Below are 115,343 nucleotides of genomic sequence, written 5' to 3'. Positions count from 1 at the left end.
CGGCATCCGCAGGGTTGTCGGCGCGGACGACGCCAGCCGTGGTTTCGACCGGCGACGTAATGGCAATGCCGTTGATCAGTGGCGACCCGTTGGCGCCATCGGCCACGGCCACGCCATTGAGCGCGGTGCTGCCCGCCACATAGGTGGTGTTGGCAGGCACAAGGTCGCGCAGAATCACGCCATGCGCATGGTCATCGCCGATGTTGCGGACCGTGATCGTGTAGCGCAGTGTGTCGCCGGCCATCAGCATGTTGGGATCCGCGCCGAGGTAGGCTGAGGTCTTCTGTACGACCAGCTCCGGTGCCGATTCGATGGGCAGGCGGGTCGGATCCTCGTCGCCGGACACATCCGGGTTGGCCAAGCCGTTGACGCCAGGATCGTCACTGAGCGCGATGAGCGCGGCGCCGAACTGCGCGTGCGCCTGGTTGAGTACGATCGTGCCATTGGCGATCACCGGCACGAGTTGCACCTGGTACTCGATCACCACGGTTTCGAAACCTGAACCCACGGCACCCAGCGCGATGTTCCCAATCTCGATGCGGCCGGTGCCTTTGCCACCGCCCGTCGGATTGGTGCTACTGGTCGCACCGGCCGGCAGCGCGCCGACGATGGCGAGCGTACCCGGAACGAACATCGCTGGATTGTTGAGCGCATCGATCTCATCGACCAGCGACAGACCGGCGACGCTGACATTGCTCAGGTTGCTCAGCTGCAGGCGGTAGCTAACCACATCGCCGGGATGCGCGGGCATCGCGCTGACCACGGTCTTGGTGAAGTTGAGGCGCGGCGGATCAGTAAGCAACGAGTGCACCGCGGGACCGGCGCAGTAGTCGTTCGGCGCGGTGATGCTCGGGCAACCTGCACCGTGGCGTTCAAAGGTGCTGCCGCCGTCGAGGCCGGTCCAATCCACGTAGACGCTGTTGGCGAGCGTGGTCAGCGCCGGGACGTTGTTCTGCACGCGCACGTCATAGCTGACCTGCACGACCACGCCCTTGGGGACATCGATCGCGGCATTACCCGCAGCTGCGCCCCAGGTGAGTACGTACGGGCTTCCGGCGGTCCCACTGCCGGTGACCTGCGGCGCGCCGATGGTGTTTCCGGCACCGGTTACGGACGGATTTCCGACGTACTCCAGACCCGGCGCTAGCGTGTCGACCAGGCGCAGCTCGAAGGCATCGGACGCATTCGGATCTGCAGCCGCCGTCAGGCTGACGGTGTAGCGCACGATGTCACCGCCCTTCGCACCGGTCTTGTCACCCGTCTTGGCGACGGCAATCGCCGGCTCGACGATGGTGAACGTTGCCGCGGGGCTCACCAGCGGCGTAACCGCCGCTCCGCCCGAGGTCTTCGCGTAGGTGTACGAGGCGGTGTTGCTGACCATCACGCCTTGTTGCGCGGTGGCGATGTTACGCACGCGCACGTGCAGTTCGATCGTCGCCTGTTGGCCCGCGGGAATCTGCGGGATGGTGACGCTCATCTGCGTCGCGGTGCTGGCCGTGGTCGATGCACCGCTCACGCCGGTCACGGCGGCGCTGACGAACTCGACGTTCCCGTCAAGCACATCGGTGACCGCAACGTCATACAGCGTCGCGCTGCTGGGAGCGCTAGGCACAATGATCGAATAGGTGACCTCCTGGCCGATGGTCGCCAAGCCCGTGGCCGGCGCGACCAACTGCTTGGCCGGGCGCGCGCCCGGGGTGATCACGGTCGTGGACACCGGCGCGGTCACATAGTCGTTAAGCTGGCCAACGCCGTCGGCGCCGGTGCGCTCGTTGGCGTTGGCCGAATCCAGGCCAGTCCAGCGCGCAACCGCAGTATTGGTGAGTTGCTGGTCAGCGAGCACACTGTCCAGCACACGCACGTCGTAGGACACCTCCACAGAGGCACCTTCGGCGATGTCGATGTTTGCGCTCCCGTCGGCAAGGCTCCACACGAGTGTCTGCGGTGCGCCCACACTGCCGTCGCCGGTCACGACCGGCGCGCCAAGCGAGTTGCCGGTGCCGGTGACCACAGGATTACCGGCGTATGCCAGACCCGAGCTCAGCGTGTCCACCAGCGATACGTCGAACGCGCCGGAGGCATCGGCGCCATTCGCGGCGGTCAAGGTAATCGTGTAGCGGATGATGTCACTGGGGACCGCGGTAGCACGGTCGGCGGCCTTGGCGATGGTCAGCGCCGGCTCGACGATGTTGAAAACGACCGGATTGGTCACCTGGGCCGGTTCGCGGGCGCCACCGTCGACTTCCGCCCACGAGATCGAAGCGGTGTTGTCGACGTCCACTCCCTGTTGAGCGCTCAACGTATTGCGCACACGCACGCGCACGTCGATGAAGGCCTGCTGTCCAGCGGCGATCTGATCGATGGTGATCGACACCTGCGACGCGGTGCTGGTGTTGGCCACGCCGACGCCATTGACCACGCCGCCGACGGTTACGGTCGCGCTCACATACTCGAGATTTGCGTTGAGCGCATCGAGCACCTGCACGTCGTGCATCGGCGCGTTGCGCGGCTGGCCGGGCACGGCGATGCGGTAGACGAGCTCCTGACCGATCGTGGCCTCGCCATTGGTCGGCGACAGCAACGCCTTGGTCGGCGGCACTGGCGGCGCCGAGATGCGCACCACGGTGGGATCTTCGTCATCGACGGCCGGATCGGGATCGGCCTGGCCGTTGACGGTCGGATCATCGCTGTCCGCGAGGAAGCTGCCGCTGCTGCTGAGCAGCTGCGCCTGATTGATGACGAGGTGACCGTGCGCCAGCGTCGACAGCAGGCTGACGTCGAATTCGACCCGCACCTCGCCGCCCGCGGCGAGATCGATATTGCCGATGTCGATCAAGCCGGTGTTGGGATTGCTGTTATTGACCGCGCCAGCCGGCAGCGCCGTAAAGCTGAGCGAGCCTGGAACGAAATCCGCTGGCAACTGGTCGCGGAAGATCGAGTCCGTGAAGCTTGAGTCAGTCGCCTGTAGACGCAACGTGTAGTGCAGAACGTCGCCCGGCACCGCCGTGCGCGCGGGATCGACGCCGCTGGTGACGTTGCGGACCGTTTTCTCATAGAAGAAGCCCGACAGCAGCACCGCGAGCGAATGCGCATCTTCATGGTCATCTACACCGACGGTTCCGTCGGTCAGCGCGCGATTGATCTCCACGCGCGCAGGATTCGCGCTGTCGTCGTTGTACCAGCGCGTCGCGCCGGCCACATTGGTAAGCGTTTCGCCATTCTTGCTGTTGGCGTCGAGTTTGGTCTTGTATTCGACGATGAGATGTTGGCCAGGCGCGACCGGCCCGGCCGCGTCGAGCAGCGTGATGCTCATCTCGCACGTCGGCACGGCAGAGTACGAAAAGGTGTACTGCGTTCCCTGGGTGAGTGTGGCGCCTCCAAGGCGCACAGAGGTGATCTGCGGCATCATGTCGCACATGCCGCCGTTGGGGCCATCGGGCAGGCGATCGAGCAGCGTCACGTTCCAGGCATCGAACTGGCCGGTGTTCACTGCATCGATGGTGAATTCGCCCCATTCGCCAAGATTGAGGCCAGCGCTGCCGAGCGCCGCGGTGCCGCTCTTGTTGACGACCAGATTGGGGCCCGCGATCACCGCCGGATTGGACGCGCCGCTCTCACCCGGAAGTGGGTTGTAGAACGTGCCATCGATCAGGCGACCGAACTGCCAGATCGCGTTGTTGACGAAGGACTTGCCGAGGCTGTTCACCGACGGGTTGTCGTCGAGAACTACGGTCACGTCGATCGCGATACGTCCACCTTTTGGCAGAATAAAGCCAGGCGGGAAGTGGAATTCGATCAGTCCGTTCGCGTTGACGACGATGTTCGTACTGATGGCCGCACCCAGCGACGTACACGACAGGTCGGTGCACCGGCGCACGCTTGGGGTGCCGACCAGACTCAGGTCGACGCCGGTACCAGGAATCGTCACCGGATACTGAACCGGCGGCGTGCTGGGATCGTTGTCATCTGGCCCGTTGACGGTCACGGAGACCGGGTCTATGCCGATGTTGTCGTACAGCGTGATGCCGTGCAGGTCGTCTTGCGACTCGCCATTGAGCACGACGGCACCGGTCTGTGGGTCGATCAGTACCGGAATCAACAGCCGATAGCTGAAGGGAACGCCGACTGCAGCGAAGTTCGGCCCGCGTTTGTTGATGGATTCAACAGGAATCAGAACGTTCTGGCAGTCCTCGCGGAACCGCGCAACGTCGGAGTTCACGAACCAGATCTTGTTGTCCTGGACGTCATTGCAGGCAATGTTGCCGCTCCAGAAGACGTTGTCGAAGATGACCAGCTTTTCCTGGCCGGGCTGGTACTGAAGGTTGGCAATGAAGCCATCCGGCGGATAGGCCGACCGCGGGTAGTTGCGGACGATGCATACGAGCGTGTCGACTTCGAGCTGGCTCGGGTTGACGGCGCCCGGGACGCTTCCGTCCAGAACGCCGCCGAAGTCGGAGCACTTGACGGATTGTGCGAACGCACCGAACGACATGCCGAGCAGCATCAACAGGGCACAGAGCCGGACAACCCAGCTCTTCCCTGCTCCTGCATTTCGAGTATTTCGTGCGAACCCCAGACCCATGCCCTTGCTCCATTTGCTCGCAGCGCAAGCCACCAATGGACCTGGGAGTGAACCGAGGGACGCCCCCATGTCGGGCGGGCGAGATTGCTCGCACCCTACGTGAGGCTCCGGCGGTCCCGCTACCACGGGCGCAATGCGCCCGACAGGCCGGTGACTTTGCGTCGCCACCTTTCGGTGGTTTTGCCTTTGTCGTTTTGTTGCTTGCTTCGTTGAAACCAGCAGTAGTCGTTATTTCTTCAGCCTGCCGGCAGGAAGTTCATCGGATACACGATCGTCACCGCGGGAACATCCTTAGCGCCGAAGTTGAAGCCCTTCACCCGGGCCACGATGTCGGCAACCAAGGCAGGTGCTTCCATTTCAGAGGACTTCACCTGGGCCATCGACACGCTGCCGTCCGGTTCGATGGTCAGGCGCAGAATGACCTTGCCCTGCAGCGTTGCGTCATTGCGCAGCTCACGCTGATACAGGCGGTAAAGCGCAGACTTGTAGCGGTCGAATACGACCTGGATCTCCTCGTCGGACCGTCCACCGCGCCGCGAGCTGCCACTGCCCGCAGAGTCCTTGGCGGCAATCGCGCTGATCCCGCTCGAAGCGCGGGTCAGCGCAGTGCCCCTGATGGCGGCGCGCTCACCACCACCATTGCCGAAGCCGCGGCTTTCCGACGCGAGGTTGATGCCACTGCTCCGCCCCGGCGCACTTCCGGTCAGCATGGCGCGCTCAGGCCGCGTCGCGCCCGTGTCGCTGCTGAGTTTGGCCGCTTTGCCCAATTGCGAAACGGCCGGCACGTCGTCGACGGCGGTGAGAGCGTCCTTGAACGCCAGGATGCCCTGCGGCTTCGCCGTCGGCTGCGGATTCGCCACGGGCCGCGGCTCCACCTTCGCGGTTTCGGTCCGTGTCTGCGTCGGCTTGCGCTCAACCTTCTTTTCCACTGGCCGCGTCAGTTCTGGCGGCGGTGGCGGCGCCTCTTCCAACTTCTTGGCCTCGGGAATCACGCTAACCACGCGCTCGGGCAGCGCTTCCGTTGGCGGCGCAACGCGTTCGGGGATCTTGATGAACGGAACGATGAAGGCAATCAGAACCCACAGACACAGCGCAATAGCCAGAGCCTTGCGCGAACGCTGGTCCTCCTCGCCGCGCATCCACAGCATGAGATGCGGCCTGACGCGATCGGCTTCCAGCTCGCGTTCGACTATCCACTCGTTGCGCTGACGATCCAGTTCCTCCTGATGCTCAAAGGCCTCGTCCTCGAGAAGCAGGAGTTGTTCGTTCTGCTCGCCAATCCGTCCAACCAGTTCGCTACGGCGCGCATCGACTTCGTCAATCCTGACGCGCAGCGCTTCGGTTCGGCCTCGAGCGTGGTTGATGTGTTCTGGCCACGTCGCGTGGGGGGAAAGGCCCTCCCAGAACAAGTCAGCGCCACCGGCCTGACCCAGTTCCTCCAGCGTGTGGCAGACCTGTGCGAGCAAACGGTGCTGCTGCCGCTCCCTGGCGAACGATTCAAGCTCTTCGTCTACGGCAGCGAGATCGTCTCCCAGCGCATCAAGTTGTGCCCTGGCCGCCGCGATTCGCTCGTCGAGCGAGCCGGCTGCGTTGGCGTCGGGAATGGTTTCGAGTTCCATGGCGTTGGTGTCCGTCACGTGTTCTGCCTCAGCTGCCCGCCACAGCGTTTCCGCTGGTCTCAAGCACGGCCAAGGACAACTTGTCGTAAGCGGCGGCAGTGCACGTCGTCATCACCTTGCGGATGACTTCATAAGGCAAACTCTTGTCGGCTAGCACGGTAATCTCGCGATGTGCAAGCGCGGTCTGTTGCGCTGCGTCGCCCTTGGTGGTCAACGGACGGGACAGGTACTCGCGCAATGGCTCGATCAACGCCGTACCCGGATCGCGGATCTGCTCCATCGTGGCGACGACATCGCCCTGCACGAGCAGCGTGTCCTTGGTGATCGTAACCACGACGGTTTCGGCTGGCTTGGCCTCGGCCGTGGAGAGGGGAATCTCGACGTCCTTGGCGTTCTGCACCACCTCAACCTCGGTCGAGTAGATCAGCAGAAACGCCACCATGACCGACATGATGTCGATCATCGGGATCAGGTTGAGCTCCGGGTCCTCGTGCTTCTTGCGCGCCCCGCGGAACGGGTTCAAGGACATCCTCATGGTGCATCTCCCACGGCGATCTTCGGAAACATGGAAACGCGGCCGCTTCCGTTGGGCGCGCTGGTGAACCCATTGGCGGCAGCGGTAGCGACGTCCGTGCTGCGAATGGCATCCATCACTTGCACAAGGTGGTCGTACTGCACGTCTGGCGCCATCAGGACCGAGGCGGTGTCGACATCGATATGCTGCCCCTTCAGGTTTGCGGCCATGAGCGTCAGCTGCTTGAGCGGATACGCTCCGTTCTCGAGTGGCAACACCGCAATGGAATCGCGACCGTTGGTCAGCTCCAGGCCATCCTTGCGTACCATCACTTCGAGGCGGAACTGCGGCTCGACCGCCTCACCGGCCGCCGCGCTAGGCAGGTCGAGTTGGATGATCGAAATGCGCGAGAACACGGCCGTCATCAGAAGGAACGTGATCATCACGCTGAAGATGTCGATCATCGGCACGAGCATCAGCTCGACCGGCTTGGCCGGCGGCTTGCGACGGAGCATCAGGCCCATGGCGTTTCTCCCCTACTTTGGCTCAGGCGGCGCGGATGTTCTGGACCGAAGCCTGGGAAGCCCGGCTCATGCGCAGCGAGAGGACGTTCAAGTACTTGATCGCTGCCGTTTCCAGGCTCTCGACCAGGTTCTGCGTACGCGCGGTCAGGAACGCATGCATGAACAGCAACGGCACGGCCGTGCCGAGGCCGAATGCCGTGCAGTTCATGGCCTCGGAAATGCTGGCCGACAACAGGTTTGCCTTCTCCACCGGGTTGGCCGCGGCAACCGCGCCGAACGCGCCGATCAGGCCGGCCACGGTACCCAGCAGGCCAACGAGGGTCGCCAGGTTGGCGAAGGTGCCCAGGTAGTGCGTCCGCTTCTCCAAGCGCGGCACGATCTCCATGATGCCTTCCTGCATGGCCTTCTCGACATCGTCACGACGACGCACCGCACCCTGCATCGCCAGGCCGGCACCCAGCAGGCGACCCAACGGATTGTTGTCGTCGCCAACGATCTTGCGCGCCTTTTCGAAGTCGCCTTCGCCCAGCGAAGGTTCTACTTTCGCCCACATGGCCTTGGTATGCATCTGCGCACGGGTGATCGTCACCATGCGCTCGATGGCGATCGCCAAACCGACCAATCCGATCAACAGGATCGGATACATCATCGCCCCGCCGTCCTTGAAGAACTCCGCAACAGAATGAATCACACCCATGGCACTGCCCTCACTGAAAGTTTGCTGAAATATCTTTGAAACAGCAGGTTGAAGCTTCGACTCAGTCGCCGTTCGGCTTGGCCGTCCTGAGTCCGTAGTACGCGAGTTCGCGCATGAAAACGTCCTTGTCCACAGGCTGAGTGCTGTCGTCCAGCAAGCGCGAGATTCCCGGCGCGTCGGCCAGTTGCGAGCTCTTCCACGGCACGATGACCAGTTCCTTGGGGGTTTCCTCGTTGCCTACGATGGACAAGCCGGACATCACCATGTCGCCCGCCGGCGCGGCCTTGCCCTTCGGCGCGTTGGGCGCTACCGCTTGGGTACCGGCGCTGTTCTCTTTCTCCGCCGGATCAGCTGCAAATGCGGCTGACGACACCGCGAAAAGACATATGCACAGGGATACTCGCAACATCACTTGGTCCCTTTACCGGCCCGCGAGCGGGCACTGGCGATCCAACCGGCCACCTGCTTGTCGTCAGGCATTGCCTGCTGGTACATGAGGTAGTTTTCGAGTGCACAACTCGCGTCCCCCAGGTAGAGATCGCAGAGCACCGCAAGATTGAGTCGCGCGAAGTGGAATCCCGGTGCAGCTGCCAGCGACTTCTCGTACGAAGCGCGCGCGTCGTTCAACTTACCCTGGCGCCGTTGGACCAATCCAAGCTCGTTCCAGGCGATCGGGTGCTGCGGTTGGAGCTCCAACGCGCGCTTCAGGCTTGCCTCGGCCTTGTCCAGCTCACTGGTCTTGGCGTAGGCAATGCCCAAGTCCACGTGCGCGGCAGTCAACGCAGGCTGCTTTGCCGTGATGGCCTGCAACAAGGCGATGCCATCGGCATAGCGCTGTTGTGCAAGCATGCCGGCAGCCCGCGCATAGTCCGAGCGCGTGGAACTGTCGATCTTGGCCGACTCCACGATCGTGAAGCCGTTGTCATTCACGTGTACGCCAGGTGGGTCCTTGCGGGCCGCCATCGCCGTGGCTGCGAAGTAGACCAGCAGTACCGCGCCGAGTCGGGCGGTGTGTCGTACCGCACGACGGTAGCTGGGATCATTGCGCGCGGGCATCGGCATCTCCGGTGTTGGCTGGTACGACGGGTTCCAGGCTATCGACTTCATTGCCCCCAGCCGCTGGCGATGACGCGGCTTGGGCGACCACGGGGACCGGCTTGATGTACTCGTACCGATCCGCCTGTCCCAGGAAGCCCGTGCTTCCATCCGGACGCGCGTAGCGAGCTGGAACCAGTTGGCCCAGTCGCTCGATGCTCTTCTCGATCCAAGCGCTGCTCACTCCGGCCTCGAGCAGTTCGATGTTCTTCTCATGCAGGCCGATGGCCTTTTCCTCGAAGGGGAACGCCATTTCGTCGAGCTGGTCGTTGTAGTCCTGCAGGTCAGATCCGTTGAGTCCGCCCGGCCGCTCGGACTCGTTGAGTGACCGGCTGAAGTTGGCGTACACCTCCGCCATGTAGAAGGTGGCCGCAGCCGTCACGTCGGCCACTTCGTAGGGCACCAGGGTGTTGAAGCCCTTGATTGCATCCGACATCGCCTTCTGCTTGGCAGCCATGCTCTTTTCGAACGGAAGCTTGAGCTCAATGGACGTGAACCGCGCGTACAGCGGCTCCGTCAACACCAGCGCGGCGCGACCGGCCAGGCTGCGGGTCCGACTCGTGCGCTCCGCCCCGGCCTTTGCGTCGCCCTGTACCACACGTTCCAGCTCGGCGCGGTAGCGCGCGTCGTCGCCACGTGCCTTGTGGATATCGGCCATGCGCTGGCGCGTCTCGACCGCATCAACAACCGGCTTGGGGAACTCACCCACGTAACGGGTGTAAACCGCCAGCGCGCGATCAGCATCCTTCGCGTCTTCGTGCAACTTGCCGGCCAGCAGCAGCGCCTCGGCACGAAGCGCCGGCTCTGTAGCCTCGTTGGCCACGCGCTCATACTCGCTCGCGGCACCACCCAGGTCGCCTGCCTGCTGGAAGGCGCTTGCAATCTGCTTGGTCGCGTCCTTCACCAGCTCATGGGTCGGGTTGTCGCGACGGAACTCATCCATGACCTGGGCCGCAGCCTTCCAATCCTGAAGGCGCATCAGCGCCGCGCCCGCGTCGTACTGGGCGCCAGCGCGGATCTTCGACGATGGCGCCACGGTCTTGATGCGCAGGAAGTGGTTCGCTGCGGCACGGTAGTCGCTGGTCGCGTTGGCCGCCTCACCCTGCTTGTAGATCGAGGCAGCGAGGTTCTCGACCAGCGCGGGCCTCGACGCATCTTCTGCAGGCGTCGCTGCCAGAACCTGCACGTAGGCCTGTTCCGCGACCGGGAATTCCGACAGCTCGAACGACGAATGGGCCACCACCATCCAGGCAGTGCGCTGCAGGTCCCGGGTGGCGATCGGGAACTTTTCAAGCAACTTGCGTCCCGCGTCACGCGCGGCGGCATAGTCCTTCAGGTCGTACAGATCCTGCGCAGCCGCCACCAGCACGGTTGGCGCCTGTTCGTGCTGCGGGAACGTATCGGCAAAGCGCAGCGAACTGGCCACCGTCGCGCGCTTGGCCTGGTTCTCCTCGGCGGGTGTCACCGTCTTGAGGTTTTCGCGATGCGCGAAGATGGCGGCATAACCGGCCGCGGCAGCCTTCTCGTGCGCCGGATAGCCATAGGCCGTGCGCTCGTACTGTTCGGCTGCGAGGCGGAAATCTCCATTCTCCCGAAGAAGATCCGCGAACTGGTAGTTCGCGCCCGGAGCTGCCGGATCGCTGTGGAAAGAGTCCAGGAACTCGCCATACCAGCGCGTGGCCTCGGCAAAACTCTGCGCCTTGTCCTTGGCCAGGCTCGGATCCTGGTAGCGCGCGTGGTAGTAGTTCGCCAGGTCCATCAGGTTCGACTTGACGGCTGCCACCACCTCCGGCCGCTCGCCGATCGGCTGGTGCTTCCAGTATTCGGCTTTCAGCCCATACTTCGCCGCGAAATCGCGCTTGGCTTCCACCACCAGTCGTGGGAAGCCACCGGCCTCGTAGATGCCGATGACCCGCAGGCTGAAGTCCGGCGAGGTCGCATGGAACGGATACAGGCCAACGAAGTCCTTGTAGACCGTGGCGGCGTCCTGGTACCGCTGCTTGGAGAGGAAGAACTCACCAAGGTAGCGGTAGGCGTGATCTTCATAGGGGCGGTGGCCAAACTCGGCGAAATACTCACCGATGACCTCTGGCCCACCCAGGTTGGAGAACGACAGCGCGATGACGTTGAAGGTGTCCTCGACACGCCGGTCCTCGGCTGCCGTGTGCTTTCCACCGAGCACGTATCCCTTGCCCACCTTGTGGTCAATCAACGCGAAGTAGCGGTGCAGTGCCTCTTCAAACGCACCCTGCTTGTAGAAAGACCAGCCCAGCTTGAACATCGACGGCTCGAAGAACTCCGACGAGGCGCCCTTGGCCACGACGTTCTGATAGGCGTTCTCGGCCTCCTTGTACTTGCGCTGGGCGAAGAAGCTTTCGCCGCGGCGGAACTGAACTTCATCGGCAAGCGAAGAGTCCGGGTGCGACTTGACCAGCTCGCCCATCACGGCCATCGCATCATCCGGGCGACCCAACTCGTCAAACGCACGCGCCTTCTGGTACAGCACCTGGTCGCGGTAGGCGTAATTGGGGAACTCGGCCAGCAACTTGTCGTACAGCTGGATCGACTCAAGCGGACCTGCAGCCGCCGACGCAACGTCGGAGGTGCTGGCCGTCGCGACGGACTGCTCCTGCGTCGCACGCTGCTCGATCTGCAGCTCAACGTCCGCAGGCGCGCCAGCGGCGACGGCCTTGCCGGACGAATGGCCCGCGGAGGAAACCTTGGCGACGGACTCGGGCGCTGCCAGCTGGACCGCTTTCGCTCCGGCTGGCGGTGCGACCATGGCGCCGCTGGCCGCAGGCGCCTGATCCACCACGATCGCGGTGGTGCCACGCACCCCGTATTCGCGCTCCAGCTGCAGGTCGGCAAGACGACGCATCGCCTCAGGCGTCAGTTCACTGGCGGGCGTCTGCTGCAGGAACTGGCGATAGCCGTCCACGGCCCGCTCAAGGCCGTTGTCGACACGAACGTCTGTGGTGTCGGGCCGCACCTTTCGCAGCGACGCCAGCGTATTGGCGCGCTCGGTATGGGCACACGCGGCCAGCAGCGCGAGCTGCACGGCCACTACGACACTGCGAAGACGAAGTCTCATTTGCCCTCCCCGGCCCCAGCGCCGGGCGCGGCCGGCGCACCCTGGGCCTGATTGGCGCGATCGAAACTGTCTGCGACGGCGTACCGCGCCTGCGTCTGATAGGCCTTGAGACGCTCGCTACGTGCGGTCAGTTCGGTAACGGCCACCGCCTCGATCAGGGAGCCCTGCTGCTTCTGCAACTGCCCCACCCGCTCCAGGGAATCGCGGACACGGTTGCGCAGGTCGCGGATGCCATCGTCGTAGCCCAGGTAGCTATGCACGCTGGCCTGCCGCAGGCGAACGAACGCGTGGTAACGCTCCCGCAACGCGACAATCTCCGTATCCAACTCTTCCAGGTGTTCGTGGGCCTCGGTCAGCCGGTCCGCATATTCCGTGCGCAGCATCCAGGTAATCGTTCCGCGCAGGCGACCTACCCGATCCAGTTGCCCACCACGCTGCGCCTCGGGGAGGCGCGCGACCGCCGCCTCCACTGCATTGATCCGGTCGAGCACGATCCGTTCGTCAGCGGTAGCCAGCAATTCCGGCCGTGGCGCGGTCAGCTGGTCCTTCAGTCGACGGGCCAGGATGTTCCGCTGCTCATGGCGCAGTTTGTATTGCGCATCCAGCTCACGGAACTGCGCATCGATCCCGGGCAGCAATGGCTCGTAATAATCGCGGCGTTGCTTGATCAGGTCGTCGTAGGCATCGAAGCTCGACTGCCATGACTCCAGCTTGCGGCGCAGGTCCTCGAGGTCAAGGTAGTTCTGCAGTGCCGTCTGGAAGTCGTGCGACGCCATCAGGTTGGTCAGGTAGAAGGTTTCCGGCGCGTCCGGCAGGTCGCGCAGCTTCACGACCCACAACGCATCCTGGCGAATTTCCTCGCGCACCAGCGCCTTGAGGAAATGCCCGTCCTGCACGCTCCGCGTCGATGCGTCGAGCGCTTGCAACTGCGCGTTGAAGGTGGTCAACGCTTCGTCGTAAAGGACTGCAGCGCGGCCATGCAGGTTCAGTTTGCCGTAGGCGTACGGCAACGCCAGCTTCGCCTCCTGCACCGCGCTGTCGGTCGCATCGCGCTCTGCCAGGAGTTTCCATGGCACCAGCGCGCGCTCGTAGTTTCCGGCCTGGGCATCCGCCCAACCGGCGCTCAACAGCGCTTGGTTGGAGTACGGTCCTTCAAGACTGACCCGGTCGAAGTAGCGTTGGGCATTGCCAAAGTCCTTGGACTCCAGCATCAGGCGCCCGAGCACCATGTTGGCTTTGTCGCGAACGCCGACGGTAGCCGTCGCATCCTTGCGGGCCGGCGTACCGGCCTTGGCCAACTGTTGCTGGCCATCGTTGGTCTTCCCATCCTGCAGCAGGGCGATGCCGTAGTTGTAGCCGGCAAAGCCCTCAAGGCCTTCCGCGCCCTGCAGCTTCTTCAACACCGCGGCCGCTTCCGCCGGCTGCCCCATGGCGAGATAGGTGTTGGCGCGCAGGAACTCAATCTCGTCGCGGATGTCTTCCGGCACGTCGCCTTTGATTCGCTCAAGCGCATGCATCGCGTCCTGCGGCTGGCCTTTCTGGAAATGGATGCGGGCCAAGCGGAACGCCGCCTCATTGCGCACCAGGTCGGGCACATCCGCTTCCAGCACCGCAGTGATCGCGCGCCCGGCGCGGTGGTGCATGCGGTAGTTCAACTCGAAGTCGCCTACCGAAAACTCGGCATGGCCAATCAGCGGATACAGCGAGTCCAGCTTCTGTTCGTCCACGCGGTAGTGCTGGGCCAACTCGGAGTCGAGACGCTGCAGGGCTTCGAACCAGCGCCCCTGGTAGGCATTGAACAGGGCTTCGCCAAAGTAGGGATCCTGCCCGCCCGCGGTCAACTCGGCCTCTGCGGCCATGCACGGCTGAAGTCCAGGCGCCGTCGCCAGCGCGAGTCCCAGCAGGATGATGGGCGCGTGTCGCATCAGGCCTTACCAGTCCGTGGCGCTGATGGAATCACCCGACACCGTCAGGCCGAGCAGCTTTGGTTTGATTTCCTTGGCGAACGCGACCGTCTCGGTGCGGCTGTAGTCCTCGCCATTGGCGAGCTTGCCGCTCACCGTCACCTCGAGCTGGTGCTGTCCACTGGCAATGTTGCCGGTATGCAAGCGCTGGACACCGCCCTTCTGCAACGCCTCCAACTCCTTGAAGGTGTAGATGTAATGCGCCGCCGGCTGCCCGTCCACGCGCACCGCCACGGAGTCCAGGCGCAGCGTTTCACCTTTGGCCAACTGTACGAAGATCGCGAAGTGGGTGTCCGAGGGGTACAGCAGCTTCTCCTCAAGCTGGCTCAGCTCCGCGGAGATGGACAGAACGTCAGACTTGACCTCCTGCACCTGCTCGTCCAACCCCTTCATCTGCTCGCGATAACCGTCCTGCGCGCGCGCCTGCATGCAGCCAACTGCCACCAGGACCGGCACCACCGCCCACAAGAGAATCTTCTTCATGCCATTCGCCCTTCGGTTCCCTGATCACGGAGACGAGTTCCTCCTTCAGCCGCGAAAGTGGCTGTTGGCGGTCCCGCTGCCGTGGATTTGCTTTTTTCCCCTTGACCGATGACGTTGCTCGGCAACCTTTCGTTTGCCTTGAATTCTCGTCTTTGTCATTCGGTCGAAAACGCGCGCATTAAAACAGCCTGTTCATCGTGGCCAGTGAGATGGTCATTGCAGAACGGGTTACCCATTGGGGCAGAAGTGGCGCATTTTTGTCAGAAGCCAACGCAGCTCTCAGGGCAAGTGTGATGATGATCGTCAATGACCTGACGTACGCACGGCGGAGGGGCGACCAAGGAACCCAGGCTGAGTGGTTTGCGGGAACGCTCGCGCGAGCGTGGCGACTGCACTTGTAACGCAGTTGCGCGCCGGCTCCGGGGCGATGAACCTTGAGCTCCTGGTGCGGGCTCGGATATCGGTGTCACGCGGTTCGAGTTCGATGTAGCGCCCTGCCACGACAATGGCACCTGCGAAGGCGCTCGCCCCATGGCCAATGCGTCACCGGAATCATTGCCTGGCGAGCGAAACCGCCGGGCGTCGGCTGCACCTGCGCGACGTCAGGGAGGGACGCTGGCGCACCAAAGGCGGAGGCGACTGACGTGCACTCGCTCAGTGCGCGCGGGCCAGAATCCACCGGCTGTACCGCGGAGCTCCACGGATCGCGGACAAGGTGGCGCGCAAAAACGAAAAAGGCGGCGATTTCGTCACCGAAATCGTCGCCTCTTCGTTACACACTGACCTGGAGCAGGAGGTCAGTTATTTGGTAGCGGGGGCAGGATTTGAACCTGCGACCTTCGGGTTATGAGCCCGACGAGCTGCCAGACTGCTCCACCCCGCATCAGAAGAACAATGTTAGCGGAGGAAGGCGATTAGCGCAACCCCCATTCATGGTTTTCTTACAGCGAGAACGCCGCCTGGCACCAGGCCATGATCGGATTCCACGCAAAACCCAGCGCCAGCAACGCAAGCGCGTTGACGCCGAAGGCAATGTGCAGCGGGCGGTTCTCGCGAATTGCTGGAGCGTCGCCTTCGGGTTCGTCGAAGTACATCGCCTTGACCACGCGCAGGTAGTAGAACGCACCGATCACTGCAAACACCACGCCGATGATGGCCAGCCACAGCATGCCGCCTTCGATGGCCGCACGCAGCACGGCGAGCTTGGCCCAGAAACCAAGGAACGGGGGCACACCCGCCAACGAAGCCATGACGCACAGCACCAGGCCGGCCAGCCACGGATTGCGCGCGTTGAGACCCTTGTAGTCGTCGATGCGGTCCGCCTCGAACCCCTGGCGCGACATCACCACGATCGCACCGAACGCTGCAGCAGACATGATCGCGTAACTGATCGCGTAGAACATCGCCGCCGCGTACCCCTGCGACCCGCCACCGGCGAAGCCGATAAACAGGAAGCCCACGTGGGATACGGTCGAATAGGCCAACAGGCGCTTGAGGTTGGACTGCACCAACGCACTCAGGTTGCCGATGGCCAGCGACAGCACCGCCAGGCCGGCAAGCATCAGGCGCCAGTGATTGTCCAGCGGCCCCATGCCCGACTCCAGCAGCCGGTAGGTCATGCCGAACGCGGCCAGTTTGGGCGCCGAGCCGATGAACAAAGTGATCGGGGTCGGCGCGCCGTGGTACACGTCCGGCAGCCACATGTGGAACGGCGCCGCGCCAAACTTGAAGGCAATGCCGGCCACGACGAACACCAGGCCAGTGACGAACATCAACGAGGCACTGCCGTCGGCAACAGCGGCGATTTCGTGCAGGTCCAGCGACCCCGTGGCGCCATAGACCAGCGACAGGCCGTACAGCAACAGGCCGGATGCCAGCGCACCCAGTACGAAGTACTTGATGCCGGCTTCCGAGGCCAGTGGGCTGTCGCGGTCGGTCACCACCAGCGCGTACGAGCACAGCGCCAGCATCTCCAGGCCCACGTAGACCATCACCAGCGTCGCCGAAGACACCATCAGCATCATGCCAAGGCTGGCGAACAGCATCAGCACGGTGACTTCGCCCTTGTACAGGCCACGTTCGCGCAGGAACGGCCACGTGTAGACCATGGCCAGCGCGCTCACCAGCGCAATGCCGATCTTCAGAACGTCGGCCGCGGTATCGCGCACGAACATGCCGCTCAGGATCGTCCCCTGCCCGCCCACGCCGGTGGCCACCATGGCCGCGACCGCAAGCAGCAGCGCCACGCCCAACACGTGGGTCACCACGCGGCGGCGCTCAGGCAGGAACAGGTCCAGCATCAGCAGGGCGAACGCACCGCCCACCAGCACCAGCTCCGGCAGGAGCGGCGCCAGTTCGGCGGCGGAACGCACCGCCACCAGAGGCTGGTCGGTGGAAACAGTCACAGGCAGGGTCATCGTCAGCCCTTCTTAAAGCTTGGTCGAGGCGATCTGCGTGGCGAGCTGGGCGATCGCCGGCTCCATCAGATCGGTCAGCGGCTTGGGATACACGCCCAGCAGCAGCACGCCGGCGGCGAACACGCCCAGCACCACGGCTTCGCGGGCGTTGATGTCCTCCAGCTCGGCCACGTGCTTGTTGCCCACGTCGCCCCACAGGATGCGCTTGGTCAGCCACAGGGTGTAGCCGGCGCCAATGATCAGCGTCGTCGCCGCGGCAAAGGCGATCAGCGGGTGCTTCTGGAAGCTGGCGATGATCACCATGAACTCGCCGACGAAGCCCGAGGTGCCCGGCAGGCCGGAATTGGCCATCGCGAACAGCACGTAGAACACCGCAAACCACGGCATCACGTTGGCCACGCCGCCGTAGTCCTTGATCATGCGGCTGTGCATGCGGTCGTACAGCACGCCCACACTGGTGAACATCGCGCCCGAGATGAAGCCGTGGCTGATCATCTGCACCATCGCACCCTGCATGCCGAGGCGCGCAGCGTCGGTGTTGCCGAAGTCACGCACCAGGCCGAAGGCGATGAAGGTGCCCAGGGTCACGAAGCCCATGTGCGAGACCGACGAATAGGCGATCAGCTTCTTCATGTCGTCCTGCACCAGTGCGACCAGGCCGACGTAGACCACCGCGATCAGGCTCAACGCGATCACCAGCCATGCCCACTCGTGGCCCGCATCGGGGACAATCGGCAGGGTGAAGCGGATGAAGCCGTAGCCACCGATCTTCAGCATGATGGCGGCCAGGATCACCGAACCGGCAGTCGGCGCCTCCACGTGCGCATCCGGCAACCAGGTGTGGACCGGGAACATCGGCACCTTTACCGCGAAGGCGATCAGGAATCCGAAGAAAAGCCACATCTGCTCGGTCGCGTTCAGCGACAGGTTGTACATGTCGGCCAACTGCCAGCTGCCGCCCTTCAGGTACAGGTACACCAGGCCGATCAGCATGAAGACCGAGCCGAGGAACGTGTACAGGAAGAACTTCACCGACGCGTACACGCGACGCGGACCGCCCCACACGCCGATGATGATGAACATCGGGATGAGCATGCCTTCGAAGAAGACATAGAACAGCATCGCGTCGAGCGCGGAGAACACGCCGATCATCAGGCCTTCCAGGATCAGGAAGGCCGCGTAGTACTGACTGACCCGCTTGTCGATCGACGTCCAGGCACTGATCAGCACCAGCAACGAAGTCAACGTGGTCAGCCCGATCAGCGCCACCGAAATGCCGTCGGCACCCAGTGCGTACTGGATGTTGTAGGCCGGGACCCACGCATGTCGCTCGGCGAACTGCATGGCCGGGCTGGCCATGTCGAAGCCGGTGAACAACGGAATGCTCAGCAGCAGCGTCACCGCCGCGACGGCGGTGGCGAACCAGCGAGCGGCGCTGGCGCGCTCATTGCCGAGGAACAGGGTGGCGGCGCCGCCGATGATCGGCAGCCAGATCAGGAGGCTGAGCAAGGGGTAGGAACTCTGCAAGGGCTCGGGGCTCACGTCTCGGTCCTTGTCGTCAGTGCCAGCTGCGGATGAGGAGGGCCAGGATCACGATCAGACCCAGGATCATCGCGAAGGCGTAGTGGTAGAGGTAGCCGGACTGGACACGACGAACCAGGCGGGCGGTGAAATCGACAAGGCTGGCGCTGCCATTGACCGCGGCACCGTCAATCACGCGCGAATCGATGATCCGCGACAGCTTGCCCAGCGCCACACCGCCACCGGCGAAGCCGTTGATCCACAGAGCGTCCATGCCGTACTTGTTCTCCAGGATGCGGATCGGCAGCTTGAGCGCGCTCGCCACCTTGCCCGGCAATTCCGGCTTGAGCAGGTACATGAACGTCGCCAGGGCGAAGCCTGCAAAGGCCAGCCAGAACGCCGGGGCCTGGAAACCATGCAACGCGAACTTGACCGGGCCGTGCCAGAGCTCGTGCTTGAGCGCCAGCACCGTGTCGCGGGCGGCGGTCAGGTCGATGGCGCCCAGGAAGAACGGCAATTGCTCGTGGTGGCCGCTCCAATCGGTGCCGAACAACATCGGGCCGACGGTGAGGAAACCGATGATGATCGACGGGATGGCCAACAGCACCAGCGGCAGGGTCACCACCCACGGCGACTCATGCGGGGTGTGTCCGTGGCCATGGCCGTGATCGTCGTGACCGTGCGCGTCATGTCCGTTGCCGTTGGCATCATGCTCGTGCGAGAACGCGGCCGCGTGTTCTTCGCTGTCGGCTTCCGGCGCCACGTAGTCCGCCGGCGGGGCCGCGTGGAAGCGCTCCTTGCCGTGGAAGGTCAGGTACAGCAGGCGGAAGCTGTAGAACGAAGTGACGAACGCACCCAGCAGCACCGCCCAGTAGGCGTACTGCCCCACCCAGCCACGGTGCTCGGACACGTGCTTGGCGGCCTCGATGATGGTGTCCTTCGAATAAAAACCGCTGAAGAACGGCGTGCCGACCAGCGCCAGGGTGCCGATGACCATGGTCCAGTAGGTGATCGGCATGTACTTCTTCAGGCCGCCCATGCGGCGCATGTCCTGCTCGTGGTGCATGCCGATGATCACCGAGCCAGCGCCGAGGAACAGCAGCGCCTTGAAGAAGGCGTGGGTCATCAGGTGGAACACGCCCGCGCTGTAAGCCGATGCGCCGAGGGCGACGGTCATGTAGCCCAGCTGGGACAAGGTGGAGTACGCCACCACGCGCTTGATGTCGTTCTGCACGATGCCGATCAAGCCGGTCCAGAACGCGGTGGTGGCGCCGATGAACAGAATGAACTGCAGGGCCGTCTCGGACAGCTCGAACAGCGGCGACATGCGCGCCACCATGAAGATGCCCGCGGTCACCATGGTCGCCGCATGGATCAGCGCCGAAATCGGGGTCGGGCCTTCCATCGAGTCCGGCAGCCACACGTGCAGCGGCACCTGCGCCGACTTGCCCATCGCGCCGATGAACAGGCAGATGCAGATCAGCGTGGCAATCGACCATTCGTGGCCATCGAAGATCGCGATGGTCGCGCCTTGGATGGTCGGGGCGTTGGCGAACACGGTGCCGTAGTCCAGCGAGCCGAACATCAGGACCACGCCAGCGATGCCCAGCAGGAAGCCGAAATCGCCCACGCGGTTGACCAGGAACGCCTTCAGGTTGGCGAACACCGCGGTCGGCTTCTTGAACCAGAATCCGATCAGCAGGTACGACACCAGGCCCACCGCTTCCCAGCCAAAGAACAACTGCAGGAAGTTGTTGCTCATGACCAGCATGAGCATCGAGAAGGTGAACAGCGAGATATAGCTGAAGAAGCGCTGGTAGCCCGGGTCCTCTTCCATGTAGCCGATGGTGTAGATGTGCACCAGCAGCGACACGAAGGTGACCACCACCATCATCATGGCGGTGAGCTTGTCGACCATGAAGCCGACATGCGCCTCGAACCCGCCCACCTGGAACCAGGTGTAGAGGTTCTCGTTGAACGGCGCCGCGCCCTGCCCCACCAGCTGCCACAGCACGTAGCCCGACAGCACGCAGCTGGCGGCCACGCCGAGGATGGTGATGCTGTGCGCGCCCGCGCGGCCCACCTGCCGCCCGAACAGGCCGGCGACGATCGAGCCCAGCAGCGGTGCCAGCACGATGGCCAGCAGCACCGACTTGGAAATTGCGAACTCCATGCCCGGCATCGGATCAGCCCTTCATCGAATCGATTTCGGCGACGTTGATCGTGCGCCGGTTGCGGAACAGCGTGACCAGGATCGCCAGGCCGATGGCGGCCTCGGCGGCGGCCACGGTCAGGATGAAGAACACGAACACCTGGCCGGCCTCATCGCCCAACTGGCGGGCGAAGGTCACGAAGTTGATGTTGACGGCCAGGAGCAGCAACTCCAGGCACATCAGCAGCACGATCACGTTCTTCCGGTTGAGGAAGATGCCGGCGATGCTGATGCAGAACAGGGCGGCGCCCAGCGCGAGGAAGTGGCCTGGGGTCAGGCCGGCGATCAGGTTCACGACTTCACCTCCTCGGCGGCGGCTTCACTGGCCTCGAGCACGGCCGGCTTGGACGCCTCCATCTTCACCATGCGCAGGCGATCGCCCGGACGCACGCGGGCCTGGTCACCCGGATTCTGGTGCTTGGCACCCGGACGGCGACGCAGCGTCAGCATCACCGCCGCGATCACCGCCACGGTCAGGATGACGGCGGCCACTTCGAACGGCAGCAGGAAACGGGTGAACAGCGCGCGGGCCAGCCAGGTGACGTTGGAGACCCCGGCCATCTCGGCCGCCTCGGGCGTCAGCGGAATGGCGGTCTGCGCCTTCACGCCGATCAGGATGAAGATCTCCACCAACATCGCGGCAGCAACGATCAGGCCCACCGGCAAGTAGCGAACGTAGCCTTCGCGCAGCGGTGCGGAATCGACGTCGAGCATCATCACCACGAACAGGAACAGCACCATCACCGCGCCGACGTAGACCAGCACCAGCGCCACGCCGAGGAACTCGGCACCGGCGATGAGCCACACGCAGGCCACCGAGAAGAAGGTCAGCACCAGCGACAGCGCCGCGTGCACGGTGTTCTTGACGCTGATCACGGCCACGGCGGACGCCACGGCCATGAGCGCGAACACGAAGAAGGCAATCGTTGGGAAATCCATGGCAGGCCCTCAGCGGAACGGCGCGTCGGAAGCGCGGCGCTCGGCGATTTCCGCTTCGAGGCGGTCACCGATGGCCAGCAACTTCGGCTTGGTCAGGATGTTCTGGCCGCGCTGCTCGAAGTGGTACTCGTGCACGTGGGTCTCGACGATCGAGTCCACCGGGCACGACTCCTCGCAGAAGCCGCAGAAGATGCACTTGAACAGGTCGATCTCGTAACGCGTGGTGCGGCGGGTGCCGTCCTCGCGCTTCTCCGAGTCGATGGTGATGGCCAGCGCCGGACACACGGCCTCGCACAGCTTGCACGCGATGCAGCGCTCTTCCCCGTTGGGGTAGCGACGCAGTGCATGGATGCCGCGGAAGCGCGGCGACTGCGGCGTCTTCTCCATCGGGTACATGAGCGTGTACTTCGGGCGGAACAGGTACTTCAGCGTCAGCCAAAGGCCCTGCGACAGCTCGATCAGCAGCAGGCTCTTGAAGTAGGAAACGATGCGATTCATGCCTGTGTCTGCCTCACTGCCCCGGCTCGAAGACGCCGTAGTACGCCATCAGCGCCACCACCACGATCCAGGCGATGGTGATCGGGATGAACACCTTCCAGCCCAACCGCATGATCTGGTCATAGCGGTAGCGCGGGAAAGAAGCGCGGAACCAGATGAAGCAGCTGGCGAAGAAGAACACCTTCGCGAACAACCACCACCAGCCATCCACCGACAGGAACGGAATGCCCCAGCCCTGGAACGGGCTCAACCAGCCGCCGAGGAAGAAGATCGCGGTCAGGAAGCTGATCAGGATCATGTTCGCGTATTCGGCCAGGAAGAACAGCGCGAACTGCGAACCCGAGTACTCGACCATGTGGCCAGCCACGATCTCCGACTCGCCTTCCACCACGTCGAACGGCGCGCGGTTGGTTTCGGCCACGCCGGAGATGAAATAGATGACGAACAGCGGCAGCAGCGGCAGCCAGAACCACTCCAGGAAGCCGGCGTTGCCGGACTGCGCCATCACGATCTCGGTCAGGTTCAGGCTACCGGCGGCCACCATCACGCCGACCAGCGCGAAGCCCATCGCGATCTCGTAGGAGATCATCTGCGCCGAGGCACGCATTGCGCCCAGGAAGGCGTACTTGGAGTTGGACGCCCAGCCGGCCAGGATCACGCCATACACGCCCATCGAGGTCATCGCCAGCAGGTACAGCAGGCCCGCGTTGGCGTTGGACAGCACAAGCTTTGCATCGAACGGAATCACCGCCCATGCCGCCAGCGCCGGCACCATCGCCAGCATCGGCGCCAGTACGTAGAGGAACGGCGAGGCGTTGGTCGGACGGATGACTTCCTTGAACAGCAGCTTGAAGACGTCCGCGAAGGCCTGGAGGATGCCCATGCCGACGTACATCGGTCCGTGGCGCACGTGCATCCAGCCGATCAGCTTGCGCTCCCACACGACATAGAACGCCACCGCGATGATCACCGGCATGGCGACCAGCAGGATCTTCAACACGATCCAGGCGACGATGCCGACGGCACCGAACGACTCGAAGAAGGTGCGGATTGGGTCAATCATGGTGTCCAACATGGATCAGGCCCTCCCCGCCTGCGCGCGGCCAGCACCCATCGGCGCGGTCGCACCATGGCCGCTCTCCACCCACACCGTCCCGCGGGCAACCTTTTCGCTGACGGCGATCGGCAATGCGGCGGTGCCCTGCCCGGCCTGGAACTTGGCCATGGCGCCCTCGGCCAGGCCGAGGGCCGCGGCGTCTTCCGGGTGCAGCGTGGCACGCGGCTCGACGTTGAGCGGGTGCGACTGCAGGGCCGGTGCGCGGCGGACCACCGCATCGCTGCGGTAGATGGCGATGCTGGAGGCGATCTCCAGGCCTTCGCCCGCAACGACAGGCGCCTTGCCAGCGGCAACGTTGACTTCCTGGCGCTGCAGGCCGGCACGCAGCCCGGCCAGATCGGTGAACTCGAAGCCATCGGCGGCGAGCTCGCCACCCAGCGCGCGCAGCACGCGCCAGCCGGCACGCGCGTCGCCAGGCAGCTTGCCACCGGCAACGGCGACCTGGTCGCGGCCATCCAGGTTGGTCAGCGTGGCGTCCACTTCCGGCAGCAGGCCGATCGGCAGGATCACATCGGCCACGGCGCGGGTCGAGCGGCAGGCGAAGTGGCTGAAGGCCACGACCTGGGCACCGTTGAGCGCCTTCATTGCGGTCGCGGTATCGGCAAAGTCCATGCCCGGCTCGATGCCGTAGATGACGTACGCGCCACGCGGGTCTGCCAGCATTGCCTGCGCATCGCGCGCGGTCGGCAGCACGCCATAGTCGGACAGGCCGACGGCGTTGGCGCCCTGCGGGATGCGGCAGACGGCGGTGTTGGTGGCGGCGGCGAACGCGGTCACGGCCTTGCGGATCGCGGCAGCGTACGGGCCGTTCTCGGCCAACGCACCGACGATCACGACGGCGTGGTTGGCCGCCTTCGCGGCTTCGACCAGCCCGGCGTCGGACAGCGCGCCCGCCAGCTTGGACGGCGCGACGATCTGCTTGCCGGCGACCTCGAAGGTGAAGTCAAAATCGACCGGGTTGACCACGTGCACCTTGGCGCCCTTGCGGCCTGCCTTGCGGACGCGCTGGTGCACCAGCGGCAGCTCGTGGCGCAGGTTGGAGCCGACGATCACCACCAGGTCGGCGGACTCGATGTCCGCGACCGGCATGCCGAAGATGTCGGCGGTGGCGGCGTCGCTCAGGTCGTTCTGGCCGATGCGGTTGTCGAGGTTGCCGGTGCCCAATGCCTTGGCCAGACGGGCCAGCAGCGCGCCTTCCTCATTGGAGGTGGCCGGATGCACCAGGATGCCGAGGTTGTCGCCACCGTTGTTGCGCAGGATGTGCGTGGCCTTGGCCAGCGCCTCGTCCCAGGAAGCCTCGCGCCAGTCCTCGCCGTCCTTGACCAGCGGCTGCTGGGCACGGTCGGCGGCGTAAAGACCTTGGTGCGAATAGCGGTCGCGGTCGGACAGCCAGCACTCGTTGACCGCTTCGTTATCGCGCGGCACGGTGCGCAGCACTTCGCCACGGCGCACGTGGTGGAACAGGTTGCTGCCCAGCGCATCGTGGTAGCCGAGCGATTCACGCGCGGTCAGTTCCCACGGACGAGCCTTGAACTGGAACACCTTGTTGGTCAGCGCGCCCACCGGGCACACGTCGATGACGTTGCCGGACAGCTCGGTGGTCAGCGGCTTGCCGTCGAAGGTACCGATCTGCAGGTTCTCGCCGCGGTACATGCCGCCCAGCTCGTAGGTGCCGGCGACTTCCGCGGTGAAGCGGACGCAGCGCGTGCACTGGATGCAGCGGGTCATCTCGGTAGCGACCAGCGGGCCCATGTCCTCGTCCGGCACCACGCGCTTGCGCTCGGCGAAGCGGCTGACCGAGCGGCCGTAGCCCATCGACAGGTCCTGCAGCTCGCACTCGCCGCCCTGGTCGCAGATCGGGCAGTCCAGCGGGTGGTTGATCAGCAGGAATTCCATCACGTTGCGCTGCGACTTCAGCGATTTCTCGCTGCGCGTGACGACCTTCATACCGTCCATCACCGGCGTGGCGCAGGCCGGCGCCGGCTTGGGCATCTTCTCGACCTCGACCAGGCACATGCGGCAGTTGGCCGCGATGCTCAGCTTGTCGTGGTAGCAGAAGCGCGGAATCGGAATGCCGGCCTTGTCGGCGGCCTGGATGATCATCGAGCCCTTGGGCGCGGTCATCGCCACGCCGTCGATCTCGATGGCAACGTGCCCTTCCGGCACCGCGGGCTTCACGTCAGTTTCGACAGCGCTCATGCAGCCACCTTTTCAACGACGGTGCCGGCCCGCTGGTCGTCGACCAGGAAGCGCTTGTTCACGATCGCGTATTCAAACTCGTCCCAGAAGTGGTGCAGCATGCCCTGCACCGGCCACGCGGCAGCTTCGCCGAACGCGCAGATGGTGTGGCCTTCGATCTGGCCCGCGGCGGCGCGCAGCATCTGCAGGTCTTCCAGCGTCGCGGTCTTGTCGACGATGCGGGTCAGCATGCGATACATCCAGCCGGTGCCTTCGCGGCACGGGGTGCACTGGCCGCAGCTCTCCTTGAAGTAGAAGCGGCTGATGCGCTGGGTGGCGCGCACCATGCACGTGGTGTCGTCCATCACGATGACCGCGCCCGAACCGAGGCCCGAACCGGCCTTCTGGATCGAGTCGTAATCCATGGTGCAGGCCATCATGGCGTCGGCGGGCAGCACCTTCATCGAGGAGCCACCCGGGATCACGGCCTTGAGCTTGCGGCCCGGACGTAGGCCGCCGGCCATCGCCAGCAGGTCTGCGAACGGGGTGCCGAGGCGGATCTCGTAGTTCCCCGGCTTGGCGACGTGGCCGGAGACCGAAAAGATCTTCGGGCCGCCGTTGTTGGGCTTGCCCAGGTTCAGGAACCACTCCGCACCGTTGCGGATGATCGCCGGCACCGAGGCATAGGTCTCGGTGTTGTTGATGGTCGTCGGCTTGCCGTACAGGCCGAAGTTGGCCGGGAACGGCGGCTTGTAGCGCGGCTGGCCCTTCTTGCCTTCCAGCGATTCCATCAGCGCGGTTTCTTCACCGCAGATGTACGCGCCAGCGCCCAGGGCGCCGTAGATGTCCACGTCCACGCCGCTGCCGAGCACGTTCTTGCCCAACCAGCCGTTTTCGTAGGCTTCCTTCAGCGCCTGCTCGAAGTGCTCGAACGGCTCATGGTGGAACTCGCCACGCAGGTAGTTGTAGGCCACCGTGGAGCCGGTGGCGTAGCAGGCGATGGCCAGCCCTTCGACCACGGCGTGCGGGTTGTAGCGCAGGATGTCGCGGTCCTTGGCCGTACCCGGCTCGGACTCGTCGGAGTTGCACAGGATGTACTTCTGGCCCGGGCCCTTGGGCATGAAGCTCCACTTCAGGCCGGTCGGGAAGCCTGCGCCGCCGCGGCCACGCAGGCCGGACTGCTTGACCATCTCGACCACCGCGGCCGGATCCATCTTTTCGGTCAGGATCTTGCGCCAGGCGGCGTAGCCACCGGTCTTGAGGTAGTTCTCGTACGACCACGGGGTGTCGTAGTGCAGCGTCGTGTAGACGACGTTGTGCTCCTGCGGGGCCGGGCCGACCGGGCCGTAGCCCTTCGAGTAGTCGTGGTGCGAGTGCGCCATCTGTCCCTGCCTCACTTCAGCCCGTCGAGCAGCTCGTCCACCTTCGCGGTGTCCAGCTTCTCGTGGTAATGACCGTTGATCACGACGACCGGCGCGCCGCAGCAGGCGGCCACGCACTCTTCCTCGCGCTTGAGGTAGACGCGGCCGTCGGCGGTGGATTCGCCCAGCTTGCAGCCCAGCTTCTGCTCGGCATGCTTGACCAGGTCCTCGGCGCCATTGAGCCAGCAGCTGATGTTGGTGCAGAAGGCGACGTTGTTGCGGCCGACCTTCTGGGTCTCGAACATCGAGTAGAAGCTGGCGACTTCGTACGCCCACACCGGCGGCAGGTCCAGGTACTTGGCCACGGCGGCGATCAGCTCGTCGCTCAGCCAGCCATCGTTCTGTTCCTGCGCGGCATGCAGCCCCTGCAGCACCGCCGAACGCTTGCGGTCCGGCGGAAACTTGGCCAGCCAGTGGTCGATGTGCGCGCGGGTCTTGTCGGACAGCACGACCATCGGGTCGACGTTCTGACAGGCCTCGAAATTTCCAGTCGCCTTCATTGGTTCAGTTCCTCAACGGCCGCCGCGATCAGCGGTCGACCTCGCCGAACACGAGATCGTAGGTACCGATCATCGCCACGACGTCGGCCAGCATGTGGCCCTTCACGATTTCGTCCATCGACGACAGGTGCGCGAAGCCCGGCGCGCGCAACTTCACGCGGAACGGCTTGTTGGCACCGTCGGACACCAGGTAGCAGCCGAACTCGCCCTTGGGCGCTTCGACGGCGGCGTAGGTCTCGCCGGCCGGCACGCAGTAGCCCTCGGAGAACAGCTTGAAGTGGTGGATCAGGCCTTCCATGTCGTCCTTCATGCCCTCACGCGACGGCGGAGCGACCTTGAAGTTGTCGACGATGACCGGACCCGGATTGGCCTTCAGCCACTTCACGCACTGCTGGATGATGCGGTTGGACTGGCGCATCTCGGCGACGCGCACCAGATAACGGTCGTAGCAGTCGCCGTTGACGCCCACCGGGATGTCGAAATCGACTTCGGCGTACTTGGCGTAGGGCTGCTTCTTGCGCAGGTCCCAGGCAATGCCGGAGCCGCGGATCATCGCTCCGGTCATGCCCCAGGCCAGCGCCTGCTCCGGCGACACCACACCGATACCGACGGTGCGCTGCTTCCAGATGCGGTTGTTGGTCAGCAGCGTCTCGTACTCGTCGACGCGCTTGGGGAAGTCCTCGGTGAAGCGCTCCAGGTAATCCAGCAGCGAACCTTCACGCCACTCGTTGAAGCGGTTGAGTTTCTGCCCCTTGCGCCACGGCGACTCCTTGTACTTCGGCATGCGGTCCGGCAGGTCGCGGTACACGCCGCCCGGACGGTAGTACGTCGCATGCATGCGCGCACCCGAGACCGCTTCGTAGCAGTCCATCAGCTCTTCGCGCTCGCGGAACGCGTACAGGAACACCGCCATCGCACCCAGGTCGAGCGCGTTGGAACCGATCCACATCAGGTGGTTCAGGATGCGGGTGATCTCGTCGAACATCGTACGGATGTACTGGGCGCGCTCCGGCGCCTCGATCCCCATCAGGGTCTCGATCGCGCGAACGTAGGCGTGCTCGTTGCACATCATCGACACGTAGTCCAGGCGATCCATGTACCCGATCGACTGGTTGAACGGCTTGGACTCGGCGAGCTTTTCGGTGCCGCGGTGCAGCAGGCCCACGTGCGGATCGGCGCGCTGGATGACTTCGCCGTCCATTTCCAGGATCAAGCGCAGCACGCCGTGCGCAGCCGGGTGCTGCGGACCGAAGTTCATCGTGTAGTTGCGGATCTCGGCAGCCTTCAGGCCCGAGGTGTTCACGCTGGAAGCAGGAACGCTCACTTCTTCACCTCGGCACGCTGGGCGGCCTCGCCCACGGCGGTCTGGTAACGCGCGTCGTCGCGGATCACGCGCGGCACGCCCACGCGCGGCTCGATGGAAACGGGTTCATAGACCACGCGCTTCTTGTCGGCGTCGTAGCGGACTTCGACGTTGCCGATCAGCGGGAAGTCCTTGCGAAACGGATAGCCGACAAAGCCGTAGTCGGTCAGGATGCGGCGCAGGTCCGGATGGCCTTCGAAGATGATGCCGAACAGGTCGAACGCCTCGCGCTCGAACCAGTTGGTGCCCGGCCACACGCCGGTCAACGAGGCCACGACCGGCAGGTCGTCGTTCTCGGCGAAGGTGCGCAGGCGCACGCGACGGTTGTGTTGCACCGACAGCAGGTGCGCGACCGCGGCAAAGCGACGCTCCGGCACGGCGGCGGCGCCGTTGGGCTGCTCACCCCACTTGAAGCGGCCTGCGCTCTTGCCCTCGACGCCACGGGAGAAACCTTCGGAGGAGACATCGGTGTCCCACTCGTCCGAACCATAGCTCAGGTAGTCGACGCCGCTGACGTCCACGCACTGCTCGAAGAAAAATTCGTCGCGTAGGGCCAGTGCGGTGGCCAACCAGGCATCGGCGGCGACATCGATCGTCACTTCGCCACGCGGCACGGCCACGTTGACCGCCGCATCGGCAAAGCGCGCCTGCAGGCGCGCAACGAAGTCCATCACGGTCTCGTTGGAAGCGGAAACGCCGGCCATGTCAGCGCACACCCTGCTTGTTGTCACCGAAGTTGGTGCCGCGGCGGATCTTCTTCTGCAACTGGAGAATGCCGTGCACCAGCGCCTCGGCGGTCGGCGGGCAGCCCGGGACATACACGTCCACCGGCACCACGCGATCGCAGCCGCGGACCACGGAGTAGGAATAGTGGTAGTAGCCGCCGCCGTTGGCACAGCTGCCCATCGAGATCACCCACTTGGGGTCGGGCATCTGGTCATAGACCTTGCGCAGCGCCGGGGCCATCTTGTTGACCAGGGTACCGGCCACGATCATCACGTCGGACTGGCGCGGCGACGGGCGGAACACCACCCCGTAGCGGTCAAGGTCCAGGCGCGACGCGCCGGCCTGCATCATCTCAACCGCGCAGCATGCCAAACCGAAGGTCATCGGCCACATCGAGCCGGTGCGCGCCCAGTTCCACAGCGCGTCCATGCTGGTGGTGACGAAGCCCTGCTGCATGATCGGGTTGTCGGCTTCCGGGAGCAGGATGTCATCCAGCCGCCCTTCCGGCAGCGGGTTGTGCATCAGGCCCGAGACAGTCTGGATCACTCCCATTCGAGCGCGCCCTTCTTCCACACGTAGACGAAGCCAAGCAACAGCATGCTGGCGAAGATGCCCATCTCGACAAGGCCAACCACACCGAGTTCGCGGAACACGGTGGCCCAGGGCACGATGAAGATGATTTCCAGGTCAAAGATGATGAACTGGATGGCGATGAGGTAATAGCGCACGTCGAACTGCATGCGCGCGTCTTCGAAAGCTTCGAAGCCACACTCGTATGGAGAAAGCTTCTCCAACGTGGGACGCTTGGGCCCCAAGGTGTTACCCACCACGATGAGGGCGACGCCGATGACACTGGCGACGACGATGAACAGCAGGGTCGGCAGGTATTCGGCCAGCACTCGATGTTCTCTCAGCTATGGCCGCTGCTGCGGCCTTGGCTCGGCGATTCTTCGCCGTTGATGCGGCCCGTCGCGCGCGCCACACCGCGTTGTGTTGGTGCCCAAGGGGGGACTCGAACCCCCACGACCTAAGTCGCTACCACCTCAAGGTAGTGCGTCTACCAATTCCGCCACCTGGGCATTGCTTGCTACTGCTGGCCTTCCTGGCCATCGAATCCGCTTATTGTAGCTGACTCGATCTTGGTCGTGACAGACCATCCACCGGCTTTTCCATGCCGGCGGACTACAACCTTGGTACGTGGAACTCAGCCCTTCGGGGGCGTGGCAGGCGCCTGCTCAGCCGGAACAGCCTCGGGCGTCGGCGCAGCCGGAACAGCCGCCGGAGCGGCGGAGGTCGGAGCCGCTGGAACCGACTGCGCCGCAGGCGCAACCGGCACCGCACCACCCTGAGCCGGCGCCTCAGCCGGGGCCACCGGCGTCTGCGACATCAACCCCAGGTCCTGCGTATCGACGGAGCCGCCGGTCGCATTCTTGGTCGCCTGCCAGGCCATGAACAGGCTGATGCCGAAGAACACGATGGCCAGCCACTTCGTCGACTTGGACAGGAAGTTGGAGGCGCCGCGGGCACCGAACACCGTGGCCGAGGCGCCGCCACCGAAGCCGGAACCGGCCTGCGCGCCTGCACCACGCTGCATCAGGATGAGCGCGATCATCGCGACAGCGACCAGCACGTAGATGACGTTGAGAAACACCAGCATCGGGGTTAGTCCAGCGATTCGTCAGGGGGCCGCCGCAGCAGCGATGGCATTGAAGTCGGCGGCGACCAGCGAGGCCCCGCCCACCAGGCCGCCATCGACGTCGGGCTGTGAAAACAGCGACGCGGCGTTGTCGGCCTTCACGCTGCCGCCGTACAGGATCGGCAACGAGTCAGCGATTCTAGCATCGTACGCGGCGATTTCGCTACGGATGAACGCGTGCACCTGCTGCGCCTGCTCCGGGGTGGCGGTCTTGCCGGTGCCGATGGCCCACACCGGCTCGTACGCGATGATGGCACCTTCGAAAGCACCCGCCCCGCCCTGCTCAAGGATGGGAGCCAGCTGTTCTTCCAGGCGCCACTCGGTCTTGCCGTCCTCGCGCTCGGCCAGGGTCTCGCCGATGCACAGGATGGGGGTGATGCCGCCGGCCTTGGCGGCGAAGAACTTGCGAGCCACCAGCTCGCTGGACTCGCCGTGGTACTGGCGGCGCTCGGAGTGGCCGACCAGGCCATACCTGGCGCCCACGTCCTTGAGCATCGCGGCCGAGACTTCGCCGGTGTAGGCGCCCTTCTCGTTCATGCTGACGTCCTGGGCCCCGAAGGCCAAGCCCTTGGCTTCATAACGCCCGGCCAGCTCGCCCACGTAGGGCAGCGGCGGCAGGATGACCAGCTCCACGCCCTGCTTCGCCGGCACGATGGCATCCAGCAGTTCGAAGGCGAACTGACGGTTGCCGTGCAGCTTCCAGTTTCCGGCGACGATCTTGCGGCGCATCAGCGACTCCCTGTGGTCTTGATTACTGGCCGGCGGACGCAGTTCCGCCCGGCGAGGGCGCGGCATTCTACCCCACCCCGCCTGCGTTCCGGGTTGCCCCGGCGTGGCCGTTACTTGAGCTTGATCTCGCGCAGGCGCTCTTCCAGGTACCCCTGGGCCGTGATCGGCTCGGGATAGCGGCTGGGGTTGTCGGGCGTGACGCACGACGGCAGCACGTCGATCAGGAAATCCGGATTGGGGTGCAGGAAGAACGGCGTCGAATAGCGCGGCTGGCGCGCCTTCTCACCCGGCGGGTTGACGACGCGGTGGGTTGTCGACGGGTACACGTGGTTCGTCAGGCGCTGCAGCATGTCGCCAATGTTGACCACGATGGTGTCGGCATCGGCGGTGAACGGCACCCACTCACCCTTGCGCGACAGCACTTCCAGGCCTTCGGCGCTGGCACCGACCAGCAACGTGATGAGGTTGATGTCCTCATGCGCGCCCGCCCGGACGTTGGGAACGTCCGGGGTGGTGATCGGCGGGTAATGGATCGGACGCAGGATCGAATTGCCCGAATCCGTCTTGTCGGCAAAGTAGTTCTCGGGCAGGCCAATGTGCAGCGCCAGCGCGCTCAGCACGCGCGAGCCCAACTGGTCGAGCGCGGTGTACAGGCCATAGGCCTTCTCGCGGAAGTCGGCGACCTCCTCCGGCCACAGGTTGGGCGGCATGACGTCGGCATGCCTGGAGTCGCGCGCGATCTCGCGCCCGACATGCCAGAACTCCTTGAGGTCGAAATGCTGCGCACCCTTGGCGGTCTCCACGCCAAATGGAGTGTAGCCACGCGCACCGCCGCCACCCGGCACGTGGTACTTGCGCTTGACCTCTTCCGGCAGCGCAAAGAAGCGCTGGAAGGCGTCGTAGGCGCCGGCGATCTGCTCATCGCTGATGCCATGGCCACGAATGCCGGCAAACCCCCATTCGCGGTATGCAGCGCCCAGCTCGGCCACGAAGGCGTCGCGATCGGTGTCGAAACGGCGGATGTCGAGGGTGGGAATACGGGACTGGGTCATGGTCAGGGAGCGTAGTGGGTGGGAACAGTGTGCCGGCGCGTGGCCGGCACGACTTGACCTGGATCAGGCAGCCGCGTCGCGGACGGCTGCCACAAGGCGCTCCAGTGTGGCCTCGACGAGCGCAGTGTCGTCCGCCTCGACCGTCACCCGGACCACCGGCTCAGTACCGGAGGGGCGCAGGAACGCCCGCCCACGACCCTGCACCGACGCTTGGGCGACCTGCAGCGCTGACTGGACGGCCGGAGCCTCCGTGGGCCGCGTAGCACCTGGGCTGTAACGCACGTTGACCGTCTTCTGCGGGACGCGGGCCATGCCCGACAAGGCCTCGCGCAGCGAAATACCACGGCGCTTGAGCACCTCCAGCACCTGGAGGGCGCTGACGATGCCGTCGCCGGTGCTGGCACGATCCAGGCACAGGATGTGACCAGAGGCCTCGCCACCAAGCACGCCATCGTTGGCGAGCAACTGCTGGTGGACGTGACGGTCGCCGACCTTGGCGCGGATGAAGCCGATGCCCTTGTGCTCCAGCGCCTGTTCCAGCCCGAAGTTGGTCATCAAGGTGCCAACCACCGGCCCCCGCAAGCGCCCTGTGGCCTGCCAGTCGCTGGCGAGCACGAACAGCAGATCATCCCCATCGCGCACCGCGCCGTCGCCATCGACGAACAGCACGCGATCGCCATCACCATCGAAGGCGATGCCCAGGTCTGCGCCGGTTTCCCGCACGCGCGATGCCAGGTTGTCCGGATGGGTCGAACCGACGCCAGCGTTGATGTTGAGGCCATTCGGATCCACCCCGATGGCCTCGACGCGAGCCCCCAGCTCAGCCAGCACCAGCGGACCGAGTCGGTAGGCTGCGCCATTGGCGCAGTCGACGACGACGCGCATGCCACCCAGGTCGAAGCCCTTGGGCACGGAGTTCTTGCACGCTTCGACGTAGCGGCCGATGGCGTCACGCGTACGCTCGGCCTTGCCCAGTTGCTCAGAGGGAACCGTGCTGAAAGGCAGGTCCAGGGCATTCTCGATGGCAAGCTCGGTGGCGTCATCAAGCTTTTCGCCCTCGGCCGAGAAGAACTTGATGCCGTTGTCGAAATGCGGGTTGTGCGAAGCCGAGATGACGATGCCTCCGTCGGCGCGCATGGAGTGGGTCAGGTGCGCAACGGCCGGCGTGGGCATGGGGCCCATCAGCTGCACGTCCACGCCAGCGGCCACAAGCCCCGCTTCCAACGCAGCCTCGAACATGTAATTGGAGATGCGGGTGTCCTTGCCGATGATCACCACCGGCTTGCGCCAGCCGCGCGGCCCCGCCGCCGACTCGGCAGCAGCACGCAGGACGTGACCGTAGGCATTTCCCAGGCGGAGGACGAAATCGGCCGAGATCACGCCCTCGCCTACGCGACCGCGAATGCCATCTGTACCAAAGTAGCGACGGCTCACGCAGCGGCCTCGGCGTCGCCCTGGGGTGCCGGCTGGCGCATCATCATGGTCAGCAGGTCGGCCAGGCGGTCACGCAGCTCACGGCGGTCGCAGATCTGGTCGATGGCGCCGTGGTCGAGCAGGAACTCCGAGCGCTGGAAGCCTTCGGGCAGCTTCTCGCGCACGGTCTGCTCGATCACGCGCGGGCCGGCGAAGCCGATCAGGGCCTCGGGCTCGGCGATGTTGATGTCGCCCAGCATGGCGAACGACGCCGACACGCCACCGGTGGTCGGGTGGGTTAGCACGGAGATGTACGGCAGGCCCGCGTCGCGCAGGCGACCCAACGCGGCGGAAGTCTTGGCCATTTGCATCAGCGAGAACAGGCTCTCCTGCATGCGCGCGCCGCCGCTGGCGGAGAAGCACACGAACGGGCAGCCCAGCGCCAGCGCGCGTTCGGCGCCGAGGGTGAAACGCTCGCCGACCACCGAGCCCATCGAGCCGCCCATGTAGGCGAAGTCGAACGAAGCGGCAACCAGGTCATGGCCCTTGAGCTTGCCCTCCAGGGTGACCATGGCGTCTCGCTCACCCGTGGACTTCTGCGCGGCCTTGATGCGGTCGGAATACTTCTTCTGGTCCTTGAACTTCAGCACGTCGGTCGGGCCGAGGTCGGCGCCGATCTCCTGCGTGGTGCCCTCGTCGAAGATCGAGGCCAGGCGCGCGCGGGCGCGGATGGGCATGTGGAAGTTGCACTTCGGGCAGACCTCGAGGTTTTCCTCGAGTTCGGGGCGGTACAGGACGGCGCCGCAGCGGTCGCACTTTTCCCACAGCCCCTCGGGCACGTTGCGCCGCTTGGCGTTGGCACCGGCTTCGGTGCGGATGCCGGACGGCATGAGTTTCTTGAGCCAGGACATGTGTTGCGTATTCCCCTGTTCAGGCATATGGGTGCCCCAGCGCCAGCCGAAGCCGGCGCCAAGCGAGCGGGTCAGTTTAGCGCACCGGATCGCGGGGTCGACGGGCCGGGGTCACGCCCTGTCCGTACGACCCGGTTTGGTTGGCGAATCAGGCAGTTGCGTCGAGTGCGGCCCGCAGGGGTGCCAGAAAGTCCCGGGCGGCCCGCGCGGCGGCCCCCGGTGAGTCCTGGTTCGCCAGCGCGGCCACCAGTGCGCTACCCACCACCACGCCGTCTGCCTCGCGGGCCATGACGGCGGCGCTGGCCGCATCCTTGATGCCGAAGCCGGCCACCACGGGCACCTGGCTGGCCGCGCGGATGGCGTGCAGGCGGTCGCTGGCGCTGCCGGTATCGAGGTGATCGGCACCGGTCACGCCGGCATAGCTGACGTAGTACAGGTACCCCTCGCCTTCGGCGCAGAGCTGGGCGATGCGCGCGTCGGAGGTGGTGGGCGACGCCAGCAGGATCAGGTCCAACCCCACCGGGGCGAAGCCGGCGCGGAATTCGGCGGCCTCTTCGGGCGGCAGGTCAACCAGCAGGATCCCGTCCACGCCCGCGTCGGTGGCGGCCTTGGCGAAGGCGGCGGGTCCGCGGATCTCGACCGGGTTGAGGTAACCCATCAGCACGATCGGGGTTTCGCTGTCGCGCTCGCGGAATGCACGCACGGCATCGAAGATGTACTTCAGCCCGGCACCGCGGGCGATGGCGCGCTCGGAGCTGTGCTGGATGGTGGGGCCGTCAGCCATGGGATCGGAGAACGGCACACCGAGCTCGATGACGTCGGCACCGGCTTCGACCAACGCATGCATGACCGGCACGGTCGCCTCCAGCGACGGGTCACCCGCGGTGATGAACGGAATAAGCGCCTTTCGGCCATCTGCGTTGAGGGTCTGGAACTTGCGGTCGATGCGGCTCACAGTGAAATACCCTCCCGCGCGGCGATGGTGTGCACGTCCTTGTCGCCGCGGCCGGATAGGTTGCACAGCACGAGCGCATCCTTCGGCAGTTCGCGGGCGAGCTTGAGCGCCTGGGCGATGGCGTGGCTGGACTCCAGAGCGGGCAGGATGCCTTCGGTCAGGGTCAGCAGCTGGAAGGCGGCAAGCGCCTCGGCATCGGTCACGCCCACGTAATCGGCGCGGCCGGCGTCCTTGAGGAAGGCGTGCTCGGGGCCGACGCCCGGGTAGTCGAGGCCCGCTGAGACCGAGTGCGTCTCGATGATCTGGCCATCGTCATCGCACAGCACGTAGGTGCGGTTGCCGTGCAGTACGCCGGGGCGACCGGCCGCCAGCGAAGCGGCGTGGTGGCCGGTGGCGATGCCCTCGCCCGCCGCCTCGGCGCCGACGAGGCGCACGTCGCGGTCGTTGAGGAAGGCATGGAAGATGCCTATGGCGTTGCTGCCGCCACCCACGCAGGCGGTGACGGCATCGGGCAAGCGACCGTATTCGGCCAGCATCTGCGCGCGCGCTTCGCGGCCGACGACGGCATTGAAGTCACGGACCATGCGCGGGTACGGATCCGGGCCGGCGACGGTGCCGATGATGTAGAAGGTATCCCGCACGTTGGTGACCCAGTCGCGCATCGCCTCGTTCAGGGCGTCCTTCAGCGTGGCGGAGCCACTGGTCACCGGCACCACTGTCGCGCCGAGCAGCTTCATGCGGTAGACGTTGATCTTCTGCCGCTCGATGTCTGTGGCGCCCATGTACACCACGCATTCCAGGCCCAGGCGCGCGGCGACGGTGGCACTGGCCACGCCGTGCTGGCCGGCACCGGTCTCGGCGATGATGCGCGTCTTGCCCATGCGGCTGGCGAGCAGCGCCTGGCCGATGGTGTTGTTGATCTTGTGCGCGCCGGTGTGGTTCAGGTCCTCGCGCTTGAGCAGGATGCGCGCGCCGCCGTTTTCGCGGCTGAGGCGCTCGGCGTAGTAGATGGGGCTGGGGCGACCGACGTAGTGCGCGAGGTCGTTCTCGAAGGCCGCGATGAAGGCCGGATCGACACGCGCGGCGTCGTAGGCGGTGGCCAGCTCCTGCAACGGGCCGATCAGCGTCTCGGCGACGAAACGGCCACCAAAACGGCCGAAATGGCCATTGGCATCCGGGTAGGCATGGAAATCGATGGCCGCAGCAGGCGCGGCTTGGGGTGTTCGGTTGTTCACGCGTGAATCTCCGGAACCGGGACGCGCAACGCGGCGGCTGGGCCGGCTGCGCGGGCAAGGCAAGGGGGTTCGGTGCGCCGGCACTCGGCAGGCGCCAGGGGCGTGGTGCGTTATCGCACCGCCGCCGCAGGCACGCGACGCCATCGGCGCAGCGAGCGACCGAAGGGAGCGGAGGGGCGATTCGACGTCTTCATGGCGTGGAGCTAGCGTACCCCATCGTGCGGGGCTGCGCCGCCCATGGGTGGCAGACCATCGTCGATATCCGCCGCACGCACGGCCACGACAAAACGCCGCATCAGCCCGGCGTCCTTCGACCCCGGGGCCGATTCTATGCCGCTGGACACGTCCACGCCCCAGACACGGCTGGCGCGAATCGCCTCGCCGACGTTGTCCGGGGTCAGGCCGCCGGCCAGCAGCAGCGGGCGACCTTCAACTGAAGGAATGTGCCCCCAATCGAAGCGTTCACCGGTGCCGCCGACGGCGCCCGGCGCGTGGCTGTCGAGGAGGAAGCCGACCGCGCGCGGATGCGCGTCGATCTGCGCCACCACGTCGGCCGTATCCTGCCCGGCCATCCCCACCGCTTTCAGGTAGGGCCAGCCAAACTGCTCGCAGAACGCCGCGGATTCGCTGCCGTGGAACTGCAGCAGGCTGGGACGAAACCGGGCGATGACCCCGCGCACTTCGTCGGCGGGGTTGTCCATGAACAACGCCACCACGTCGACCAGCGGCGGGATCGCCTCGCGCAACACGGCCGCCTGGTCGAGCGAAACGCGCCGCCGGCTGCGCTGGGCAAACACCAGGCCGACTGCATCCACGCCCAAGTCCGCCGCCGCGCGAATGTCGTCGGCGCGGGTCATGCCGCAGAACTTGATCCGGGTGCGGCGCAGCGCGGCGGTCACAGCGTGACCTCGGCAGGCAAACCGCATTCGGCCGGATAGCGGGGGCCCAGGAACACCAGGCCTGCCGAGGGCGCGGTGGGCCCGGCCACGGTGCGGTCCCGCCCCGCCAGCAGTTGGCCGATCCAGGCCTCCGGACGTTCGCCCCGTCCGACCGGCAACAGGCTGCCAACGATGTTGCGGACCATGTGGTGCAGGAACGCATTGGCCTGCACTTCCACGTCGACGATGTCACCGCTGCGCGTGACCGAAATGAACTGCAACTCGCGTCGCGCGTGCGGGGCCTGGCAGTGCACGGTGCGGAAGGCGGAGAAATCGTTCTCGCCCAGCAGCGCCTGTGCCGCACGGTGCATGGCGTCCGCGTCCAGCGGGCGACGCTCCCATGACAGGTATTGACGTCGCAGCGCCGGGCGCACCGGGCGGTTGAGGATGCTGTAACGGTATCGCCGCGCGCGCGCGGAGAAGCGCGCATGGAAATCGTCCGCAACAGGTACGCACCAACGCGCGCAGATGGCCGGAGGCAGTTGACTGGTGGCGCCCAGCACCCAGCCGCGCGGATCGCGGTTGGCGGGGCCATCGAAATGAACCACCTGCATCGACGCATGGACGCCGGCATCGGTACGTCCGGCGCAGACGACTTCGGTGGGGCGCCCCGCCACGAAACCCAGGGCGTCCTCAACCGCACCTTGCAGTGTCGGCGCACCCTCGCGGTCGGGCTCGCCGTGCTTGGTCAACCGCTGCCAACCGGAGAATTCACCACCATCGTATTCGATGGCCATTGCGTAGCGACGGAGCGGCATGGCCTCCGTCGCCGGTGCTTCGTCCACCACCGTCAGCCCAGCTCCCGCAACATGCGCTCCGCGCGTTCACGGACGGCGGCGTCGCTGTCGGCCAGTACCTCGGCAAGCAAGTTGCGGGCGCTTTCCTGGTCACCCAGGTCGATGTAGGCACGCGCCAGCTCGAGGCGCTCGGCACCGCCAACCACCGCCGGTGTTGCCACGGCCACGACTTCTGCACGGGGGGCAGCGCCTGCGGCCGGCTTGTGCCATGCCGGCTCGCGCCGCGACGGGGCAACCGCCGACGCCGGAGGCACGGCCGGAGCCGCGGCCGGCTCCCGGTGCAGCGGCCCACTGGCACCGAAGGCGTCTGCGAGTGACGGCCCCTTGGGCGTGGAAACGGTTTCGCGGAACGATGTCGCCATGGCATTGCCACGTCGCCGGTTGAGCCACCAGCCGGCCAGACCTGCCAACAGCAGCGCCGCACCGCCCAGCAGCCAAGGGGCGGGGCCCATGCCCGCATCGGTTGCCGCCTGCTGCTTTGCTTCGGCCTTGTTGGAATCGGCCAGGCGCTTCTGTGCCGCCGCCAGCTCGCTGTCCTTCATCGAGATCAGCTGCTGCTGTTGCGCCTGCAGCTTCTCGAGTTCGTCGATGCGCGCCTTCATCTCGGCCGCTTCGGCCTCGCGGGCGGCCAGCGTTTCCTTGGTCTGTTGCAGTTCCTGTCGCAGCATTTCACCCTCGCCACCGGCCTGGATACCGGACTGAGTACCCGCGCGCTGGGCATTGCTGGCGCCGGGGGGAACGATTTCGAGACGGGCGTCGGCCGTGCGACGGCCCGCGGGTCGGGAGGCTTCGGCCGCCACGGGCGCCGTGGCGTCGCGGCCTTCCGCGGCCGTCGGCTGCTGCACGGCACGGCGCGTTTCGGCCCGCCACGTCTGCGTCTGGGCTTGCACCAGGGCCGTCGCTTCCGCGGCATCGACCGCCGCTACATCGCCCGCCTGCAAGCGCAGCACGACGCCCTGCTTCAGCCGGTTGATGTTGCCGCTGATGAACGCATCGGGATTGGCGCGCAGCAACGCGATCATGGTCTGGTTCAGACTCTGCCCGGAGCCGTCGCCCACTTGGGTGGCGATGCGAGACAACGAGTCGCCGGCCTTCACTGGCCCGTACTCGCTGCCCACGCGTGCCACGGCAGCCGGAGCAGGAGCGGAAGTCGCCACGGGTGCGGGTGCGGGGGTGGGCGCGGGCTCTGGAGACGCGGCAATGGAGGTGTCATCCGCAGAGGGCTTCGCTTCCGCTGGGTTGGCCGCCGCCGAGACCTCCGCGGCCGGGGCCTCCGGCGGGGGTTTGCTGGCCACCACCGGCTCGCGCTCGATGGTGTTGGCCGGGCCCACCGTGGCTTCCTCGATGGCGGGCTGCACCGGCGCAGAGACGGTGCGCGGGGCGTCGACCAGCGCGGAATACTCACGCACGAGGCGCCCCTGCCCCCAGTCGACTTCCACGAGAAAGGTCAGTAACGGATCGGTGACCGGGGCCTCGCTGGTGACCCGGATGACCGGGCGACCCGCCGCGTCCACGGCGGGTGTGAACTGCAGGCTGGAGACAAACTCATCGGGCAGCTGCAGCCCGATGCGCGCAAACGTATCCGGCGATGGCAGCCCGGCCTGGAGCTGCTCCAACTCGGCCGGGTCACTGGAAATGATCGGGATCTCGGCCACCAGCGGCTGGCCCAGCTTGGACTTGAGCTCGATCTGGCCCAACCCAAGCGCTGCCGCCGCGCCGCTGGCCATGGCCAGCGACAACGCCAGTGCAACCCGCAGTGACTTCTGCGCGAGTGGCTTCACATCCAATCCCCCGGTTCTCCTCGCGGGGACTCTAGCCGCCGCGGGAGGGTCACGCAATGTAAACCGTCGCGGATCAGCCTTCCTGCAACACCAGTTCAGCCAGCTGGACGGCATTCAGGGCGGCGCCCTTGCGGATGTTGTCGGACACGATCCACAGGTTGATGGCGTTGGGGTGCGAGAAGTCCTCGCGGATGCGGCCGACGTACACCGGGTCGGTGCCGGACGCGTGGGTCACCGGGGTCGGGTAACCGCCGGCCTTGGGCTCGTCCACCACTTCCACGCCCGGCGCGGCTTCCAGCAGTGCCTTGACCTCGGCGACCGACAGCTTCTGGCTGGTCTCGACGTTGACCGCTTCGGAGTGGCCGTAGAACACCGGCACGCGCACCGCGGTGGGGTTCACCTGGATGCTGTCGTCGCCGAGGATCTTGCGGGTCTCCCAGACCAGCTTCATCTCCTCCTTGGTATAGCCGTTGTCGAGGAAGTCATCGATGTGCGGGATCAGGTTGAACGCGATCTGCACCGGGAAGCGCTTCGGATCCGGGTCCTGGAAGTTGAGCAACGCGCCGGTCTGGCGCCCCAGTTCCTCCAGCGCCGAGCGGCCCGCGCCGGACACCGACTGGTAGGTGGCCACGTTGATGCGGGTAATGCCGGCCTTGCGGTGGATCGGTGCCAGCGCCACCAGCATCTGCATGGTCGAGCAGTTCGGGTTGGCGATGATGCCGCGCGGGCGGTTCTTCACCTGCTCCGGATTGACCTCCGACACCACCAGCGGCACGTCGTCGTCGTAGCGGAAGGCCGAGGAGTTGTCGATCACCACCGCACCCGCGGCGGCGAACTTGGGCGCGTACTCCTTCGAGACGCTGCCGCCGGCGGAAAACAGGGCGATGTCGACGCCGGTGGGGTCGAAGGTCGCAAGGTCCTGGACGGTGATCTCGCGGCCCCGGAACTCGACGGTGCCGCCGGCCGAGCGCTCGCTGGCCAGCACGTGCAGCTTGTCGATGGGGAACTTGCGCTCGGCCAGGATGGCCAGCATGGTCTCGCCCACGGCGCCGGTGGCGCCAACGACGGCTACGTTCGCGGTCTTGCTCATGGTGTTGCGTGTCCTTGTAAGTCGTGTGCGGGCAGCAGCGCTCGATCGTCGATTGTGCGCCATCGCCACCCTTGGAAAGGAGGGGGCCAGTGGAACGTCAAGCGGCGCAGTTGGAACGGTCGCGCTCCGGGCCCAAGGGCGGAGGCGCCTGGCAACTGGCCGCTACCGTTTGCCGGCGGAGGTGCCGCCTTTTCCGGCCGGGGACAGCAGGCCCTGCGCCGAATTGCCACCCGGCACGCGCGGCGCCATTTCGCCCACGTCGCCGCATTGCGCGCGATGGCGCAGCGCCTGGTCCATCAGCACCAGCGCGACCATCGCCTCGCAGATAGGCGTGGCACGGATGCCCACGCAGGGATCGTGGCGGCCGGTGGTCACCACCTCGACCACGTTGCCGTTCACGTCCAGGCTGTCGACCGGCAGGCGCAGGCTGGAGGTGGGTTTGAATGCGACGGAGCAATGCAGCGGCTGGCCGGTGCTGATGCCGCCGAGGATGCCGCCTGCATGGTTGCTGGCGAAGCCGGCCGGACCGATATGGTCGCGATGCTGGCTGCCCTTCTGCGCCACGGACGCGAACCCGTCGCCGATCTCCACGCCCTTGACCGCATTGATGCTCATGAGCGCCGCGGCGAGCTCGCCGTCCAGCTTGCCGTAGATGGGTTCGCCCCAGCCGGGCGGCAGGCCTTCGGCGATGACATCCACGCGCGCACCGACCGAATCGCCGGACTTGCGCAGCGCGTCCATGTACAGCTCCAGCTCGGTCAGCTGGCGCGGATCTGGCCAGAAGAACGGGTTGTCCTCCACCACCGACAGGTCCGAGCCATGCGGGGTGATGTCGCCGATCTGCGACAGCCAGCCCTGGATGCGCACGCCATGGCGCTCGGCCAGCCACTTCTTGGCGATCACGCCGGCTGCCACGCGCATGGTGGTCTCGCGCGCCGAGGAGCGACCGCCACCACGCGGGTCGCGGATGCCGTACTTCTGCCAGTAGGTGTAATCGGCGTGACCCGGGCGGAACTGGGCCGCGATGTTGGCGTAGTCCTTGCTGCGCTGGTCGGTGTTGCGGATCAGCAGCGCGATGGGGGTGCCGGTGGTGACGCCCTCGTACACGCCGCTGAGGATTTCGACCTCATCGGCCTCGTGCCGCTGCGAGGTGTGGCGAGTGCGCCCGGTGGCACGCCGCGCCAGGTCGTGGCGGAAGTCCTCCGGCGCGATGGCGATGCCCGGTGGGCACCCATCGATCACGCAGCCGATCGCCGGCCCGTGGCTTTCGCCAAAGGTGGTGACGGAGAGCAGCTTGCCGAAGGTGTTGCTCGACACGGGGGAGGGGTCTCGACCAGAAGAAGCGACTTTAGCAATCCGAAGCGGTTGCCGCTGCAACGGGCCTCAGCGCGCGTCGGCCAGCGCCTTGATCTTCGCGTGGTGCTCGACCAGGTCCTGGCGCTCGACCACGAAGATCCCCATCTGCCCGACCTTGAACTCCACCCACGCCATCGGCACTTCCGGCAGCAGCTTGACCAGCGCGCGCTCGGCCTCGCCCACCTCGCAGATCAGCAGGCCGTGCTCGCTCAGGTGCTCGGGGGCGTCGCGCATGATCTTCAACGCCAGGTCCAGGCCGTCGTCGCCGGCGCGCAGGCCCAGCTCAGGCTCATGGGCATACTCGGCGGGCAGCGCGTCGGTTTCGTCGTTGGTCACGTACGGCGGGTTGGTCACGATCAGGTCATAGACCTCGCCGTTCAGCCCGTTGAACAGGTCAGACTTGATGAAGGTGACATTGTCGGCGTGCAGGCGGGCCTTGTTCTCGGCCGACAGCGCCAGCGCGTCGTCGCTGATGTCCACGCCATGCACTTCCCAATCCGGGTGGTAATGGCCCGTGGCGATCGCGATGCAGCCCGAGCCGGTGCACAGGTCCAGCGCGCGGTGTACTTCGCGGCCGCCCAGCCACGGTTCGAAGCCGGCTTCGATCAGCTCGGCGATCGGGCTGCGCGGCACCAGTGCGCGTGGATCGGACTTGAAGCTCAGGCCGGCGAACCAGGCCTCGCCGGTCAGGTAGCAGGCCGGAATGCGTTCGTTGACGCGGCGGTCGAACAGCGCCAGCACCTTTTCCTTTTCTTCCGTGGTCACCCGCGAGTTGCCGTAGACCGGGCTCAGGTCGTGCGGCATGTGCAGCGCGTGCAGCACCAGTTGGGTGGCCTCGTCGAGGGCGTTGTCGAAGCTGTGGCCAAACGTCAGCCCGGCCGCGGCGAAGCGGCTGCCGCCGTGGCGGATCAGGTCGATGATGGTCAGCTGCTCGAAGGTGGGGGTTTCGGCGGGCACGGTCGGATCCGGGGACTGGCGGGCAGTCGGCCATTATAGCCGGGGGGCGGCCCGACCCCGGTATCATGCCCCGGCACCCGTCGCTGGAACCGCAATGTTCAACCGCACCACGCTCCTCATTATCGTTGTCGCGTTGGCCGCCGGCCTGGGACTGCTGGCCTCGCGCCATGCCTTCAGCCCGGCACCCTCCAACCCCCTGCCACAGACCCAGGCCGTGCGGCTGTTCCAGCCGGCACGAGAACTGCCGCCATTCTCCCTGCGCCAGTCCGATGGCACGCCACTGGTTCCCGGAGAACTCAAGGGACACTGGACGTTGGTATTCCTGGGCTTCACGCACTGCCCGGACGTCTGCCCGACCACACTGGCCACGCTGGCCGGCGCGCAGAAGCAGTGGGAGTCGATCCCGGACACGCAGCGCCCGCGAGTGCTGTTCGTCTCGGTGGACCCGGAGCGCGATACACCCGACCACATCGGCGAATACGCCCACGCTTTCCACCGCGACACGCTGGCGGCCACGGCTGACATCCCCGCGCTGGAGGCCTTCACCAGGTCGTTGAGCCTCGTGTTCGCCAAGGTACCGGCCGCCGAAGGCGCGCCCGCTGACCAGTACACGATGGATCACAGCGCCACGCTGGCCGTCCTGGACCCGCAAGGCCGCATGAGCGGCGTGGTACAGCCGCCGCTGGATGCCAAGGCCATCGCCTCCGACCTGACCTTGTTGACCCGAGCCACCGCCCCATGAGCCTCGTCACTGCCCTGACCTACGCCCTGCCCCACCGCGCGCTGTCCTCGATGGCGCGCGCACTGGCCTATTCGCACACACCGTGGGTGAAGCAGTGGCTGATCGACACGGTGACGCGCAAGTTTGGCGTCAACCTGGCCGAGGCCGCGGAGCCAGACCCGACCGCGTACCCGACGTTCAACGCGTTCTTCACCCGCGCCCTCAAGCCCGGGGCACGCGTGGCCGACCCGGACCCGCGCGCGCTGTTGATGCCTGCGGACGGCCGCATCAGCCAGTGCGGCCCCATCCAGGACGGGCGCATCTTCCAGGCGAAGGGGCAGTCGTTCACCGCGGCGGAGCTGCTGGGCGATGCCGACGCGGCGATGCCGTTCAACAATGGCGTGTTCGCCACCGTGTACCTGTCGCCCAAGGACTACCATCGCGTGCACATGCCGTGGGCGGGCCGCCTGCGCGAGACGGTGCACGTGCCGGGCCGCCTCTTCAGCGTCGGGCCAGCGGCGGTGCGCAATGTACCGGGGCTGTTTGCGCGCAACGAGCGGCTGGTGTGCCACTTCGACACCGACTTCGGGCCGATGGCGCTGGTGATGGTGGGCGCGCTGCTGGTCTCGGGCGTGGAAACGGTGTGGGGAGGCGTGGAGATTCCGCATTACGGCGACACGGTGACCACCAAGGATTACCGCGGCGCCAACATCACCCTGGAACGCTTCGCCGAGATGGCGCGTTTCAACTACGGCTCGACGGTGATCGTGCTGCTGCCGCCCGGCGTGGCGGCGCTTGCGGGCCAGCTCGGTGCCGAGACGCCGGTGCGCCTGGGCGAGCGGCTGGCCACGCTCGAGGGCTGACGACGGTCAGCCCTTGCAGCCGGCCAGGCGCAACTTCTGGCCTGGCCGGATCGCATAACGTGGCCCGGCGATGCTGTTGGCGCCAGCGAGCTCCTGGACGTTGCACTGGAACTTCCGCGCGATCGAGAACAGGGTCTCGCCCCCCTGGACGGTGTAATCCTTGGGCGCGACGGGTATCGGGGTGGCTGGACGGACAGCACCCGCCACGCCAGATGCGACCAGCGACGGCTCGGAATCACGCACCGGCGTCACCGGCCCCGTGCGCACGATCGCGCGCTTGGGATCGCTGAGCACCAGCATCCGCGCCAGTTCCGCACGGCGCCCCTGCGTACACCAGCGGTGGTACAGGCCCACCATGTCCGTGGTCGCGTTCAGCGTGGTGCCGGCCGACAGCCAGCTGTCGGCCTGGTAACGGGGGTTGAGATTGCGCAGGGCACGCATGTAGCCCTCGCGCACACCACGATTGCCCATGCAGATGGCGAGCTGGTAGATCGACGCGGGCTGTTCCAGCCGCAACGGCGCGGGCTTCGGGCGCGCGCGCGGGAAGCTCAATCCGTATTCGCGCGGGTGCAGGAACAGCCATGCCGCGGCAATCACCATCGGCACGTAGTCACGTGTCTCCGGTGGGAACTGGTTGTAGACGGACTCGTCCCAGAAGCTGCGGCCGCCACTGGCGTTGAACACGCGCTGCGCCCGCCCTTCACCACCGTTGTAGGCGGCCAGCGACATCTCGATACTGCCGTTGAGCTGGCCCAACCGCTCGTTGAGGTAGGCCACGTTGGCTTCGGCAGCCGAGCGCGGGTCGTAGCGCGTATCGAAACCGGTGCCATCGTTCCCCAACCCGAACCGACGGCCGGTGGCGTACATGAACTGCAGTGGCCCCGCGGCGCCGGCACGCGAAGTGGCGTGCACGCGACCGTTGGATTCCTTGGCCATGATGCCGAACAGCAGCGCCTCCGGCAGGCCCGCACGCTCGTACTGCGGCCACATCAGGTGGCGCATGTACTGATAGTTCTCGTAGGACGTGAGCAGCGCCCCACGCATGTCGGTCAGCCAGCGGCGAATGCCTTCCTGTACCGCCGGGTTGTACTCGACCATCTGGTCGAACTTGTGGCGGGGGCCCGTGAGCAATGCGGCGGCGCGCGCGGCTTCGGGCACGTCGCTGACCAGGGCGCCATGACCGTCATGGTCGTCTTCCAGCTCGATCGCGTCTTCGCCGCCTGCGTCATCCGCGCCCAGCTTCAGCAGTCGCTTGTAGCCCGCCAGCATGGTGGAGACCGAGCACCCGCGTTGCTTCATGCAGGCGTTGATCACTTCCTCCATGTCCTCGATGGCCTTGTCGGCCTGCACCTGGCCTTCGGGGTCGGCGTTGGCGATACGCACCAGCGCGCCGCGGTAGTCCGCTTCCGCCTTCTCCATCCGCTGGGTGAGTGCATCGATGGCAGTCTGGGCAGCCTTGCTGGGCGCCGCCAATGCCGGCAGCGACATGGCCAGCGCCAAGGACGCCACCAATGGGGCCAGCGCCCCCGGAATTCGGGCAAAAAAAGACATGGATCACATACGCGTCGGGGGGTTGGCAGGGTAGCCCCGTTGCGGACGTGAGGGCAACCATCCAAACCTTGCTTCGCTGAACACACGCTGCGGCATAGAATCGAACGACTAGCCCAGTGGAAGCGCGCATGGACCCCATTCTCGTCGGCAAGGCCGTCACCACGCCCGATAGCGGCAACGTTTACCTGCAGCCCAGGTTCGGCAACCGGCACGGCCTGGTGGCCGGCGCCACCGGCACTGGCAAGACCGTGACGCTGATGACGTTGGCCGAAGGCTTCTCGCGCCTGGGCGTCCCGGTGTTCCTCGCCGACGTGAAGGGCGACGTCGCCGGGCTCGCGATGCCGGGCACGATGGGCGAGAAGCTGCAGGCACGCGTGCAGCAGCTGGGCATCAGCGACTACCGCAACGAGGGCAACCCGACGGTCTTCTGGGACCTGTTCGGCAAGCTCGGCCACCCGGTGCGCACCACTGTGAGCGAAATGGGGCCCGCCCTGCTCGCACGCATCCTGGAACTCAACGACACGCAAAGCGGCGTGCTCGACATCGTGTTCAAACTGGCCGATGACCGCGGCCTGCTGCTGCTCGACCTGGCGGACCTGCGCGCCCTGCTCGGCCTGGTAGCCGATGAGCGCAAGGACATCTCCACCTCGTATGGCCTCGTCAGCACGCAGTCGGTCGGCGCCATCCAGCGCGCGCTGCTTCGACTGGAAAGCGAAGGCGGCGACCGCTTCTTCGGCGAACCCGCGCTGGAGCTCAGCGACCTGATGCGTACCACGCAGGACGGTCGCGGCGTGATCAACATCCTTGCCTCCGACCAACTGATCCTGAAACCGCGGCTGTATTCCAGTTTCCTGCTGTGGCTGTTGTCGGAGCTGTTCGAATCGCTGCCTGAAGTCGGCGACCTGGACAAGCCCAAGCTGGTGTTCGTGTTCGACGAAGCGCACCTGCTGTTCGACGACGCGCCGCCGGCGTTGCAGCAGCGCGTGGAACAGGTGGTCCGCATCATCCGCTCCAAGGGCGTGGGTGTGTATTTCTGCTCGCAGTTCCCCGATGACGTGCCCGACGACATCCTCGGCCAGCTCGGCAATCGCGTGCAGCACGCGTTGCGCGCCTTCACGCCGCGCGACCAGAAGGCGGTGAAGACCGCCGCCGAGACCTTCGTGGCCAACCCGAACCTGGACGTGGCCGAGGCCATTTCGCAACTCGGCACTGGCGAAGCACTGGTGTCCACCCTGCAGGACAAGGGCGTGCCCATGCCGGTGGAGCGTACGCTGATCGCCCCGCCGCGTTGCCGCATGGGCGCCATCACCGAGGCGGAACGCGCGCAAGTGCGTGCCGGTAGCCCGGTGGGCGCTAGGTATGACACAACGATCGACCGCGAGTCGGCGGCGGAGATGTTGGCGCGCAAGGCCGAAGCGGCCACCGAGCAGGCCAAGGCGCCCCCCGCGCGTACCCGCGAGCAGGACGATGCGGAGGAAGGCGGATTCGGTCAGGCGGTGAAGGACGTGGTCTTCGGCACCAAGCGTCGCCAGGGCATGGTCGAAACCATGGCCAAGCAGACGGCTCGCACCGTGGGCAACCAGATCGGCCGGCAAATCCTGCGGGGCCTGCTGGGCGGCATACTCGGCGGCGGTCGCCGCTGAACATTTCTCAATCCACCTACGAACAAGGAATCTTCGTGCCCATGAACCGGATCGTCCCCTCGTTGGCGCTTGGCCTGCTGGCCCTGTCCCTGGCCGCCTGCAAGCAGGAAGCCGAGCCCACACCGGCGACCCAGGTGGCCGTCGTCGAACCCGCACCGGCACCGGAGATGACCGCGCAGGCGTCGGATAGCGACCTCGCCGCCAAGGCCGGCGCCATCGACATGAAGGCGTTCCCGGGCAAGTTCGCGGGCACCCTGCCCTGCGCGAGCTGCCCCGGAATCGACACGAAGCTGGAGCTGATGGCCGATGGGCCGTTCAAGCTGACAGAGACCTACCAGGGTGAAGCCGGCGCACCGAACGTGGTCGAAGGCACCTGGACCGTTGAAGACGGCGGCAAGCGCGTGCTGCTGGATCCCAACAGCAAGTCCGAGCAGGACCGCAGCTACGGGATCATGTCCAACGACGAGATCCGCCTGCTGGGCCAGGATGGCAAGCCGATTGAGAGCCAGCTCAACTACAGCCTGAAGCGCGAGCCCAACTGAGTGCCGGCCGCGCGGCGGCTCCCGCCGCGCGGCCATTCCAGTGTTTGCCCATTCCGGGCCCCCGTTACCTGCGCAGTCCTTCCGAATGTCCCGTTGGCGCCCCCCTGCTCCCTCCTCGACCGCCGTGATCACCCGCGACGGCTTCGAACGCCTGCGCGAAGAGCTCAATGACCTGTGGAAGGTGCGCCGCCCCGAAGTGGTGAAGGCGTTGGCGGCAGCCGCGGCCGAAGGCGATCGCTCTGAGAATGCCGAATACACCTACCGCAAGAAGCAGTTGGGCGAGATCGACCGCCGCGTGCGCTACCTGAGCAAGCGCCTACCCGCGTTGCGGGTGGTGGAGTCCAGACCGACCGACCTTGAGGCCGTCTTTTTCGGAGCGCGTGTCGAGATCGAGCATTGCACCAGCGGCGAAAGCCAGCAGTACCGTATCGTCGGCCCGGACGAGACGGATGCCCGCCAAGGATGGATCAGTATCGACTCGCCATTGGCCCGCGCGATGCTCAAGAAGCGTCTGGATGACGAGTTCGAAGCGCTGCTGCCCGGCGGCATGCAGCGGTACGTGATCATCGCCGTGGAATACGCCGACTGACGGCTGTTGCCCCCGCCGGCCGACCGCGTAGCATCTGGATCCCGACCGTCGAACGAGCTGCGCCCCGGAGGCTTACCATGCGCACCCTGGCCACCCTGATGCTCGCCAGTCTCGTCCTGCCACTATCCGCCCAGGCCGGCGAGCCCGCGCGGGACGGCGCTCCCAGCGCCCCGGCAACGACGACGCCGGCCGCTCCGCACCTGCTGGACCGTTTCAAGGCACTCGCGGGCAAGTGGAGCGCAACGGGGCTGGATGGTAATTCCATGCCCGACGCCCAAGTGCAATACGAGGTGACGGCCGGTGGCAGTGCTGTCGTGGAAACCCTCTTTCCAGGCACTTCGCATGAAATGCGCACCGTCTACGTGCGTGACGGCGCCGATGTGGTGCTGACGCACTATTGCGCCAGCGGCAACCATCCCCGGATGCGCGCGAGGGCTGCGGATGGCGAGCAGGTCACGTTCGCGTTCGACGGTGCAAGCAACTTCGACCCTGCCACGGCCGGGCACATGCACGACGCGAGCTTCACCTTCGTCGACAAGGACGAATTGCGCACCCGCTGGAACTTCTGGAGCAACGGCAAGCCTGCCGAGCACGTGGCAAACCTGCACGTCAAACGTGTGGCCGATTAAACGTCCTGTGCGGTAGCGCGCCGGCTGGCGCGCTACCAAAGGGTCAGTCGTTGAAAGGCACTTCGCCGTACAGGTCGTGCTCGTCGCTGCCCATGATCTCGACGTCGACGAACTCACCGACCTTCAGCCCGGCCTCGAAGCCGTTCTGGATCTGCACCACGCCGTCGATTTCCGGCGCGTCGGCCATCGAGCGGGCGATGGCCAGATCGCCATCGATGGCATCGACCAGGCAGCGCTGGATCGTCCCCACCTTGGCGGCAAGCTTGGCCTCGGAGATCTCGGACTGACGATCCATGAAGCGCGCCAGGCGCTCCTGCTTGACCTCCTCGGGCACCGCGTCTGGCAGAGCGTTGGCCGCAGCGCCGTCCACCGGCGAATAGGCGAACGCGCCCACGCGATCAAGCTGCGCCTCGTCGAGGAAGTCCAGCAGTTCTTCAAACTCAGCCTCGGTCTCACCGGGGAAGCCGACGATGAACGTCGAGCGCAGGGTGATGTCCGGGGCGATCGAACGCCAGCGCTGGATGCGTTCCAGCGTCTTGTCCACCGCGCCCGGGCGCTTCATCAACTTGAGGATGCGCGGACTGGCATGCTGGAACGGGATGTCCAGGTACGGCAGCACCTTGCCCTCGGCCATCAGCGGGATCACGTCATCCACGTGCGGATACGGGTACACGTAGTGCAGGCGCGACCACACGCCCAACTCGCCCAGGCCTTCGCACAACGCCTTCATCCGCGTCTGGTAGGCCTTGCCCCGCCACTCGCGCTCGGCGTACTTCGTGTCCACGCCGTAGGCCGAGGTGTCCTGTGACACCACCAGCAACTCCTTCACGCCGCCACGCACCAGGCGCTCGGCCTCGCGCAGCACGTCGTCGACCGGGCGGGACACGAGGTCGCCTCGCATCGACGGGATGATGCAGAAGCTGCAGCGGTGGTTGCAGCCTTCGGAAATCTTCAGGTAGGCGTAGTGCTTGGGCGTCAGCTTCAGCCCGTAGTCCGGCACCAGATCGATGAACGGATCGTGCTTGGGCGGCAGCACCTCGTGCACGGCGCTCATCACGCTGGAGTAGTCCTGCGGGCCGGAGATGGACAGTACCCCGGGGTGCGCGGCGCGAATCTCCTCGGGGCGCTTGCCCAAGCAGCCGGTGACGATGACCTTGCCGTTCTCGGCGATGGCCTCGCCGATGGCGTCCAGCGATTCGGCGACCGCCGAATCGATGAAACCGCAGGTATTGACCACCACCACGTCCGCATCGTCGTAGGTCGGGACGATGTCGTAACCCTCCACCTTGAGCTGGGTGAGGATGCGCTCGGAATCGACCAGCGCCTTCGGGCAGCCGAGGCTGACGAAGCCGACCTTGGGGTTTTGCAGGGACATGACAGGACCAACGGAAGGGGCGGCCGACCACGGGGCCGCGGGCGGCGAATTATAGCCCCGGCGGGCTGCCGGCCGGCCCCGGGCAGGCGTACCATCGCCCTGAACCGTTCAGGAGCTACGCAATGAGCCAATGGATCTCCCTGGAAACCCCGACGGGCCGCATCCAGGCCTGGCGTGCCGACCCACCCATCCCGCCCAAGGGCGCGCTGGTGGTCGTCCAGGAGATCTTCGGCGTCAACCATCACATCCGACATGTGTGCGACACCTTTGCCGCGCATGGCTACGTGGCGATTGCCCCGGCGTTCTTCGACCACTTCGAGCATGGGGTGGAGCTGGATTACGACGCCGATGGGGTGAAACGTGGCAAAGAACTGGTAGATCGACTGGGCATGGAGCGGGCGTTGGAGGACATCAAGGCCGCGGCCGCCGTGGTCCAGGAAGCCGGCAAAGTGGGCGTGGTCGGCTACTGCTGGGGCGGATCGGTTGCTTTCCTGGCCAATACGCGCCTGTCCATGCCGGCCGTGAGCTACTACGGCGCGCGCACACAGCCCTATCTGGATGAGCAGTTGGACGCGCCGATGATGTTCCACTTTGGCGACCACGATCCGAGCATCCCGACCGAAGCCATCGACTTGCATCGCAGCAAGCAGCCCTCGGCCGAGATCCACGTCTATACGGCAGGCCATGGCTTCAATTGCAACCAGCGCACCGACTACGACGAGGCGAGCGCCACGCTGGCCCTGGATCGGACCCTCTCCTTCTTCCGGCGCACGTTGCGGCCGACCTACTGAGCTGCGAGGCCCACGATGAGCCACAAGCACGCCGCACCTGCCCGTTTCGAGCTGCACCCGCAGTTGGCTTCGGACACCCAACCGGTCGCACGGTTTCCGCTGTGCGATGTGCTGCTGATGGACAACGCCAACCATCCTTGGCTGGTCCTGGTGCCGCGGGTGGCCGAGGCCGAGGAGTTGATCGATCTGGATGATGCCCAGCAGGTGGAGTTGATGCGCGAAGTGGCCAGGGCCAGTCGCGTGCTACAGACCGTATTCCAACCGCACAAGCTCAACGTGGCTGCGCTGGGCAACCTGGTGAAGCAGCTGCACGTGCACGTGATCGCACGCTTCGAGGATGACATCGCCTGGCCGCGCCCCGTCTGGGGAAGCGCCGACGCCCAGCCCTACTCGCCCGAGGCACTGATCGATCGCATCAAGCGACTGAGCAGTGCATTGGAAGCGTAAGCAGGCAGCAGGAACGTGACGAAGGTCCACGGACGGTGATACCTGCGGCGAGTTGGACACAACAGGCCGGGTATCATCCTGAGGATGTAGCCCCGACTCACGGAGTCCTTATGCGAAACCTGTTTCTCGCTACCTTGTTTGCCGCCAGTTGTTGTGCGGCCCTGCCCGTCCAAGCCGGCCTATTCGGCAAGAAACCCGAAGTTGCGGCCGATGAAGCCGTAGCTGCAGGCATGAACGCGGTGACAATCTGGGTGGATGCAACGTGGGGCTTCCGCAACCAGGGTTCCGCCAATTCACTCAATCGCGCGCACCAGATGTTCTCCCAGCGCGGCTACCGGGTGCACAGCGTGGTTCCTTACGTGGAAAACGGCGACTTGCAGGGGTTCTTCGTCACTTACGAGAAAAAGTGAGTGCCATGCGAAAGGGGCCTGTGCCCCGCGGTGCTTCTCGATATCGGGCGAGTATCACCGCGGGGCACAGGCCCCTTTCTTGTTTGGTGAGGCGGAACCCGCTCAGGTGCGCGGCAAAGTAACGCCCTTCTGCCCCTGGTACTTGCCGCCCCGGTCCTTGTACGAGGTCTCACAGACTTCGTCTGACTGGAAGAACAACATCTGCGCGACGCCTTCGTTCGCGTAGATGCGCGCCGGCAGCGGGGTGGTATTGCTGAACTCCAGCGTCACGTGCCCTTCCCACTCCGGCTCCAGGGGCGTCACGTTGACGATGATGCCGCAGCGGGCATAGGTGCTCTTGCCCAGGCACACCACCAGCGTGTCGCGGGGAATGCGGAAATACTCGACCGTGCGCGCAAGGGCGAATGAATTCGGCGGGATGATGCAGACATCCGATTCGATGTCGACGAAGCTGCCGCTGTCGAAATGCTTGGGATCGACGATCGTGGAGTTGATGTTGGTGAACACCTTGAACTCGCGCGAGCAGCGCACGTCGTAGCCGTAGCTGGACGTGCCGTAGCTCACGATCCGATGGCCATCGGCCGCGGTCTTGACCTGCCCGGGCTCGAACGGCTCGATCATGCCGTGTTGCTCGGCCATGCGGCGGATCCAGCGGTCGGACTTGATGCTCATGCGGAGGGACTCACCCAGCGGTCGGAAGCGCCGATTCTAACGGTTCACCCCTGCCTGCGGCACTCGCGACCCCAAAAGAAGAAGGGCCCGGCATCAACCGGGCCCTTCGCTCACCCCGAAAACGGGATCAGAAGCCGCTGGCGTTCAGGCGGCCACCGGTGACGACCTTGCCCTGCAGCGACGGAGTCGGCACTGCCGAGTTCATGATCGCGGCCTTGATGTCAGCCGCGGTCGCACCCGGGTGCGACGAGGCGTACAGCGCAGCCGCGCCGGTCACGTGCGGGGTGGCCATCGAGGTGCCGTTGTAGCTGGAATAGCCCGACACCACTGCGCCCTTCGACGACACCGGCACGGTCGACCAGATGCCCGAACCCGGGGCACCGATGTCCACCGTGGTGGCGCCCCACTGCGAGAAGCTCGACAGACCGCCAGTGCTGGTGGTCGAAGCCACCGCGATGATGTTGGCCTGCGGGTAGTTGGACGGGTAGCTGGCCTGCGCGTCGTTGTCGTAGGCCGAGTTGCCGGCAGCGGCGATGAACAGGATGTTGGCGGTGTTGGCGCGGGTGATCGCGTCCGACAGGCCCTGCGAGAAGCCACCGCCGCCCCACGAGTTGTTCGTGGCGACGATGTTCATCCCGTGGCGGGTCTTCAGGTCGGTGATGTAGTCCACCGCCTTGATCGCATTGGCGGTGGTGCCGCCACGGCGGCCGAGGAACTTGGCGCTGATCAGCTTGACGCCGCTCCAGCACACGCCCGCAACGCCCTTGCCATTGCCGCCTACGCCCGCGATGGTGCCCGACACGTGAGTGCCATGGTCATCGTTGGCGCCGCCGGAGTTGATGTTGTTGGAGCCACCGTCGAAGTCCCAACCACGGGTGTCGTCCACGTAGCCGTTACCGTCGTTGTCGACGCCGTCAACCGGGTCGTACGGGTTGGACCAGATGTTGGCGGCCAGGTCTTCGTGGTTGTAGTAGATGCCTTCGTCGATCACGCCAACCACGACGTTGCCGCAGTCGGTGTGGCCACCGGCCCACGCTTCAGCGGCTTGCGAGCCGTACTGGTTGGCCGGCGACGACGCATCGCCGTACATGCCCCACAGCGAACCGTTGGTGTAGTAGGTGTCGTTGGAGGTGGCGGAGTGGGTGTAGATCCAGTTCGGCTCGGCGTACTCGACCGCGGCATTGCGGCTCAGCGCGCTGATCGTGGCCGACAGGTCGCGACCGGCAGGCAGGCGCATCAGGGCCACTTCGCCGCGCTGGCTGTTGCCGGCACGCACGACGTCGATCTTGGAGGCGCCCAATCCTTGGCGGACGGCGGTCTGCTGTGCAGCAGTGGTGCCGTCACGGAACTTCACCAACAGCTCGTTGGCCTGGTGGGCACGGCCGGCATTCAGGCCGGAAATGACGAGGTCCGGACGACCGCCGGCAAACGCCGCGGACGAAAGGCCGAGAGAAGCGACAACAGCGCCGGCCAGGACCGCGGTACGGATGGGTTGCTTCATAACTGGAACTACCCCCGAAGGTAAGAACAGGAAAGGCGCGGCCAAGCCGGCCGCGCCTTTCGAATCTAGGGGGTGTTTTCCCGGTGCTGCAATGCGCACTGCAGCGCAACCGGGTCAGTCAGCTCAGGACAAAAGCGAGACGGATAAAGGCCTTGCCACCTGAGGGCGACCTGAAAGTTGAATTGCGAGCCGACGAGCGGTCGATTTATAGGAATCAACGGTGGCCGTTTTTTCGACATTTGTCACGATTGGGGTCCCGCTATCGCCCAATTCGCGCACGGCCACGTCGAGGGGCAGGCTTCCCAACAGGGGGACGCCGTACTGTTCAGCCATCCGCCGTCCGCCGCCTTCGCCGAAGATGTGCTCGGCATGCCCGCAGTGGCTGCACACGTGCACCGCCATGTTCTCGACCAGACCGAGCACCGGCACTTCGACCTTCTCGAACATCTTCAATGCCTTGCGCGCGTCGAGCGTCGCCACGTCCTGCGGCGTGGTCACGATGACCGCCCCGGCCACGGGAATCTTCTGCGCGAGGGTCAGCTGGATGTCGCCGGTACCCGGCGGCAGGTCGACGATCAGGTAGTCCAACTCCCCCCAGCGCGTGTCGTTCAGCAGCTGGGACAGGGCCGAGGTCGCCATCGGTCCGCGCCAGATCATGGGCGTGTCCTGGTCGACCAGGAGGCCGATCGACATGGCCACTACGCCGTGGGCCCGCAGGGGCTCGATCGACTTGCCGTCCGGGCTGTCCGGGCGTCCGTGCAGGCCCAGCATCATCGGGATGCTGGGGCCGTAGATGTCGGCATCCAGCAGGCCAACCCGTGCGCCGTCCTGGGCAAGCGCCACCGCGAGGTTCACCGCCGTCGTGGACTTGCCTACGCCACCCTTGCCCGATCCCACGGCAATGATGTTGCGGACGTTCGGGAGCGGGCTGAGATTGGGCTGTACGGCGTGGGCGGCAATGCGTTGCTGGATGTCGAGTCGGGCAAGCTCGAATCCCGCGACGGCCAACTCCTTGGCCACGGCCGCTTCGACCCAAGGTCGAAGCCCGCCCTCGGGGACTGCAGCAATCACCTCCACCGCCGCTGATTGACCGGCAACCGAAACGCGAATGCGCCCCACGTCACCAAGCCGGGCATCCACTTCGGGCAGCCGGAGGGTCTCCAGCCTCTTGGCCAGATCGGCTTCAACCATTTGGGTCTGCGCACCATTCGCCGTGTTCATGGAGGCGAATTGTACGCCCGAGTGCGCGGCCGCCCCTGCGGTGGGGTCGCACCCGCCCCGAAGCGTTGCCAGAACTTCATTGCGACTTGATGCAAGTCACAGAAAGTTCGTGCTAATGTGAACCGCCCGTTAAGGCAAGGTTAACAACTCATTTAAATCAGCTTTTACCTCCAGGGGGAGATTAGAGATGGTGGAGAGCAGCACGCGCTTCAAGCGCAATCCGTTGACCGCGGCACTCGGCTCGGCACTTTTGCTGTCGGTCGCAGGCATGGCGGTTGCGCAGGAGCAGGGGAACCAATCCGGCCAGACGCCGTCGGCAACCGACGTTGATCGGGTCGTCGTCACTGGTTCGCGCATCAAGAAGGTGGACGTGGAAGGACCGGCTCCGGTCACCGTCATCACCGCCGAGCAGATCCAGAAGGAAGGGTTTGTCACCGTTTTCGACGCGCTCGAGACGATGACCCAGAACAACGCGGGTACCAACCAGAACGAGCTGAACTCCGCCGGTGGCTTCACCCCGAACGGCAGCCCCGTGAACCTGCGCGGCCTCGGACCGGGCCGTACGCTGCTGCTTATCAACGGCCGCCGCGCCGCCGACTATCCGTTCCCGTACAACGGCCAGAGCAACTTCCAGAACTTCGGCAACATTCCTTCGAGCGCGGTTGACCGCATCGAAATCCTTGCTGGCGGCGCCTCGGCCATCTACGGCTCCGACGCCGTTGCCGGCGTGGTCAACGTCGTTCTGAAGACCAATTTCGAAGGCGACGTGGTGAAGCTGCGCGGTGGCACGACCACCACCGGCGGTGGCGACTTCGGCAACATCCAGTGGGTGGGCGGGCGCGCGGCCGACAACTGGAGCCTGACGTACGCCCTCGAGTACTTCGCTGACGAGCCAGTCTACGCCTACCAGCGTGACTTCATGGATTCGCGCCAGGACAACCCGATGCCGGGCGCGTTGGGTTACCAGCCGGTCAGCACCGTGCGCATCAACCGTGTCGCCAGCAACACGCCGGGCACGTACTTCGCACCGCCGGCCGGCACCTGCGAAAAGTTCGGTGGCGAGTATGTGAACTTCACCTTCCGCAGTACGTATTCCGCAACCCACCCACAAGCAGGCCAGCCTTATACGTTGGGCAACGCTTGCGGCTACTGGAATGATGTCGGCTACCAGACCATTTCAAACGGTAACAAGGACCTGTCGGGCTACCTCTACGGCACCTGGCAGATCACGGACGGCCTGGAAGGCTGGGCCAGCCTGCAGGGCTATCACTCGAAGTCCGAGCTGTCCGGCGGCCTGGAGGCGATCCTGGGCCCGCACATTGATGGCACCGGTGTTTTCACCACCTTCAATGCCGCCAACCCCGGCATGAACACCAACGTCAACATCCAGCGCATCCTCACGCCGCAGGAAGTCGGTGGCATCGAAGCGACCCATCAGAAGTTCAACGAGAAGTCGCTGGACGTGGCGGTCGGTCTCCGCGGCACGTTCGCTGACCGCTTCGACTGGGACTTCACCCTTGGCCGCGCGGACTACAAGGCCACGCGCACGCGCCCGCGACTGGATGGCTCCGCCGTCACCGACTGGTTCTTCGGCCCCAGGCTGAACACCTCCGGCACCCCGCGGTACATGATCAACCTGGATCGCTTCTACACGCCGCTGACTCCCGAGCAGTACCGCTCGATGTCGTCGATCCTGAAGTACGACTCCCATTCGTGGGTGAACCAGGGCAACTTCGTCCTGTCGGGCGACCTGTTTGAAATGCCGGCCGGTCCGTTCGCGTTTGCCGCGGTGCTGGAAGCCACTTCGCAGGGTTATGACCTCAACTCTCCGGATGGCATCCTCCCGACCAACCGCACGGTCTACAACCTAACTGGCACGAACGGTGGTGGCGAGCGTGACCGCTATGCGGCAGGCATCGAGTTCAGCATTCCGCTGCTCAGCTCGCTGAAGGCCAGCGTCGCCGGCCGTTTCGACAAGTACGACGACATCACCGCTGTGGATGATGCGCGGACCTGGGGCGCAGGCCTCGAATGGCGTCCGTTCAGCAACCTGCTGGTGCGCGGCAACTACTCGACCAGCTTCAAGGCGCCGGACATGCACTTCGTATTCAACGAAGGCAGCGGCTCGTTCAGCACCGTGCTCGACACCTACCGCTGCCTGAGCGCCGGCCTGCGGCCGGGCACCAGTGCGTGCAATACGTCGACGTACGCCTATTCGATGTTCGCCACCAGCAAGGGTGAGCCTACCCTTGAGGAAGAAACCGGCAAGTCGTGGAGCGCCGGCCTGGTGTGGGACATCACCGACTCGCTCTCGATCACGGCTGACTACTACGACATCGAACTGGAAGGCGCGGTCACCACGCTCAGCTCGACCTTCATCATGGATGCCGAAGGCGGATGCCGTACGGGCCTGACTCGCAACCGCGAGCCCTACCAGTTCGCCCAGGATTCGGCGTTCTGCCAGGAGATCATCAGCCGCGTCACCCGCGTCCCGGCGGCGGGGGAGCCCACCGACCGCGTGATCAACATCCGCAGCGGCCCGGTTAACCAGGCCTTCCGCCATGTCTCCGGCATCGATGCGGCAGTTGACTGGAAGATGGACACTGACCGTATGGGCGACTTCCGCTGGCAGTTGGCCTGGTCGCACACGCTGGAGAGCGAGATCCAGAGCTTCGCCACCGATCCCGTGCAAACGGACTGGCGCGATGACCCGAATAACTTCGACTTCCGCAGCCGTATCCGTGGCTCGGTGGGCTGGTCGCGCAACAACTGGAATGCGACGCTTTTCGGCACCCGCTACGGAAGCCTGCCGAACTGGCAGGAAACTGGCCGAGTCTCTCCCTACATTCTTTGGAATGCCAATGTGGGCAAGCAGATTACGGATCGGATGAAGCTGACGTTCTACGTGAACAACATCTTCAACAACTTCCATCCGCAGGACGACGGGTTCAATTCCTACCCGTACTTCTGGCGTGCATACAGCCCGATGGGCCGCGAGGTGTCCGCGCAGGTGGAGTACCGGTTCGACTGATATTCCAGCATCGTGTTTCACCCCTTGGAGCCCGGCGCAAGCCGGGCTTCATTTTGGCTAGCTCCATACCTGTGCGAATGCGGTATAAGGGAGCCGACGTCCGCTGTCCGCGGACCTCTCTGACTACCGTCAACACCCTGGGAGGGGATCCATGCGCAACAAACTGTTCACGCTCCTGATCGCGCTACCGCTGCTGGCCCTCTCGGCCTCGGTCTTTGCGCAGACGTCGCCGATCGGATCCTGGACCACCATCGACGACAAGACCAAGAAGCCGAAGTCGGTCGTGGAAATCTATGAGACGACCAATGGCTCGCTGGCCGCGCGCGTCGCCGAAATCCTGCATTCGGACCGCGGCCCCAACCCGGTTTGCGACAAGTGCGACGGCGATCGCAAGGGCAAGCCGGTCAAAGGCATGGTCATGATGTGGGGCGTCAAGAAGAAGGGCGACACCTGGGAAGGCGGCCAGATCCTGGACCCGGCCACCGGCAAGGTGTACTCGGTGAAGATCCGTCCGATCGAGGGCGGGCAGAAGCTGGAGGTCCGCGGTTTCCTGGGCTTTTCGCTGCTTGGAAGAACGCAGGTCTGGGTGCGGCGCTGAAGCCGGCGAACTAGGACGTCAAGGAGAGGCCCGGCGTAATGCCGGGCCTTGTCGTTTCGGCGCCAAAAGCGCCACTGGAATAAGACATTTGTGACAAATTGCGCACCTTTTGCCCCCCATGATTAATGATGTGTTAAGTTTTTAAAGCCAACGGAATGCTGAACCGCGCAGCGCGGTGTAAAGCCAGGACGGCGGCACATCTATTCAGTCCCAAGGGGGTAAATGGTGAAGAGTCGCAGTAATGGATTTCAGAAAAGCCGTCTGAGCGCGGCACTGTTCGCAGCATTGCTGATGCCGACCATCGGCTTTGCGCAGGATCAGGAAGAGGGCGAGCAGCAGGCCACCTCACCTCAAGCAACGACGGTCGACAAGATCACGGTTACGGGCTCGCTGATCCCGCAGACCGAGATCGAGACCTTTACCCCCGTCACGATCATTTCGGCGGAAGACATCAAGGTCCGTGGTTACACGAACATCTCCGATGCCCTCCAGCAGAGCTCGTTCGCGACCGGTGGCGTCCAGGGCTCGCAGTCCTCTGCTTCGTTCACGCAGGGCGCTGAAACCCTCAGCCTGTTCGGCCTTTCGGTCAGCTACACCAAGTACTTGATCGACGGCCGACCGATGGCCGATTACCCGGCGCTGTACAACGGCAGCGACGCATTCAACAACATCAGCGGCATTCCGATCGACTTGGTCGAGCGCATCGAAATCCTGCCGGGCGGCCAGTCCTCCCTGTACGGCTCCGATGCCATCGCAGGCGTCATCAACATCATCCTGAAGAAGTCGCTTGACGCCCCCGTCATCAGTGTCCGTGGCGGCACCTATACCGAGGGCGGTGGGGACATGGGGCGCGTCAGTGCAGCCCGCAGCTTCAGCCTGGCCGATGACAAGCTGAATTTGTTGCTCGGCGCCCAGTACGAAAACCGCGAGCCCATCTGGGCCTACGACCGCGACATCACCAAGCAGTACTACCAGAATGGCACCTCGCGCCCGATCGCCAGCCGCGACTTCCTGGTGTACAGCCCGTTCACCAGCTACAACTTCATGGACCCCGCCGACTGCGCCAATGTGACCAGCGGCTTCGGTGGCACGGAAGGCCTGCAGGTGCGTCCGGGATTCGGTGACGGCAACTATTGCGGCTCGTTCCAGACCCCTGGCTACCGCACGCTGCGCAACAGCAAGGAAGCCTTCCAGCTTTATTCGCACGCCACCTACGACCTCGCCGGCGGCCACCAGCTGTACGGCGATGTCCTGTACAGCGACGAAGAAGTTGGCTACCACGTCGGCGCCAACTACACCTGGTGGGGCACCGGCGTCGAATGGGGTTATTTCTATGACCCGAACCTCGACGACCTGATGAACCTGCAGCGCGCCTTCATGCCGGAAGACATGGGGCCGGGCGGTTTCGAAAATTCGATGAGCTTCGACAAGAGCGAGTCGTATGTCGCCAACCTTGGCCTCCGCGGTACGTTCGGCGATTCATCCTGGGACTACGACGGCTCTCTCAGCCGCACCGACTACAAGTTGGATGAGCGTGGCTTCGCGCGTTTTGCGGACCCGATCAACCAGTGGTTCGTTGACAACGTGCTGGGCCCGCAACAGGGTCTTGACCCGTACTACGGGGTCTATCCGGTGTTCACCCCGGATTACGGCGCGTTCTACCAGCTGATCTCGCCCGAGGATTTCCGCAGCTTCACTGGCTACACCAGCTCGAAGAGCAAGACCACCAACACGCTTGCTCGCTTCCAGCTGACCAACGCTTCACTGTTTACGCTCCCCGGCGGCGACGCCGGCATGGCGCTGGCAGTCGAAGGCGCGCGCGAAACCTGGGACTACAAGCCAGATGCCCGCCTGATGAACGGGGAAGTCTGGGGAACGACCTCCGTCGACGGCGGTGGCGAGCGTGATCGCGCAGCCATCACCGGCGAACTCCGGCTGCCGGTGCTCGATCCGCTGACCGTGTCGATCTCGGGTCGCTACGACGACTTCCGTCCGGACGGCGCAGAGAACGTTTCCAAGACCACGTATTCGCTGGGCCTTGAGTACCGCCCGATCGACAGCCTGCTCTTCCGCGGCAAGTATGGTACGGCGTTCAAGGCACCGACCCTGGCCGACCAGTTCCAGGCCATGAGCGGCTACTACAGCTTCGTCACCGACTACTATCAGTGCCAGCAACGCGGCTTCGACCCGACCCAGGTCGAGAACTGCCCGGCTGCGTACTCCAGCCGCCAGTACTTCGGTGAAACCTCGGGCAGCATCGACCTCGACCCGCTGAATGCCGACGTCTGGAGCTACGGCGTGGTCTGGGCGCCCAGCGCCAACTTCTCGACGAGCGTTGACTACCACCACTGGGATATCCGCGACGAAGTTGGCAGCCAGAACGCCGACGGCCTGGCCCTGCGTGAAATGCAGTGCCGCACTGGGGTACCCGGCTACGACATCAACTCGCCGGTCTGCCAGGATGCGCTGTCCAAGATCGTCCGCAATAGCCAGGGCAACATCGTTTATATCTACACGCCCAAGGTAAACGAAGCCCGGGAAGTACTGGACGCCATCAGCGCCAGCATGACCTACAACCAGGACTTGGGCAGCTCCGGCAGCCTGCTGTTCCGCGGCTCGTACACCAACAACATCAAGCACGAGTACTGGCAGTTCGAGGGCGACGAGGTCATTGACCTGCTGCGCCGACCCGGCTGGAGCAGCGATCCGAAGAGCAAGGCCAATGCATCGGTCACGTGGCGACTGAACAACTGGAGCACCACGTTCTATGCGAATCGCATCGGCCATACGCCCAACTACCGTGCACGGGTGCGTGACAGCTACGACGACCCGAATGGTCTCAATGGCGTCAATGGCAGGGTGTTTGCCGGCAAGCTCGCTCCGTTCACCCTCTACAACCTGAGCGTGAACTACAAGGCTACCGACAACCTCGACCTGTCCTTCATGGTGAACAACGTCTTCAACGACATGCCACCCGAGGACCGCAGCTACCCTGGCACATCTGGCGCGCCGTACAACAGCGCCCAGTACAGTGTCTATGGCCGCGCCCTTTACGTAGAAGCACGCTACACCTTTGGCAAGTAACTCGGCCGGTTAGGGATGTAAAAAGAGAAGCCCCGTCGCAAGACGGGGCTTTTTCTTGGTGTGGAGCAACTGGAAACTTCCGCCCCTCCAAAAGACATCAGTCGACCATGACTCCGGAACTTTCAAGCAGGGCGCGCAGCGGGGCAAGCTGCGCTTCGTAACGCCTCCAGCGCTGCAAGGCGCTGCGATAGATCGGCTCACGCACCTGCACCGCGCTGGCCGTACTCACCGGCGCATCATTGCGCTCGAAGCGCAGGCACGCGTCATGCCACGGCAACCCACAGAACTCGACCAGCTTGCGTGTATGACCCTCCTGGTCATCCACGATACCTTCGTAATCGACCTCCAGGATCCTGTTGGGCAGTACCCGCTGCCAATGCGCCATCAGACGGTCAAACAAGAGGTAGTAGCGCCCGGTATCCAGGAGATCGAAGGAGTAGTCGTAGTACGGCGATGTCTGCGCAAACAGCTGGCGAAAATTGCTGAGGCAGGTGTCCATTGGATTGCGCCTCAAGCAGATGATCCGGGCCTTCGGGAAGGCTCGCGCTATGTAGCCGGCATACAGGAAATTGTGGGGAAGCTTGTCGATGAAGTGCGGGGTGCTTCCGGTCCCCGGCCGAGTGCTTGCCAGGTACGCATCGCCCACTCGCCCCCACTCCAGCCGGCGCGCATGCACGATTGTCTCCGCATCAAGCAGGCGCGGCGAGCGACTACCCGAGGCCCGTTTGATCACGGCGCCGAAGTTCTGCAACTCGCCGGCCGAATGCACGGATGGATGACTCGAGAGGATCCGATCGACGAGTGTGGTCCCCGATCTTGGCATCCCGATCACGAAGATGGGCTCGACGCTCTGATGGCCAGCCCCGCCGGATTCGACATCGGGAAACGCCCGCATCAATGCGTCGAACAGTTCCTCGTCACGCGTGGGCGTGTAGTCCCGAAGACTGCGACCTGCAGCCTTGCCTGCGACAAGGTGCCGGAACGACCGTTCATGTTCTCCGATGTCCTCGCATTCCTTGGAAAGCGCGAGTTGTACGTACATCCGCCCCTCTGCACTACCCTCCCCCCCCGATGCCCCCAGACTCTCCAACCGCTGCAGGTGGTTGGCGTCCTTTGTCTGGGTACGCAGGTGCGCCAAGGCCAGGTGAGCCTTCCAATAATGCGGATTGCGTGCGATGCAGGCCTCGTATTCGGCGTCTGCGGCTGCAAGATCCCCGCAAGCCGTTAGCGACGTCGCGGCGTTGAAACGAAAGCTCGCCACGTCAGGCCTCGCCTCGACTGCACGACGAAACATTGCCGCAGCCTTGGCATGCAGGTTGGCTTGAGAATAGACGACCCCCAACGTGTCAAGGGTCATCGGATCCTGCGTCTCCAGCGCAGAGGCGTGGTCGGCGGCCTCAACTGACTCACGGGCCATACGTGCAGCAGCAAAAGCACGGGCCAACTGAGCGCCATAGTCGGCGCGGGCAGGATTGAGCATGACGGCGCGACGAAGCACCTGCACCGCTTGCGCTATCCGATGCATATGAAGACACGCCACCCCGGCAACAAAGTGCACCCCCGGATGGGTGTTAGCCCGCGGCAGCAGCTTCTCGCTCAACGACAACGCCAAGGGCCAATCGCTTCGGTTCAATGCTTCAACGGCCGTGGCATAAAGCCGGGCCGCATCGCTCAAGTTTTCTGCGTTCATTCCGGCATCGTACCTTGGCTGCCCAAGCGCGACGAGACAGCCAGGGGCCCGGACCGTGACCGCCACTTTCACCCCCCTCAGCGGGTTCAGCTGCCCCTCCTCCAGACGCATGCGATAATCGCAGACCCGTTACGACCTTTACGCCCATGCCCCGCCAGCACCTCGTCACCTGCGCCCTGCCCTACGCCAATGGCCAGATCCACCTGGGCCACCTGGTGGGCTACATCCAGGGCGACATCTGGACACGGGCGCAGCGGATGGCGGGCCACACGGTTCACTTCGTCTGCGCGGACGACACCCACGGCACGCCGATCATGCTGGCTGCCGAAAAGGCCGGGATGACGCCGGAGGCCTACATCGCCGGCATCCAGGTGGCGCACGAGCGCGACTTCGCCGACTTCGGCGTGGCGTTTGACCACTTCGACTCGACCAACTCCGAGGGCAACCGCGTCCTGACCGAGGCGATCTTCCAGCGCCTGCTGGAGAACGGGCACATCACCCGCCGCTCGGTGGCGCAGTTGTACGACCCCGAGAAGGGCATGTTCCTGCCCGACCGCTACGTGAAGGGTATCTGCCCCAACTGTGGCGCTGCAGACCAGTACGGCGACAACTGCGAGAACTGCGGCGCCACTTACGCACCGACCGAGCTGAAGGAGCCGCGCTCGGTGCTGTCGGGCGCCACGCCGGTGATTCGCGAGTCGGAGCACTTCTTCTTCGAGGTCGGCCAGTTCGAGGCCTTCCTGCGCGGCTGGCTGGCCGGCGACGTGGCCACCGCCGGCACCAAGGCCAAGCTGCTGGAGTGGCTGGACGCCGAGGGCGGCCTGCGCGCGTGGGACATCTCGCGCGATGCGCCCTACTTCGGCTTCCAGATCCCGGGGCACCCGGGCAAGTACCTGTACGTGTGGCTGGACGCGCCGATCGGTTACCTGAGCAGCTTCCAGGCGTTGTGCGATCGCACGGGGCTGGATTTCTCCAGCTTCCTGCGCCCGGACAGCACCGCGGAGATGCACCACTTCATCGGCAAGGACATCGTCAACTTCCACGGCCTGTTCTGGCCGGCGGTGCTGCACGGCTCCGGCCACCGCGCGCCCACGCGCCTGCACGTCAACGGCTACCTGACCGTGGACGGCGCCAAGATGTCGAAGTCGCGCGGCACGTTCATCATGGCCCGCAGCTACCTTGAGCACGGCCTGGATCCCGAAGCGCTGCGCTACTACTTCGCCACCAAGACCTCCGGCGGCGTGGACGACCTGGACCTCAACTTCGCCGATTTCGTGGCGCGGGTGAACTCGGACCTGGTCGGCAAGTTCGTGAACCTGGCCAGCCGCTGTGCGGGCTTCATCGGCAAGCGATTCGATGGCCAGCTGGCGTCGTCGCTGCCGGACGCTGCCATGTACGACCGTTTAGTGGCGCAGCTGGAACCGATTGCCGAGGCCTATGCGCACAACGAGGCCGCCACCGCGCTGCGCCTGACGATGACGCTGGCCGACGAGGCCAACCGCTACATCGACGACACCAAGCCGTGGGTGCTGGCCAAGCAGGAAGGCGCCGACGCCGAGCTGCACGCGGTTTGCACGCAGGGCCTCAACCTGTTCCGCGTGCTGGCGGCCGCGCTCAAGCCTGTGCTGCCACGCGTGGCAGCGCAGGCCGAGGCCTTCCTGGCCGCGCCGGTCACCGGCTGGCAGGACCTGCAGCAGCCGCTGCTGGCCCACCGTATCCACGACTACATCCCGTTGTTCACCCGCATCGACCCGAAACAGATTGACGCCATGATCGAAGCCAGCAAGGAAACCCTGCAGCCTGCCACCCCCGCTTCGGCCGGCACCGGCGATGCCAAGGACGCCGCGAAGAAGGCGACCGGCAACGACACGGCGAAGGCCAGCGCGAAGCCGGCTGCGGGCCCAGCGACACCGGCTGCCGATGGTGCGCCGGCGCACATCGGCATCGATGACTTCGCCAAGCTCGACCTGCGCGTCGGCAAGGTGCTGGCGTGCGAGTTTGTCGAAGGCTCCGACAAGCTGCTGCGTTTCGAACTGGACGCGGGCGACCTGGGCACCCGCCAGATCTTCTCCGGCATCCGCGGCTCCTACGGCGAACCGGAAAAGCTGGTCGGCCGCAGCGTGGTGTTCATCGCCAACCTGGCCCCGCGCAAGATGCGTTTCGGCCTGAGCGAGGGCATGATCCTGTCCGCCGGCTTCGATGGCGGCAGCCTGCACCTGCTGGATGCCGACAGCGGCGTCCAGCCGGGCATGCCGGTCCGCTGAGCCGCGATCAAGCGGGGCGGCCGCTGCGCCGCCCTCCCGCACCCCGACGCGAAACGCCATGGCGATCGCAACACCCCCTACGACGGACCTCAACGCGCTGACCGAGCGCCTGGACCGCCTGCTACCGCAAACCCAGTGCGGACAGTGCGGCTATCCCGGCTGCCGTCCGTACGCGGAAGCGATGGCCAAGGGTGAAGCCGGACCCGACCACTGCCCGCCGGGCGGTGACGCGGGCGCACATGCGCTGGCGCACGTGCTGGGCGCTCCCCTGCGTCCCTACGATCGCAGCCGCGGCGAGCACAAACCGGCGGCCGTGGCGCTGGTCGTGGAAGCCGACTGTATCGGCTGTACGAAATGCATCCAGGCGTGTCCGGTGGACGCCATCATCGGTGCTTCAAAACACATGCACACGGTGGTCGAGCCACTGTGCACCGGTTGCGAGCTGTGCGTTCCCGCGTGCCCGGTGGATTGCATCGTGATGGTCTCGCCCGCCGTTGCGGCAGGCGCCGTCAACCAATAGCGTCGGGAAACTCAGTTACCGCGCACTGGTGGCGGACTTTGCGCCCGCTTGGCTGCTGGCCGTCGAGGTGCAGGCGGAGCACACGCGCTCCACGGCATAGCCCTTGGCGCGCAGCTTCTCGACCACGCCATCGCTGCCCAACAAATGCAGCGAACCCACGACGACCAGCACGTCGTCGTTCTTGCCCTGCCCGTCCAGCATCGCCTGCAACTGGGGCACCCAGGCATCGTTGCGCTGCACGTTCATGATCCGATACGAGACCGGGGCCTTTTCCTGCATTTCCACGCGGGTAAGCTGCTCGAGCCGCGCCGTGTCGCCCTGGCGCCACGCATCATGCAATTCGTTCAACACCGCAGGCATCTCGCCAAAGCGGTCGACGAAGTCGACCAGGCCCGCGACCTGCTCTTCCATCGGTGAGGCATCCAGTGCGCCGAGCTGGAAGTCGATGCTTTCCAGCGCACCCGTGGCCTTGCCGGCCTCGATGGCGCGACGGGCCAGATGCTGGTCCAGCCCCATCTCCGCCTGGAAGCCTTGGGCACCGGCCATGCCCAGCGTCAGCGAGAGGTTCACGAACCAAGGCTCAAATCCGTCAATGGCAGCGATGGAGCCGCCCTGCCGCGCCAGCAGGCGATCGAGCTTCTCGCGCAGGACCGGCGGCACCACGGTGCTCAGGCGGCGCTCGTCCCCGAAGCCGGCGGCCAGCAGGAATTTCTGCGCAGTCGCGGGGTCGGCCAGCTCTTCCAGCGCCACTTCGAACACCACCTTCTCCGCATCGTCGAAGGCGCGGTCGACGTCCGCCGACAGCGGATAGTCGCTCGGCTTCAGCAGGTGCAGGGAGCCCAGCAGGTAGAGGGTGTTGTCGCGGTCGGAGACCTTCCACAACAGCGGCACCGGCGCCGAGTCCGCCCCTATTGCCGATGCGGCCGGTGCCGCGGCTTTGCCCTTGGCCGGGGCCAGGGCGCGCGTCGGAGCGGGCGTGATTGCGGGCGCGTCCGTCGCGGCCCACGCCATCGCCGAGATCAGGGTTGCGGAACCAAGGATCAGGGCAAGGGCGTTAAGGCGTCGGGACATGTCTAGGAGAACCGGGGCGGCGGCGACCGAGGTTGGTCAGAGTTTCTTGGCGTAGGCCTTCTCACCGGCCGTGATCTGCAGATCCAGCCGGTTTTCCAGCGGCGGCAGCGGACAGGTGGCGAAGGAGGTGAAGGCGCAGGGAGGATTGTAGGCCTGATTGAAGTCCAGCAGCACCCGCCCCTGTGGATCCGGCATGTTGGCGTACAGATAACGGCCCGCCCCATAGCTGCCGTGTCCGCTGGTGCGGTCGGCCAGGATCAGGAACAGCTTGCCGTCGCCTTCGTCCAGCGCTTCCAGCCGGAAGGTCTTGTCGTCGCGTTCGAATTCCACCACGCCCGGGTTGGCCACGGCATCGGTGGTGCCAATGATGCTCACCACATCCAGGGTCTTGCCCGCCGGGTGCGCGACGAACCGCGCCGGAATCTGCCAGGAACGATCTGCCGGCCAGTAATCCAACCCGGCAAACCCGACGCGCGTCGGCGCGTCGGCGTGCTTCACGCGGAGCGCGTAGCGCTGGCCGCGCTTGATCACCGTGGCGATGCCTCTACCCTCATCAAAGCCGACCACGCTGGGGCCGGCAGGATCGGCGTCCGTGCGCAGCGTGACGCTCCCCTTGGTCGGCTGGCCGTCCAAGGTGACCGCAACTTTGGACTCGACCGCAAACCGCAGGGCGTCGCCCTTCAGCGTCACCAAGCCCAGGTGTGCTGGACCCTTGGCCAGGCGGATGCCATTGTCGGCGTCGCTGCCGATGTAGTGCGATCCCGGGTCGATCCAGTGCAGGCCCACCAGGCTGGTCCAGCCATCGGGCTTGGTCAGGTCGGCCTTGCGCTGCTCGCGCCATGCCTGCTGCACGGCGGTGAAGGCCACGTCCTCCGCCGATGGCGTCGTAGTGGCCGCGTCTTCCTTGTCGCCGCAGCCGGCCAACAACGCGGTCGAAAGAAAGGCAATGGCCAGCAGCGGGCGATGCCACGGATGGGACAGGCGCATGTCAGCGTCCTCGGAGGAACCAGCGGTCGATATCGGCAAGGGTAAACCGCGCCCAGGTGGGCCGGCCATGGTTGCACTGGCCGGAACGCTCGGTGACTTCCATTTCCCGCAGCAGGGCATTCATCTCGGGCAGCGACAAGCGGCGGTTGGCGCGAACCGCGCCATGGCAGGCCATGGTCGCCAGCAACTCATCGCGAGCAGCGGCGACGCGCCGCGATTCGCCGTGCTCGCGCAGGTCGGCCAGCACGTCGCGCAGCAACGCCTCCACGTCGCCGTGGGCCAGCAGCGCCGGCACGCTTCGCAGCGTCAACGACTGCGGACCGCTACGGGTTATCTCGAACCCTAGCGCCGCAAGCGTATCGGCCTCGCGTTCGGCGACATCGGCCTCGCGCTCGGCCACCGCCAGCGTGGCGGGCACCAGCAGCGGCTGGGTGCGGAGGCCTTCGCCATCATGCGCGGTCTTGAGCTTCTCGTAGCCGATGCGCTCGTGCGCGGCATGCATGTCGACGACAATCAACCCGTCCGCCGTTTCAGCCAGGATGTAGATGCCGTGCAACTGGGCGATGGCGTAGCCGAGCGGCGGCAGGCCTGAGTCGCCGTTGCCCGGCATGGGAGTGGAAGCGGACGAAGCCACGATCGCGGATGGAGCGCCATACAGCGCGCCGTACGACGCACGCACTTCCTCAACCGGCAGACCCAGCGGCGCTTGCGGCCGATTCCAGCCAATGCCGCCGCCAGCCGCGCCCGGCGCGCCGAAGGCGAAGCCCGTGGGCATCGTCCCGGCACTGGGGGCCGACTGGCCCTGCTGGATTCCAGCACCCTGCCCGTCCACGGCGGTCGCGCCCCCGGCGACCACGCCTGCGCGCGTACCCGCCAAGGCATCGTGCAAGGTGCGATAGACGAAGTCGTGAATCAGTCGGGCATCGCGGAAGCGGACCTCATGCTTGGCAGGATGCACGTTGACGTCGACCCGCCGGGGGTCAAGCTCCAGGAACAGCACGTAGGCCGGCTGGCGCCCGTGGAACAACACGTCGGCATACGCTTGCTTCACCGCGTGCGCCACGCTGCGATCGCGCACCGCACGTCCGTTGACGTACAGGAACTGCTGGTCGGCACTGGCGCGGTTGTAGACCGGCTGTGCAATCCACCCGTGCAAGCGCAAGCCGGCTGCGGCGTGGTCGACGTGCAAGGTATTGCGGGCGAACTCCTCGCCCAACGCTTCATGCAGGCGCACCTCGGATAGCAGGTCGCCTTCACCCTTCCAGCGTCGCGAGGGCTTGCCGTTGTGCGAAACGCGCAGCTCCACGTCCGGCCGTGCCAACGCCAATTGCCGCAGCCAGTCCTCGATGTGGCCCAACTCGGTGCGTTCGGCGCGCAGGAATTTACGGCGCGCGGGCACGTTGAAGAACAGGTCACGCACCTCGATGGTCGTGCCCTGCGGATGCGAGCGCGGAATGACCTCGCCCACGCGGCCGCCGTCGATCTCCAGCGCTGCGCCGTGTTCGGCCCCGCGATGACGTGAAGCCAGCAGGAACCGGCTGACCGAAGCAATGGACGGCAACGCCTCACCGCGAAACCCCAGCGTCGCCACGCCTTCCAGATCGTCCAGCGAGGCGATCTTGCTGGTCGCGTGGCGCGACACCGCCAGCGGCAGTTCCTCAGGCGGGATACCAAGGCCGTCATCGCGGATGCGGATCAGCCGGACGCCGCCCTCTTCGAGGTCGATGTCCACGCGCCTGGCGCCGGCATCGAGTGCGTTCTCGACGAGTTCCTTGACCACCGACGCGGGTCGTTCGACGACTTCGCCGGCGGCGATCTGGTTGATCAGGGTGTCAGGCAGTTGGCGGATGGGCACGTTGGGGGCGACGCCTGCTCAGCGCCGTCAAAAAACCAACGATGATGATAGCCGGAATCGCTGCTGCGACCCGGGGAGCGCCTGGATCAGGGGCTTCCGCCCGCCGCGGCTGCGCCGGCCGACGCCACCTCGGTGGCCTTCGCGCGCGCCGCGTAATAGGTGCCCGGCGGCGGCTGGCGGGTGAAGTAGGTGTTGACCCCATCCACCACCGCGCCCGCGATCTTGCGCACGAACGCCGGGTCGTTGAGGCGACGTTCTTCTTCCGGGTTGGAAATGAACGCCGTCTCCACCAGCATCGACGGCATGTCGGAGGTGCGCAGCACCGCGAAGTTGGCCCGCTCCACGTGCGGCTTGTGGTTGTTGCCGACGCGCTTGAGTCCACTCAGCACGTGGTCGGCCGCCTCTTCCGAGGCGCGCATGTGGCCGGACTGGGTCAGGTCGAGCAGGACCGAGGCCAGCGTGTTGTTGGCCTTCTCCAGGCGCACACCGCCGATCAGGTCGGAGGAGTTTTCCTTGTTGGCCAGCCAGCGCGCCCGCTGCGATGACGCGCCCTTCAGTGAGAGCACGTACACCGAGGAACCGTCCGCGTTGCGATTCTCGGCGGCGTCGGCATGGATGGAGATGAACATGTCCGCCTTGGCCGCGCGCGCGAGCCGCGCACGCTGCGGCAGCGGGAGGAACAGGTCACGGTCGCGGGTCAGGTAGGCCCTGAGGCCCGGCGTGGCATTGATCTGGCGCGCCAGTTCACGGCTGATGGCCAGCGTGACGTCCTTCTCGCGGGTGCCGTTCATGCCCATGGCACCGGGATCCTGCCCGCCATGGCCGGCATCGATGGCGATGACCAGCGGGCGGGCGCCACGGCCGGTCATCACGTCCTGCAGCGTCTTCACGGCGGCGGCGCGCGAGGCCTCGTCATCCGCGGCAGAGGATTTCGCGGTGGCGGTTGCCGTCGAAACGGTCGTCGGCGTCACCGCGCCCGATGCGACGCGGGTCGGAGCGCCGGTAGCCACACGGATGTCGCCCGGCATCGTCGATGTGGATGCGGTCGATGGCGCCACGGTCGCGGGCGTATCGGCTCCCGCAGCCGAGGCAACGTGTTGCCCCGACGCTGCATTGGATGTGCCGCCGCCGTTGGCCGGCAATCCCGCGGCGATCTGAGAAATCAAACGCGTGGTCGCGGCGGACGAAGCAGCGGTCGGGTCGGCGGAGGTCGGGGCTATCGCGGTGGGCGGCGTCTGCAGCTTGGAAGCAGCCGGCGCAGGGACCGCCACGGCTGCCACGGTGCTGCCCCGGGAGGATTCCACTTTGCCCATCGCGGCACCGTCGCCCGGCCATTCCAGGACGAGGATGGCGCCGCTGGCCGCAGGTTCCAGCCGCGGCTTGAGAACAGCGATCTTCTCGACGAGGTCGAAAACGATGCGGGCCGTGCCCGGCGCGGGCTGCCCGGCGCGGATCGATTTCACCACGCCAGCACCGACCGGCATGGTCACGCCTTTGCCCAGCGCGGAAGCGGGAAGGTCGACTACGAGGCGGTCCGGCCCTTGCAGGCTGATGACCTTGAACTCGGCCGATTGGTCCAGGGCAATCTCGGCGCGAGTGCCAGTGGCGCCGCTATGGAGCTCCAAGCTCTTGATTTCACTGGCATGCGCGAAATTCCAGGCCAGCGCCGACAGCAGCGCCGTGCCAAGCAGGAACTTCTGTACGGTGGCCCCTTTCACTCGCATGGAAGCAAGTCAATCACTCTGTCGCGCGGATTGCAAGCCCCTTTTCCCTTATAGATCCGCAACCTGCCTCAACTTCTTAGTGAAGGATTCAGGAGTCGGCCCCAACCCTATGGCGGAACGCCGCCCCGACCCATGCCTGCCCTCGGGACGTCGTCGGCCGCAACTCCGCCCTGCGCCCCTCGCCCGCCACCGCCAGATCGACCACCAGATCGGCGGCTGGCAGGGCACCCCGGCCGCGCTCGGGCCATTCCACCAGCCAGAGGGTCACCTCGTCGGCATCCAGCCCCAGGAACTCGAGTTCCCCGGGGTCGCCAATCCGGTACAGGTCCAGATGCCACGCCTCGCCCCCGCCGGGCAACGGGTAGCGTTCGACCAGCGTGTAGGTGGGGCTGCGGATGGTGCCCGTGACGCCCAACGCACGCAGCAGCGCGCGCGCCAGCGTGGACTTGCCGGCACCCAGATCGCCGCGCAGGTGCACCACCGCATGCGCGGGGCGCGAATGGGCCAAGGCCTCACCCAGGCGAGCCGTCGCGTCCGCGTCGGCCAATTCAATCGTCGTCAAGCACCCTCCTTCACATTGCGCAGACGCCGTAGTTCGGGCATCAGGTCGCTGGGCAGCAGTCCGATGGGGCCCGCGACCGTCGCTGCTGCGTCACCTGCGGCGGCGTGCAGCAACGCCCCGTAGCTGGCCGCATCGAACGCGGACAGCCCCTGCGCGTGCAGCGACGCAACCACGCCCGTCAACACATCGCCCATTCCACCCACCGCCATGCCCGGATTGCCCGCGCCGATCACGCGCGACGTGGCCCTCGGTGAAGCGACCACGGTACCGGCGCCCTTGAGCACGACGACCGCGTTGTAGCGTTGCGCAAGGTCATTCGCGGCGCCGTAACGATCATGCTGCAACGCGCGAGCATCCGTCGCCAGCAGGCGCGCGGCCTCACCGGGATGGGGCGTCAACACGCACCCAGCGGGCAACGCCTGCGGCATCGCCGCGAGCAGGTTAAGCGCATCGGCGTCCAGCACCAATGGCTTGCCTGAAGCGAGCGAAGCCTCGAACAGCGCCTTGCCCCATGCTTCCTGCCCGAGACCAGGCCCGAGCGCGACAACATCCGCCGACTCCAGCAGTTCGCGCAGGTCCGGATCATCGGCATCCACGCGCCGAGCCATGACTTCGGGTCGACGCGACAACATCGCGGTCACGTGTTCGGCGCGGGTACCCACATCCACCAACCCTGCGCCAGCGCGCAGTGCGGCCTCCGCGGTCATGAGGATCGCGCCGCCATGCCCCAGGTCACCGCCCAGGCACAGCACACGGCCGTGGCGACCCTTGTGGCTTTCGCGTGAACGCCTTGGCAGCCGCGCGGACAACGATGCGGTCCGCAACCACTCGGCGGCAGGCACGTTGCTGGCGATATCGGTCTGGGTAAGCCCCAGGTCGGCGAGCAGGCACTCGCCCACATGATCGAGTGCCGCGCCCGTTACGAGGCCGCGCTTGGGCAGCAGGAACTCGATCGTCGCATCGGCACGGATCGCTGTGCTTGCCACCGAGCCCGTGTCGGCATCAACGCCACTGGGCACATCCAGCGCCAGCACCGGCAACTTCGCCCGCTCGATGGCCGTGAACAGCGCGACCGCCTCGTCCGAAGGCGCGCCACGGAAACCAATCCCGAACACGGCATCGACGACAATATCCGAGGGCGGCAACGCGCCGGACCATGTCACAACGCTGCCGCCCGCCGCGACGTAATGCTCGGCGGCGTGCACCGCCAGCGTCCCGCACGGCACGTGGTCCGACAGGCGAACCACTTGGACATCCCGCCCGGATTCAAGCGCATGGCGGGCAAGTACATAGCCGTCGCCGCCGTTGTTGCCCGGGCCACAGGCCACCAGGATCCGTCGCGCGCCGGGCCATCGATCCAGTAGCGCCTGCCAGGCGGCCTGCCCCGCGCGCGCCATCAACAATGCCGAATCTCCCAAGCGTACGGTAGCCCGCGCCTCGACCGCGCGCACGGCTTCAACGGCATACAAGGGAGCATCGGACATGCCGCGATTCTATACTGCCATTGCCGTGAGCCCTTCCCCTGCCCCACCCGCCGACACAACAACCGACTTCGACGCGTTGGCGCCGCGCCTGCGCGAGCTTGCTCACGAGGCTGGCTTCCAGCACTTCGGTATCGCGGGCATCGAGCTGGACGCCGACGAGGTCCACCTCCGCGATTGGCTGGCGAAGGGGCTGCATGGTTCCATGGGATGGATGGCGCACCACGGCGACAAGCGCTCGCGCCCCGACGAACTAATCCCCGGCACCCTGCGCGTGATCTCTGTCGGGCTGGATTACGGCCGTCGCGATGACGCGGAAGCGTGGCAAACGCTGGCCGATGGCGAGCGCGCCTACGTAGCCCGTTACGCACTCGGGCGCGATTACCACAAGCTGATGCGCCAGCGCCTGCAGAAGCTGGCCGAGCGCATCGCCACCGAGATCGGCCCGTTCGGCTACCGCGTATTCGTCGATTCCGCTCCCGTCCTGGAACGCGCCCTGGCGCGCAATGCGGGCCTGGGCTGGATCGGCAAGCACACCTGCCTGATCGATCGGGATGGCGGGTCGTGGTTCTTCCTCGGCGAAATCTACGTGGATCTCCCCTTGCCAGTGGACCCACCCGCCACCGCTCATTGCGGCACCTGCACCCGCTGCATCGAAGTCTGCCCCACGCAGGCGATCGTCGCGCCGTATCGACTGGACGCCCGGCGCTGCATTTCCTACCTCACCATCGAGCACGACGGCGCCATTCCCGAAGAGCTGCGCGTGCCTATGGGCAACCGCATCTTCGGCTGCGACGACTGCCAATTGGTGTGCCCCTGGAACAAGTTCGCCAAGCGCAGCGACGAGCCGGATTTCCGCGCCCGCAACAATCTCGACCAGGCATCACTGGCCGAACTCTTCGCGTGGACCGAGGATGAGTTCCTGCGTCGCACCGAAGGCACCGCGATCCGCCGCAGCGGTCATGAGCGCTGGCTGCGCAACATTGCGGTGGCACTGGGCAATGCGCCCACGTCGCCAGAGGTGGTTGCAGCGCTGGAGTCGCGACGCGAGCACGACAGCGCACTGGTGCGTGAGCATGTGGCGTGGGCGTTGCAGCGCCACGACACCAAGCGGGAATCAGCGGGACAGTGAAGCCCGCTCGCGCCACTCGGCAATCAATGCCGCGGTGACGGGATCTTCTGCGGCATGCCGGCCTTCCAGCGCAGGCAGCAACCGGTTGGCGACCTGCTTGCCCAGCTCCACGCCAAACTGGTCGAAGGGATTGATGCCCCAGACCAGCCCCTGCAGGTAGACGCTGTGCTCATACATGGCGATGAGCGCACCCAGCGACTGCGGGGTCAGCTCGTCGAGCAGGATCAGCGTGCTGGGACGCTGGCCGGCATAGCTGCGATGGGGATCCTCGCTGCTCTGCCCATTCGCGAAGGCTTCCGACTGCGCGAACAGGTTGGCCAGCAGCGCAAGGTGGTTGCCCGGATGATCGTGGTCGGGGCGCGCAATGCCGATGAAATCCAATGGCTCGACATTGGTACCCTGGTGCAAGGCCTGGAAAAAGCTGTGCTGGCTGTCAGTGCCAGCACCGCCCCACCATACCGGCACGGTATCCACGGCCACCGGCGAGCCATCCAGGCGCACGGACTTGCCCAGACTCTCCATCACCAACTGCTGCAGGTAGTTGGGCAACAGCTTCAGCCGCTCGTCATACGGCAGCACGGCCTGGGTGGACAGCTTGAGCGCATTGCGGTTCCACACCGCGGTCATCGCGTGCCACACCGCGAGGTTCTCGCGCAGTGGCGTCAGCAGCACATGCGCATCCATGCCCGCGGCGCCGCCCAGCAACGCCTCGAACTGGTCCATGCCGATGGCCAGCGCAATGGGGAACCCCACCGCCGACCAGAGCGAATAGCGACCGCCCACCCAGTCCCACATCGGCAGCACCCGCTCCGGCGGGATGTCGAAGGCGGCCGTGGCACGCGGCGGGTTGGCGGTGATGGCATACAGGCGGCGGTCGTCACCCAGCCAGGCGCGCAGGATGGCGCCGTTGAGCAGCGTCTCCTGCGTGCCGAAAGTCTTGGAAATGAGCAGCACCGCCGTGCGCGCAGGGTCGAGTTGGGCCAGCACGCGCTGTGCGGCGGCACCATCCACGTTGGACAGGAAATGCACGCGGAAGCGGCCACCTACCACCGGGGCCAGCGCATCGACCACCAGGCGCGGCCCCAGGTCGGAGCCGCCAATGCCGACGCTGACGATGTCCGTCACCTGGCTCACGGCCAGTCCGTCGATCAGCGCACGCATGCGCTCGCGGACCTCCTGCGCCATGGCGTGGGCCTGGCGGCCGGACTCGGTACCGGTCAGGTCACCACGCAGCGCGGTATGCAGCGCCGCGCGGCCCTCGGTGGCGTTGACGGGTTCGCCGGAGAACAGCGCGCGCAGACGCTCCTCGGCGCCCACGGATTCGGCCACGGCAAACAGGGCCTCAAGCGCTGCGCGGTCGTAGCGCTGCCGGGCGAAATTGGCGTACACCGGGCCGGCGCGCACGGCGAACCCGGCCGCTCGCGCGGGATCGGCGGCAACGAGGGCGGCGGTGCTCACCCCCTCCAGACGGGCGGCGAAGGAAACAAGTTCGTCCAGCCCGTTGGTCGTTGCCATGCGGCGGTCAGGCGGCCTGTGCGGGAATCGAGTGGTTGGTGTGGGTCAGGCGGTTGTCGCCGTCCACGTAGACCAGGGTCGGCTTGTACTTGGCCGCTTCGGCCTCGTCGGCCACGCCATAGGCGCAGATGATCACCAGGTCGCCCACCTGCGCGCAGTGCGCCGCGGCCCCGTTGACCGAGATGATGCCGCTGCCCTCTTCGCCGCGGATCGCGTAGGTCGAGAAGCGGTGGCCGCTGTTGATGTTGTAGATGTGGATCTGCTCGTACTCGCGGATGCCCGAGATGTCGAGCAGGCGACCGTCGATGGCGCACGAGCCTTCGTAATGCAGCTCGGCGTGGGTGACGGTGGCGCGGTGGATCTTGGCCTTGAGCAGGTTCAGTTGCATGTGCGTACTCAATCCGCAGGGGGTCGCGGGTGAAGGCAGGATTCTACCAATTGATGGCGCAATGCAACATCCGCCCGGAACCGGTTCAGCCGCCAGCAGGCGTAGGGGCTCCAACGCCGTTCAGGCGTCGAATTCCAGGTTGTCGATCAGCCGGGTGGAGCCCAGCCGCGCGGCGATCAGCGCCACCCGGGGGCCGGCCTCGCCGTCCACCGGCTCGCGCAGGTCGGGGGTACGCACGACCGCGTAGTCCACCTGGAACCCGGCCTCGGCCAGCGCAGCGGCCGCCTGGGCCTCCACCCCGGGCCGGGACGCTCCGCCCTGCACCGCCCCGCGCATGGCCTGCAGGGTGCGGTAAATGACCGGGGCGCAGGCGCGCTCCTCGGTCGACAGGTACTGGTTGCGTGAACTCAGGGCCAACCCATCCTCGGCGCGAAAGGTCGGCGCGGCGACCAGTTCCACCGGGAAGGCAAGGTCGCGAACCATGTAACGGATCACGGCCAGCTGCTGGTAGTCCTTGCGGCCAAACACCGCCACGTCCGGCTGCACCTGCAGCAACAGACGCGACACCACGGTCGCGACGCCATCGAAATGGCCCGGGCGATGGGCGCCTTCCAGGGTCGCTGTGACCTCGGGCACGCGCACGCTCACGGCGGCATCCGCACCGTAGGGGTACATGGTGTCCACCGACGGCAGCCACAGCACGTCGCACCCGGCCGCCGCCAGACCCTCTGCATCGGCCTGCGGGGTGCGCGGGTAACGGGCGAAATCCTCGTTCGGCCCGAACTGGGTCGGATTCACGAACACACTGGCCACCACGCGGTCGGCATGCCGGCGCGCCAGTTCGATCAGCGAGAAATGGCCGGCATGCAGGTTGCCCATGGTGGGGACCAATGCCACGCGCAGTCCCGCGCGCTTCCACTCGGCCACGCGGACGCGCAGCGTCGCCAGATCCTGGACGGTCTCGATCATCGGTTCGGTCTTCCGGTGGTGCCTGGGTCGGTCAGGCGTAGGAGTGTTCGGCGTCGGGGAAGGTGCCGTTGCGCACCGCATCGGCGTAGGCCTGCATGGCGCCCGTGATCGAGCCGCCCTCGGCCAGGAAATCCTTGACGAAGCGAGGGCGGCGGTGGCCGCTGTTAACGCCCAGCAGGTCATGCAACACCAGCACCTGCCCGTCGCAACCGGGCCCGGCACCGATGCCGATGGTCGGAATGGCGAGGTCGGCGGTGATCTGCGCTGCAAGCGGGCTGGGCACGCACTCCAGCACCAGCAACGCGGCACCGGCGTCGGCCACGGCGCGGGCGTCGGCACGCAGCTTGGCCGCAGTGGCATCGTCGCGGCCCTGCACCTTGTAGCCCCCCAGTCGCAGCACCGACTGCGGGGTCAGGCCAAGGTGGGCGCACACCGGGATCTCACGCTCCACGAGGAAACGGATCACGTCGAGCTTGTGGCCCGCGCCTTCCAGCTTGACCATCGCCGCGCCGGACTGCAGCAGGTGCGTCGAGGCATCCAGCGCACGCTCCGGGGTGGCGTCGGCCTGGAACGGCAGGTCGGCGACCACGAGCGCCTTCGACAGGCCGCGCTTCACGCAGGCGGTGTGGTAGCCGATATCGGCAACGGTCACGGGCAGCGTGCTGTCGTGCCCCTGCACCACCATGCCCAGGGAATCGCCAATCAGCACCAGGTCGATGCCGCTGGCATCCAACGCGCGCGCGAACCCGGCGTCGTAACAGGTGAGCATCACCAGCTTTCGGCCGTCGCGCTTGGCGTCTGCCAGGGCCGGCACGGTCCACGGTTTGTCGTGCGGGGTGGAGGTATACATGGCGTCAGCCCGGTCCCGGGTGGTCGGAAGCCCGCGGTGCGATGGAATCGCCTTCGGGGGCATGGTTGTCCAGCGCATGGATGTCGTCGGTCACCACGGCCGCCAGGGCGTGCGCGGCGAGGCCGACACCCGGAATGATCGCATCCGGCGCCACTTCCACCAATGGCACCAGCGCAAAAGCACGTTCCGCCAGGCGTGGGTGCGGCACATGCAGGCCAGGCTGGTCGATGGCGGTATCGCCATACAGCAGCAGGTCCAGGTCGAGCGTGCGCGGGCCCCAGCGATCGCTGCCGTCGGCGCTGCGTACGCGCCCGGCCTCGCGCTCCAACTGCAGCAATGCCTGCAACAGCGCCATCGGCGACAGGGTGGTCTCCACCAGGACAGCAGCGTTGACGAAATCCGCCTGCCCGGTCACGCCCCAGGCAGGTGTGCGATACAGCCGCGAGCAGCGCAGGACGCGGGTGTCGTCCAGGCGGTCGATTGCGCCAAAGGCCGCCTGCAGGGTGGCCCCGGCATCACCAATATTGCCACCCAGGCCTATGACCGCCAGCACGGGAACGCTCACTCGCCGGCAGACTCCGACACGCCAGCGTCACCGTGACCTCCGCCACCATTGCGACGACGGCGGCGGCGCTTGCGTGGTGCACGACCTTCGCCGTCCGCCGCAGGCCCCTCGGTGCTATCCAACTGCGCGGCCAGCGCATCGCCCGGCTGGGTCTGCGCCTCGCGCCAGAACGCGACGTCCGCGGCATGCTCGTCGGAAGCAGCCATGCGCAGCGCAAGGAAGTCGAACGCGGCGCGGAAGCGCGGATGGGCCAGCAGGCGGAACACGCGCTTGCGCTGGCGCTGCGAGAAACGGGTCTGCAGCAGCCATATCTCCTGCATCGGAAGCGAGAAGCGGCGTGGCAACGCAATGGTATCGAGCTGATGCACGGTGACACGGTCGGCCGCGCGTCGCTGAGCCTCCACCGCGTGCATTCCCTGCGACTGCAGTTGCATCAGCGCCCGACAATAGGCCGGCCAAAGCAGCAGCGCGAACAGGAAGGCCGGAGACACCGGCTCATCGTTGGCGACACGCTGGTCGGTGTTGCGCAGGCCCGCCAGCACCATGCGACGCAGCGCGCCACTGCGGTTGGATTTGAGCGCCGCCGCGGTCTCCGGGAACAGACCCGCGAGCAGGCCATGCCGTTCCAGTCCTTCAAAGCTGGCCACGCCGTGGCCGGACAGGAACAGCTTCAGGCACTCCTCGAACAAACGCGCGGGAGCGGATTCCTTGAGCAAGGGAGCCAACACCGGGATGGGCGCCGCCGTATCAGGTTCGACCTCGAAGCCCAGCTTGGCCGCCAGGCGCACCGCGCGCAGCATGCGTACCGGGTCTTCGCGGTAACGCGTTTCCGGGTCGCCGATCAGGCGCATGACCTTGTTGCGCACGTCCTCGAAACCGCCGACGTAGTCGCGCACCGAGAAATCCTCAATGGCGTAGTACAACGCGTTGGCGGTGAAGTCGCGGCGGACCGCGTCCTCTTCGATGGTCCCGTACACGTTGTCGCGCAGCAGGCGACCACCGTCATGCACCTCGCGGTCACCGCTGCCGTCGTCGGCATTGGAGCGGAACGTGGCGACCTCGATGATCTCGCGGCCAAACACCACGTGCGCCAGGCGGAAGCGACGCCCGATCAGGCGGCAGTTGCGGAACAACTGCTTGACCTGCTCCGGCGTGGCGTCGGTGGCCACGTCGAAGTCCTTCGGGTGTCCGCCGACGAGCAGGTCGCGCACCGCGCCGCCCACCAGGTAGGCACCAAAGCCGGCCTCGCGCAGCCGGTAGAGCACGCGCAGTGCGTTGGGGCTCACGTCCTTGCGCGAGACATTGTGCTGGTCGCGCGGAATGGAGCGCGGCGAAACGGCTGGAGTTTTGTCGGTTGGCTGCATCAAGGGCGGGGCTTGCCGCTGGTTGGGAAGTCGCTGACCGGACGGTGAACGACCCGTTGCCTAAGGCCACGGAGCCGCCTATACTAGCAGGCCACGCTTCGACGTAAGTCTGGCGTGACCCCTGCTCCCTTCGTCTAGAGGCCTAGGACGTGGCCCTCTCAAGGCTAAAACACGAGTTCGAATCTCGTAGGGAGCGCCAATTCGCGATCTGATCGCACGAAAAGCCCGCGCCACAAGCGCGGGCTTTTCTTTTGCGTCGGGCATGACGCAGCGGGGCTTCGTCGACCTGCCGCGGCCCGCACCCTCCGAAATTCCCACGGGTGGAACTTGGGTCCCGCGCCGCCAAAACGTTAAACTGCGCGCAGCACACGTCCCCACGGAAGACCGCAATGCCCTTCGTCGTCACCGAGAACTGCATCAAGTGCAAGTACACCGACTGCGTGGAGGTGTGCCCGGTCGACTGCTTCCACGAAGGCCCCAACTTCCTGGTGATCGATCCGGACGAGTGCATCGACTGCACCCTGTGCGAGCCGGAGTGCCCGGCCAACGCGATCTACCCGGAAGATGACGTGCCCGCCGGGCAGGAAGGCTACGTGGCCCTCAACGCCGAGCTGGCGAAGGAGTGGCCGGTGATCAATGCGCGCAAGGATCCACTGCCCGACGCCGCCGAGTGGGACGGCAAGACGGGCAAGCTGCCGTTGCTGGAACGCTGAGCCAGGCCACAGCGCGAAACCGCAGGTTGCGAAAAAGGAACGGGTGCCGAGAGGCACCCGTTTCCGCTTCTGGCGCAAGCAAGCACGTCGCTCACGCGACCGCCCCTTGCCCGTAGCAACACGCGCCAGCGACAACTGGCGCGCGCCGCCGTTGCCATCTCAGCGGCCGCCCACCGCCTGCTTGACGCTGGCGATCAGCTTCGCCGGCGCTTCGCCGGTGGCCGGCACGCCGCGCGGGTCCACCGCCGACACATACGCGCCTGCCTCGACGGCCGTGACGCGCACCAGGAAGTTGCTGCCCTCGTAATTGACGTCGAAGGCACCCAGCAACTGCGCGCGGCTGGCAATGGTCACGCCCTCCACCGTGGCAAGCGCTTCGCCGACCTTGGTGAATGCCTCGTCGCGCGTGCCGCTCATCGTGAAACCTGCGGCGCCTACCGCCGCACCCGCGGGCTTGGGCTGCGTTCCGCCGACCACGCTGGACGCCGTCGCCGAGCCGGTGGACGCAGCGCTGGAGCGATCCAGTTCAGGCGGCACTTCCAGCGGGCGCGCAGCCACGTCGTCGCCATAGAGCTTGTTGCTCTTGCGCCACCAGCCGCAGCCACTGCCGGCCACCACGGCCGCCAGCACGACGCTGCCCGCCACCACACGACCCATCGAAACGTTCAAACGCATGTACTACTCCTGCTTTCAGGCCGAGACGGTGTCGCGGCAGGCGGATTCAAGTTCGCGGACAATGCCGGCGATTCGGGTGGCGGTATCGCGATGCGCGGCAGACAGCGCGGTCAGCGGCAGTCGCAGGCCGTGGCCGATACCGGCCATTTCCAGCAATGCCTTCACCGGGATGGGGTTCGGCTCGATGCCGAAGAAATCATAGGTCGGGGCCATGCGTGCATCCCACACCCGGGCCTCGGCGTCACGGCCACCCCGGGCCAGGTCGCAGAGGCGACGGAAGGCCCGCGGCAGCACGTTGGACGCGACCGAGATCACGCCATCGGCGCCGGCCAGCATGGCGCGGCAGGCAGTCGGGTCGTCACCGCTGAGCACGCTGAACGCCTCGCCCTTGAAGGCCAACAAGGCCTGCATCCGCTCCGGCTCGCTGCGCGCCTCCTTGATGCCGACGATGCGCGGGTGCTGGTACAGCTCGGCCACGGTCTCGGGCAGCAGGTCGCAGCCGGTGCGGCCCGGCACGTTGTACAGCACCACCGGCAGCGCGCCGTCATCGGCGATGGCGCGGTAATGCGCGATCATGCCGGCCTGCGTGGGGCGCACGTAGGGCGGCGTGACCACCAGCGCCGCGTCCGCGCCCAGCGCGGCGGCACGGCGGGTCTGCTCGATGGTCTTGGCGGTGTTGGACAGGCCAGTGCCGGCCAGCACCGGGATGCGCCCGCCGACGGCCTCCACCGCGGTCCGCAGCAGGATGTCGTATTCGGCGTCATACAACGCGTTGGCTTCGCCGGTGGAGCCGGCGACGACGATGGCCTGGGTGCCGCCCTCGAGTTGCTGCGCCAGCAGGCGGTGCCAGGCGTCGAGGTCGAGTTCGCCGGTGACGCCAAAAGGCGTGGCCAGCGCGGTGATGCTGCCGGAAAGTCGCAAGGTGAGGCCTTCGCGTGGATCGGGTGGGCGCGCGCGAGCGCGTGGGTTTAGCCCTGCGATGCTAATCGGGATGGGCGGGGCCGTCCATGGCGGTTGCCACCGCAACACCGGGCGCCGTTCAAGCTTTGCCATCCGTGCCGTGGTTGGCTTGCGACCCCGAAGCACGGGCAAGTATCCTGCTCAACCATATGCGGCGTCCCTCGGGCCGCCGTTCAGCCCCCCGAGCTCATGCTCTTCCAGCAGGCGCCGCCTTGACCGATTCCGCCGCCCGGCCGTCGCCGAACGAAAACCACCTCCTGATCAACGCGTACACCACGCATCCGGAGTCGCCGCTGCTGTCGGTGACCCGGCGGATCTCGGACAGCGGCTGCAACCTCGTGGACGCCCGCCTGGCCACCGTCGGCCGCGACGTGTCCGTGACCGCGCTGGCCGTGGGCTCGTGGGACTCCGTCGCCAAGCTGGAGGCCATGCTGTCCCGGCTGGAGCGCGAGGAAGGCATCAAGCTGGTGTGGTACCGCACCGGCCCCAAGCAGGTCCAGTCGAACCTGCTGCCCTACATCGTCGAGGTCGTGGCGGCCGACAAGCCGGGCATCCTGTTCCAGCTGGCGGACTTCTTCGACCGTCAGGGCATCACCATCGAGAGCCTGCACTGCTCGCGCTACCGCGCCATGCAAACCGGTGCGGACATGTTCTCGGCGCAGGTGACCATTGGCGTGCCGGCCAGCATGCACATCGCCGCGCTGCGCGATGACTTCCTCGAGTTCTGCGACCACCTGAACCTCGATGCCATCATGGACCCGATGAAGTTCTGAGGAGCGTACGCACCATGCTCGACACCGGCGACCGCATCCCCGACCTGCCGCTCGCGCTGTCCAGCGGGACCAGCGCCCGCACCGGCGACTACAAAGGCCAGTGGCTGGTGCTGTATTTCTACCCCAAGGACAGCACCCCGGGCTGCACCACCGAGGGCCTGGACTTCAACGCGCTGCTGCCCAAGTTCAAGAAGCTGGGCGCCACCGTGCTGGGCGTGTCGCGCGACTCGCTCAAGTCGCACCAGAACTTCTGTGCCAAGCAGGGCTTCAAGTTCGACCTGGTCAGCGACCCGGACGAGGCCCTGTGCAATGCCTTCGGCGTGATCAGGCCCAAGAAGCTGTATGGGCGCGAGTACGTGGGCATCGAACGAAGTACTTTCCTGATCGACCCCAATGGCGTAATAGTGCAGTCATGGCGACCGGTCAAAGTCGCCGGCCATGCCCAGGCCGTCCTGGACGCACTGCAAGGCTCCATGCAGCCGGGCACCAAAACCAAGGGTTCCGCAACGAAGTGATCTCGCCTGTCCACATCAGCCCACCACCCCGCCCCGCGGGCCTGTGGTGGCTTTGCCGTGCGCGCGGACCGGGAGACCGCGCCAGCCGTGCCCAAGCCCGCCCCACCCCATTGCCATGAACCGGCGCTGCCGCACCCGCGGCCGCCCATCGCCACGAGGCCTGGAATGACACGAAGCAAGCGGATCTACGTGCTCGACACCAACGTGCTCATGCATGACCCGACCGCGCTGTTCAAATTCGCCGAGCACGATGTATTCCTGCCGATGCAGGTCATCGAAGAGCTCGACAACGCGAAGAAGGGCAACTCCGAAGCCAGCCGCAACGCCCGCCAGGTCAGTCGCTTCCTCAACGAAGTGATCGAGGCGTCCGGGACCACCGACATCCACGAAGGCGTGCCGCTGGCACGGCCGCAGGGCCTGCAGTTGCGTGGCGACCAGAGCACCGGCCGACTGCTGTTCCAGACCCGCGATTTCGACGCGGGCAAGCGTTTTGGCGCGGTGATCCCGGACAACCACATCCTCGGCTCGATCCTGTCGCTGAAGGAGGGCAACCCCGGCGTGCCGGTGGTGTTCATCTCCAAGGACATCAACCTGCGGATCAAGGCATCCATCGCCGGCATCGCCAGCGAGGACTACGAGAACGACCGCGCGCTGGACGACTTCAGCCTGCTGTACACCGGTGCCACCGCGCTGCCGGAGGATTTCTGGTCGCGCCACGGCAAGGACCTGAAGTCGTGGACCGAAAAAGGCCGCACGTTCTACGAGATCACCCGCAACCCGGACGACGACTGGTATCCCAACCAGTTCCTGTACCTGCCGGGCGATGAAGAGTCGGAGATGAAGGTCGCCCGGGTCACCGAAGCCAAGGTGGTACTGCAGATCGTCGACGACTTCCGCCACAACCAGCATTCGGTGTGGGGCATCACGGCGCGCAACCGCGAGCAGAACTTCGCGCTCAACGCGCTGATGGACCCGGAGATCGATTTCGTCACCCTGCTGGGCACCGCCGGCACCGGCAAGACGCTGCTGGCCCTTGCGGCTGGCCTGGCGCAGACCATGGACCAGCAACGCTACCGCGAGATCATCATGACCCGAGCCACGGTCAGCGTAGGCGAGGACATCGGCTTCCTGCCCGGCACCGAGGAGGAAAAGATGACCCCGTGGATGGGCGCGCTGACCGACAACCTGGAGGTGCTGACCCACAACCAGGAAGGCGGCAGTTGGGGCCGCGCGGCCACCAATGACCTGCTGGCCAGCCGGATCAAGATCCGCTCGCTCAACTTCATGCGCGGGCGCACCTTCCTCAGTCGCTGGCTGATCCTGGACGAGGCGCAGAACCTCACGCCCAAGCAGATGAAGACGCTGATCACCCGCGCCGGCCCCGGCACCAAGATCGTGTGCCTGGGCAACGTGGAGCAGATCGACACGCCGTACCTGACCGAGACCACCTCGGGCCTGACGTATGCGGTGGACCGCTTCAAGCACTGGCCGCACAGCGCGCACGTCACGCTGCGTCGCGGCGAGCGCTCGCGCCTGGCGGACTACGCGTCGGAAGTGCTGTAGGGACGAAGCAGCGTGGGTATCCAGTTGCCACGTTGGGTGTGGTTGGGCGCCGGCCTGTTGGCCGGCGTCGCGGGCATGGTCAACGTGGTGGGGTACCTGGGGTTCGAACACCAGGCGGTGACCCATCTCACCGGCACCACCACCCTGCTCGGGTCCGCGGTCGCGCGCGGGGACATGCGCGCGGTCATGCACCTGGGAGGCGTGGCCGTGGCCTTCATGGCAGGTGCCGCCCTGAGCGGCATGATCATCCAGGACAGCACGTTGCGGCTGGGGCGGCGATACGGGGTGACGTTGGCGCTGGAGTCGGTGTTGCTGCTGGCCGCCATCCCGCTGTTCAAGCAACAGCAGATCGTCGGCGCGCTGCTGGCCGCGATGGCCTGCGGCGTGCAGAACGCGATGGCCACCACCTACAGCGGCGCGGTGATCCGCACATCGCACCTGAGTGGCATGTTCACCGACCTCGGCATCGGCCTGGGCCATGCGTTGCGCGGCATGCCGCTGCAGAAGCGCCGCCTGCTGCTGTGCGGCCTGATCATCGGCAGCTTCCTCACCGGAGCCGTGGTGGGAGCGCGGCTGTTCGTGGCGCTCGGGTATGACGCCCTGCTGGTACCGGCGACGCTGACCGGGGTGACCGGGCTGGGCTACATCACCTACCGCCACCTGTGGGCCGAGCGCGAACGCCGCTACGACGCGGGCGACTGATCCCGGGGACCGATGGTTCCGGGCAATGGGCCTGGCGCGGCATCGCTCCGCCGCGATGGCCGGATCAACACGCTCGAACCGTGGTTGAAGGTACCCGGTCACGAACCATGAGCCCGACACCGTGTGCGGAATTGCAGGCTTCGTTGAGCCCGGCGCCCTGCCTGACCACGCGCAGCCCGCGCTGGAGCGGATGATTCGCACGCTCGCACACCGGGGACCCGACGGCTACGGCTTCCATGCGGACGTTGGCATTGGACTGGCCCATGCGCGACTGTCGATCATCGACCTGGCCACCGGCGATCAGCCGATCCACAACGGGCGTCGCACCGTCTGGACCGTGTTCAACGGCGAGATCTTCAACCATGTCGAACTGCGCCAGGCGCTTGAGCGCGAGGGGCACTGTTTCTACACCCGTTCCGACACCGAGGTGATCGTCCACCTGTACGAACGCTACGGCGACCGGTTCGTGGAGCACCTCAACGGCCAGTTCGCGATCGCCCTCTGGGACAGCGAGCGGCAGCGCCTGGTGCTGGCGCGCGACCGTGCGGGCATCCGCCCGTTGTTCCATGCCCGCAGCGGTGGCCGGCTCTGGTTTGCCTCGGAGATCAAGGCCTTGCATGCGGTCCTGCCCGATACCGCAGTACTGGACCCGCTGGGCTTGGCGCAAGCCCTGACCTATTGGTCGACCATCGACCCCGACACGGTGTACGCAGGGGTCCGCTCCCTACCTCCCGGGTGCATGCTCAGCATCGAGCACGACGGACGGGAACGGCTGACCCGCTATTGGGACTGGAGCTTCCCCCACGCGGGGGACGTGTCGCCCGCCAGGGGCACATTCAGCGTCGAGGCGGCGACCGATGCGCTGCGCGAGTTGCTCATCGATGCCGTGCGACTTCAGCTTCGCGCCGATGTGCCGGTGGGCGCGTACCTCAGTGGTGGCCTCGACTCGTCGGGGATCGTCGCACTCATCCGTGGTTTCACGAGCGCGCCGGTCCGGACGTTCTCGCTCGCGTTCGACGACGTGGAGTTCGACGAAAGTGCCCACCAGGCCACAGTGGTCAGGCACCTGGGCACCGATCACACGACGTTGCACTGCACACGGACCGATATCGGCCGGGCGTTTCCACAACTGGTGCGCCACGCCGAGACACCGATCCTGCGCACCGCCCCCGTACCACTCATGCTGCTGGCCGGCCGCGTACGGCAACACGGCTACAAGGTCGTGCTGACCGGCGAGGGGGCCGACGAGGTGTTTGGAGGATACGACCTGTTCAAGGAAGCCAAGATCCGGCGCTTCTGGGCGCGGCAGCCCGATTCCCGGCTGCGCCCCGGCCTGCTGCGCCGACTCTACGGCTACCTTGAAAACTCACCCGTCCAGCATGACGGATTCGCCCAGTCCTTTTTCGCCCGGGGGCTGGAGCACATGGGCCGGCCGATATTCGCCCACGTCCCGCGCTGGTCGACCGCCAGCCGCGCGATGGCGATGCTATCGCCGGAAATGCGGGCCAGCATCGGCCCCTGGGATCCGCTGGACGCCTACGAGCGGACGCTTCCCGCGGACATCATGGAATGGAGCCCGCTCGCCCGCGACCAGTACGTCGAAGCGAAATCGTTGCTGGCCGGGTACCTGCTGGCCGCCCAAGGCGACCGAGCGGCCATGGCCCATTCGATCGAGGGGCGGTTCCCGTACCTCGACCACCGGCTCATCGAGTTCGCCAGCCGATTGCCGCCCAACTTCAAGATTCATGGACTGACGGAGAAGTATCTCCTGCGCCGCGCGCTGTCGGGCTTGTTGCCAAGGGAGGTCATCCACCGCACCAAGCAGCCCTATCGCGCTCCGGACAGCCAAAGCTTCTTTGTCGATGGCAAGCCTCTCGATTATGTGTCCGACCTGTTGAGCCGCGACAGCGTCCAGGCGGCGGGCTATTTCAATCCCGTCGCGGTCGAGCACCTGCTCAAGAAATGCCAGGCCGGCCAGGCCATCGGCTTCGCCGACAACCAGGCATTCGTCGGCGTGCTGTCAACGATGCTGCTTCATCGCTCCATGGCCCTGTCACGCACCGCAAGCCGCCACGAACGGGCGCCCGTCGACCGGCCCGTTGCCGCCGCCCAATGAGCCCCTGTGCGGCGCGGGTGCCGGTCGCACTGCATCGCCGAATGCAGCCTGGGCAGGTTCGCCAGGCGCGACTGGCCGACGTAACCGGCAGCCCCCGTTATCCGAGTCAGGCGCCCCACGGACGGCCCATTCGATCCGCACGACGGCAGTTGCCGTCAACGGGGCGCGCGCGACGCCTGCACTCGTTTAACACACGGACTGGGGACGCACCACAATGGAACGGCGGAGGCAAATCAAGCAGTTCGTGCTGCAGAACTTCCTGTTTTCCGACAAGGAGGATGCCATCGACGACCACGACTCGTTGATTCGTGGCGGCATCGTCGACTCCACGGGCATCCACGAACTGATCCTGTTTCTCGAACAGAACTACCAGATCTCGGTGACGCCGGAGGAGATGACGCCTGCGACGTTTGATTCCATCCATTCCGTCGACGCGTTCGTCACCCGCAAGCTCTTGGCCTGATACAGGGGGAACCACGTGCAGTCGCTGGCTTCAACCGTCGCGATGTGGGCGCACTCCACGCCGGACAAGCCGGCCATCGTCGATGCCACGCGACAGGTGAGCTATCGCGACTTCATGGCCCACGCGGCCGGTTTTGCCGGCCAACTGGCGCGCCATGGATTGCGGCACGGTGACAGGGTCGCGATCGTGCTGCCCAACCGGATCGAGGCGGCGGTGGCCTGCTACGGCACCTGGCTCGCCGGCGGGGTTGCCGTCCCCCTGAATGCACAGGCCCGTGCGCGCGACATCGCGCCCTGGCTTGTCCACTGCGGAGCGCGATTCATCGTTCACGAGCCCGGCAACAACGACGTGGCCTCCGCAATGGAAACGCTGGCCTCCCCGCCGTTTCCGTTCACCGTGCCGGAAGACCAACCCATTTGCCCACCGTCGCCCCTGCCAGGTGATGCCCTCCTGTCGGCGCGCGCACCCGGGCCGGACGGTGACCTGGCCTTGATCCTCTACACCTCGGGGACCACCGGCGCGCCAAAGGGCGTCATGCTCAGCCACGCCAACCTGATGGCCAATGCCACGGCCGTGGCGGCCTACCTGGCGCTCGATCCATCCGACAGCGTGCTGTGCGTGCTGCCCTTCTACTATGCCTATGGTGCCTCGGTGGTGCACACGCACCTGATCAGCGGCGCGACCCTGCACCTGGCGGGGAGCCTGGTATTTCCGAACCTGATCGTCGAAGCGCTTGCGACACGGCGCATCACCGGGTTTTCCGGCGTGCCATCGACGTTCGCTCTGCTGCTCAGCCACGGCGCGCTGGACCGGCACGACCTGTCCACGCTGCGTTACGTGACCCAGGCCGGCGGCCCGATGTCCCCCAGCCTGACCGCCCAACTGCGCGCGGCGCTGCCCGGACCGCAGTTGTTCGTGATGTATGGGCAAACCGAGGCCACCTCACGCCTCACCTTCCTCCCGCCCGGTCAATTGGATGCCAAGGCGGGGTCGGTCGGCATCCCGGTGGATGGTGTCAGCATCCGCATCGTTCGCGAGGAAGGCGTGCCGGCAGCGGCCGGCGAAACCGGCGATGTGTGGGTTCGCGGCCCCAATGTGATGCTCGGCTACTGGCGCAACGCCGAAGCGACGCGGGCAACGCTCAAGGACGGCTGGTTGAAAACCGGCGACATGGGCCACCTCGATGACGACGGCTACCTGTACCTCGTGGGCCGCCGCAGCGACATGATCAAGACCGGCGCGCACCGCGTACACCCGGTGGATGTCGAACAAGCCATCGCGGAGATGGCGGGGGTCATCGAAGTGGCCGTCGTCGGCGTCGACGACGACGTGCTCGGCCAGGTCCTCAAGGCGTTCGTTGTCGTTGAACGCGTGACAACCAGGCTGACCGACGAGATCAAAGCGCACTGCCGCGCCCACCTGCCTCCCTACAAGATTCCCAAGCACGTCGAGTTTGTTTCCACGCTGCCCCGGACCGCATCGGGAAAGGTCCAGCGTACCCAACTGGTATCCCGACAGGCCCCCGCATGATCGCCATGAATCCTGCCTTGCTGGACATTGACTACGAGCGCGAGGCGGATCGGATCGCCGAGGCACTGCGGGACATCACGGCACGACGGCTTCATCGCCGCGGACTGGTCGTTGCCATATCCGGCGGCATCGACAGCTCGGTTTGCGCGGCGCTGGCGGTGCGCGCCCTGGGCGCTGATCGCGTGTTTACGCTGATCCTGCCCGAACGCGACTCAAGCGACGACAGCGCAAGCCGCGCAACGCTGCTCGCCAGGCACCTCGGGGTGCGCAGCGAAACCGTCGACATCCAACCGACGCTTGCCGCCATTGGCTGTTACCAGGCCCGTGATGCGGCGGTGCGCAACCTGATCCCCGCGTACGGGGAAGGGTGGAAGTTCAAGATCGCCATTGACGGCGGCAGCGAAGGACGCATCAACCGGTTCCGCCTCATCGCGCAGTCGCCCGACGGCGAATCGCACGTGCGCGACCTTGCCCTCAATGAGTACCTGATCATTGTGGCGGCCACAAACTTCAAGCAGCGCGTCCGAAAGACGCTGGAGTACTTCCACGCCGACCGCCTCAACTATGCCGTGGTGGGGACACCCAACCGGGTGGAATACGACCAGGGCTTCTTCGTCAAGAACGGCGACGGTTCGGCCGACGTGAAGCCCATCGCCCACCTGTACAAGACCCAGGTGTACGCCTTGGCCCGGCACCTGGGCCTGCCGGAGCGGATCTGCACGGCCGTGCCGACAACTGACACGTACAGCCTTGAGCAAGGGCAGGACGAGTTCTACTACGGCTTGCCCTACGAACAGATGGACATCGCGTTGTGGGCGCTCAACCACGACAAGCCGCCGTCATGGCTGGCCGAAGCCATTGGCATCAGCCTCGCCCGGGCCGAGGCCACGTACGAGGACATCCGCACGAAACGCCGGACGACACGCTACCTGCACCAACCACCGGTACTGGCTGGCAGCGTCCCTGAACTCGGGAACGACGCGTGACCGCCGCCCCGCCGGCTGCGCTATACACGTTGCACGACGCGGACCCGACGCAGCATCGGGACATCGTGCTGTCGATCTGGCGGGGCAACCTGCACCATGAGCGTGGCGGCCACGAAGCCAAATACCGGTGGTTCTACCTGGGCGGGCCGGATGGTCCGCCGATCCTGCAGCTCATGCGGCATGCCCCCAGCGGCGATTGGGTGGGTGTCTGCGCGGCCGGTCGGCGTCGCATGCTTTGCAATGGGCGGGATATTCGAGGCGGCGTGATCGTCGACTTTGCCGTCGTCCCGGAGCACCGCTCTCTCGGCCCGGCGCTGATCCTGCAAGGCGGAGTGATGGCCGCGGGGGCACGCGAACTTGACCTGCTATACGGGTTTCCCAATCCCAAGGCGGTCGCCGCGGTCAAACGGGGCGGCTACACACAGCTCACCCAGATCGTCGGGCATGCACGGGTACTGCGGCACGCGAGGTACCTGTCCCGCCACATGCCCATCCCCCTGGCCAGCGTCATCGCCCCAGTCCTGGACGTCGCCCTATGGGCCTGGGACGGCATCGGTCGCCTGCTGTCACCGAAGCTGCATGCCGAATGGCTGGAGCGCGCCGACGCGCGCCTGGATGCCGTCTGGCAACAATCAGAACGCGGGGAAGGGGTGCTGATGGTCCGGGATGCCGCTTATGCGCGGTGGCGGTTCGACGAGGCGCCCCACGGCAGGACGCGCTATGTGCTGGTCAGCAACCCCGCCAACGGTGCCCCGATGGCGTGGTTTGCCACGCGCAGCGATGCCGGTGTCCTGCGGGTCCGCGACTTCTGGTCCACGGACGGGGTGCGTGGCGTCAACCGCGCCTGCGTTGGTGCCCTGTTGTGGGCCGCGCGGGCCAGCGGCCACGTCGCGGTCACCACCGAGATTGCCGCCCCCACGCCAGCCCTGACCGGATGGCGGGCCTGTGGATTCTTCGAGCGGGCGCGCCACCCGGTCTATGGCCGCTGGAGCGGGACGGGGGATGCGCCGGACGGTGCCGCCATGCACCTGACCTCCGCGGACAAGGACGGCTGAGTTCCCGCGCCGTACGGCAGCGCCCCAGTGCCCTGCACGCGCCTGATGCGCCCGACGTAGGGATTGGCGCATCACGGCTTGACGGTTCCGCGGGGCGACCATCGATCACCACCGGTTCGCGCACGACGTCCGCAACCTGATAACCGGGCCCGGACCGGGCATCATGGCGGCCTGCCCCACCGGAGAGATCGCGTGACCGATCCGCGCCCCCCCTGTGCCCTGACCATTGCCGGCTCCGACTCCGGCGGCGGCGCCGGCATACAGGCCGACCTGAAGACCTTCGCCGCACACCGGGTACACGGGTTGAGCGCCATCGCAGCACTGACCGCCCAGCACACCCGTGGCGTGACCGCGGTCGAGGTGCCGTCGCTGGCGTTCCTGCGGGCCCAGATCGACGCCTGCTTCGATGACTTCAACGTGCAGGCGGTGAAGCTGGGCATGCTGGCCACGGCCGAAGTCATCCACGCCGTGGCTGATGCGCTGGAGGTCCACTGCCCGCCCCACCTGGTGCTCGACCCGGTGATGGTCGCCACGTCAGGCGCCCGCCTGCTGCAGCCGGACGCTTTGGACGCTATGCGCCAGCGCCTGCTGCCGCTGGCCACCGTGGTAACCCCCAACCTGCCCGAGGCCTCGCTGCTGCTGGCTCGCCCCGTCGAGACACCGGATGCGATGCGCCAGGCCTGTGCAGAGTTCCTGGCCACGGGCGTGCGCGCGGTGCTCCTCAAGGGGGGGCACCTGCCGGTGGGAGCCGCCCCCGACACGATCATCGACCTGCTTGCCGACGCCGACGGCGTCCACCTGATCCGCCACGACCGCTTGCCGCTGGAGGCGCATGGCACGGGCTGCACGCTCGCCTCGGCCGTCGCGGCCGGACTGGCACGCGGCATGCCGCTGGCCGCCGCTTGCCGCGAGGCCTCCGATTACGTGCACCGCGCGCTGGTCCTTGGCTACCGCCCGGGGCGGGGCGAGGTCATCGTACTGGACCACTTTGGCGCGGCGGCCGGGTAAGCCCGATGGCCTCCACTCCCCCACCCCCGGTGGGCAATGACGACAACGGCGCCTTGGGGCCGGGTGATGTGCGTGGCGCCGGAGGCCACGGCGCCGTCGATGCCCACGAGATCGCCGTCCACGCCGATGATGGCCACCGCTGGACCCTGCTGGCCCGCGTGCCCGAGCGGGCAACGGCGACGCTGCTGTGGCTGCCCGCGCTGGGCATCGCCGCGCGCCATTACCTGCCGTTTGCCGATGCGCTGGCCGAACGCGGCGTGGCCGTCTTCGTTCACGAGTGGCGTGGCCACGGTACCAGTTCGCTGCGCGCTGGACGCACGCAGGACTGGGGCTACCGCGAACTGCTGGCGCACGACATTCCAGCCAGTGAAGCCGCCATCGTCGCTCGCGTGCCGGGCGTCGAGCGGATCGTGGGCGGGCACAGCCTTGGCGGGCAATTGGCCTGCTGCTACGCCGGCCTGACCGCACACCAGGTTCACCGCCTGTGGCTGGTGGCCAGTGGCGCCCCGTATTGGCGTGCGTTCCCTGCGCCCATGCGCTGGTGGCTGCCGTTTGCCTATCGCTTCCTGCCATGGCTGGCCGACCGCGCCGGCGCGCTGCCCGGACGGCGCATCGGCTTTGGCGGCAACGAGGCACGAGAGCTGATCCGTGACTGGGCCCGCAGCGGACTGTCCGGGCGCTACGCCGCGCAGGGGCTGGGCGCCGATCTCGAACAGGCACTGGCCGCCTCGCCACTGGAGGTTCACGCCGTGGTCATGGCCAAAGACCCGCTGGCGCCAGCCTCCTCGCTGGGCTTCCTGCTTTCCAAGCTCGCCGCATCGCACGTGAGCACGGATGTGCTGGACGCCGCGCAACTAGGGGCAACCGCCGACCACTTCCACTGGCTCAAACGCCCGGATGCCGTTGTCGCCCGGCTCATGGCCCGCAGCAGCGAACGGTGGCGCGGGCCCACGCGGGCTGAATGAATCGACCGGGTGACTGAAGACACCCCCACAAAGCGGTTTGACCCAAATCAAAGCACCCGGCGTTTCAAGCGCTTAGCGTACGGTCCATGCCCGTGATCCCACCCTTTGACGCCGACCTGCTGCGCCGCTACGACCGGCCGGGCCCGCGTTATACGTCCTATCCCACCGCTCCGCAGTTCAACGCCAACTTCGGCGAGTCACAACTGCGCGACGCGGCGGCCCTCAGCAACGGCGATCCGATCCCCCGTCGTCTGTCGCTGTACGTGCACGTGCCGTTCTGCATGAGCCCGTGCTTCTACTGCGGCTGCAACCGGATCATCACCCGCGACCTTGCGCGCGGCGCGGCGTACCTCGCCCGCCTGTACCGCGAGATCGAGATGATCGCGGGGCTGTTCGACCGAGACCGCGAGGTCATCCAGCTGCACTTCGGCGGTGGCACGCCCAACTTCCTGTCGCCCGCACAGTTGCAGGAAACGGTGGACGTGCTGCGCAACAACTTCCGCTTCAGCGAAGCGCGCGACCGCGACATCTCCATCGAGCTGGACCCGCGCTTCATCAAACCCCAGGACGTGGCCGAACTGGCCGCCGCCGGCTTCAACCGTGCCAGCCTGGGCGTGCAGGACTTCGACCCGGCGGTGCAGGAAGCGGTGAACCGCATCCAGTCCGTCGAAGAGACCGTGGCCATCATCAACGCCTGCCGCGACCACGGCATGCGCTCGGTCAACGTCGACCTTATCTACGGCCTGCCCAAGCAGAACCTGGCCGGCTTCGAGCGCACGCTCGATACCGTGGTGCAGGCGCGCCCCAGCCGCCTGGCGGTGTACAGCTACGCGCACCTGCCGGAGATGTTCAAGCCACAACGGCAGCTCAACGCCGAGGACCTGCCCAGCGCCGAGCTGAAGCTCGACCTGCTGCGCCTGGCCATCGAGAAGCTGACCGCCGCCGGCTACGACTACATCGGCATGGACCACTTCGCCCTGCCCGACGATGAACTGTCGCTGGCGCAGCAGCGTGGCGGCCTGCACCGCAATTTCATGGGCTACACCACCCACGCCGACAGCGACCTGGTGGGCCTGGGCGTCAGCGCCATCAGCCACATCGGCGACAGCTTCAGCCAGAACCCGCGCGACCTGCCCAGCTGGCAGATCGCGCTGGACGAAGGCCGCCTGCCGGTGTGGCGCGGCATGCGCCTGAGCGAGGACGACCTGCTGCGCGCCGACCTGATCCAGTGCCTGATGTGCCAGGGCGAAATCCCGATCCGGTCGCTGGAGCGTCGCTACGACATCGATTTCCGCGAGTATTTCGCCGATGCCTACGAGCGGCTGCGGCCGCTGGTGGACGACGGCCTGGTGCGGATCGAGGCCGACCGCATCCGCGCCACTCCCTCCGGGCGGCTGCTCTTGCGTATCATTGCCATGTGCTTCGACCGTTACCTCCAGCAACCCAGTGCCGCGCCGGCGCGCTTCTCGCGCGCCATCTGACCGTGGGAGTTCCCGCTTGAACAAGCCGCCGCGCAACAGTCCGGTGGCTTCGGCGCCGATCTCGGACGACAACGACACCGTCGAGTTCTGTGGCACCTGCGCGTTCTCCAGCGCCTGCATGGCCCAGGGCTACGACAAGGCCGCCCTGCGCGACCTGCACGTGCTGGTGGAGCACGTCGGTCCGTTCCACGCCGGCACCACCCTGTTCCGTGAAGGCGACGCTTTCAACGCCATCGCCGCGGTTCGCGCCGGCACGGTCAAGACCAGCATGGTGGATGGCCACGGCCGCGAGCAGGTGCTGGGCTTCTACCTGCCCGGCGAGGTCATCGGCCTCAACGGCATCCATGACGACCGCTACCCCTGCGACGCCGTGGCGCTGGACACCGTCACCCTGTGCCGGTTCTCGTTCCCGCAGATCGCCATGCTTGCCTCGCGCATGCCGGGCCTGCAGCAGCACCTGTTCAAGCTGTTGTCCGCGGACATCGGCAAGGCGGCGGTGCGCGCTGGCGACTTCAGCGCCGACGAGCGCATGGCCGCCTTCCTGGTGTCGCTGTCGCGTCGCTACGCCGCCCGTGGCTACTCGGCCACGCGCCTGCACCTGCCGATGCCGCGCGCCGACATCGCCAACTACCTGGGTCTGGCCGCTGAAACCGTCAGCCGCGTGCTGCGCCGCTTCCAGCAGGAAAACCTGATCAACGTCGACCGCCGTGAGATGGAAATCCTCGACATGGCGCGAATGACGACACTGGCCGCGCCCGTCCTGCGCAGCTAACCTCGGCTTGGGCGACCCCTCCGGGCGCGCCTGGGGACTTCGAACTGCCACCGGCTTCCAACCGCGCGCTCGCGTGCGGTTGGACGCGCGCGCACGCAAGCGCCCCGACAATTGGTCTGAAACTGGTCCGGATTGATCTAAGTCAGTGCCGTGGCAGGGCCCCAGGCCGACCATGGCACCACTTCGCAAAGGAGTTGTTTCATGGATACCACTCGCAAGTTATGGCTGGGGCTGGCGGCGCTGTTGCTCGCCAGCTTCGGTGTGCTGCTCTACATGGGCAGCGACATCCACCAAAAAGCTCCACCGATGCCGGACAAGGTGGTCACCGAAAGCGGCCAGACCTTGTTCACCAAGGCCGACTTCGAACGCGGCCGCCAGGTCTGGCAGACCACCGGTGGCCAACAGCTCGGCTCCATCTGGGGCCATGGCGCGCTGGTCGCCCCGGACTGGTCGGCCGACTGGCTGCACCGGGAAGCGGTGGCCATGCTGGAGCTGCGCTCACGCGCAGAGACCGGCCTGCCCTACGCCAACCTGGACGAGGCCGACCAGGCCCGCATCCAGGCGCTGGTGAAGCCGGAACTGCGCAAGAACACGCATGACCCGGCCACCAACACCATCACGGTGAGCGACGAGCGCGCCCAGGCCATCGCTTCGGTGGCGGCGCACTACAGCAGCGTGTTCTCCAACGACCCGGCGACCGCAGAGCTGCGCGAAACCTATGCGATGAAGAACAACACGGTGCCCGATCAGGAGAGCCGCGAGAAGCTCGCCGCGTTCTTCTGGTGGACCTCGTGGGCTGCGGTGACCAATCGCCCGGACGACGTGAAGTCGTACACCGCCAACTGGCCATACGACCCGCTGGTGGGCAACACCGCCACGCCGAGTTCGTTCCTGTGGACGGTGTTCAGCGTGATCTTCATGATCGCGGGCATCGGCCTGCTGGGCTGGCACTACGCGTCCTGGCACAGCAAGGAAGAGCATGCGACCCCGCCGGCGCAGGACCCGCTGAAGGGCCTAAAGATCACTCCGTCGATGAAGGCCACCGCCAAGTACTTCTGGGTGGTGATCGCGCTGTTCCTGGTGCAGATCCTGCTGGGCGCCACCACCGCGCACTACCAGGTGGAAGGCCAGGAAGCCTATGGCTTCGCCATCGCCGAGATCCTGCCCTACTCGCTGACGCGCAGCTGGCACACGCAGCTGGCCGTGCTGTGGATCGCCACCGCGTGGCTGGGCACCGGCCTGTACATCGCCCCGGCGATCTCCGGGCATGAGCCGAAATTCCAGCGGTTTGGCGTCAACTTCCTGTTTACCTGCCTGATCATCATTGTCGTTGGCGCCTTCGCGGGCCAGTGGTTCGCGGTGATGCAGAAGATGGGCATCCAGTACAACTTCTGGTTCGGCCACCAGGGTTGGGAATACACCGACATCGGCCGCTTCTGGCAGATCTTCCTGTTCATCGGCCTGCTGCTGTGGCTGGTGCTGATGGGCCGTGCCCTGTGGCCGGCGCTGAAGCGCAAGGATGAGATGTCCTCGATCGTGGGCCTGCTGTTCATGTCGGTGGTGGCCATCGGCCTGCTGTACGGCGCTGGCCTGATGTGGCGTGAGCACACCCACATCTCGCTGGTCACCTACTGGCGCTGGTGGGTGGTGCACCTGTGGGTGGAAGGCTTCTTCGAAGTGTTCGCCACCGCGGTCATCAGCTTCCTGTTCGTCAAGCTGGGCCTGATCCGCGGCAAGACCGCCACGATCAACGTGCTGTTCGCCACCATCGTGTACATGGCCGGCGGCGTGCTGGGCATGTTCCACCACCTGTACTTCGCCGGCACGACGACGGCGGTGGTGGCATTGGGCGCCAGCTTCTCGGCGCTGGAAGTGGTGCCGCTGGCGCTGATCGGCATGGAAGCGTTCGAGACCTGGCGCCACAGCCGCGCCACGCCGTGGATGGAGCGCTACCGCTGGCCGATCATGTTCTTCCTGGCGGTGAGCTTCTGGAACCTGGTGGGCGCCGGCGTGTTCGGCTTCCTCATCAACACCCCGCTGGCGCTGTACTACATGCAGGGCCTGAACCTGACGGCGCTGCACGGCCACACCGCACTGTTCGGCGTGTACGGCATGCTCGGCATCGGCCTGATGCTGTTCTGCCTGCGTGGCCTGAAGCCGGAGTCGCTGTGGAGCGAAGGCCTGCTGCGCAGTTCCTTCTGGACCTTCAACATCGGCCTGGGCCTGATGGCCATGCTGACGCTGCTGCCGCTGGGCGTGCTGCAGCTGCAGGCGGTGCTGGAGAACGGCTACTGGTACGCGCGTTCGGCCGACTTCATGGGCCGGCCGATCATCGACATGCTGGTGTGGATGCGCGTGCCGGGCGACACGATCTTCGCGGCGGGCGCTGGCCTGATGGCGTGGTTCGTGTTCCGGCAGTGGATCCTGCCGCAGCGTGAGAAGGCGGGTGCGGCGATTGCGGCTAGCGAAAGCGTCTGAGTTGAATCAGGAGTGGTAGGGAAACGGGGCCTTCGGGCCCCGTTTCTTTTTTCGCTTTCTTTGGGTGGCGGGACGGAGGCGGGACGCGGTGGGCGTTGCTCCAGCGCTCCGTCGCGGGGTCCTGCCGCGAGTCGCGCCGCGGACCATCCATGGTCCGCTTTTCCGCAACACCCACCGCGTCCCGCCTCCTGGCCACACGCCACGAGTTCGTTTCAGTGATGGAACGAACCTATGAATTATCGCCGACTACCAACATTGGCGCGGCGAAACTACAGTAGTCGGCAACCGGGCACTGCCCGTCACGTTTCAGGAGCACCCCATGAAGAAGGTCCTTGGTACCCGCAGCGCCCCCTCCCGCCACTGGGTCGGTGATGGCTTCCCGGTGCACGGCCTGTTCGGCTACACCGGCGCCGACGTGGCCGAGCGCAGCCCGTTCCTGATGCTGGATTACGCGGCCCCGACCCGCTTCGAGCCGACCACCCAGCGGCGCGGCGTGGGTCAGCATCCGCACCGCGGTTTTGAGACGGTCACCATCGTGTACGACGGCGAAGTGGAGCACCGCGACTCCACCGGCCAGGGCGGTGTCATCGGCAAGGGCGACGTGCAGTGGATGACCGCCGGCAGCGGCATCCTGCACGAGGAGTTCCACTCCGCCGAGTACGCCAAGACCGGCGGCCCGTTCGAGATGGTGCAGCTGTGGGTCAACCTGCCGGCGAAGGACAAGAAGGCCGCGCCGGGTTACCAGGCCATCACTGCCGACACCATTCCCGAGGTGGCCCTGGCGGACGAGGCCGGCCGGGTGCGCGTCATTGCCGGCGCGTACGAAGGCGCGAAGGGCCCGGCCAACACGTTTACCCCCATGAACGTGTGGGACGTGCGGCTCAATGCCGGCAAGACCATCGAGCTGCCACAGCCCGAAGGTTGGACGGTGCAGGTGGTGGTGCTGGCAGGCACGGTGCAGGTGAACGACGTGGCCGTACTGCGCGAAACGCAGATGGTCACGCTGGACACCAAGGGCACCGGTGTGACCATCGAGGCCAACAGCGATGCCAAGCTGTTGCTGCTGGCCGGCGAGCCGATCGACGAGCCGGTGGTGGGTTACGGCCCGTTCGTGATGAACAGCCAGGCCGAGATCATCCAGTCCATCGCCGACTTCAACAGCGGCAAGTTCGGGCGGATGCCGGGCTGACCGCACGCACCCGCGCTGTAACGAGGAAGGCCCCGCATTGCGGGGCCTTCTGCTGTTGCTGGCCGGCGCGCACTGCCTCAGGCCCCCACGCTCTCGCGTACCTGGAAGATGTTGCCCTCCGGGTCCACCGCGTTGCACACGACGAAGCCGGGGCCGCGGTACTGCTCCGGCCACACTGCACCCCCCATTACTGCCGCCGCGTCGCGCGCCTGTGCCAGGCTGGGCACGGTGTGGAAGAACTTGATGGCCGCGTCGTCGCGCGGCACCGGCGGCGTGGCGATGCTGACCTGCGCGGCACGCTCGGGCGGCATGGCGTGCACCACCAGCTGCAGGTCGGGCGAGCGCAGTACGGTCATCTGCGGCGTGGCGTGCGCGCGGGTCATGCCGAGCAGTTCGACGTAGAACGCCGCCAGGCGCTCCACGTCCTTGGCGTAGACAAACAGACCGGCTCGTGCGGGACCTGACATGGGGGAACTCTTAGTGGAAGCGAGGCGGTGATTATCCGAGATGCGCGCGCGACATACGGCTACTTAGGTTGCGGCGCCCCCTTCTTGGGCAGGTCATCGCCGACCTGCACCCACGGCACGTGCGCGTCGTAATACACATGCACGGCAGGCTCGCGGTCCAGCGGATCGGTGAACAGCGCGCGCGCCACGTGCGTCTCGCCGGGCCATCGCGTGGAACGGAAAAACATCGGGCTGCCACACCGCGCGCAAAACCCGCGCTGCGCGCCGGGGCTGGATTCGTACCAGGTCACCTGCTCGGCCCCGGCCTCGATGGTGAACCGATCGCCAGGGAAGCCTGCCCACGTCACGAACGCTGCGCCGTGGGCGCGACGGCACATGCTGCAGTGGCAATGCGCCACCCATTTGGATGGCAAATCGGCGCGGAAGCGGACCGCGCCGCAGAGACAGGAACCGCAAGCAACGGGCGTGTCCATGACGCGTCTCCCTCACTGCCCCGCCGGCGGCTCCCACAGCTCCAGCTTGTTGCCTTCCGGGTCGGTGACCCAGCCGAACTTGCCGTACTCGGATTCCTCGACCTTGTCCTCCACCTGCACGCCCTCCGCACGCAGCACGGCCAGCAGCGCATGCAAGTCCTGCACGCGATAGTTGATCATGAAGGGCGATTGGCCCGGCCCGAAGTACGTGGTGTCCGCCGCGAACGGGCTCCAGACCGTGGTGCCCACGCCCTCGGGGTTATCGGCGTTCTTCCACTGGAAAGCCGCACCGCCCCAGTCCAGCACGTCAATGCCCAGGTGCGTCTTGTACCAGGCACCCAATGCCTTGGGGTCCTTGGCCTTGAAGAAGATGCCGCCGATGCCGGTGACGCGCTTCATTGGTGCTCCGGGGCCATTGCGCGGCGTCCGTCCAGGGCGCAGGCGCCGAGCAGGTACGTGCCGTACACCGCAGGCAGCAGCGCCACCAGCCACGCCCACGAGAACGCGCTGTAGCCCGTGGCCACCTGATAGACGCTGTAAAGCACGGCCGAACTGGCCAGCAGCAACAGTACCCGGCTGATTGCCCGGGTCATGCCAAGACGATCTTTCTTTGTGTTGCCCATCATCTGTAACTCCCCCCCCAGGGAACTGGCGTGATTGATCGGCGCCGCGTCACTGCGGCTTGGTGCGCTGCTCCAGCAGCTTCAGGTACGAGGTGCAGATCCGGGCCTGCTCGTCGGCAGGCTTGGCCGCCAGCTTGGCCTCGAAGTCCTGCACCAGGGCCGCGGTGTATTCCTCCAGCGGCTTGCCCTTGGGCGGGTTGGCCTGCGCCAGCGCGTGCCCGCGCTCCACCGATGCCTGGTTGGCCACCGACCAGGCTTCGGCCGCGACGGTAAAGCCAGCTTCGTTGTTCATCAGCGGCCCGCAGATCTTGACCGTGCTGGGGATGCCCACGCTGCGCATGTAGTTCATCCAGTCGTCCAGCTCGGCGTCGGTGGGCTCGTAGGCCTGGGCCGCGCCCGCGAGCAGGACGGACAACAGCAGAAATGCCGTGCGGTGTTTCATTGTTTCCCCGAAGTGATGCCTCATCCGGGATGCCGCCCTGCCCCCTTGGCGCGCGGCCCCCGACCATTCCCGGGCGCTGATGGTTCAGGCCCGGCCCCGGGGTCACTCTGCCATGGCTGGGGATGACCTTGCGAGCCCCCCGGGATGAATCGGGCCGGCCCTTACTTACCCGTCGTGGAGAAGCTGGCCAGGAAGGTATTGAACGACGCCGCGTACGGGGTGATGCGGTCCCCGCAGCGCGTGTCGGGGTCCTTGCGCTTGTCGGCGGCGCACTGGCTGGACTCGGCGATGAGCGTGTCCAGCGGCTGCATCATCAGACTCATCGAGCGCCAGGACAGGTTGAGCTCGTACATGCCGTGCGTGGAAGCGTCCATGCACATGGCCACGAAGCCGACCATGCGCTCGTCCAGCGCAAACGGACGGTCGGGCGCCGTGCTGACGCAGGCCGGGTTGCTGCTGGGCGCGAACGTGAGGTTGGGATACTTGGACTGCGCCACCGCCAGCGCGTCCATCCCCTCCGCCGCCGGTCCCTTGTAGAGCACGCTGAGGGCGTAGGTGTCATAGCCGCTGAGGCCGATCACCATGACGGTGTTGCGCTTCTCCTGCTTGTCGGCGAAGGCATTCCACTCGATGTCGGCGAACACTTCGCGCGGTGCCGTGTATTTGAAGCGGTAGTAGTCGGTCTTTACCTGGCCCGCGGGCGGACGCTCGCCCAAGCGCTTGTAGTCCTCGGTGCCGGCCTGCACGTTGGCCACCACTGCGCAGGCCGCGAGGGCCAGTGCGTACTTCAACATCCCCATGTTTCCCCCATTGCGGGCCGAGGCCCGTTGTTTACGTCAGCCCGCCAGCCGCGGGGCCAGATGGAACAACACATTCGCCGCTCCGGTCGCGGGCGTGCAGCGGCGACAATAGCAAAGGGGCGCGGCCTGGTCGGTCACTGGCACAGCGCGACTCGCTGGGAGCGCTGGTCGATCATCAGCACCGCATCCTGCAACGCATGCGCGCCCACCAGAAGCTCCGGGAAGCGGTCCGACACGCGCACCTCCGCGTTGGCGTAGCCCACGTTGCCGATTCGGATGGGCGCCGCCAGGGTAGCTTTGTGCACCGCAACGGTTCCGTTGGTCAGCTGCCCCTGCCCGCCTGCTTCCAGCGGGCCGCCGCCCACACGTTCGTACAACGACTGCGGCAGCACGAACGCCACGTTGGCACCGGTATCCAGGTTGCCCAGCGTCTGCACGTCACCGATGGTCACTGGCACGCGGAAGGCGCGCTCGTACGCCAACGCATTCGCGTCCGTGGTGGAAAGGCCCTGTGTACGACTGAAGGTTAGCCGCTTGCGCGGGTAGTCGATCACCAGCAGGCCGTCGGCGAAGAACTCCCGGCCCAGGATGCCGGCGAAGCGCGCCTGCACCGACGTGCGGCTGCCGTAATCGCGCGTGATCACCTCAACGTGGGTGCGGACCAGCCCACCCAACGCAAGCGAGTCGATGTGGGTGGTGTCGACGGTGGCGGACTGCACGCCATCGGAGGTGGTCGTCTGCCCATGCACCGCCAGGTCCAGTGCGGCCACCAGGCTGGCGTCGGCGCGCCCCACCCCGCTGGCGCCCGTATCCACGGCGAAGCGGAACGGGCCGCGTCCATTGACGTGGGCCTGCACGTAGATGCGGCCGTCCACCAGCTCAAGAGGGACCTGTATCAGCGGAGCCTCATCCAACGCGTCAGCGAGCTGACATGCGTCACGGGGGGCAGTGGCATACACGCTGACCGGCCAAGACGCCAGCGCGGCCCACAGGCTCAAAGCACTGGCAAGGCGCCTGACTGATACCGTGCCCAACGCGCCGCACGCGTGCACTCGGTGATGTACCCGCTTAGCTTGTTCCATACCTGACTACCTCCAGTTGTTGAAGGAGGAGAGATACGGGCGGCGCGGAAACGGTTGCTATGCGGTCGAACATGGGGAACCCCGATGTCGTCCGTGGGAAGTGATCGATGCTCACCCAGGCACCAAAAGTATTGTGGATCCGCGCCCTATTGGTATCGGCTGCATTCCTTCCGCAAACGACGAACCGCTCAACGTCCCCCGGTGCGATACCACCGTTCAACATTACTTCGCAGTAGCGACTGACCGGCGCCTTGGTTGCAGAACGTGGTTCTGGATTAGACGCACCCGCGGGAGCCGACGGAGCCTGTGCGACGCGGTTGTCTTCGAGTGCCGTTGAATGCCGCGATGGCGGCAGTCCCGTGCGATGCCCAGGACTATGCGCCTGGCCGGGCACCGCGCTTCCGGTAGATCAGGCGAGCAAGCGCGCGGAGACGAGCCATGGCTGGCAAGACGCACAAGCAAGAATCAAGCGAACACGAAGTGGACGGACACACCGTCCGGATTGTCCGCGGGCCTGAGCAAGAGGAATTGTGGATCGACGGCACCCGTCGCCGCTTCTTCAAGAACTCGGGCGGGTATGTGCTTGCGGAGAACGCCTATGTACCGGCGCGTGGCTCCCTGCTCGAAGCAGCGAAGGCCTACCTGAGCCAGGCCGAGTGCACGAGGCCGCGCAAAGAGCAAGGAGAACGCTGATGCGCTGCCGAAAGAACTTCGTCGACCTGACCCCGGTCGAGCGCGAACGGCTCGCGGACGCGTTCAACGACGTCTTCAGCCGCGGTGTCATCTCCAACTTCGCGGGGGAGCATGACGACCACTTCAACCACGGTATCCACTGGGGACCGGCTTTCCTCCCGTGGCATCGCCATTTCCTGCTCCGGCTCGAGACGGAGCTGCGGCTTTTCGACGACAGGGTCAGCCTGCCGTACTGGGACTGGACCCGTTCGGACTCACGCGACCTGGACGTGGAGCCGTGGAAATCCTTCTTCGGCGGGCGCAACAACAGCGGCGGCCGTTTCGACCACTGGGACTATGTGCGCCGCAGCGACGACAACGGCGTCGTCCTTCCCAGCCTTGCCAACGTGCTGGCCGAGCTCAACGCCAACAGCTTCCCCGCGTTCCGGGCAATCGAATGCGGCACCCACTTCCCCGGCCACAACTGGATCGGCGAAACCATGGCGGGCGGGCGTTCGCCGGACGACCCGCTGTTCTACCTCCACCACTGCAATGTCGACCGCCTGTGGGCCATCTGGCAGCTCAATCATCCGGCGCCGGCCTTCGAGCAGTACTCAGGGGCCTCCAGCACGTGCAACGAGGACAGCGATGCCTTCGTTGACCTGAACTCACCGATGCATGGCGGCGCGACGCCCGCGTCGATGCTCAGCCACACTGCGCTTGGCTATGTGTACCACCCCGACGACCTGTTGCTGGCCGGTGCCCAGGCACAGGGCATGGCGGGATTCGTGTCGGGCGATCCGCTCACCATTGCGCTCGAAACGCCACAGGTCATCTTCAACGACGTGCCCGAGGGTGATACGACCCACCGTGCGGCGCTGTTCCGGATCACGGGCTGCGGCAACCTGATGTTCCAGGCCGCCATCACCTCGGGGCCCTTCACCCTGGCAGACCCCGGCCCCTACTCGTTCCCCGGCAGCGCTTTCCCGACGGACCAGTTCAGGGTCTGGGTGCAATACACCGGCCAGGCGCCCGGGACGCTCGATCAGGGCACGATGAGTGTGGTCGCCCACAACGCGTTTGGCGACGAGGTCTGGCGCGACGACGATGTCCCCATCGTCGCCAACTCCGTCCGTCGGCCGCGGGCCTCGGTGACCCTGGTGCTGGACGAGTCAGGCAGCATGCTCGCCAATGCCGGCAACAACCGCATGCGCCTGGAGGTACTGCAGTACGCCGCCACCACCTTCGTCGACCAGCTCTATGACGACAATGGCGTGGCGATGGTCGCCTTTTCCGATGCCGCCCAGACCGTCCGTGACCTGGAGGTCGCCGGCGCGCTCACCTCGGGCGTGCGCAACGATGTGCGGCTGAAGATCAGCCAGCACGGCCCGCCCGACGCGTATCCCCACACCTGCATCGGCGCCGGCATCCAGCAGGCGACAAGTCTCATCGGGGCCTCGCCGATCGCAGGCGATTTCGACACCAATGCGATCGTCGTTTTCACCGACGGCATCGAGGATCGCACGCCGCGGATCGCCGACGTCCAGGACCTGATCACCGACCGGGTCTATGCCGTGGGCGTTGCCGACGCGGCCAATGTCCAGAACGACATCCTCCGCGCCATCGCCGACGACTCCGGCGGGTTCATGCTGGTCACCGGCGCCCTGGCACAGGACGATGAGTTCCTGCTGGAGAAATTCTTCATCCAGATCCTCGCCGGCGTCCTCAATCGCGACATCGTCCGCGACCCGGAAGGCTCGGTGGGCTTCGGCGAGATTGCGCGCGTGCCCTTCTCGATCACCCGCTCCGACATCGCCTTCGATGCCGTCGCCTTGACCCGGGCGCCGCAGTTCCTTGCCATTGCCTTGCAGGCCCCGGACGGAACCATTGTCGGCGTACCCCAGCTCCCGCCAGATACCTATCGGCCCGGCTCCGCCTCGCGCAGCCTGCGCGTGACGCTTCCGGTCCTGGTGGACGGCAAGGAACATTGGGAGGGCGAATGGCAACTGCTGCTGGCGCTGATGGGCCGGGGCGACGCCGCCAAACTGACGCACATGCCCGGCGCCATCTCGGCCCCGGGCCAGGCCCCGCGCCTGCCGTTCCATGCGTTGTTCCATGCGCGTTCCAACCTCAACATGCGCGCGAGGCTAAGCCAGACCGGCAGTGCGCCCGGTTCCACGCTGTACCTGCGCGCACGGCTTACGGAGTATGGGCGGCCGCTTGCCACCCACCCCACCATCAACGCGACCGTGACGCTCCCGGACCAGTCGACCACCGTGGTAGCGCTGCATGAGACCGACGTCGGGTTGTTCGAGGCGGCGGTGGTGGCCACGCAGAACGGCGCGCACCGCTTCCATCTGGTCGCCGAGGGCCATGCCTCACGCGGGGCACGATTCACGCGCGAGCAACTGCTCTCCGCGGTGATCGGCCGCGTCCCACAGCCGGGCGATCCGCGACCGGGCGACGGCGGTCCAGGCCGGGACGGTGATGGCGTGAAGGACTTCCTGTGCTGCCTGCTCAGCGAACGCGTGCTTACGGGCCGGTTTGCCGAATTTGCAAAGCGCATCGGCATCGACGTGGATCAGTTGCGACGTTGCGCAAAGCGCATGTGCCATCACCGCGACGAGAAGGAGCAGCCACCGATCCTCCGCTGAACTTGAATCGTGGGAACTACTTTGCCGCGCCGTCCACAAGCACCGCGTCCACCGGCGACTCGAACGCAATGAACAGCACGCATGGCACGTCGCCCGTGCAGTGCGCCTTGTGTGTCCGCTTGGCAGGGCCGTACGCATAAGTGCCCGGCTTGAGCGTGGTGGCCTGCTGCCCCTCGTACGCGACTTCCATCTCGCCCGAGAGCAACACCATCCGTTCCGCCGACGTATGCCAGTGGGCTGGAATCCGCGCGCCCGCAGGCACCCGGAACAGGAGGTCCGCGTTGTCCTTGGCGGGGTCACCATGGAGCACCGCAATCGCGCAACCCATGGGGAACCCCTCGGGACAGGGCGCCCATGTGAGACCTGCATCCTGGTGGGTGCGCGCCAAGGCCTGCTCAACTGGAGGCGATTGCGCGAGGACGGCCGCGCTGCCCAGCAGCATGCCGAGGAAGGCTACAACATAGGGGTGCTTGTGCATGACCCTCTCCTGGCTGGCAAAGCCCTTGGGGCGTTGCCCCTGATCCGGGTGACATTACCCGCACATCGGGCCGGCCGACTCGCCCATATGGGTGATGGAGCCTGCCGAGGCCGTTGGTGGGGATGGGGGCCCCTGACCGTGGGCGAGGGGTCGGTGAGGCCATTGCCAGGGGTCGGTAACCGTGACAGGGCCGATGGGCCTCAGGGCCAAACCTCATTAACGAGATCACCGATCTCCATTGGCTCGCTACGCCCCTCCAAGGCCTTGCGCCATGCGGAGGGATTGGGAAAACCGTGCGCGGAAGGCGCATCCCACAGCGTCGCATTCAGCGCAAACACCACCACGCCGTCGCGTGCCTCAAACGGTGGCACTGCCTGGATGGCTTGGGTCAGCCGCGCCGCGACGGCATCGGGAAGCGCCGGCTGGAAGTCCAGCCACGCCATCGAGCGTCTACCGGGACGCACGGCGAGCACCACGAAACCGCTGGTCGGGCTCGGCGCCTCACGGGCCATTGTTGCTTCCGCCGCCGCCTGCACCGCCTTGATGTAGCCACTCAATGAATCGATGGAAGGAACGCGTTCCTGCAGCACGAAATCCGGTTGCAGCAGCACGATGCCCTGCGTCTGGTAGGGCGTGGCGGCCAATACTGGGAACACGGAAAACACCATCAGCAGCACGGCTAGCCATCGCACGCTTACACCTTTCTTTGTCGCAGCCATCACGCCACCATCCAAGGCACCCGGTAAAACAGCAGCGGCGACAATAGCAAAGGGCGCGCCTACCGCACGACAAACGAAGTCCGCAGCGGCACCTCGACGGCACGCAGCCGGTCCTTGACCGTGACCATCACGACCCAGGTACCGCGCGGGTCTGCGGGCTCGGCAATGAACTTCAACCACGCCGTGGTCAGGAAAACGCCCTTCGGATCGCCTTTCAGCTCCGCCTTGAAGCAAGGCATGTCCAGCTCACGGATCGAGTAGGACCCGTCCGGCCGCTGCACGATGAAGTCGCAGGCAACATCGGTCATGCCGGACGCGGGGTCGACCTGCGGATTGCCCAGGAACGTGAGGATGAAGAGCTCCCCGCCGGGGCCGACTTCCTTGGCTTCGGAAAAGTGCGGCGTGTGCTCGCGCGGCGTCTCCCATTTCTCCATCCAGTCCTGGTCTGGGGTGACGAGAAGCATGGCGCTGAATCCCTCAATCGACTTGACCGACTCGCTTTCCGCGATCGGCTTGCCGTCCATGTTTCTCCAACCGTCCTGGGCAAACGCCACCAAGGGCGTCAATAACAGCGCAAGCAGTACTGCGCGAAAACGCATCATGGCCAATCAACACCTCCCCCAGGGAACAGACATCAAGAGAACGGCGCCGGACCGAAAGTCGCACGCCCCAAGTACCAAGCTCACTTCGACGTCGACGACTTCGCCTTGGCCCACCGCAGCTGCTCGATATACCGCAGCTCGTTATTCGCCAAGTCGTTGCCGGGCTCCAGCTTCAACGAGTCGTTGAAGGCCTGCTCCGCTTCGTCCAGGCGATCCAGTTCGATCAGCGCAAAGCCGATGCCGCGCAGGATCAGCGGCTTGAGGTACGCGGAGCTGGGGTACTTCTCCGCCAGCGCCATGGCCTCCTGGTAGATCAGCAGCGACTTGGCACGATCGCCCAGCTTGCCGACCAGGTAGGCGCGCTCGGCCAGCGGCTCGGCCCAGTGCGGCGAGAGCGCCTGCGCGCGGTCCAGGTAAGCAAAGGCGGCGTCCGCATCGTTGGCGCCCACCGCGAGGAACGCGGCGGCCTTGTACGCCGCCGGGCACGCCTGGTCGACAAAGATGGTGGTCACGCCCGGCTCGGCGTCGCGGTACTCCTTGGCCTCGGCGTCGTTGTTGACGCTGTACACGCGCAACTGATCAGTGTTCTTCTGCTGGTCACAGAATGCCAGCGGCGCCTGCAACGCCGCCCATGCAGCGCGGGTGTCACCCTTCTGCGCAGCGAGCATGGAACGCGTGACCTCGGCACGGTACTGCTCGCCGATGTAGGCGTCCGCCGGGCCACGCAGCATGTGGCTCGCCACTCCCTCAATCTTGTCGGCCCAACAGGACGCCGCCGGCAACCACAGCGCGAAGCACAAGGTCAGTTGGCGCATGGGCCCTCCGACGTGGCGCATCGCAACCATGCCGGCAGCTCGGGTTCGGGCGCGGACGGCGTGAGCACCACCGGCACGCGGACCCGCCCGCCGCGCCCCGGCGGCAGCTGGGCCACGTTGGGGTCGATGACCCAGGTAAGGGCGCTGTCCCGGGCCGCCCGGTCGATGTCCCGGTTGCGCGAACTGCGCTCGAAGATCGCGTCGCGGACCTCACCGCACGGGTTCAGCACCAGGATCAGCACGGCGGTGCCGGACACGTTGGCGCCGATCAGGTGCTCCGGGTAGGCGATGTGCTGCTGCGGCGGCTTGGGCGTGCAGGCCTCCTGCTCGATCGCGCTCCACTTGGCCTCCCACGGGCGACTCGGGGGCTCGGGCGGCGGTGGCGGCGGCGGTACCGCGCCGTCACCTGCGAGCAGGGCAAGGCCAATGAGTGCGGAAAGCATCCTTACGTTCTCCAGAGCGGTCCAAGGTCAGATCCCCCTCCACCCCGCGACGCGGCGGCGGGTGCGCCACAGCCTAACGCCCGTCGTGCGCCGGCGTCAGGTGGGTCAGCATGCAGCGCCACTGCCCATCCACCCGGCGGTAGATGTCGGTGATGTATTCGTCGGCCGCCATGGGCTGGCCCTTGAAGGTGCCGGTGTTCTGGCCGCGACCGGTGATCCACGCCACGTCGCCGATCACGCACGCATGCGTGGCCACCTTGGTCATGGTGGCGTGGGTCAGCATGCCCGAGCCGATGACGCCCAGGACGCGGGCGCCCGGGATGGGACCGGCCTCGGGCGTCACCAGGATCCAGTCGTCGGTGACGCAGCGGGCGATCTACTCGACGTCATTGGGGACCATGGCCTGGTTGAAGGCGTCCTCGAGCTCAACCAGGAACGCGGGAATCTCGGCTTGCAGCAGCGTGTGCATGGCGAACCCGATCGGCGCAGTGGACGGACAGCATAGGCGGTTGGGGGGGATGGGGTCGGTGACTGGGTCGTACCCAGTCGGCGACTGAGTCGTAACCGGTTGGGGACTGCGTTGCACCCAGTCGGGGACTGCCTTGCACCCAGTCGGCGACTGCCTCATACCCGGTCGGCGACTGCCTCATACCCGGTCGGCGACTGCCTCGCACCCAGTCCAAGACTGCCTGGCACCCGGTCGGGGACTGCCTCGACCCGGTTGGCCACTGCCTCGGACCCAGTTCCCCACTGCCTCGTACCTGGTCGGCCACTGCCTCGATGGGGTCTGGGACTCCTCCAATCGTGAATCTCGCCACCGAACAACTGACGCGGCTTCGCCAAGTCCAGGGTCGGTCACGGGGTTCACCATGACCGCGTCGCGGGGATGGCAGCGTCTCGACCGATGGATACGGGCGCAATCTAAGTCAAGCGCTAGAGCTTTGCCGCCACATACTTGTCTGTTGCGGCAACCAGATCACAGATGAACCGAATGTGCTTGCGAAGATCCTCGCGAGTTACTGCGTGGGCGTCAGGTTGACCAGCCCGTGGCCGCAACGAACGATGGGCGATATCTCCTCGCTTCTTGGCAAGACGATTCAGCTCAGCACGCGCTCTGGCAGGATCGTAGTTGTTCCAGACCCAACCCTCGGTTACATCAATCTCCAGGAACTTCTCGAAGATGGCGCGGACGCGGTCAGTACTTGGGGTGTGGAAGTACTTAAGATCGTTCTGCAAGGACGAGATGTAGAACTCCGCTAGGCGGCCGCCATTGCCCGTCCCACCAGAAACCGCTCCCGCCGCCTCAACAATTCGATCCTCGATGTAGGTCTCAAGGGCGGCCAATGCCATTACCAAGCTGGCGCGCTTAAGGACCTCTGCGCTAGGTGGTGGAGGCTGCTGGTTGAGGGAGTCGAAGTGACTGAGTAGGTCGTTGGCGTCCTGAATGGCGAACTCGAACGCTTGGAATGCCTGTGATGTCATAGCTCAGTTTCGACGCCTGAATTAACCCGATCCGCGAAGCGGCCTCGGCTTGAAGGAGTTGTTAGCTGGCAGCCGCAAGCCTGGACTTGTCAATCAAGTAATTGACGAAGGCAGTACAGGCCACGAGCATGAACTTAGAATCTACAAAAGTGATTGACGTTTCTTCAAGCATTGCGTGCCTGATGCCGCCGGAGTCAGACGTATATCCATAAAGCTTTGAAAGTGCTGACTTGAGCGCGGGATGTATCAGGCCTTTATCTTCTAGAGGTTTCAGCGCCTGCCCCAAGGTGGCGGATGGGGCGCCAGTGATTTGTTGGCAGACCGCCTCGACGGCACTGATCGATTCTTTAATTGAGTTTCTATGATCCGGAGCTGCCCGATCCGAGAGCTTTTCGAGCGCAGACCTAAAGTGGGCACGAGCGCCGGCATTGAGAGCGCTATTTCCAATAGCAGACTCGATGCTAGAGATCTCGTCTTCAGATGTTATTGGAGCGATCTGGCCGTTGATTAGGCGGTAACCAGAAATATGCTCCTCGAGAACTCGATTGCTCATGCGCACCAGAGCTTTGCTCATGTTCTCGGGCGCATATGACACACAAAATTCAATCATGTCATAGCACTCATTCCATGGACTGGAAAAGTAGTGGGGTTCTACCCCGAAATCACGGACG

104 protein-coding genes, 3 tRNA genes, 1 pseudogene and 1 riboswitch (1 of these 109 running past the window's edge) are annotated in these 115,343 nt (G+C 65.9%); of the genes and pseudogenes, 34 read left to right on the top strand and 74 right to left on the bottom strand.

The features are described from left to right. The 39 genes from N800_RS03695 to prmB all read right to left on the bottom strand — a co-directional run. Nucleotides 1-4,504, bottom strand: the 5' portion of a protein-coding gene (locus N800_RS03695; protein ID WP_036134995.1) for an isopeptide-forming domain-containing fimbrial protein. The gene continues 2,903 nt to the left of window position 1, outside the view; 4,504 of the gene's 7,407 nt are visible here — the first part of the coding sequence; its start codon is at nucleotides 4,502-4,504; its stop codon lies beyond the left edge, outside the window. Nucleotides 4,505-4,688: 184 nt separating this feature from the next. After that, nucleotides 4,689-4,777, bottom strand: a riboswitch (cyclic di-GMP riboswitch). A 41-nt stretch (nucleotides 4,778-4,818) separates the two neighbouring features. Continuing rightward, on the bottom strand, nucleotides 4,819-6,201 hold the full coding sequence (locus N800_RS03690; RefSeq protein WP_156962862.1) for an AgmX/PglI C-terminal domain-containing protein: 1,383 nt from the start codon (nucleotides 6,199-6,201) through the stop codon (nucleotides 4,819-4,821). A 28-nt stretch (nucleotides 6,202-6,229) separates the two neighbouring features. Next, nucleotides 6,230-6,736: an ExbD/TolR family protein gene (locus N800_RS03685; RefSeq protein WP_084087163.1), complete on the bottom strand. Its 507-nt coding sequence runs from the start codon at nucleotides 6,734-6,736 to the stop codon at nucleotides 6,230-6,232. Continuing rightward, complete coding sequence (locus tag N800_RS03680; protein WP_036134992.1) at nucleotides 6,733-7,239, bottom strand: ExbD/TolR family protein; 507 nt, start codon at nucleotides 7,237-7,239, stop codon at nucleotides 6,733-6,735. The genes N800_RS03685 and N800_RS03680 overlap by 4 nt, the downstream gene beginning before the upstream one ends. Nucleotides 7,240-7,261: 22 nt before the next feature. Continuing rightward, the gene (locus N800_RS03675) at nucleotides 7,262-7,936 is read right to left on the bottom strand and encodes a MotA/TolQ/ExbB proton channel family protein (protein ID WP_036134990.1); all 675 of its coding nucleotides are present in this window, start codon (nucleotides 7,934-7,936) and stop codon (nucleotides 7,262-7,264) included. A 61-nt stretch (nucleotides 7,937-7,997) separates the two neighbouring features. Continuing rightward, a complete protein-coding gene (locus N800_RS15185; protein WP_198032463.1) occupies nucleotides 7,998-8,345 on the bottom strand; it encodes a hypothetical protein in 348 nt (115 codons plus the stop codon). Beyond that, nucleotides 8,345-8,992 carry a tetratricopeptide repeat protein gene (locus N800_RS03665; RefSeq protein WP_052107882.1) on the bottom strand — a complete coding sequence of 216 codons (648 nt, stop codon included), beginning with the start codon at nucleotides 8,990-8,992 and terminating at the stop codon, nucleotides 8,345-8,347. Before N800_RS03665 ends, N800_RS15185 begins: the two co-directional genes overlap by 1 nt. Next, nucleotides 8,976-12,122 carry a tetratricopeptide repeat protein gene (locus N800_RS03660; protein WP_084087161.1) on the bottom strand — a complete coding sequence of 1,049 codons (3,147 nt, stop codon included), beginning with the start codon at nucleotides 12,120-12,122 and terminating at the stop codon, nucleotides 8,976-8,978. Before N800_RS03660 ends, N800_RS03665 begins: the two co-directional genes overlap by 17 nt. After that, the gene (locus N800_RS03655) at nucleotides 12,119-14,047 is read right to left on the bottom strand and encodes a tetratricopeptide repeat protein (protein ID WP_052107880.1); all 1,929 of its coding nucleotides are present in this window, start codon (nucleotides 14,045-14,047) and stop codon (nucleotides 12,119-12,121) included. Before N800_RS03655 ends, N800_RS03660 begins: the two co-directional genes overlap by 4 nt. 6 nt (nucleotides 14,048-14,053) lie before the next feature. Then, the gene (locus N800_RS03650) at nucleotides 14,054-14,569 is read right to left on the bottom strand and encodes a hypothetical protein (RefSeq protein WP_036134988.1); all 516 of its coding nucleotides are present in this window, start codon (nucleotides 14,567-14,569) and stop codon (nucleotides 14,054-14,056) included. Between the two features lie 806 nt (nucleotides 14,570-15,375). Beyond that, nucleotides 15,376-15,452: transfer RNA gene (locus tag N800_RS03645), tRNA-Met, on the bottom strand. A 58-nt stretch (nucleotides 15,453-15,510) separates the two neighbouring features. After that, on the bottom strand, nucleotides 15,511-16,986 hold the full coding sequence (gene nuoN, locus N800_RS03640; protein WP_036134984.1) for an NADH-quinone oxidoreductase subunit NuoN: 1,476 nt from the start codon (nucleotides 16,984-16,986) through the stop codon (nucleotides 15,511-15,513). Nucleotides 16,987-16,998: 12 nt separating this feature from the next. Beyond that, nucleotides 16,999-18,483: an NADH-quinone oxidoreductase subunit M gene (locus N800_RS03635; RefSeq protein WP_232227538.1), complete on the bottom strand. Its 1,485-nt coding sequence runs from the start codon at nucleotides 18,481-18,483 to the stop codon at nucleotides 16,999-17,001. 61 nt (nucleotides 18,484-18,544) lie between these two features. Next, nucleotides 18,545-20,680, bottom strand: coding sequence for an NADH-quinone oxidoreductase subunit L (nuoL, locus tag N800_RS03630; protein WP_036135145.1), 2,136 nt, complete (start codon nucleotides 20,678-20,680; stop codon nucleotides 18,545-18,547). 13 nt (nucleotides 20,681-20,693) lie between these two features. Continuing rightward, nucleotides 20,694-20,996: an NADH-quinone oxidoreductase subunit NuoK gene (gene nuoK, locus N800_RS03625; protein WP_036135142.1), complete on the bottom strand. Its 303-nt coding sequence runs from the start codon at nucleotides 20,994-20,996 to the stop codon at nucleotides 20,694-20,696. Nucleotides 20,997-21,010: 14 nt separating this feature from the next. Next, nucleotides 21,011-21,658, bottom strand: coding sequence for an NADH-quinone oxidoreductase subunit J (locus N800_RS03620; protein WP_036134981.1), 648 nt, complete (start codon nucleotides 21,656-21,658; stop codon nucleotides 21,011-21,013). 9 nt (nucleotides 21,659-21,667) lie between these two features. Beyond that, nucleotides 21,668-22,156 carry an NADH-quinone oxidoreductase subunit NuoI gene (gene nuoI / locus N800_RS03615; protein ID WP_036134978.1) on the bottom strand — a complete coding sequence of 163 codons (489 nt, stop codon included), beginning with the start codon at nucleotides 22,154-22,156 and terminating at the stop codon, nucleotides 21,668-21,670. 13 nt (nucleotides 22,157-22,169) lie between these two features. Then, complete coding sequence (nuoH, locus tag N800_RS03610; protein WP_036134975.1) at nucleotides 22,170-23,231, bottom strand: NADH-quinone oxidoreductase subunit NuoH; 1,062 nt, start codon at nucleotides 23,229-23,231, stop codon at nucleotides 22,170-22,172. Between the two features lie 3 nt (nucleotides 23,232-23,234). Next, a complete protein-coding gene (gene nuoG, locus N800_RS03605) occupies nucleotides 23,235-25,472 on the bottom strand; it encodes an NADH-quinone oxidoreductase subunit NuoG (protein WP_036134972.1) in 2,238 nt (745 codons plus the stop codon). Then, nucleotides 25,469-26,833: an NADH-quinone oxidoreductase subunit NuoF gene (gene nuoF / locus N800_RS03600; protein WP_036134968.1), complete on the bottom strand. Its 1,365-nt coding sequence runs from the start codon at nucleotides 26,831-26,833 to the stop codon at nucleotides 25,469-25,471. Before nuoF ends, nuoG begins: the two co-directional genes overlap by 4 nt. An 11-nt stretch (nucleotides 26,834-26,844) precedes the next feature. Beyond that, nucleotides 26,845-27,372 (bottom strand): NADH-quinone oxidoreductase subunit NuoE, encoded by a 528-nt coding sequence (gene nuoE / locus N800_RS03595; RefSeq protein ID WP_036134965.1) that lies wholly within the window; start codon nucleotides 27,370-27,372, stop codon nucleotides 26,845-26,847. Nucleotides 27,373-27,400: 28 nt separating this feature from the next. Further along, nucleotides 27,401-28,630, bottom strand: coding sequence for an NADH-quinone oxidoreductase subunit D (locus N800_RS03590; protein WP_232227536.1), 1,230 nt, complete (start codon nucleotides 28,628-28,630; stop codon nucleotides 27,401-27,403). 62 nt (nucleotides 28,631-28,692) lie between these two features. Next, nucleotides 28,693-29,439, bottom strand: coding sequence for an NADH-quinone oxidoreductase subunit C (locus tag N800_RS03585; RefSeq protein WP_425476492.1), 747 nt, complete (start codon nucleotides 29,437-29,439; stop codon nucleotides 28,693-28,695). Between the two features lies 1 nt (nucleotide 29,440). Beyond that, entirely contained in the window at nucleotides 29,441-30,013 is a 573-nt protein-coding gene (locus tag N800_RS03580) for a NuoB/complex I 20 kDa subunit family protein (protein WP_036134959.1), read from the bottom strand. Further along, the gene (locus N800_RS03575; protein WP_036134958.1) at nucleotides 30,004-30,360 is read right to left on the bottom strand and encodes an NADH-quinone oxidoreductase subunit A; all 357 of its coding nucleotides are present in this window, start codon (nucleotides 30,358-30,360) and stop codon (nucleotides 30,004-30,006) included. The genes N800_RS03580 and N800_RS03575 overlap by 10 nt, the downstream gene beginning before the upstream one ends. Before the next feature lie 95 nt (nucleotides 30,361-30,455). After that, a tRNA-Leu gene (locus N800_RS03570) sits at nucleotides 30,456-30,540 on the bottom strand. Nucleotides 30,541-30,665: 125 nt separating this feature from the next. Further along, nucleotides 30,666-31,118: a preprotein translocase subunit SecG gene (gene secG, locus N800_RS03565; RefSeq protein ID WP_036134957.1), complete on the bottom strand. Its 453-nt coding sequence runs from the start codon at nucleotides 31,116-31,118 to the stop codon at nucleotides 30,666-30,668. A 21-nt stretch (nucleotides 31,119-31,139) separates the two neighbouring features. Beyond that, nucleotides 31,140-31,886 (bottom strand): triose-phosphate isomerase, encoded by a 747-nt coding sequence (gene tpiA, locus N800_RS03560; protein ID WP_036134956.1) that lies wholly within the window; start codon nucleotides 31,884-31,886, stop codon nucleotides 31,140-31,142. A 110-nt stretch (nucleotides 31,887-31,996) separates the two neighbouring features. Then, on the bottom strand, nucleotides 31,997-32,938 hold the full coding sequence (locus N800_RS03555; RefSeq protein ID WP_036134955.1) for an isopenicillin N synthase family dioxygenase: 942 nt from the start codon (nucleotides 32,936-32,938) through the stop codon (nucleotides 31,997-31,999). A gap of 63 nt (nucleotides 32,939-33,001) precedes the next feature. Beyond that, on the bottom strand, nucleotides 33,002-34,372 hold the full coding sequence (glmM, locus tag N800_RS03550; RefSeq protein ID WP_036134954.1) for a phosphoglucosamine mutase: 1,371 nt from the start codon (nucleotides 34,370-34,372) through the stop codon (nucleotides 33,002-33,004). Beyond that, nucleotides 34,369-35,262 (bottom strand): acetyl-CoA carboxylase, carboxyltransferase subunit beta, encoded by an 894-nt coding sequence (gene accD / locus N800_RS03545; RefSeq protein ID WP_036134953.1) that lies wholly within the window; start codon nucleotides 35,260-35,262, stop codon nucleotides 34,369-34,371. The genes glmM and accD overlap by 4 nt, the downstream gene beginning before the upstream one ends. Before the next feature lie 148 nt (nucleotides 35,263-35,410). Beyond that, nucleotides 35,411-36,217: a tryptophan synthase subunit alpha gene (trpA, locus tag N800_RS03540; RefSeq protein ID WP_036134952.1), complete on the bottom strand. Its 807-nt coding sequence runs from the start codon at nucleotides 36,215-36,217 to the stop codon at nucleotides 35,411-35,413. After that, the gene (trpB, locus tag N800_RS03535; RefSeq protein ID WP_052107878.1) at nucleotides 36,214-37,452 is read right to left on the bottom strand and encodes a tryptophan synthase subunit beta; all 1,239 of its coding nucleotides are present in this window, start codon (nucleotides 37,450-37,452) and stop codon (nucleotides 36,214-36,216) included. The genes trpA and trpB overlap by 4 nt, the downstream gene beginning before the upstream one ends. 203 nt (nucleotides 37,453-37,655) lie before the next feature. Beyond that, entirely contained in the window at nucleotides 37,656-38,351 is a 696-nt protein-coding gene (locus tag N800_RS03530; protein WP_156962861.1) for a phosphoribosylanthranilate isomerase, read from the bottom strand. Then, nucleotides 38,348-39,148, bottom strand: coding sequence for a tRNA pseudouridine(38-40) synthase TruA (truA, locus tag N800_RS03525; RefSeq protein WP_036135134.1), 801 nt, complete (start codon nucleotides 39,146-39,148; stop codon nucleotides 38,348-38,350). Before truA ends, N800_RS03530 begins: the two co-directional genes overlap by 4 nt. A gap of 32 nt (nucleotides 39,149-39,180) precedes the next feature. Beyond that, nucleotides 39,181-40,968 carry a FimV/HubP family polar landmark protein gene (locus N800_RS03520; protein ID WP_052107876.1) on the bottom strand — a complete coding sequence of 596 codons (1,788 nt, stop codon included), beginning with the start codon at nucleotides 40,966-40,968 and terminating at the stop codon, nucleotides 39,181-39,183. Between the two features lie 73 nt (nucleotides 40,969-41,041). Continuing rightward, nucleotides 41,042-42,058 carry an aspartate-semialdehyde dehydrogenase gene (locus N800_RS03515; protein ID WP_036134951.1) on the bottom strand — a complete coding sequence of 339 codons (1,017 nt, stop codon included), beginning with the start codon at nucleotides 42,056-42,058 and terminating at the stop codon, nucleotides 41,042-41,044. Nucleotides 42,059-42,220: 162 nt separating this feature from the next. Beyond that, nucleotides 42,221-43,375 carry a chorismate synthase gene (aroC, locus tag N800_RS03510; protein WP_052107875.1) on the bottom strand — a complete coding sequence of 385 codons (1,155 nt, stop codon included), beginning with the start codon at nucleotides 43,373-43,375 and terminating at the stop codon, nucleotides 42,221-42,223. A gap of 66 nt (nucleotides 43,376-43,441) precedes the next feature. Next, a complete protein-coding gene (prmB, locus tag N800_RS03505; protein WP_084087155.1) occupies nucleotides 43,442-44,371 on the bottom strand; it encodes a 50S ribosomal protein L3 N(5)-glutamine methyltransferase in 930 nt (309 codons plus the stop codon). Between the two features lie 94 nt (nucleotides 44,372-44,465). On the opposite strand from prmB, the gene N800_RS03500 reads away from it, so the two are divergent. Beyond that, nucleotides 44,466-45,113: an SCO family protein gene (locus N800_RS03500; protein ID WP_036134950.1), complete on the top strand. Its 648-nt coding sequence runs from the start codon at nucleotides 44,466-44,468 to the stop codon at nucleotides 45,111-45,113. Next, nucleotides 45,110-45,955 carry an archaetidylserine decarboxylase gene (gene asd / locus N800_RS03495; RefSeq protein ID WP_036134948.1) on the top strand — a complete coding sequence of 282 codons (846 nt, stop codon included), beginning with the start codon at nucleotides 45,110-45,112 and terminating at the stop codon, nucleotides 45,953-45,955. Before N800_RS03500 ends, asd begins: the two co-directional genes overlap by 4 nt. A gap of 6 nt (nucleotides 45,956-45,961) precedes the next feature. Here the strand turns inward: asd and N800_RS03490 are convergent, their stop codons facing one another. Beyond that, entirely contained in the window at nucleotides 45,962-47,506 is a 1,545-nt protein-coding gene (locus tag N800_RS03490) for a transglycosylase SLT domain-containing protein (protein ID WP_052107874.1), read from the bottom strand. A 128-nt stretch (nucleotides 47,507-47,634) separates the two neighbouring features. On the opposite strand from N800_RS03490, the gene N800_RS03485 reads away from it, so the two are divergent. The 4 genes from N800_RS03485 (at nucleotide 47,635) to N800_RS15175 (ending at nucleotide 50,909) form a co-directional block, all read left to right on the top strand. Beyond that, nucleotides 47,635-49,149 carry a helicase HerA-like domain-containing protein gene (locus N800_RS03485; protein WP_036134946.1) on the top strand — a complete coding sequence of 505 codons (1,515 nt, stop codon included), beginning with the start codon at nucleotides 47,635-47,637 and terminating at the stop codon, nucleotides 49,147-49,149. Between the two features lie 41 nt (nucleotides 49,150-49,190). Continuing rightward, complete coding sequence (locus N800_RS15180) at nucleotides 49,191-49,691, top strand: copper resistance protein NlpE (protein WP_052107873.1); 501 nt, start codon at nucleotides 49,191-49,193, stop codon at nucleotides 49,689-49,691. An 85-nt stretch (nucleotides 49,692-49,776) separates the two neighbouring features. After that, nucleotides 49,777-50,280 (top strand): transcription elongation factor GreB, encoded by a 504-nt coding sequence (gene greB / locus N800_RS03475; RefSeq protein ID WP_036134944.1) that lies wholly within the window; start codon nucleotides 49,777-49,779, stop codon nucleotides 50,278-50,280. A gap of 77 nt (nucleotides 50,281-50,357) precedes the next feature. Then, nucleotides 50,358-50,909, top strand: a complete 552-nt coding sequence (locus N800_RS15175; protein WP_052107872.1) for a hypothetical protein — start codon at nucleotides 50,358-50,360, stop codon at nucleotides 50,907-50,909. 43 nt (nucleotides 50,910-50,952) lie between these two features. Here the strand turns inward: N800_RS15175 and rimO are convergent, their stop codons facing one another. Then, nucleotides 50,953-52,284, bottom strand: coding sequence for a 30S ribosomal protein S12 methylthiotransferase RimO (gene rimO, locus N800_RS03465; RefSeq protein WP_036134942.1), 1,332 nt, complete (start codon nucleotides 52,282-52,284; stop codon nucleotides 50,953-50,955). Nucleotides 52,285-52,406: 122 nt separating this feature from the next. Between rimO and N800_RS03460 the strand changes: the two genes are divergently transcribed. The 3 genes from N800_RS03460 to N800_RS15820 all read left to right on the top strand — a co-directional run bounded on the left by N800_RS03460 (nucleotide 52,407) and on the right by N800_RS15820 (nucleotide 53,932). Beyond that, nucleotides 52,407-53,075, top strand: coding sequence for a dienelactone hydrolase family protein (locus N800_RS03460; protein ID WP_036134940.1), 669 nt, complete (start codon nucleotides 52,407-52,409; stop codon nucleotides 53,073-53,075). Between the two features lie 15 nt (nucleotides 53,076-53,090). After that, complete coding sequence (locus N800_RS03455) at nucleotides 53,091-53,522, top strand: HIT family protein (RefSeq protein ID WP_036134939.1); 432 nt, start codon at nucleotides 53,091-53,093, stop codon at nucleotides 53,520-53,522. A gap of 110 nt (nucleotides 53,523-53,632) precedes the next feature. Next, the gene (locus N800_RS15820; RefSeq protein WP_156962860.1) at nucleotides 53,633-53,932 is read left to right on the top strand and encodes a hypothetical protein; all 300 of its coding nucleotides are present in this window, start codon (nucleotides 53,633-53,635) and stop codon (nucleotides 53,930-53,932) included. Nucleotides 53,933-54,034: 102 nt separating this feature from the next. Here the strand turns inward: N800_RS15820 and dcd are convergent, their stop codons facing one another. The 3 genes from dcd to apbC form a co-directional block, all read right to left on the bottom strand. After that, on the bottom strand, nucleotides 54,035-54,604 hold the full coding sequence (gene dcd / locus N800_RS03445; RefSeq protein ID WP_036134938.1) for a dCTP deaminase: 570 nt from the start codon (nucleotides 54,602-54,604) through the stop codon (nucleotides 54,035-54,037). Nucleotides 54,605-54,731: 127 nt separating this feature from the next. Further along, nucleotides 54,732-56,105: a S8 family peptidase gene (locus N800_RS03440; protein ID WP_036134937.1), complete on the bottom strand. Its 1,374-nt coding sequence runs from the start codon at nucleotides 56,103-56,105 to the stop codon at nucleotides 54,732-54,734. A 123-nt stretch (nucleotides 56,106-56,228) separates the two neighbouring features. Then, nucleotides 56,229-57,326: an iron-sulfur cluster carrier protein ApbC gene (gene apbC, locus N800_RS03435; protein WP_232227532.1), complete on the bottom strand. Its 1,098-nt coding sequence runs from the start codon at nucleotides 57,324-57,326 to the stop codon at nucleotides 56,229-56,231. A gap of 187 nt (nucleotides 57,327-57,513) precedes the next feature. On the opposite strand from apbC, the gene N800_RS03430 reads away from it, so the two are divergent. The 3 genes from N800_RS03430 (at nucleotide 57,514) to N800_RS03420 (ending at nucleotide 64,039) form a co-directional block, all read left to right on the top strand. Further along, nucleotides 57,514-60,357, top strand: coding sequence for a TonB-dependent receptor plug domain-containing protein (locus N800_RS03430; protein WP_052107870.1), 2,844 nt, complete (start codon nucleotides 57,514-57,516; stop codon nucleotides 60,355-60,357). A 151-nt stretch (nucleotides 60,358-60,508) separates the two neighbouring features. Beyond that, on the top strand, nucleotides 60,509-60,955 hold the full coding sequence (locus N800_RS03425) for a DUF2147 domain-containing protein (protein ID WP_036134936.1): 447 nt from the start codon (nucleotides 60,509-60,511) through the stop codon (nucleotides 60,953-60,955). A 222-nt stretch (nucleotides 60,956-61,177) separates the two neighbouring features. Then, nucleotides 61,178-64,039, top strand: a complete 2,862-nt coding sequence (locus tag N800_RS03420) for a TonB-dependent receptor plug domain-containing protein (RefSeq protein WP_198032462.1) — start codon at nucleotides 61,178-61,180, stop codon at nucleotides 64,037-64,039. A 97-nt stretch (nucleotides 64,040-64,136) separates the two neighbouring features. Here N800_RS03420 and N800_RS03415 read toward each other — a convergent pair whose 3' ends face one another. Then, nucleotides 64,137-65,729 (bottom strand): tetratricopeptide repeat-containing sulfotransferase family protein, encoded by a 1,593-nt coding sequence (locus tag N800_RS03415; protein WP_232227531.1) that lies wholly within the window; start codon nucleotides 65,727-65,729, stop codon nucleotides 64,137-64,139. A gap of 146 nt (nucleotides 65,730-65,875) precedes the next feature. On the opposite strand from N800_RS03415, the gene metG reads away from it, so the two are divergent. Beyond that, a complete protein-coding gene (gene metG / locus N800_RS03410) occupies nucleotides 65,876-67,993 on the top strand; it encodes a methionine--tRNA ligase (RefSeq protein ID WP_036134931.1) in 2,118 nt (705 codons plus the stop codon). Between the two features lie 58 nt (nucleotides 67,994-68,051). Beyond that, a complete protein-coding gene (gene rnfB, locus N800_RS03405) occupies nucleotides 68,052-68,513 on the top strand; it encodes an Rnf electron transport complex subunit RnfB (protein ID WP_052107869.1) in 462 nt (153 codons plus the stop codon). A gap of 15 nt (nucleotides 68,514-68,528) precedes the next feature. On the opposite strand, the gene N800_RS03400 is transcribed toward rnfB, so the two are convergent. The 6 genes from N800_RS03400 to N800_RS03375 form a co-directional block, all read right to left on the bottom strand. Further along, the gene (locus N800_RS03400; protein ID WP_084087151.1) at nucleotides 68,529-69,584 is read right to left on the bottom strand and encodes a TraB/GumN family protein; all 1,056 of its coding nucleotides are present in this window, start codon (nucleotides 69,582-69,584) and stop codon (nucleotides 68,529-68,531) included. 36 nt (nucleotides 69,585-69,620) lie between these two features. Then, the gene (locus tag N800_RS03395; RefSeq protein ID WP_052107867.1) at nucleotides 69,621-70,571 is read right to left on the bottom strand and encodes a DUF1684 domain-containing protein; all 951 of its coding nucleotides are present in this window, start codon (nucleotides 70,569-70,571) and stop codon (nucleotides 69,621-69,623) included. Nucleotide 70,572: 1 nt separating this feature from the next. Beyond that, nucleotides 70,573-72,426: a DNA mismatch repair endonuclease MutL gene (gene mutL / locus N800_RS03390; protein WP_036134929.1), complete on the bottom strand. Its 1,854-nt coding sequence runs from the start codon at nucleotides 72,424-72,426 to the stop codon at nucleotides 70,573-70,575. Nucleotides 72,427-72,512: 86 nt separating this feature from the next. After that, the gene (locus N800_RS03385) at nucleotides 72,513-74,150 is read right to left on the bottom strand and encodes an N-acetylmuramoyl-L-alanine amidase (RefSeq protein WP_052107866.1); all 1,638 of its coding nucleotides are present in this window, start codon (nucleotides 74,148-74,150) and stop codon (nucleotides 72,513-72,515) included. 88 nt (nucleotides 74,151-74,238) lie between these two features. Beyond that, nucleotides 74,239-74,712, bottom strand: coding sequence for a tRNA (adenosine(37)-N6)-threonylcarbamoyltransferase complex ATPase subunit type 1 TsaE (gene tsaE / locus N800_RS03380; protein ID WP_036134915.1), 474 nt, complete (start codon nucleotides 74,710-74,712; stop codon nucleotides 74,239-74,241). Next, on the bottom strand, nucleotides 74,709-76,196 hold the full coding sequence (locus N800_RS03375) for a bifunctional ADP-dependent NAD(P)H-hydrate dehydratase/NAD(P)H-hydrate epimerase (RefSeq protein ID WP_036134912.1): 1,488 nt from the start codon (nucleotides 76,194-76,196) through the stop codon (nucleotides 74,709-74,711). The genes tsaE and N800_RS03375 overlap by 4 nt, the downstream gene beginning before the upstream one ends. Here N800_RS03375 and queG point away from each other — a divergent pair. Beyond that, complete coding sequence (queG, locus tag N800_RS03370; RefSeq protein ID WP_036134909.1) at nucleotides 76,195-77,325, top strand: tRNA epoxyqueuosine(34) reductase QueG; 1,131 nt, start codon at nucleotides 76,195-76,197, stop codon at nucleotides 77,323-77,325. The genes N800_RS03375 and queG overlap by 2 nt on opposite strands. Here queG and pgi read toward each other — a convergent pair. From pgi to pcnB, 6 genes and pseudogenes are all read right to left on the bottom strand, one after another. Continuing rightward, complete coding sequence (pgi, locus tag N800_RS03365; protein WP_036134906.1) at nucleotides 77,311-78,840, bottom strand: glucose-6-phosphate isomerase; 1,530 nt, start codon at nucleotides 78,838-78,840, stop codon at nucleotides 77,311-77,313. The two genes, queG and pgi, sit on opposite strands and share 15 nt — an antisense overlap. Before the next feature lie 7 nt (nucleotides 78,841-78,847). Beyond that, complete coding sequence (gene panD / locus N800_RS03360) at nucleotides 78,848-79,228, bottom strand: aspartate 1-decarboxylase (protein WP_036134903.1); 381 nt, start codon at nucleotides 79,226-79,228, stop codon at nucleotides 78,848-78,850. Between the two features lie 120 nt (nucleotides 79,229-79,348). Then, nucleotides 79,349-80,197 (bottom strand): pantoate--beta-alanine ligase, encoded by an 849-nt coding sequence (gene panC / locus N800_RS03355; protein ID WP_036134900.1) that lies wholly within the window; start codon nucleotides 80,195-80,197, stop codon nucleotides 79,349-79,351. Between the two features lie 31 nt (nucleotides 80,198-80,228). Then, nucleotides 80,229-81,047, bottom strand: coding sequence for a 3-methyl-2-oxobutanoate hydroxymethyltransferase (panB, locus tag N800_RS03350; RefSeq protein ID WP_036134897.1), 819 nt, complete (start codon nucleotides 81,045-81,047; stop codon nucleotides 80,229-80,231). A gap of 4 nt (nucleotides 81,048-81,051) precedes the next feature. Continuing rightward, nucleotides 81,052-81,612 (bottom strand): 2-amino-4-hydroxy-6-hydroxymethyldihydropteridine diphosphokinase, encoded by a 561-nt coding sequence (gene folK / locus N800_RS03345; protein WP_084087149.1) that lies wholly within the window; start codon nucleotides 81,610-81,612, stop codon nucleotides 81,052-81,054. Beyond that, nucleotides 81,609-82,940, bottom strand: a pseudogene (gene pcnB, locus N800_RS03340) (polynucleotide adenylyltransferase PcnB); the annotation flags it as partial. The gene folK and the pseudogene pcnB, both read right to left, overlap by 4 nt. Nucleotides 82,941-83,099: 159 nt before the next feature. On the opposite strand from pcnB, the gene N800_RS03335 reads away from it, so the two are divergent. After that, nucleotides 83,100-83,175: transfer RNA gene (locus N800_RS03335), tRNA-Glu, on the top strand. 190 nt (nucleotides 83,176-83,365) lie between these two features. Continuing rightward, on the top strand, nucleotides 83,366-83,689 hold the full coding sequence (gene fdxA, locus N800_RS03330) for a ferredoxin FdxA (protein WP_036134891.1): 324 nt from the start codon (nucleotides 83,366-83,368) through the stop codon (nucleotides 83,687-83,689). A gap of 159 nt (nucleotides 83,690-83,848) precedes the next feature. Here fdxA and N800_RS03325 read toward each other — a convergent pair whose 3' ends face one another. Together N800_RS03325 and dapA are read right to left on the bottom strand one after the other, a co-directional pair. Further along, nucleotides 83,849-84,364, bottom strand: coding sequence for a hypothetical protein (locus N800_RS03325; RefSeq protein WP_036134888.1), 516 nt, complete (start codon nucleotides 84,362-84,364; stop codon nucleotides 83,849-83,851). Nucleotides 84,365-84,379: 15 nt separating this feature from the next. Beyond that, a complete protein-coding gene (dapA, locus tag N800_RS03320; protein ID WP_036134882.1) occupies nucleotides 84,380-85,285 on the bottom strand; it encodes a 4-hydroxy-tetrahydrodipicolinate synthase in 906 nt (301 codons plus the stop codon). A 188-nt stretch (nucleotides 85,286-85,473) separates the two neighbouring features. On the opposite strand from dapA, the gene N800_RS03315 reads away from it, so the two are divergent. The 15 genes from N800_RS03315 to N800_RS03245 all read left to right on the top strand — a co-directional run bounded on the left by N800_RS03315 (nucleotide 85,474) and on the right by N800_RS03245 (nucleotide 102,920). Beyond that, nucleotides 85,474-86,097 carry a glycine cleavage system transcriptional repressor gene (locus tag N800_RS03315; protein WP_425476491.1) on the top strand — a complete coding sequence of 208 codons (624 nt, stop codon included), beginning with the start codon at nucleotides 85,474-85,476 and terminating at the stop codon, nucleotides 86,095-86,097. A 14-nt stretch (nucleotides 86,098-86,111) separates the two neighbouring features. Continuing rightward, entirely contained in the window at nucleotides 86,112-86,612 is a 501-nt protein-coding gene (locus N800_RS03310) for a peroxiredoxin (RefSeq protein WP_052107865.1), read from the top strand. A gap of 165 nt (nucleotides 86,613-86,777) precedes the next feature. Next, nucleotides 86,778-88,175 (top strand): PhoH family protein, encoded by a 1,398-nt coding sequence (locus tag N800_RS03305; RefSeq protein ID WP_036134870.1) that lies wholly within the window; start codon nucleotides 86,778-86,780, stop codon nucleotides 88,173-88,175. Nucleotides 88,176-88,187: 12 nt separating this feature from the next. Continuing rightward, on the top strand, nucleotides 88,188-88,877 hold the full coding sequence (locus N800_RS03300; RefSeq protein WP_036134866.1) for a YoaK family protein: 690 nt from the start codon (nucleotides 88,188-88,190) through the stop codon (nucleotides 88,875-88,877). Nucleotides 88,878-88,998: 121 nt separating this feature from the next. Next, nucleotides 88,999-90,993: an asparagine synthase (glutamine-hydrolyzing) gene (gene asnB / locus N800_RS03295; protein ID WP_036134864.1), complete on the top strand. Its 1,995-nt coding sequence runs from the start codon at nucleotides 88,999-89,001 to the stop codon at nucleotides 90,991-90,993. Between the two features lie 244 nt (nucleotides 90,994-91,237). Further along, nucleotides 91,238-91,456 carry an acyl carrier protein gene (locus N800_RS03290; protein WP_156962858.1) on the top strand — a complete coding sequence of 73 codons (219 nt, stop codon included), beginning with the start codon at nucleotides 91,238-91,240 and terminating at the stop codon, nucleotides 91,454-91,456. 42 nt (nucleotides 91,457-91,498) lie between these two features. Next, nucleotides 91,499-92,986, top strand: coding sequence for a class I adenylate-forming enzyme family protein (locus N800_RS03285; RefSeq protein ID WP_052107864.1), 1,488 nt, complete (start codon nucleotides 91,499-91,501; stop codon nucleotides 92,984-92,986). Between the two features lie 5 nt (nucleotides 92,987-92,991). Then, a complete protein-coding gene (gene nadE / locus N800_RS03280; protein ID WP_036135099.1) occupies nucleotides 92,992-93,972 on the top strand; it encodes an NAD(+) synthase in 981 nt (326 codons plus the stop codon). Further along, entirely contained in the window at nucleotides 93,969-95,027 is a 1,059-nt protein-coding gene (locus N800_RS03275; protein WP_036134857.1) for a hypothetical protein, read from the top strand. Before nadE ends, N800_RS03275 begins: the two co-directional genes overlap by 4 nt. Nucleotides 95,028-95,219: 192 nt before the next feature. Beyond that, complete coding sequence (gene thiD / locus N800_RS03270) at nucleotides 95,220-96,035, top strand: bifunctional hydroxymethylpyrimidine kinase/phosphomethylpyrimidine kinase (protein ID WP_036134855.1); 816 nt, start codon at nucleotides 95,220-95,222, stop codon at nucleotides 96,033-96,035. Nucleotides 96,036-96,040: 5 nt separating this feature from the next. After that, nucleotides 96,041-97,000 carry an alpha/beta hydrolase family protein gene (locus N800_RS03265; protein ID WP_084087145.1) on the top strand — a complete coding sequence of 320 codons (960 nt, stop codon included), beginning with the start codon at nucleotides 96,041-96,043 and terminating at the stop codon, nucleotides 96,998-97,000. A gap of 86 nt (nucleotides 97,001-97,086) precedes the next feature. Further along, entirely contained in the window at nucleotides 97,087-98,481 is a 1,395-nt protein-coding gene (gene hemN, locus N800_RS03260; protein ID WP_036134852.1) for an oxygen-independent coproporphyrinogen III oxidase, read from the top strand. 16 nt (nucleotides 98,482-98,497) lie between these two features. Further along, a complete protein-coding gene (locus N800_RS03255; protein ID WP_036134850.1) occupies nucleotides 98,498-99,253 on the top strand; it encodes a helix-turn-helix domain-containing protein in 756 nt (251 codons plus the stop codon). Nucleotides 99,254-99,454: 201 nt separating this feature from the next. Beyond that, nucleotides 99,455-101,731: a nitric-oxide reductase large subunit gene (locus N800_RS03250; RefSeq protein WP_036134847.1), complete on the top strand. Its 2,277-nt coding sequence runs from the start codon at nucleotides 99,455-99,457 to the stop codon at nucleotides 101,729-101,731. A 319-nt stretch (nucleotides 101,732-102,050) separates the two neighbouring features. After that, nucleotides 102,051-102,920, top strand: coding sequence for a pirin family protein (locus N800_RS03245; RefSeq protein ID WP_036134845.1), 870 nt, complete (start codon nucleotides 102,051-102,053; stop codon nucleotides 102,918-102,920). Nucleotides 102,921-102,997: 77 nt separating this feature from the next. On the opposite strand, the gene N800_RS03240 is transcribed toward N800_RS03245, so the two are convergent. The 7 genes from N800_RS03240 to N800_RS03210 all read right to left on the bottom strand — a co-directional run bounded on the left by N800_RS03240 (nucleotide 102,998) and on the right by N800_RS03210 (nucleotide 106,600). Beyond that, nucleotides 102,998-103,387, bottom strand: coding sequence for a VOC family protein (locus N800_RS03240; protein WP_036134843.1), 390 nt, complete (start codon nucleotides 103,385-103,387; stop codon nucleotides 102,998-103,000). 59 nt (nucleotides 103,388-103,446) lie between these two features. Beyond that, nucleotides 103,447-103,860, bottom strand: coding sequence for a GFA family protein (locus tag N800_RS03235; protein ID WP_036134841.1), 414 nt, complete (start codon nucleotides 103,858-103,860; stop codon nucleotides 103,447-103,449). A 12-nt stretch (nucleotides 103,861-103,872) separates the two neighbouring features. Continuing rightward, entirely contained in the window at nucleotides 103,873-104,259 is a 387-nt protein-coding gene (locus N800_RS03230) for a VOC family protein (RefSeq protein WP_036134838.1), read from the bottom strand. Further along, nucleotides 104,256-104,453 (bottom strand): hypothetical protein, encoded by a 198-nt coding sequence (locus N800_RS03225; RefSeq protein ID WP_156962856.1) that lies wholly within the window; start codon nucleotides 104,451-104,453, stop codon nucleotides 104,256-104,258. The genes N800_RS03230 and N800_RS03225 overlap by 4 nt, the downstream gene beginning before the upstream one ends. Before the next feature lie 79 nt (nucleotides 104,454-104,532). Further along, nucleotides 104,533-104,925, bottom strand: a complete 393-nt coding sequence (locus N800_RS03220) for a hypothetical protein (RefSeq protein ID WP_036134833.1) — start codon at nucleotides 104,923-104,925, stop codon at nucleotides 104,533-104,535. A 161-nt stretch (nucleotides 104,926-105,086) separates the two neighbouring features. After that, nucleotides 105,087-105,725: a hypothetical protein gene (locus N800_RS03215; protein WP_156962855.1), complete on the bottom strand. Its 639-nt coding sequence runs from the start codon at nucleotides 105,723-105,725 to the stop codon at nucleotides 105,087-105,089. A gap of 134 nt (nucleotides 105,726-105,859) precedes the next feature. Then, nucleotides 105,860-106,600 carry an aspartyl protease family protein gene (locus tag N800_RS03210; protein WP_198032460.1) on the bottom strand — a complete coding sequence of 247 codons (741 nt, stop codon included), beginning with the start codon at nucleotides 106,598-106,600 and terminating at the stop codon, nucleotides 105,860-105,862. Nucleotides 106,601-107,245: 645 nt separating this feature from the next. Here N800_RS03210 and N800_RS03205 point away from each other — a divergent pair. Beyond that, nucleotides 107,246-107,500 (top strand): hypothetical protein, encoded by a 255-nt coding sequence (locus N800_RS03205; RefSeq protein WP_036134828.1) that lies wholly within the window; start codon nucleotides 107,246-107,248, stop codon nucleotides 107,498-107,500. Next, nucleotides 107,500-110,133 (top strand): tyrosinase family protein, encoded by a 2,634-nt coding sequence (locus tag N800_RS03200; RefSeq protein ID WP_036134825.1) that lies wholly within the window; start codon nucleotides 107,500-107,502, stop codon nucleotides 110,131-110,133. Before N800_RS03205 ends, N800_RS03200 begins: the two co-directional genes overlap by 1 nt. Nucleotides 110,134-110,149: 16 nt before the next feature. On the opposite strand, the gene N800_RS03195 is transcribed toward N800_RS03200, so the two are convergent. From N800_RS03195 to N800_RS15815, 8 genes are all read right to left on the bottom strand, one after another. Beyond that, nucleotides 110,150-110,611, bottom strand: coding sequence for a cupin domain-containing protein (locus tag N800_RS03195; RefSeq protein ID WP_036134822.1), 462 nt, complete (start codon nucleotides 110,609-110,611; stop codon nucleotides 110,150-110,152). A gap of 200 nt (nucleotides 110,612-110,811) precedes the next feature. Further along, complete coding sequence (locus N800_RS03190) at nucleotides 110,812-111,303, bottom strand: hypothetical protein (RefSeq protein ID WP_052107895.1); 492 nt, start codon at nucleotides 111,301-111,303, stop codon at nucleotides 110,812-110,814. Nucleotides 111,304-111,389: 86 nt separating this feature from the next. Beyond that, entirely contained in the window at nucleotides 111,390-111,932 is a 543-nt protein-coding gene (locus N800_RS03185) for a hypothetical protein (RefSeq protein ID WP_232227530.1), read from the bottom strand. 80 nt (nucleotides 111,933-112,012) lie between these two features. Next, on the bottom strand, nucleotides 112,013-112,747 hold the full coding sequence (locus tag N800_RS03180) for a hypothetical protein (protein WP_036134820.1): 735 nt from the start codon (nucleotides 112,745-112,747) through the stop codon (nucleotides 112,013-112,015). Then, entirely contained in the window at nucleotides 112,735-113,190 is a 456-nt protein-coding gene (locus tag N800_RS15170; RefSeq protein WP_052107863.1) for an energy transducer TonB, read from the bottom strand. Before N800_RS15170 ends, N800_RS03180 begins: the two co-directional genes overlap by 13 nt. A gap of 73 nt (nucleotides 113,191-113,263) precedes the next feature. Beyond that, nucleotides 113,264-113,566, bottom strand: a complete 303-nt coding sequence (locus N800_RS03170) for a nuclear transport factor 2 family protein (protein ID WP_269635124.1) — start codon at nucleotides 113,564-113,566, stop codon at nucleotides 113,264-113,266. Nucleotides 113,567-114,123: 557 nt separating this feature from the next. Continuing rightward, entirely contained in the window at nucleotides 114,124-114,672 is a 549-nt protein-coding gene (locus N800_RS03165) for a HEPN domain-containing protein (protein WP_036134818.1), read from the bottom strand. Between the two features lie 61 nt (nucleotides 114,673-114,733). Then, nucleotides 114,734-115,343: AbiJ-NTD4 domain-containing protein (locus tag N800_RS15815; RefSeq protein ID WP_198032458.1), on the bottom strand; the 610-nt coding region annotated here is incomplete at its 5' end.

The sequence above is a fragment of the Lysobacter daejeonensis GH1-9 genome, assembly GCF_000768355.1.
Lineage (GTDB): Bacteria > Pseudomonadota > Gammaproteobacteria > Xanthomonadales > Xanthomonadaceae > Aerolutibacter > Aerolutibacter daejeonensis.
This window is presented reverse-complemented; position numbering and strand designations above follow the sequence as displayed.

Excerpts from the sequence above, each read along its gene's own strand:
- N800_RS03690 (WP_156962862.1), bottom strand. The coding sequence starts at position 6,201 with ATGGAACTCGAAACCATTCCCGACGCCAACGCAGCCGGCTCGCTCGAC.
- N800_RS03685 (WP_084087163.1), bottom strand. The coding sequence starts at position 6,736 with ATGAGGATGTCCTTGAACCCGTTCCGCGGGGCGCGCAAGAAGCACGAG.
- N800_RS03680 (WP_036134992.1), bottom strand. The coding sequence starts at position 7,239 with ATGGGCCTGATGCTCCGTCGCAAGCCGCCGGCCAAGCCGGTCGAGCTG.
- N800_RS03675 (WP_036134990.1), bottom strand. The coding sequence starts at position 7,936 with ATGGGTGTGATTCATTCTGTTGCGGAGTTCTTCAAGGACGGCGGGGCG.
- N800_RS15185 (WP_198032463.1), bottom strand. The coding sequence starts at position 8,345 with ATGTTGCGAGTATCCCTGTGCATATGTCTTTTCGCGGTGTCGTCAGCC.
- N800_RS03665 (WP_052107882.1), bottom strand. The coding sequence starts at position 8,992 with ATGCCCGCGCGCAATGATCCCAGCTACCGTCGTGCGGTACGACACACC.
- N800_RS03660 (WP_084087161.1), bottom strand. The coding sequence starts at position 12,122 with ATGAGACTTCGTCTTCGCAGTGTCGTAGTGGCCGTGCAGCTCGCGCTG.
- N800_RS03655 (WP_052107880.1), bottom strand. The coding sequence starts at position 14,047 with ATGCGACACGCGCCCATCATCCTGCTGGGACTCGCGCTGGCGACGGCG.
- N800_RS03650 (WP_036134988.1), bottom strand. The coding sequence starts at position 14,569 with ATGAAGAAGATTCTCTTGTGGGCGGTGGTGCCGGTCCTGGTGGCAGTT.
- nuoN (WP_036134984.1), bottom strand. The coding sequence starts at position 16,986 with ATGACCCTGCCTGTGACTGTTTCCACCGACCAGCCTCTGGTGGCGGTG.
- nuoL (WP_036135145.1), bottom strand. The coding sequence starts at position 20,680 with ATGGAGTTCGCAATTTCCAAGTCGGTGCTGCTGGCCATCGTGCTGGCA.
- N800_RS03620 (WP_036134981.1), bottom strand. The coding sequence starts at position 21,658 with ATGGATTTCCCAACGATTGCCTTCTTCGTGTTCGCGCTCATGGCCGTG.
- nuoI (WP_036134978.1), bottom strand. The coding sequence starts at position 22,156 with ATGAATCGCATCGTTTCCTACTTCAAGAGCCTGCTGCTGATCGAGCTG.
- nuoH (WP_036134975.1), bottom strand. The coding sequence starts at position 23,231 with ATGTTGGACACCATGATTGACCCAATCCGCACCTTCTTCGAGTCGTTC.
- nuoG (WP_036134972.1), bottom strand. The coding sequence starts at position 25,472 with ATGAGCGCTGTCGAAACTGACGTGAAGCCCGCGGTGCCGGAAGGGCAC.
- nuoF (WP_036134968.1), bottom strand. The coding sequence starts at position 26,833 with ATGGCGCACTCGCACCACGACTACTCGAAGGGCTACGGCCCGGTCGGC.
- nuoE (WP_036134965.1), bottom strand. The coding sequence starts at position 27,372 with ATGAAGGCGACTGGAAATTTCGAGGCCTGTCAGAACGTCGACCCGATG.
- N800_RS03590 (WP_232227536.1), bottom strand. The coding sequence starts at position 28,630 with ATGAACTTCGGTCCGCAGCACCCGGCTGCGCACGGCGTGCTGCGCTTG.
- N800_RS03585 (WP_425476492.1), bottom strand. The coding sequence starts at position 29,439 with ATGGCCGGCGTTTCCGCTTCCAACGAGACCGTGATGGACTTCGTTGCG.
- N800_RS03580 (WP_036134959.1), bottom strand. The coding sequence starts at position 30,013 with ATGGGAGTGATCCAGACTGTCTCGGGCCTGATGCACAACCCGCTGCCG.
- secG (WP_036134957.1), bottom strand. The coding sequence starts at position 31,118 with ATGCTGGTGTTTCTCAACGTCATCTACGTGCTGGTCGCTGTCGCGATG.
- tpiA (WP_036134956.1), bottom strand. The coding sequence starts at position 31,886 with ATGCGCCGCAAGATCGTCGCCGGAAACTGGAAGCTGCACGGCAACCGT.
- N800_RS03555 (WP_036134955.1), bottom strand. The coding sequence starts at position 32,938 with ATGACCCAGTCCCGTATTCCCACCCTCGACATCCGCCGTTTCGACACC.
- accD (WP_036134953.1), bottom strand. The coding sequence starts at position 35,262 with ATGTCCTGGCTCAAGAAACTCATGCCGTCCGGCATCCGCACCGAAGCC.
- truA (WP_036135134.1), bottom strand. The coding sequence starts at position 39,148 with ATGCCGCTCCGTCGCTACGCAATGGCCATCGAATACGATGGTGGTGAA.
- N800_RS03515 (WP_036134951.1), bottom strand. The coding sequence starts at position 42,058 with ATGAGCAAGACCGCGAACGTAGCCGTCGTTGGCGCCACCGGCGCCGTG.
- N800_RS03500 (WP_036134950.1), top strand. The coding sequence starts at position 44,466 with ATGTTCAACCGCACCACGCTCCTCATTATCGTTGTCGCGTTGGCCGCC.
- asd (WP_036134948.1), top strand. The coding sequence starts at position 45,110 with ATGAGCCTCGTCACTGCCCTGACCTACGCCCTGCCCCACCGCGCGCTG.
- N800_RS03490 (WP_052107874.1), bottom strand. The coding sequence starts at position 47,506 with ATGTCTTTTTTTGCCCGAATTCCGGGGGCGCTGGCCCCATTGGTGGCG.
- N800_RS03485 (WP_036134946.1), top strand. The coding sequence starts at position 47,635 with ATGGACCCCATTCTCGTCGGCAAGGCCGTCACCACGCCCGATAGCGGC.
- N800_RS15180 (WP_052107873.1), top strand. The coding sequence starts at position 49,191 with ATGAACCGGATCGTCCCCTCGTTGGCGCTTGGCCTGCTGGCCCTGTCC.
- greB (WP_036134944.1), top strand. The coding sequence starts at position 49,777 with ATGTCCCGTTGGCGCCCCCCTGCTCCCTCCTCGACCGCCGTGATCACC.
- N800_RS15175 (WP_052107872.1), top strand. The coding sequence starts at position 50,358 with ATGCGCACCCTGGCCACCCTGATGCTCGCCAGTCTCGTCCTGCCACTA.
- rimO (WP_036134942.1), bottom strand. The coding sequence starts at position 52,284 with ATGTCCCTGCAAAACCCCAAGGTCGGCTTCGTCAGCCTCGGCTGCCCG.
- N800_RS03460 (WP_036134940.1), top strand. The coding sequence starts at position 52,407 with ATGAGCCAATGGATCTCCCTGGAAACCCCGACGGGCCGCATCCAGGCC.
- N800_RS03455 (WP_036134939.1), top strand. The coding sequence starts at position 53,091 with ATGAGCCACAAGCACGCCGCACCTGCCCGTTTCGAGCTGCACCCGCAG.
- N800_RS15820 (WP_156962860.1), top strand. The coding sequence starts at position 53,633 with ATGCGAAACCTGTTTCTCGCTACCTTGTTTGCCGCCAGTTGTTGTGCG.
- dcd (WP_036134938.1), bottom strand. The coding sequence starts at position 54,604 with ATGAGCATCAAGTCCGACCGCTGGATCCGCCGCATGGCCGAGCAACAC.
- N800_RS03440 (WP_036134937.1), bottom strand. The coding sequence starts at position 56,105 with ATGAAGCAACCCATCCGTACCGCGGTCCTGGCCGGCGCTGTTGTCGCT.
- apbC (WP_232227532.1), bottom strand. The coding sequence starts at position 57,326 with ATGAACACGGCGAATGGTGCGCAGACCCAAATGGTTGAAGCCGATCTG.
- N800_RS03430 (WP_052107870.1), top strand. The coding sequence starts at position 57,514 with ATGGTGGAGAGCAGCACGCGCTTCAAGCGCAATCCGTTGACCGCGGCA.
- N800_RS03425 (WP_036134936.1), top strand. The coding sequence starts at position 60,509 with ATGCGCAACAAACTGTTCACGCTCCTGATCGCGCTACCGCTGCTGGCC.
- N800_RS03420 (WP_198032462.1), top strand. The coding sequence starts at position 61,178 with ATGGTGAAGAGTCGCAGTAATGGATTTCAGAAAAGCCGTCTGAGCGCG.
- N800_RS03415 (WP_232227531.1), bottom strand. The coding sequence starts at position 65,729 with ATGAACGCAGAAAACTTGAGCGATGCGGCCCGGCTTTATGCCACGGCC.
- metG (WP_036134931.1), top strand. The coding sequence starts at position 65,876 with ATGCCCCGCCAGCACCTCGTCACCTGCGCCCTGCCCTACGCCAATGGC.
- rnfB (WP_052107869.1), top strand. The coding sequence starts at position 68,052 with ATGGCGATCGCAACACCCCCTACGACGGACCTCAACGCGCTGACCGAG.
- N800_RS03400 (WP_084087151.1), bottom strand. The coding sequence starts at position 69,584 with ATGTCCCGACGCCTTAACGCCCTTGCCCTGATCCTTGGTTCCGCAACC.
- N800_RS03395 (WP_052107867.1), bottom strand. The coding sequence starts at position 70,571 with ATGCGCCTGTCCCATCCGTGGCATCGCCCGCTGCTGGCCATTGCCTTT.
- N800_RS03385 (WP_052107866.1), bottom strand. The coding sequence starts at position 74,150 with ATGCGAGTGAAAGGGGCCACCGTACAGAAGTTCCTGCTTGGCACGGCG.
- queG (WP_036134909.1), top strand. The coding sequence starts at position 76,195 with ATGCCGCGATTCTATACTGCCATTGCCGTGAGCCCTTCCCCTGCCCCA.
- N800_RS03375 (WP_036134912.1), bottom strand. The coding sequence starts at position 76,196 with ATGTCCGATGCTCCCTTGTATGCCGTTGAAGCCGTGCGCGCGGTCGAG.
- pgi (WP_036134906.1), bottom strand. The coding sequence starts at position 78,840 with ATGGCAACGACCAACGGGCTGGACGAACTTGTTTCCTTCGCCGCCCGT.
- panD (WP_036134903.1), bottom strand. The coding sequence starts at position 79,228 with ATGCAACTGAACCTGCTCAAGGCCAAGATCCACCGCGCCACCGTCACC.
- panC (WP_036134900.1), bottom strand. The coding sequence starts at position 80,197 with ATGATCGAGACCGTCCAGGATCTGGCGACGCTGCGCGTCCGCGTGGCC.
- panB (WP_036134897.1), bottom strand. The coding sequence starts at position 81,047 with ATGTATACCTCCACCCCGCACGACAAACCGTGGACCGTGCCGGCCCTG.
- fdxA (WP_036134891.1), top strand. The coding sequence starts at position 83,366 with ATGCCCTTCGTCGTCACCGAGAACTGCATCAAGTGCAAGTACACCGAC.
- N800_RS03325 (WP_036134888.1), bottom strand. The coding sequence starts at position 84,364 with ATGCGTTTGAACGTTTCGATGGGTCGTGTGGTGGCGGGCAGCGTCGTG.
- N800_RS03315 (WP_425476491.1), top strand. The coding sequence starts at position 85,474 with ATGCGGCGTCCCTCGGGCCGCCGTTCAGCCCCCCGAGCTCATGCTCTT.
- N800_RS03310 (WP_052107865.1), top strand. The coding sequence starts at position 86,112 with ATGCTCGACACCGGCGACCGCATCCCCGACCTGCCGCTCGCGCTGTCC.
- N800_RS03305 (WP_036134870.1), top strand. The coding sequence starts at position 86,778 with ATGACACGAAGCAAGCGGATCTACGTGCTCGACACCAACGTGCTCATG.
- N800_RS03285 (WP_052107864.1), top strand. The coding sequence starts at position 91,499 with ATGTGGGCGCACTCCACGCCGGACAAGCCGGCCATCGTCGATGCCACG.
- nadE (WP_036135099.1), top strand. The coding sequence starts at position 92,992 with ATGAATCCTGCCTTGCTGGACATTGACTACGAGCGCGAGGCGGATCGG.
- N800_RS03265 (WP_084087145.1), top strand. The coding sequence starts at position 96,041 with ATGGCCTCCACTCCCCCACCCCCGGTGGGCAATGACGACAACGGCGCC.
- hemN (WP_036134852.1), top strand. The coding sequence starts at position 97,087 with ATGCCCGTGATCCCACCCTTTGACGCCGACCTGCTGCGCCGCTACGAC.
- N800_RS03250 (WP_036134847.1), top strand. The coding sequence starts at position 99,455 with ATGGATACCACTCGCAAGTTATGGCTGGGGCTGGCGGCGCTGTTGCTC.
- N800_RS03245 (WP_036134845.1), top strand. The coding sequence starts at position 102,051 with ATGAAGAAGGTCCTTGGTACCCGCAGCGCCCCCTCCCGCCACTGGGTC.
- N800_RS03240 (WP_036134843.1), bottom strand. The coding sequence starts at position 103,387 with ATGTCAGGTCCCGCACGAGCCGGTCTGTTTGTCTACGCCAAGGACGTG.
- N800_RS03235 (WP_036134841.1), bottom strand. The coding sequence starts at position 103,860 with ATGGACACGCCCGTTGCTTGCGGTTCCTGTCTCTGCGGCGCGGTCCGC.
- N800_RS03230 (WP_036134838.1), bottom strand. The coding sequence starts at position 104,259 with ATGAAGCGCGTCACCGGCATCGGCGGCATCTTCTTCAAGGCCAAGGAC.
- N800_RS03225 (WP_156962856.1), bottom strand. The coding sequence starts at position 104,453 with ATGACCCGGGCAATCAGCCGGGTACTGTTGCTGCTGGCCAGTTCGGCC.
- N800_RS03220 (WP_036134833.1), bottom strand. The coding sequence starts at position 104,925 with ATGAAACACCGCACGGCATTTCTGCTGTTGTCCGTCCTGCTCGCGGGC.
- N800_RS03215 (WP_156962855.1), bottom strand. The coding sequence starts at position 105,725 with ATGGGGATGTTGAAGTACGCACTGGCCCTCGCGGCCTGCGCAGTGGTG.
- N800_RS03205 (WP_036134828.1), top strand. The coding sequence starts at position 107,246 with ATGGCTGGCAAGACGCACAAGCAAGAATCAAGCGAACACGAAGTGGAC.
- N800_RS03200 (WP_036134825.1), top strand. The coding sequence starts at position 107,500 with ATGCGCTGCCGAAAGAACTTCGTCGACCTGACCCCGGTCGAGCGCGAA.
- N800_RS03195 (WP_036134822.1), bottom strand. The coding sequence starts at position 110,611 with ATGCACAAGCACCCCTATGTTGTAGCCTTCCTCGGCATGCTGCTGGGC.
- N800_RS03185 (WP_232227530.1), bottom strand. The coding sequence starts at position 111,932 with ATGATGCGTTTTCGCGCAGTACTGCTTGCGCTGTTATTGACGCCCTTG.
- N800_RS03180 (WP_036134820.1), bottom strand. The coding sequence starts at position 112,747 with ATGCGCCAACTGACCTTGTGCTTCGCGCTGTGGTTGCCGGCGGCGTCC.
- N800_RS15170 (WP_052107863.1), bottom strand. The coding sequence starts at position 113,190 with ATGCTTTCCGCACTCATTGGCCTTGCCCTGCTCGCAGGTGACGGCGCG.
- N800_RS03165 (WP_036134818.1), bottom strand. The coding sequence starts at position 114,672 with ATGACATCACAGGCATTCCAAGCGTTCGAGTTCGCCATTCAGGACGCC.